We start from the raw sequence: 113,405 nt of genomic DNA, 5'->3' as shown, positions 1-113,405 counted from the left end.
GGTGAATGCGGTGGAGGTGCCGGTGACGCTGAAGACCCGTTTGGGTTGGGATGACAGCCTGCTGAACGCGCCCGATGTGGCGCGCCGTGCTCAGGATGCCGGTATCCGGATGGTCACGATCCACGGGCGCACGCGCTGCCAGTTCTACAAGGGCTTTGCCGATTGGCCTGCGATCCGGGCGGTGAAAGAGGCGGTCTCGATCCCGGTCATCGCCAATGGGGATATCATCGATACGCAGGCCGCGCAGGTGGCGCTCAAGCAGTCGGGCGCAGATGGGGTGATGGTGGGCCGTGGTGCACAGGGCAAACCGTGGCTATTGGCGCAGATATCGCATGACCTTTTCGGGGCCACAGCGCCGGTCGTTCCGGTTGGCGATGATCTGACCGAGATGGTGCGCGGCCACTATCAGGCGATGCTGTCGTTCTATGGCGTTGATCTGGGCATGCGCGTCGCGCGTAAACACTTGGGCTGGTACATGGATGAGGCCGCAACACCTGCCAATCTGCGCCGTGCGGTTCTGACCTCGCGCGATACGGATGAGGTGTTACGCCTTCTGGGCGACGCGCTGAACGAACAGGCGGAGGCGGCAGCATGAATTCCGATCAGAGCATCTGGGCATCGCTGCCGGTTCCGGCGTTCATCATCGATTCCGAGGATCGGATATCGGATGTGAATTCCTCGGGCGAGGGGTTCCTGAACGCCTCACGCAAGGCGGTGGTGGGGCACCCGGTCTGGGACCAGCTGGCCGTCGACGCGCCCTTGGAAGAAGCCTTCCTCAGGGCCCGGCAGCAGGGTACCCCCTTGTTCGTGAACGATGTGGATGTGGGCTCGGGCAATCGCGCGCCGTTGCAGTGTGCGCTGCAGATCGCGCCGTTGATGGGATTTCCCGGTTCAATGATCATGATCATCTCACCCCGTGAGCTGGCCGGACGGATGACGCGTGGTAACACCGTGAAATCCGCGGCTCAGTCGGCGATCGGCATGGCCGAGATGCTGGCGCATGAGATCAAGAACCCCTTGGCGGGGATCACCGGCGCTGCGCAGCTGCTGAGCATGAATATCTCGCAGCAAGACCTTGAATTGACAGATCTTATCGTCGAAGAAAGCCGCCGAATCGTGAAGCTGCTGGAACAGGTCGAACAGTTTGGAAACCTGTCCGAACCCGCGTTCAAGCCGGTCAATATCCATGACGTTCTGGACCGCGCCCGCCGCTCGGCGCTGCTGGGCTTTGGCGCGCATATGACCATTGTCGAGGATTATGACCCGTCGCTGCCGCTGGCCTATGGCGACCCGGATCAGTTTCTGCAGGTGGTGCTGAACTTGCTCAAGAACGCCTCGGAAGCGGCTGAGGAAAAAGGCACAATCCGACTGCGTACCTATTTCGAACACTCGTTCCGGCTGCGGCGCAGTGACGGGTCTGGGCATTCGCTGCCCTTGCAGATCGAGATCATTGATGACGGGCCGGGGCTGCCTGAAAATATTCGAAGCGATATTTTCGACCCCTTCGTCTCGGGCAAGGAAAACGGCACGGGTCTGGGGCTGGCGCTGGTCAGCAAGATCGTGTCCGACCACGACGGCTGGATTTCGGCGGATTCGGTGCCCGGGCGCACCGTCTTCCGCCTGTCCCTGCGGCGCGCGCCGCCGGACGCATATGATAAGGAGAGCATCTGATGGATGGCACAGTTCTGGTTGCCGATGACGACCGCACGATCCGCACGGTTCTGACACAGGCGTTGACGCGGGCAGGGTGCAAGGTCCACGCCACATCCTCGCTGACGACGTTGATGCGTTGGGTGGCCGAGGGCAAAGGCGATGTGGTGATCTCGGATGTGGTGATGCCGGACGGGAACGGGCTTGAAATGCTGCCCAAGATCGCACAGGACCGGCCCGGTTTGCCGGTCATCGTGATCTCGGCCCAGAACACCATCATGACCGCCATTCAGGCGGCCGAGGCGGATGCCTATGACTACCTGCCCAAGCCTTTCGATCTGCCCGATCTGATGAAGCGCACGGCGCGCGCGCTGGACCAGAAACAGCGTACGCAAACCGAACCGGTTGCGGTCAGCGAAGAGCGACCTGATGAACTGCCCTTGGTCGGGCGTACCCCGGTGATGCAGGCGCTCTATCGTCTGGTGGCGCGGGTGATGAACACCGATCTTTCGGTGATGATCTCGGGCGAAAGCGGTACTGGTAAGTCTCTGATTGCGCGCGCTATTCACGATTTCTCGGACCGCCGGACATTGCCGTTTGTGACTGCAACCGCAGCTGATCTGAGCGATCTGGAAGGCCCGGCGCGGGTGATGGCGCGGGTGCGCGGCGGGACGTTGTTGATCGACGAAATCGCCGATATCGATGATGAGATTCAGGCGCGCATCGTGCGGATGATGGACACGCCGGGCGATCACGTGCCGCGTTTCATGGCCACCAGCCAGTCTGACCTGACCGACGCGATGGAGAGCGGCCGCGTGCGTCAGGACCTCTATTACCGGCTTTGCGGCGCGACGATCCATGTTCCGGCCCTGCGCGAGCGCGTTGACGATATCACCTTGCTGACTGATCACTTTCTGGCGCGGGAAGAGCGCGACAGCGGCGCGCAGCGCCGTCTGAGCCCCGAGGCCGTCGAGCTGGTGCGGCGCTATTCCTGGCCCGGCAATGTTCGCCAGCTTGAGAACGCGATCCGTCGCCTCAGCCTGACCAGCCGTGCCGATGAAATCTCGCGCACCGAGGTCGAGATGGTGCTGGGCAGCCAGCCCGAGGCCGAACCGGTTCTGGGCGATGGCGAGCGCGAGAAGCTTTCATCCTCGGTGGCTCGCCACCTGCGGCGCTACTTCGATCTGCACGGGAATATCCTGCCGCCTCCGGGTCTGTATCAACGCATTCTGCGTGAGGTTGAGGCCCCTTTGATCGAAATTGCGCTGGATGCGACCGGGGGCAATCAGGCAAAATGTGCTGATCTTCTGGGGATTAACCGGAATACGCTGCGGAAAAAGATCACCGACCTCGATATTCAGGTGACACGTCGCCGCAAACTGATGTAATATCGCCACACAAACCGTGGCATTCGGGTTCGCCCCCGACAACGACCACGACATATGGCGGTCAGTCGCGCATGCGGCACATCAGTAAGAGGGCAGACGGTGGCAACCCGGGCACAGAACGGGCCGATCCTATCGATCAACCGGTGGCGCAAGTCCCGGAAGATGCGCAATTTCAGCACATTGGGACTGGTTATGCTGGGGCCGGTTCTGGCGCTGGCGACCTATCTGGTCATCGGTCCTTTCGATCTTGGTGCAGCCGCGCCGACGCTGCGGCTGATTCTGCTGGCCGATCTGGTCTATGTGCTGGTCGTGGCCGCGCTTGTTCTGGGGCAGCTCTTCAGTCTGATCGCGGCGCGGCGGGCGAAATCCGCGGGCTCTCGGCTTCACCTGCGCCTGATCGGCGCGTTTACGCTTTTGGCACTGGTGCCCACGGTCACGGTGGCGATTTTCGCCGGGCTGACTGTGAATATCGGGCTTGAGGGCTGGTTTTCGGATCGGGTGCGACAGGTTGTAGGCTCATCGCTCAGCGCAGCTGAGGCCTATGAGCAGGAACACCGCCAGGGTCTGACGCAGGATGCCGTAGTACTGGCGCGGTTCCTGGATAACGCCAGGGCGGTGAACTACTACATTTCGGACGCGGAACTGCGCGAGGTGCTGGCACAGGGGCAGGCGCAGATTCAGCGCGGTCTGCGTGAAGCCTATGTCATCGATGGAAGTGGCGAGATCCGCTCGCGCGGGGATCGGTCCTATCTGTTCGACTACGAAGCCCCGACGCAGGAAGAGATCATCGAGGCCAATGATCAGGGCATGGTGATTATCGCCGATTGGGCCAATAGCGAATTCCGCGCGCTTGTGCCGCTGAAGGCTTATCTGGACCGCTACCTCTATGTCAGTCGCGAGGTCGATGGCGAACTGCTGACGCTGTTGGATGAAACCAAGGAAACGGCGCAGTTCTATCGCCAACTCGAAAGTGAACGGGGTCGCGTACTGTTCGAATTTGGCCTGCTATATCTGGGCTTTGCGGTGATCCTCATTCTTGCGGCTATGTCGCTTGGCATGTGGTTTGCCGAACGTCTGTCGCGCCCCGTGGGACGGCTGACAACGGCGGCGCAGCGCGTGGGGGCAGGGGACCTGAGTGTACAGGTGTATGAAGAGGCCAGCGATGACGAGATCGCGATGCTGGGTCGGTACTTCAACCAGATGACCCGCCAGTTGAAGGGCCAGCGCGATACTCTGCTTGAAAACACACGTCATATCGAACGCCGTCGGAGACTGTTTGACTCGGTGCTGAGTTCGGTGACCTCGGGCGTGGTGGGGGTTGACCCCGACGGCTGCGTGACCTTCGTCAACCGCTCGGGCGAACGCCTGCTGGACTGGTCGGGCGGGGAACAGCATCTTGCCATAGGCATCGCCGTGCCCGAATTCCTGCCGCTGTTTGACGAACTGAAGACCACCGGTCAGGAGGCGGTGCAGGGCGAAGTAAAGGTGACCCGCAAAGGTCAGCTGGAAAACCTGCTGGTGCGCATGGCGACGCGGCGCGGTGAAGACGGCGGTCTGGAAGGTTATGTGGTGGCGTTTGACGACGTGACCGATCTGGTCAGTGCGCAGCGCATGGCGGCGTGGGGCGATGTGGCGCGCCGTATTGCGCATGAGATCAAGAACCCGCTGACGCCGATCGGGCTGAGCGCCGAGCGGATCAAGCGTAAATTCTCGCGCAAGCTGGATGAGGACGATTGCGACAGCCTTGAATCCATGACCGACGTGATCGTACGACAGACGAATGATCTGCGGCGCATCGTTGACGAGTTCTCGAAATTCGCGCGGATGCCCGAGCCGGATCGGCATGAGGAAAATGTTGTGACACTGGTGCGCGAGGCGGTATTGCTGCAGCAGGCCGGTCAGCCGGAGGTGCAGATTGACGCGGATTTGCCGGACGACGCTATTCTTGCAGATGTGGACGCGACCATGCTGAGTCAGGCGTTGACGAACCTGATCAAGAATGCAGGCGAAGCTATTGATACATTGAAGGAAAAGGGCGCGCCGGAGAACCTGAAGCCGCAGATCAAAGTGGCGGTCTCGCGCGACGATGCGGGAACGCAGATCACGATTGCTGACAACGGCATCGGCCTGCCCGAAGACCGGGCGCGGCTGTTTGAACCATACGTAACCACCCGCGACGAGGGCACGGGCCTTGGCCTGCCCATCGTCAAGAAAATCATCGAGGAACACGGCGGAGCGCTGACATTAGAAGATGCGCCCGTCTTTGACGGACAGGACCATTTCGGCGCAATGGCTGTCATTCGTCTTCCCGGGGCCTCAGGCGGCCCGTCAGACGCGTCGGAAAAGCAGGCGATTAAAACAAACAAACTGAAAGCAGGCCAAAGATGAGCGACATTCTGATCGTAGATGACGAACGCGATATTCGCGAATTGGTGTCCGATATTCTCGAGGACGAAGGCTATTCCACCCGGTTGGCGGGAAACTCGGACGATTGCATGGCGGCGATCAATGCCGAGCCACCGGGGCTTTTGATTCTGGATATCTGGCTGAAAGACAGCCGCATGGACGGGATCGACATCCTGAAGGCGGTAAAACGCGACAACCCTGACGTGCCGGTGGTGATCATTTCGGGCCACGGCAATATCGAGATTGCCGTGGCGGCCATCAAACAGGGCGCTTACGATTTTATCGAAAAGCCCTTCAATATCGACCAGTTGATGGTCGTGATCCGCCGCGCGATGGAAACCTCGCGCCTGCGCCGCGAGAATGCCTCGCTGAAACGCAAAGAGGTGAGCTGTTCGGACATGATCGGCAAATCGGCCTCGTTCCGCGCAATGCAGGGGCAGTTGGACAAGGTTACCAAATCGAACGGCCGCGTGATGCTGAGTGGTCCGGCGGGGTCGGGCAAAGAAATTGCGGCGCGCTATATTCACGCCCATTCCAACCGCGCCAACGCGCCCTTCGTCACTGTGAATTGCGCCGGGATCGAGCCTGAGCGGGTTGAAGAGGTCTTGTTTGGTCGTGAATCTGCCGAACGCGGGATCGAATCCGGCCTGCTGGAAGAAGCCCATGGCGGGGTGGTCTACTTTGATGAGGTCGCGGACATGCCGTTGGGCACCCAATCCAAGATTTTGAGGGTGCTGGTGGATCAGCAATTTCAGCGCGTGGGCGGCAGCGACAAGGTGCGGGTCGATCTGCGGGTGATTTCATCGACCAACCGTGATCTGGAAGATGAAATCGCAGCGGACCGGTTCCGCGAGGAACTCTATCATCGCCTGAATGTGGTGCCGATCGCTGTCCCGTCGCTGGAAGAACGGCGCGAGGATATCCCGGTTCTGGCGCAGCACTTCATCGAAATGTGCAATGAAACGCAGGGTTTGCCTGCACGTGAATTGTCTGACGAGGCGGTCGCTTTGCTGCAGACGATGACGTGGCCCGGCAATGTGCGCCAGCTCAAGAACCTGATCGAGCGTGTATTGATCCTTGGCGATGGCACCGGCCCGATCGAGGCCCGAGAGCTGCCGAATGAGGAAGAAAAGTCTGATGAATCCGGTCGTGTCGTGCTGTCCGGCGCGTTGGCGACGCTGCCGTTGCGCGAAGCTCGCGAGGCGTTTGAGCGAGAGTATCTGCTGACTCAGATCAATCGCTTTGGCGGCAATATCAGCCGCACGGCGAGCTTCGTCGGCATGGAACGCAGCGCGTTGCACCGCAAGCTGAAATCGTTGGGGGTTGTGACGTCGAACAAATCCGGCGCGCGTGTCGCTCAGATCGACGAGCCCGAACCGGCGGAGTGATTTCTGCGGCTCGGGGAAACATATGATCACCGGGCCGATGCAGACACTTGGACGAGACCCCTTCGGTTCAGACGCATTGGTACATGGCCGTATCCCGAGCGGTGCTGCGGGGAGAACTGTTTTGGGAGAGGTCGCATAATTTATGCGTTCCTGTGCATGACCTGTCAGGATAGACCTGTGGCATGACATCGTCTTTCCTCAGATTTGCGCAGGTCATGCTGATCTGGTTTGCCGGGCTTGGTGCTGCCACGCAGTTCGCCAAGATCGCTGTCCCGTTCGCTGATATCAGTGCGCTTTACCCAGAGCAGGCCGCCGTGATCGGCTGGCTTTTGTCGATCATAAGCCTGATGGGCGCTGTATTTGGGGCGACCTCTGGCGCGATCACGGCCCGGATCGGGCCCATGCGGTTGCTTTTGTCGGGGCTGGTTTTGGGCGGAGCGTTGTCTTTCATGCAGGCAAGCTTGCCGGGTTTCCACCTGATGTTGGCTAGTCGTGTTGTCGAAGGGTTCTCGCATCTGGCGATCGTGGTCGCAGCCCCCACGCTCATTGCACAGATCACGACAGGGCAGGCGCGAAATCTGGCAATGGTTTTGTGGAGCACTTTCTTCGGCGTCGCCTTTGCGTTGAATGCGTGGTTCGGCTTGCCAATTGTCGATCACTTCGGCCTGCCCGCCTATTTCGCGTTGCATGGCGGGCTGATGCTGTTGATCGCTGCGCTGATAGCGCTGAGCGGGATCAGAGTGGATATGGGAGCGGCGCGGCAGGACGAGCGCGGTTTGTCTGCGTTCGTCACAGCCCATCTCAGAACCTACCGTTCGCCCTTTGTGTCGGCACCAGCGATTGGATGGTTTTTTTATACGCTGACATTCGTCTCGTTGCTGGCGATCCTGCCCGGACGGTTGCCTGAGGCGCAGGGTGCGTCAGTTGCGGCGCTGATGCCTTTGGCCGGGATCACGCTGTCGTTGCTGCTGGTGCCGCTGCTTTTGAACAGGTTTGCGGCGATCACTGTGGTCAATCTTGGCTTTGGGCTTGGCGTCTTGGCTATCTGCGCCCTTTTTTCTGGTGCGCCATTGTCGGTCGTCTGTGTTGCCCTGTTCGCCGTTTTGGGCCTTGTACAAGGGGCCAGCTTTGCTGCTGTACCGGAACTCAATACAGCAGCCGACGCTCAGGCACTTAGCTATGGGGCGATGGCGCAGATGGGCAATGCCGGAAATCTGCTGGGCACGCCTGTCTTGCTGGCGATTCTGCTGGGTGTGAACGAGACTGCGATGTTCCTGACTGTCATCGGCTGCTACGCAATCGCCATCCTGATGCACCTTGTCCTTGGGCTGCGTCGAAGGGCAGCAGCCGGAATGGCCTAGCGGCTGGCTCTAGCCCGGCTGGCCGGGTGTTATGATCTGGAAAGAGCCATCGTCGAATTTGACGAAACAGGATTGGGTGCTCAGCGGTGGCAAAGTGGTTGTCCGCGCAGGTGTGACCCGTGATTTTACACCCTGTCCGCAGGGCGGCAGGCTAACCGGGCGATATCCTTTCGCGGCCATGCATTGTGCCTCGACCTTGCTGCGCAGGCCCTGGTTCACGTCGACGGAGTAGACCCGCCCCGGCTCCCACCAGCCCGGATTGCGGTAGCACCGCCCGTTGCGATCACAATAGGTGCGACCGGGCCAATAGGTTGGCGGCCTTTGCCGGATCTGATTGGCCACGGGCGCATCTTTCAGCGCCTGCACCTGACAGGCGGTGGTCTCGGTCTGCAGGCGCGCGACGCTCTCGCCTTCGCGATAGTACATCGACAGGGGGCCGCAGGCCGACAGGGTCAGCAGGCAGATCAGGACGGGCAGCACTGTTTTCATGCGCTTATTCTGGCGCAGCTTGCACGGTATGACAATTCAATTGACCGCTTTGGGGGCATCTGTCATTCAAAGATTTCAGGCAGAAGGGCCAGTAATATGAAGGTCATCATATGCGGTGCCGGTCAGGTCGGCTGGCAGATTGCGCGTCACCTTTCGGGCGAGCTGAACGACGTCACGGTCGTCGACAACAACCCCGATCTGGTGCGCCGGGCGACTGAAACACTGGACGTTCAGGGGATCGCAGGCTTTGCAAGCTATCCGGATGTGCTGGAACGGGCAGGGGCCCGCGACGCCGATATGATTATCGCCGCCACCCATTCGGACGAGGTGAACATGGTCACCTGTCAGATGGCGCATTCGGTCTTTTCGATCCAGCGCAAGATCGCGCGGTTGCGGTCGAAATCCTATCTTGAGGCGATCCATTCAGATCTCTACCGCCGCGATCACCTGCCCATCGACGTGGTGATCAGCCCAGAACGCGAGGTTGCCGCAGCCGCTATGCGTCGTCTCTCGGCTCCGTCGGCTTTTGACACCGAACTGTTCATGGACGGCAAAGCTCAATTGCTGGGCATTCGCGTGCATGAAGACTGCCCGATCGTCAACACGCCTCTGCGTCAGTTGACCGACCTGTTCTCGACCCTCAGCTCCATCGTTGTGGGTGTCCGGCGTGAGGGATCTCTGTTCGCCCCGGAACCGGACGACCAACTTTTTGTTGGCGACGAATGCTATGTCTTTACCAGCGTTAAGGACGTGGACCGCACGATGGAGGTCTTCGGCAAGGCGCAGCGGCAGCAGGACCGGGTGGTGATTGTGGGCGGCGGCAATGTCGGGTTGGAAGTGGCCCGCACGCTGGAGGAACGCGAAAGCCGGGTGCGCGCCAAGATCATCGAGCGTGATCGCAGATGCGCCGAAATTGCCGCCGAAGCACTGGAACGCACCATTGTTCTGAACGGAGACGGCCTGGATTCCGCGCTGCTCAGCGAGGCGGGGATCGAACGGGCTGATGCGATGCTGGCGGTCACGGATGATGATCGCACCAACATGCTGGCGGCTGTGCGCGCCAAGGGCGAAGGCTGCGCGCTGGCGATTGCGCTGATCAATGACCCCAGCATGGTGGCGCTGATGGGGTCGCTTGGGATTGATGCCTATATCAACCCGCGTGCCACCACCGTCAGCTCGATCCTGCGGCACATCCGGCATGGGCGTGTCCGTCAGGTCTATTCCATCGGCGATGCCGAGGCCGAGGTGATCGAGGCCGAGGTGCTGTCGACCTCGCCCATGGCCGGGCAAAAACTGCGTGATATCGATTTCCCCGAGGGTGTTCTGGTCGGAGCTGTCCGCAAGGGCGACGAGGTTCTGCGCCCTACCGGAAGCCTGCGTATCGATGAAAAGGATGTGGTTGCAATCTTCGCCATGGCCAAGGACGTCCCCGAGGTCGAACGGCTGATGCAGGTCTCGATCGATTTCTTCTGATGTTGCAGGCGCGCAGACAGCAACGGGTCGGAGTGCTGCGGCGTTTGCCGCTGGTGCTGATGATCTGGGGGATCGCCGCCCTTTCGACATGGATACCGGCGGTTTACGCGCTGACGCTTGATGATCATGCGACCTCACGATCGTTTTTTTATTCCGGTCTGCTGGGTATGTTTGCGGTTTCGATCATTGCTGTCGCGATGTCGAACAGAACCCCGCGCCGGGGGACTTTGGGCCAACTGGCAGCGCTGTTGGCGACTTTCACCATATTGCCGATTTTCTTGGCTATCCCGTTTCATGACGCGCTGGGCACAACCAGCTTTCTGAATGCCTATTTCGATATGGTCAGCGCCCTGACGACCACCGGCGCTGACCTGTTCCCCGACCCCGGACGCCTGTCTGCGCCGCTGCATCTGTGGCGGGCGCTGGTGGGCTGGATGGGTGGCCTGCTGATGTGGGTCGCGGCAGCGGCGATCCTTGCCCCGCTGTCTCTTGGCGGGTTCGAGGTGACCGCGCGCGGCCAGCCGGGGCGTCCGGTCTCGGGCGTGGCGCAAAGCGAAAAGATGGATCCGCGCGGGCACCTGATCCGGGTGACGCGCACGCTGGCCCCCGTCTATGCCGGGCTGACCGCAGTGATCTGGGTGCTGTTGCTGATAGCGGGCGAGCAGGGCCTGACCGCAGTGTGCCACGCCATGTCGGTGATGGCGACCTCTGGTATCTCGCCGGTTGGTGGCCTCGAAGGGTCGACGGCTGGCCTGACCGGCGAGGCGATCCTTTTCCTGTTCCTGTTCTTCGCCCTGTCGCGCCTGACCTTTTCGACCGACACGGCGACCTCGGGTTATGCACGGCTGGACAAAGACCCCGAGTTCCGCATCGGCATCTCCATCGTGCTGGTGGTGGCGCTGCTGCTCTTTCTGCGGTTCATGGCCGGGGTGGCCGAGCTGAGCATTGAGGTCGCCCCTGTGCAGGCGTTGCAGGTGATCTGGGGCATGATCTTTACTGCCATGTCCTTCCTGACCACTGCCGGGTTCGAAAGCGCCAACTGGAATGATGCACAGCAGCTCTCGGGTCTGGGGACGCCGGGGCTGATCCTGATGGGGTTGGCGCTGATTGGCGGCGGGGTGGCGACCACCGCAGGTGGCGTCAAGCTTCTGCGGGTCTTTGCGCTGTACCTCAACGGCAAGCGCGAGATCGACCGGCTGATCTATCCCTCATCGGTCAGCGGCGAGGGCGGGGGTAACCGTCGCATCCAAAGCGATGGCGCGTTTATCGCGTGGATCTTTTTGATGATGTTTGCTCTGACGTTGGCGGTGTTTGATCTGTTGCTGGCCGCGATGGGCGTTGGATTTGAACAGGCGATGGTGCTGAGCGTCGCCGCGCTTAGCACGACGGGGCCGTTGATCGAGCTGGCCACGGATGTGCCGATCCGACTTATTGATCTGTCGCAGGGGGCCAAGCTGACGCTTTGTGCAGCAATGGTGATCGGGCGGCTTGAAACACTGGCCATCGTTGCGCTGATCACACCGACGCTGTGGCGCGATTGACCTATCCTCACCGGTTGGCGTTACTGCCTGATTTTTCATCTGGAATATCTGTGCGCAGCACTCCATACTCCGCCGGAGGGAGCGCGTTGGTCCGCAGCGCGTAGCAAGAACAAAGACGAGATTATAATAATATGGCTTCGGACAGACAAAATCTGCAGGACGCGTTCCTGAACAATGTACGGAAAGCAAAGGTCCCGGTCACGATATTCCTGATCAACGGCGTGAAATTGCAGGGTGTGATCACCTGGTTCGATAATTTCTGCGTGCTGCTGCGCCGCGACGGACAGTCGCAGCTGGTCTATAAGCACGCGATTTCGACCATCATGCCGTCGCAGCCGATCAACCTGTATGAGGGCGAAGACGCCTCTTGATGGAACATGAGAGGGCGCGCACCCGGGCTTGGGTGCTGCATCCTGAAATCAAATCAGATGAACAGCGCCGCGTCCCTGAACCGGCGCTGGCCGAGGCGGTGGCGCTGGCCGCCGCGTTGCCCGATTTGGATGTCGTCGGGTCCGAGATCGTGCGCCTTCCACGCGCGCAGGCCGGGCTGCTATTCGGCAGCGGCAAGATCGAGGAACTCGCCGAACGCCTGCATGACAATGACGTCGAACTGGTCTTGATCGACGGGCCGGTGACTCCGGTGCAGCAGCGCAACTTGGAAAAGGCTTGGAAAGTCAAAATCCTCGACCGGACCGGCCTGATTCTGGAAATCTTCAGCGACCGCGCCCGCACTCGCGAAGGGGTGCTGCAGGTCGAGATGGCTGCGCTGAGCTATCAGCGCACGCGTCTGGTGCGCGCCTGGACCCACCTGGAACGTCAGCGGGGGGGCTTGGGCTTTGTCGGTGGTCCCGGTGAGACGCAGATCGAGGCCGACCGCCGCGCGATTGACGATCAGCTGGTGCGCCTGCGTCGTCAGTTGCAGAAGGTGATCAAGACCCGCACCCTGCACCGCGCAGCGCGCGCCAAGGTGCCGTATCCGATTGTCGCTTTGGTGGGCTACACCAACGCGGGCAAATCCACGCTGTTCAACAGCCTGACGGGTGCCGAGGTGATGGCCAAGGACATGCTGTTTGCCACGCTCGACCCGACCATGCGCCGGGTCGAACTGCCCGATGGCCCCGAGGTGATCCTGTCGGACACGGTGGGTTTCATCTCGAACCTGCCGACCGAACTGGTCGCCGCCTTCCGCGCCACGCTGGAAGAGGTGTTGGGCGCTGATCTGGTCGTCCATGTCCGCGACATCAGCCACGAAGAGACCGAGGCGCAGGCGCAGGATGTGGAAACGATTCTGACCTCTCTGGGGGTCGAGGATGACCGGCCCCGGCTGGAGGTCTGGAACAAGATCGACCTGCTGGAGGCGGATGACCGCGAAGCCACGCTGGCACGGGCTGAACGTGATCCGGCGATCTTTGCCATATCTGCCGTGACGGGCGAGGGTGTCACGCCTTTGCTATCCGAAATCGCCACGATCCTGCAGGGCGCGCGGCATGAAATGACCCTGAAGCTGGACTTTGCCGAGGGCGATAAGCGCGCATGGCTGTTTCGTCAGGACGTGGTGCGGGCGGAAGAACAGACTGATGATGGGTTCGAGATCACGGTGCTATGGACCGACAAACAAGCGGCACGCTTTGCGGCGCTTTAGCGGCCTTCGATCTGGCTTTGCCTCTCACCCGCGTCGAACCATTCCAATGAGCTTTGGATCTTGTGCTCGGGTGTCAGTTCCCATTGTTCCCACCCACGCGAGACAACGCGGTTGCCGGTTTTGCTGTGATGCCCTTCGAGCGTTCTGACGAATAGGGCGTGGGGACCGGCCCATCGCATCATGTCACAGCGCACCTCCAGATCGGGGAAATCGGCGTAAAGACCGCGCGCCATCTCGGCAATCGCATCGTGGCCTTGCAGGGGGGTGCCATGATTGATGATCATCTCGCCCTCAGACGCAAAGAAGCCGGCAACGGCTTGGGCGTCGCCCGAGCTCCACGCGATGGCGTAATCGCGCGCCAGATTGTTCAAGGTATCGCGAAGGCTGCCCATGCACTTCCCCCTTCGTGCCAATGCGACGACCCGTTGAATTTAGGCGAAAACCACTGGCGGCGTCCACGCGGGGCGTAAAAAGGCGCGGGGAATTGCCGATGGGTTCAGCGCGGGTTCAGCACCGTCACCCCAACCGCCGCCGCACGCGCCAGCCCTATATCAAGCGACATGGGGATGTATTCGCCGCGCCGCCACAGCTGCGCCTGATCGTCGTAATAGCGCGACAGGAAATGGCCCGATTGGCCTGTGGCGGTGATGAAGACCGAGCTGTCGGGGTCGGCGAAATCATAGACGCCGCGATAACCTGCGCCGTGCACGTTCTGGAACGGGTCCGGCCCTTCACCCGAGGTGCGCCCGCGCAGCAGGGTGTTGTCACCGCCGCTGGTGGACTGGCGTATGTTGACGAAGAAGCGCAGCACCGGAACCTCGCCCAAAACCGGGTGGTCATGGGTGGCCTGATGCGCATCGCCCCAGCGCAGGGATTGCAGCGCCGTGCCGTAGCGTTCGGATATCCAGATGATCGCGTCGTCCAGCGCCAGCCGCGCCATATCGGTACAGGTCTCGACCGGGGCGCTTTGGCGGACATCGCACCAGACCGAGGCGCCGTCGATATCGCGATACACGCGCTCGATGAACAGCGGCTCAACATGCTTGTACTCAGCCGCCAGCGGGCCAAGCTCGTCCGAGATCAGGCGGATTTGCAGCGCCCTCAGCCAGGCGGCGTAGATCAGCGGCTCGGGCAGATGCTCGTTCATCTCCCCGTTCCAGTTGGCCAGCAGGTCCAAAGCGATCTGACGCTGACGTTCGGGCGTACCTTCGGGCGCGGATTCGCCGGTGAACCACAGGTCAGCCCCGATCAGCGGCAGCAGCGAGCGGGCGGTGAAGCTGACGGTGTCCAGCTGTGCCTCGATAAAGCTGTCGCGCGTGTGCACCTCGCGCGATTGCATCAGACGTTCCCAGCGATTGACGCGTTGCGTGTCGCCCCACTCATACGAGACATGGCGCGGGAATGGGCGGTCGATAATCTTGTTGTTGGTGTTGCCCAGTACACCGCCCACCGGGGCCACAAATTCCGGGTTGTCGGCATAGGGCAGACGACCCTGCCAGCGGTTGCGGTCCAGCCAGCCGGGCGTGGGAATGCGGCCCCGGCTTTGGTTGTTCAGATCGCGCCGCGGCATCGCGCCGATCAGCTTCAGGCCGATCGTGTCCTTATCGACCAGCGAAAGGTTCTGGGAAGGTGCTATGAAATCCTCGGCCAGATCGATGGCTTCGCGCACCGTGTCGGCATTCATCAGGGCCAGAGAGGCGCTCATCGAGGTATCGCGGGGGCTCAGCGCGCTCCATGAAAGGGATGCGACATGACCCGGCGGCGTAATGGTTTCCAGATCGTAATGCGTACCCGGCAGAACGGGGCCGTTTTCCGTCCAGCGCAGGGTCAGGGTGATGGGCGCGGCGTCCTTGATCTCGATGATCGAGGGGCGGGTCTGAAAGCGTTTGTAACCGTCGGGTGTCAGGTATTCCTCGGGGTTGTCGGGGTTCAACTGTTCAATATGTACGTCCTGATCGTCCAGATAGGACGAGGTCAGACCCCATCCCAGACGCTCACTACGCCCGGCCGAGATCGCGGGAACGCCCGGAATGGTCGCGCCGATCACGCCCCCTTTGGCCAGTTCCAGCCGCGCCAGATACCAGATGCCGGGCGCAGTGAAGCCCAGGTGAGGGTCATTGGCCAACAGGGTGCCACCGCTGGCGGATCGCGACGGTGCGGCGGTCCAGGCGTTGGACGCGCCCGCAAGACCACGCTGCGGGAAGGGCGACAATGGCGTCTCTGGCATCGGTGTGCCTTGGGCATAGCGGGGCAGGTTGGGAAACAGCGCGGCATATTCTGGCAGCGCGGCGATGCCGGGGCCGGGGACGTCGGGCAGAATATCGGCAAGCCGCGCCGGGTCTTCCAGCATCAAGGACGTCCGCGCGCGCAGAACCTCGTCTTCGAGATGACCGGACAATTGCAGGCTCATCAGCTTGATGATGGCCACGCTGTCGCCCGGCTGCCATGGCGGTACGGGCGCGTTGAACAGAAACATTTCAGGCGCGCCGCGCCCCAGTGCCTGTTCGTTGATTTCGGTCAGCCGGGCGTTGATTCCGGCTGCATAGGCGCGCAAGGCGGTTTTTGTGTAATCGTCCTGCACCTCGACCGAGCGGTGGGCAAGGCCGTACAGATCCAGCCGCCGCAGCAGTTTGTCGATATGCACGGTGCGCTGGCCGAAGATCTCGGACAGACGACCTTGGGCGGTGCGCCGCAGGACGGTCATCTGCCACAACCTGTCTTGCGCGTGAGCATAGCCGAGGCCGAAGAACACATCCGGATCGGACTGGCCCAGAACATGAGGTACGTTTGCCGTGTCGCGCACGATCTCGACCGGGGCGTTTATGCCATCGACCGACAGGGTTTGGTTGTAGTCCGGCAGGGACTGGCTGGCCAGGAAGTAGATCAGCCCGACGGCGGCCACCGCAAGCAGGATCAGGCCTGTCGTAAGCCTCAGCAACCAGCGAAAAACCAGCCCCATCTGTCCCCCAAGATATCCGAGTGTTTGTTTGCCGTTAAGTTACTGGAAGCCCCAGCGGACGGAAAGAGGTATGGCACCGGAATTTGTGGAAATTCAGCAAAATACCAAGCCCCGCCACTAGATGTAGCGGGGACGTTGGAGAGGGGGGAGGGTGGTCTCGTCGCGCTTAGGGGATGATGCGCGTGTATTTGGTGCCTTCGACCGTTGCGCCGAATTTCAGGCCAGCCTGCCCGAAGACGGCTGCCAGTACCGGTTTACGCAGCTGGGTGGTGTCGGTGGACAGGGATTCTCCGGTCGCGTCGACCACATAGCCGATATCGGCCCCGGCGGTCCAACCGTTAGAGCGACGGAAATCGTTCAGCGCATCGTCGGTCATGAAGAACAGCACGTGCGCATATTGCTGCGCGCCGATCTGCAGGCCAGCGCTGCCCGAGATGGCCGAGTAATAGTCGACCGTCGCGCCCTGAATGCGCAGCGCGCCCTGACCATAAGCACCGCCAAAGATGAACCCGGCCTCGGTGATCAGCGGCATGACCAGCAAGCCGTTGGCCTTGTCAGCGATCTCACGTGTGTTGGGATATTTGTTGTACATCTCGGTCAGCGTCGCATCGACGCGCGCGTCGATGGTGGCCGCGTTCGAGTTGCCGACACCGTTGCCGCAGGCGGCAGTCAGGGTCAGTCCGGCCATGCCAAAGGCAAAGCCACGACGGCTTAGTCGGGGGGAGTTGGAACTGCTCATGTTTTTCTGTCTCTGTGTATGTGCCTGATATGTCGGGTGTTCCCGATCTTATGTGCAAGTTTACGCCGATTGCGCCCGCCTGTCACGGGAAAGCTGCGCTGCCATCGCAACAGATCGGCGAAAAATTGCGACAAACTGAGGCGTTAACCCTGCAGAATGCGCGCGGCCTCAGGTGCAAAGTAGGTCAGGATGCCATCACAGCCCGCGCGTTTGAAGGCCAGCAGGCTTTCCAGCATGACCTTTTCGCCATCAATCCAGCCGTTTTGCGCAGCCGCCTGGATCATCGCGTATTCGCCCGAGACCTGATAGGCATAGGTCGGCGCGCCGAAACTGTCTTTCACCCGGCGGCAGATATCCAGATAGGGCATTCCCGGCTTGATCATGACCATATCCGCGCCCTCGGTCAGATCACGCTCGATCAGGCGTAGGGCCTCGTTCGAATTGGCTGGGTCCATCTGATAGGTCTTTTTGTCCCCGGTCAGCGCGCCCGACGCGCCCACCGCATCGCGGAACGGGCCATAGAAGGCGCTGGCATATTTGGCGGCATAGCTCAGGATCATCACGTTGTGATGCCCCGCCGCCTCAAGTGCATTGCGCATCGCGCCGATACGGCCATCCATCATATCCGAGGGGCCGATGATGTCCGCCCCGGCCTCGGCCTGCGCCAGAGTCATCTTCACCAGCGCCTCGACCGTCTGGTCGTTCACAATCTCGCCATCCACAACATACCCGTCATGGCCGTTGATGTTGTACGGGTCCAGCGCCACATCGGTCATCACCGCGATATCCGGCGCGGCGGCTTTGATGGCACGGATGGCGCGATTTGACAGGTTGTCGGGGTTCCACGCCTCGGCACAATCCTCGGTCTTCAGGTTGGGATCGGTATAGGGGAAGATACAGATCGCCGGGATGCCAAGGGCTTGCGCCTCGACCGCTGCCTTGGCGATCAGATCGACCGAGCGGCGCACGACGCCAGGCATCGACGGCACGGGTTCTTCGATCCCCTCACCGTCGCGCACAAAAACGGGCCAGATGAAATCATCGACGGTCAGGGTGTTTTCGCGTACCAGCCCCCGGATTGCCGGTGATTGACGGGCTCTGCGAAAGCGGGTCAGGGGATAGGGGGCGATGGTCGGTTTCATGGCGCGCTCTCCTTGAACAATTGCGCATTGGGTGGCATGAATTGCACGTGGTCTCAAGGGTAACAATGGACGCGTCAGTGTGATGAGGGTCCCTGCGGACGGTGAATAAAGGGCTGACGCTTGGACATATACTCTTCGATTTTCGAACTCATCGACATGCGCAGCTTCTCGAATCTGTGGTATTGGATCGGGCTGGCGGTGTTGTGGTCCTCGGCCAGCCATTGGGTCATGGGGGTGCCTTACGATCTGGTGGTACGCGCGCGCCGCGTTGGGGGCCAGACCGAGCGCGACCTTCTGGACATTGTGCGGATCAATGGAAACCGGCTGCTGCATATCGTCGATGTGTCCGGGCTGGTCATTCTGGCGTTGTGCTGTTTCGTCTTTACCGGGCTGGCATTGCTTGGTTTTTTGTATGGCGTCGAGTTTGCGCAGGCCGTGTTCCTGCTGTTGTTTCCGCTGTGTTTCGTCATGCTGGTGAATATCGCGACGGCCCGGCGGCTGCGTCGGCAGGAACCGACGCTGGCTGTGGTGTCGAAGGCGCTGAACAGATGTCGGGTTTATACCCAGATCATCGGGATGATTTCGATCTTGATCACCTCCCTGTGGGGGATGTACCAGAACTTCTCGATCGGCCTCTTGGGCTGGTAAGCTCGGAAAGGCTAGGCGATGACGGCTCCGAACCACGTAACTGTTGGCGGCGCCCCCGAGGGGTTCGACGCGCAGCTTGTCCTGAATGAGATCGCGCGCTCGGGCGGCCCGGTGTGCCATGTCGCGCGGGACGACAAACGGATGGAGGCGATGCGCGCCGCGCTGACCTTCTTTGCCCCCGACATGCCGGTCTTCGTGTTTCCCGGCTGGGATTGTCTGCCCTACGACCGGGTGTCGCCCAATGCCGATATCTCGGCGGCGCGGGTGGCGACACTGGCGGCGCTGGTGCATCAGATGCCCGATCGGTTCGTTCTGCTGACCACGCTGAACGCCGCGACCCAACGTGTGCCCGCGCGCGAGGTGCTGCGCGAGGCGGCGTTTACCGCGCGCGTTAATCACCGCATCGATGAAGAGGCGTTGCGCAATTTCCTCGTCCGTATGGGGTTTATCCAAAGCCCCACAGTGATGGAGCCCGGAGACTATGCCATTCGCGGTGGTATCATCGACATTTTCCCTCCGGGCGATTCCGGCCCGGTACGTCTGGACCTGTTCGGAGACGTGCTGGACGGTGTGCGTCGGTTCGATCCGGTGTCACAGCGCACCACCGAAAAGCTTGACGTTGTGGAACTGGCTCCGGTCTCCGAGGTCATTCTGGACGAAGCGGCCATCACCCGGTTCCGCCAGAATTATCGTATCGAATTCGGCGCTGCAGGCACGGACGATCCCCTGTACGAGGCGGTCAGCGCAGGCCGCAAACATCAGGGCATTGAACATTGGCTGCCGTTTTTCCACGAAAAGTTGGAAACCCTGTTCGATTATCTGCCCGATGCGACGATCACCGTGGACGATCAGGTGACACCCGCGCGGTTGGCGCGGTGGGATACGATTGCCGATCAGTATGAGACGCGAAAGCTCGCGCTCGAAAACCGCTCGCGTATGGATACGGTCTATAAACCGACCCCACCCGGACTGCTGTATCTGGATGACGCCGCGTGGGAACAGGCGGTTGGCGATCGTCGGGTGCTGCAATTTAGTCCTCTGCCGCAGGCCAGCGGACCGGGTGTGATCGACGCTGGCGGACGGATCGGGCGCAACTTTGCACCCGAACGGCAGCAGGAAAGCATCAGCCTGTTCGGTGCTTTGGCGGCGCATATCACTGACAAGATGGCCAAAGGGCCGGTACTGATCGCGTCCTATTCCGAAGGCGCGCGTGAACGCCTGACCGGCCTGATCGAGGACGAAGGTTTGGCCGAGGCGATCCCTGTCACCGATGGCACCCGCGTCGGTAAACGGGGGCTGCATCTGGCTGTCTGGGCGTTGGAGCACGGCTTCGAAACGCCCGATCTGACGGTGATCTCAGAACAGGACGTGTTGGGCGACCGCCTGATCCGCCAGCCCAAGAAACGCCGCAAGGCCGAGAACTTCCTGACCGAGACCCAATCGCTGTCTCCGGGTGATCTGGTGGTGCATGTGGATCATGGGATCGGGCGGTATCAGGGGATGGAGGTCGTGACCGCCGCCGGGGCCGCGCATGAATGCCTGCTGTTGGAATATGCCGAACAGGCCAAGCTGTACCTGCCGGTCGAAAACATCGAACTGCTGTCTAAATACGGTCATGACGAAGGCTTGCTGGACCGTCTGGGCGGTGGCGCATGGCAGGCCAAGAAGGCCAAGCTGAAAGAGCGCATCCGCGAGATGGCGGACAAGTTGATCCGCATCGCCGCCGAACGCGCATTGCGGAAAGCCCCGGTCATGGACCCACCTCCACACGCGTGGGAAGAGTTCAGCGCGCGCTTCCCCTATCAGGAAACCGACGACCAGTTGCGGGCCATCTCGGAAGTCATGGAGGACATGCATTCGGGCGCGCCGATGGATCGTCTGATTTGCGGCGATGTGGGCTTTGGCAAGACCGAAGTCGCCATGCGCGCCGCCTTTGTCGCCGCCATGTCCGGCGTGCAGGTCGCGGTGATTGCACCGACCACGCTGCTGGCGCGCCAACATGCGGCCTCGTTCAAGGACCGGTTCCGGGGCTTTCCGCTGGAAGTGCGGCAACTGTCGCGCTTTGTCTCGGCGAAAGAGGCGCAGCAAACCCGTGACGGGCTGGCGCGCGGGACCGTGGACATCGTGATCGGAACCCATGCGCTTCTGGCCAAAGGGATTCGATTCCAAAATCTCGGCTTGCTGATCATCGACGAGGAACAGCACTTTGGCGTGGGTCACAAAGAACGGCTGAAACAACTGCGCTCGGACGTGCACGTCCTGACGCTGACCGCAACGCCGATCCCGCGTACGCTGCAACTGTCGCTGACCGGAGTGCGTGACCTGTCGATCATCGGCACGCCGCCCATCGACCGTTTGGCGATCCGCACCTATGTCAGCGAGTTCGACGCGGTTACCATTCGCGAGGCGCTGCTGCGCGAGCATTATCGCGGCGGGCAGAGTTTCTATGTTGTCCCGCGTATTTCGGACCTGCCCGAGATTGAGGAATTTCTGAAAGAGCAGCTGCCGGAACTGACCTATGTGGTCGCGCATGGACAAATGGCGGCGGGTGAGCTCGACGACCGGATGAACGCGTTCTACGACGGTAAATACGATGTGCTACTGGCGACGACAATTGTCGAAAGCGGGCTGGATATTCCGACGGCGAACACGATGGTTGTGCATCGGGCGGATATGTTAGGGCTGGCGCAGCTCTATCAAATCCGGGGTCGGGTGGGGCGGTCCAAGACCCGCGCTTACGCGTATCTCACCACCAAGCCCCGCGCGCGTCTGACCGCGACGGCCGAGAAACGCCTGCGGGTTCTGGGCTCGCTGGATACGCTTGGGGCTGGCTTTACGCTGGCGTCTCAGGACCTCGATATTCGCGGCGCGGGCAACCTGCTGGGCGAGGAGCAGTCGGGCCAGATGCGCGATGTGGGCTATGAGCTTTACCAGTCGATGCTGGAAGAGGCGATTGCCAAGATCAAAGCAGGCGAAATGGAGGGGCTGTCGGACGCCGACGACCAATGGGCGCCGCAGATCAATCTGGGCGTGCCGGTTCTGATCCCCGAGGAGTACGTGCCTGATCTGGATGTACGGTTGGGGCTCTATCGCCGCCTGTCGTCGCTGTCGACCAAGGTGGAATTGGAAGGCTTCGCCGCCGAGCTGATCGACCGTTTCGGCACCCTGCCGAAAGAGGTCAACACCCTGATGCTGGTCGTGCGCATCAAGGCGATGTGCAAACGGGCAGGTATCGCGAAGCTGGACGGAGGGCCGAAAGGCGCGACGATCCAGTTCCATAATGACAAATTCGCCTCGCCCCAGGGATTGGTCGAGTTCATCCAGAACCAGCGCGGGCTGGCCAAGGTCAAGGACAACAAGATCGTAGTCCGGCGCGACTGGAAGAAGGACAGCGACAAGATCAAAGGGGCCTTTGCCATCGCGCGCGATCTGGCGGAAAAGGTCGTGGCCGAGAAGAAAAAAGCGAAAACCTAGTCGCCAGTCACAAAGGTACAGAGCTGCCAGTCGCCCGCGTCGGATTTCACCAGCGCGGCGCGGTAGCCGACCATGGACGCAAGAAAGTTGCTGTGCATATAGCCCGAGGTTCCATCTGTCAGCCTGACATTCTGATAGGTCTCATCCGGTTGGTAGTCTGGCACGATCACGACCTCATGGCTGATCAGGCCCAGAATCGCGCCCCCGATCGACGGGCTTTGGCGCAGGGTGACATCTTCGTGGGTCACGAAATAGGCCGTAAACGGATCCAGCGAGGCAGGCAGGGTGATGCGCCAGTGACTTGGCATCCAGAACTCACCCAGATCGTCGAAGTAACCGGGTTGGGACAGGGTGTTCTGCAAATCCGTCCAAAAGGCGTTTCGTAGTTCGTCTGCCTCGTCGCGAAACTCTTCGGCGAGTGTCTCGGGCGGGACTGTCAGATTGATGCGAAACTCGTCCCGACCGCCAGCGCTGCCGTGGCTGAGATAGATGTCGTCGCAGGCGGCAGCAACAACGGCGTCTGTATCGCGGGCCGCGATCTTGGCCCGCAGGTCTTCGCGGAACGCGACCAGAGAGGGATCGCGATCTGCTTCGTCGACAGGCGCAAAGGTCTGACGCTGAGCAAAGGCCGGGTCGGCAATCAGCAGGCTTGCGATCAGAAGTGGTATCCTCATTCAGCGGCCCTCATCGCGGCTTGTGCGCAGAAACAGGAGGCGCCAACAGCACGGTCGGCACGGGCTAAGGCGAGATCAAGCCGCTGTTTGATTTGCAGGATTTCTACCGTTTCCCCGCGTGCTTTCAAGCAATCATGCAGGCCCTTCAGGCTCCAGACATTGTCCGGATGGATCGAGGCGCGGCTGAGCGTGCCGCCAAGCCCCAGATCCTCGCGATAGACCTGCTCGGCCTCGTCCGTGTGGCCTTGTTCGAATAGCAGCGCCCCGAGCGCGTGGCGGGTGGGCTGCATCCAGCCCCATGGTTCGTCGTAGGGCAGGGTGTCGTCCAACTCGACCGAGCGGCGCAGATGGGCATAGGCGATCTCATAGTTGCCTTTGCGGTACTCGATCTCACCGCGCAGCATTTCGGCGGCGATCTCCAGCAGGTCGATGACGCGGTTGTTGTGCAGGCGGCGGGTTTCGGGGACGCAGGTCTTGGCGGCGAGGAAGAGTTGTTCTTCGGCCTCGGCCTGTGCCACGTCGCCGGTGGCCGCATGCGCGATGGCGCGGGCGTAATGTGTGGTCGCGGTCAGCGTTCGGTATAGGTCGGGGTCTTCGGGCAGCTCCAGCGCCTTGGCCTCGTCCCAGCGACCAAAGCGTATCAGGATATGCGGACCCATGGACATATAGCTTTCGAAATAATCCGCCATGGGCGGGCTTTCGATCCGCAGCATATCTTCGGGCGTGGTATCCCAAAGCCCCTGATTGGCGCGCAGGGCCGGTTCCATCTGGCCAAGGAACAAAGCCCCGTAGATGGTGAAGTGGTAATTGTGCTGGCGATAGCCGGTGTAAATGTTGAACGCGCCCTCACGCTCGTAGTATTTCAGATCGGCGACCGAGGCCTGCGCGTTCCAGTGGACGACGTTCTGATAGTGGCCGCATAGCACGTCGATATGCGTGGGCATATGCACCAGATGCCCCGCATCGGGCACCAAAGTCCGTAGGATATCCCCGGCTTTCAGGGCTTTTTCCGGGGTGGGCGACATCTCCATCAGATGCACATAAAGGTGCAGCAGGCCGGGATGTGACATGGCGGCCGGGTCGTCGGCCATTGCCATCTCCAGCGCCTCTTGCGCCTCAAGCGTGGCCGCGCCTTCGGCGGGCTGGCCGGTTTTCAGGTCCCACATCTGCCACGGCGTCAGGTTCAGCAGTGCTTCCACATAGATCGTGCGCAGGTCCAGATCACCCGATTGTTCGGCAAAGGCCGCGCGCATGGCGTCGGCATAGTCATAGTCCCAGCGGTGCATGTCGCCGATCGGGTCCCGCTGCGGGTAGCGTGCGGGCAGGGCGCGGATCAGAGCCGCCTCGACTGGCGTGCATCCGTCCAGCAACGCCATCGCGCGCTGTGTCGCGTCATAAGCGGTCGCCAGCGCTTTGGTCTGGCCTTGCTCGTCGCGCAAATCCCACGGCAGGTTATAGTTCGGCCCCGCCGCATAGGCGACGCCCCAATGGGCCATGGCGCAGTCGGGGTCATGCTCGGCAGCTTTTTGAAAACAGACCACGGCCTCGTCATGGTTATAGCCATAGGTCCAGACCAGTCCGCGATTGAACCACAGCTGCGCCTCGGGCGATGCTGTAGTGACGGCGCAGGAATATGTGCCTAGGTCGTAATAGTCGCTCATGAAGCCCCCTCCCCAAGAATTGAGGGGAAGGTTAGCGCGATTCAGGCTCTCTGCACAGATCAGGCGGGCAGTCTGTTTTCGATCCGGGCCATATGCAGCATCAGACCGAAGCCGAGGATGCACATGATCAATATAGCGGTCGTCAGCGGAGTGATCGAGCCGTCGAACAAGAGGCCCACAGGCGCTGCAATAGCTGCCGCCAGAACCGTCGCAATCGAACCGATCACCGAGGCCGCCATGCCCGCGATATGGCCCATCGGCTCCATCGCGATTGCGTTCAGGTTGCCCATGGTCATGCCCGCCATGAAGAAGACGGTCGTTTGCCACGCAACGAACATTGCGAACGAAGCGTCAGGCGACAGCGGGGTCATGTTCAGGACAATGACGCAGCTTGTGATCAGGATTTGTCCACCCAAGGCCCATGTCACCATGCGACGCATACCCACGCGGACCACCAGCGCCGCATTCAGCAGACTGGCCGAGCCCGAGATCAGCGCAATGAATCCGAACCAGAACGGAAAGCTTTCGGCCCGGTCGTGGACGACATCGAAAATGGGTTGCACCATCGTCAGCATGGTGAACAGCAGCCCCATGCAAAGGGTTTGCACAAGGATCGACAGGCGCACGGTTGGATGAGTGATCATCTCTTGCACCGCGGCGATCATCAGCGGCAACCGGAAGGGGCGACGGTTCTCGGGGGCCAGGGATTCGGGCAGCCGGACGGACATCCAGAGCACGATAATCGACGCAAACAGGATGAACGATACGAAGATGCCGCGCCATCCGACCAGAGCAATAACGCCCGCACCCAGCAGCGGCGCAATCGCCGGGACCAGCGTAAAGATCATCATGGCGATCGAGATGATGCGCGCCATCTCGCGTCCCGCAAAGAGGTCCCGAATGATTGCCATCGCGACGACGCGTGGACCGGCGGCACCCAGCCCCTGTGCCACGCGCGCGGCCAGCACCAGCTCCAGCGAGGAACTGGCCCATGCGACGGCAGAGGCCAGAATATACAAGGCCACACCACCATAGATCACCGGCTTGCGCCCCACCGCGTCCGAGATCGGTCCGGTGAAAAACGTACCGATCCCCATGCCCAGCACGAAGGATGTCAGGATCAGCTGCGCCTTGTTGAGATCACCGGGGCTCAGCTCGGCTCCGATCTCGGGCAGGGCGGGCAGCATGGAATCGATTGAAAAGGCAATCGTGGCGAACATCATCGCGACCAGCGCAATGAACTCGCCCCGTGACATGCGGTTGGTCATGGGAAGCTCCTTCCCGGCAGCGCTATCACGGGGCCGGGTGTCGGACTAGATCAGAAATGCACAGAGGTCTGTGCTATTCTGCAGGGGAAGCCTCAAGTTGAGACATGATGTCCGCGATCACTTTTCCCCATAATTCAGGGGGTTGCGCGCCGGGAACGGCGTGCTGATTGGCGACGATGAAAGTGGGGACTGAGCTCACGCCCATCTGGCGCGAATGGGTATCGCGGGTGCGGATATCTTCGCGGTCGGCGTCGGATTTCAGCAGTTTCGCCACCACGGCGGCGTCCATACCGGCACTGTCGGCGATGTCGGCCAGAACCTCATGGTCGCCGATATCGCGCGCCTCGACGAAATAGGCGTTGAACAGCGCGTCGACCACGGCGTTCTGCTTGCCCTCGATCCCGGCCCAATGGATCAGGCGGTGGGCATCCAGCGTGTTGGGGGTGCGCTTCATCCCCTCGAAATCGATCTTCAGGCCTGCGTTTTCGGCATGCTCCACCACAGGCGCATAGGCGCGGACGGCACCGTCTTTGCCGCCGAATTTGCGCTCAAGGTATTCGCGCCGATCCATGCCTGCGTCGGGCATATCGGGGTTCAGCTGAAACGGGTGCCATTCGATCACGAACGGATGGTCGGGGACCTCGGCCAGCGCCTTGTCCAGATGGGTCTTGCCGATATAGCACCACGGGCAGATCGGATCGGACATGATGTCAAGCTTAACGGTCTGTGTCATTCGGACGTCGCCTTGAAATAGGCCGGCAGGGCGCGGCGCAGGAGTTTGCCGTTGCCTCCGGTGGGCAGGGCGGAGAGATAAACAAAGGCGCGCGGTTGCTTGTAGCGCGCCAGCTTGGTCTCGACATAGGTCCGCAGGTCCGCTTCGTCCAGCTTTTCCGGGCCGGTATAGAAGGCGGCGATCACGAATGTGTCCTCTTTGACCTCGACCGCAGCGGCACCCACCTGCGTGATGCCGGGATGGTGCGAGAGGGCGGATTCGACCTCGACCGGGGACACGCGATAGCCGCCTGCATTCATCATGTCATCGTCACGACCCAGATAGGTGATCTGGCCGTCAGCCGCCATCGCCCCCTGATCGCCGGTCAGGAACCAGTTGCCCTGCATTCGGGCCTTGGCCTCGTCTGGCGCGTTCAGATAGGTCAGCATCAGACCGGGGTCGTCGTGATGGATGGCGATGGTGCCTTCTTGCCCTTGTGGGACCGGGCCGTTGGGCCCAACGATCGCGATCCGACGCCCGGTTTGAGGCTGGCCTAACGCGTCACCACGCGCCGGATGGGTTGGGCTGGAAGAAATGAAGGTCGAGCATTCGGACATGCCATAGGCTTCGAACAGTTCGGTGCCGGTGGTTTGCACCCACAGTTCATGCAGATGGCGCGAGAGCTTCTCGCCCGCGCTGAGGCCATGGCGCAGGTTAGGCAGGCTGAGGCGTTCAGTGTTTTGCAACATTCGACGATAGACGCCGGGCGCGGCGGCAAAGATCGTGGCGTGATGCTGGTTCAGCAGCCCGGGCAGGGCGGCGATATCGGTGCCGGGTTCAGGGATCAGCGCCGTCGCACCCATGGTCCACGGGTCCATCAACCCGGTCCCCAGCGTATAGGTCCAGTTGAACGCGCCCGCATGGCACAACCGATCCGTTGGCGTCAGGCCGTACCAGCCGTCGACCATCATCTGTCGCGCCCAGATCGCCCGGTGCGCATGGGCCACGGCGCGGGGCTTGCCTGACGTGCCCGAGGTATAGACCACATAGGCCAGCCGGTCGGGGTCTCCCATGTCAAAACGGGCCGGGGGCAGGTGGCGCATCTCGGTCAGATCGAACAGGGTGATTTGACGGGGGTGCGGGGCGCAGGACACGCCCGGGTCGCGCAGGATAGCCGCCGGGTTGAGATCGCGCAGGATGCCCGCCGTCTCAGCCTCAGTCAGTTGCGAGGATGTGGGCACTGGCACCAGTCCCACGGCGATGGCTCCGAGATAGGCAATCGGGAAATCGACCGTATTGCCCAGCCGCATCAGCACGATGTCACCGGGCGTCAGACCTGCCTGCAGCAACCCGGTTCCGGTGCCAAGGATTGCTGCCTGTAGCTGGGCATAGGTCCAATCCTGCGCAGATTCCACACCAAGAACCGACAGCGCCGTCTTATCCGCACAATCATTGGCATGGCGCAGAACATGCGCGGCCAGATTGAACGGGCTGGGGCAGGGCGCAAAGGGCCCCTGATCAAAGATCGACAACATGGTCAAAGGGCTACCGCCGGGCGCGGCGCGTTGCAAGCCGGGCGGGCTGGCCCTATAGAAAGAGCCATGAGCACGAATGACCACAAATCCATCGTCCGCATCGCCCGTGACAATGGCAGCAATACCGAACTTGAGCCTGTTGATTTGGGTGCCCGCGTGCGCGAATTGCGCAAAGCGCGCAGCTGGACGTTGGAGCAGGCGGCCACCCAGGCGGGGCTGGCGCGTTCAACGCTCAGCAAGATTGAAAACGGACAGATGTCGCCGACCTATGACGCGCTGAAAAAGCTGGCGACGGGGTTGGAGATTTCCGTGCCGCAGCTGTTCACACCGCCGCAGCGCGATCAGGTGATCGGTCGTATGGCCGTTACAAAGATGGGTGAAGGGGCTGCGCATGCGACCACCACCTATGAGCATGAACTTTTGGCCGAAACGCTGACCAAAAAGCAGATGCTGCCCTATCGCGCCCGCGTGCGTGCGCGGTCGATGGAGGAATTCGACGGCTGGGTTCGCCATGATGGCGAGGAATTCCTCTATGTCCTGACCGGCGTGGTGCGCCTGTTCACCGAATTCTACGAACCTGTCGAGATGCGCCGGGGCGACAGCGCCTATTACGACGGCAGCATGGGCCACAACGTGATTTCAGTCAGCGATGAGGACGCAACAATCCTGTGGGTGACTTCACTTACCTAGGGCTTGGGTGGCTTCGCGGTTCAGCGCTTCTGTGAACAGGAAATCCTCAAGCTCTTCACGGGCTTCGTTGACCGTAAGGTGATGACGCTCGGCCAGGTAGGCCTCGAACTGTTTGCGATCTTCACCAACACGCGCCATATCCCGGTCGCGCAGGTTCGGAAACCTGCGTTTCGCGCGTGCATAAGACGCGCCCCAATCTTGCGTCAGATCAGCCCAGTTTAGCATCTGCGAGCCTTCCTTTGTTCGTGTTTCAGGACTGCTCTCCCCCAAGCCAGCGTACGGAGGTGGATCGGATGCTGCGGACATGACAAAATGTCGCAGGTCATTGTGAGGCCCATCGGGCACGAAAAAACCCGCTGCGGCTAAACCGCAACGGGCAGACGGACCTGCAGTTAAGTGAGTGGCGGCCGGTCCGTTATTCCTCTGGCTTGAACAGCCAGTTCAGTAAAAGATGCCCGATAAATACAGCTATTATCTGCATTAAGATAAACATCGGGATATGAGCAGGGTATATCCCGGCGAACGTATCCGTAAAGCCTCTTGCGATGCTCACCGCCGGATTCGCAAAACTTGTGGACGATGTGTACCAGTAGGCGCCGGTGATATAGAGACCTACAAGTGCTGGTACCGTGTCCGGTTTGTGCCGAATTCCGCCGAAAATCACGAACAGAAGGCCCAGCGTGGCGATGATTTCTGAAAACCACTGGTGCGACCCGGTGCGGTGCAGGGTTTCCGAGGTCTGAAGAATCGGCAGGTCGAACATATAGTGGCTGGCCCAGACGCCCGCGATCCCGCCTGCGATCTGGACCAGCATGTACGGTGCCACGGCGCGCCACGGGTGTTCCCCGCGCAGGGCAAAGGCCAACGTCACCGCCGGGTTGAAATGCGCGCCCGAAACGGGGCCTAGCGTGGTGATGATTGCATAGAGCATACAGCCCGTCGCAATCGCATTGGCCAGCAGCGCCAGCGCGATGTTATCGCCTGCCAACGTCTGCGCCATGATGCCTGAGCCGACGACGCCGATCAGCAGGAACGCGGTGCCGAGGAACTCGGCGAAATACTGGCGGGCGGTCATGTGATGTCTCCGATACTTCTGAGCTGAGCGGTCAGTGCGGTACTGTCCATGGTCTCGATGGGCAGGGCCAGCAGCGCCTCGGCGCGGCGGCCCAGAATGTCGTAGGCGGTGCGAAAGGCCGCGTCCCACTCGGGTTCGGCTGCCGCTGCGGGATCTTCGACGCCCCAATGGGCGCGGACCGGGGCACCGGGCCAGATGGGGCAGGTTTCTTCGGCCGCTGATCCGCAGACGGTGATCACCATGTCCATCTGTGGCGCGTCATCTGCCGCGAATTCGTCCCAGCTTTTTGAACGAGCATCACGCACATCATGGCCTTCGCTGCCCAGAAGGGTCAGGGATTGCGGGTGCACCTTGCCGGTCGGGTTCGATCCGGCGGAATAGGCGCGCACCCGTCCGTCACCGGTATGGTTGAAGATCGATTCCAGCAGAATCGACCGGGCAGAATTGCCCGTGCACAGAACCAGTATGTTCATGAAAGCTGTCCTTGAGTTGGTCGCGCGTCACTCGGCCATGCGGCCAATGTCGTCGACGTGATGTTGGAGTGAGATACGGTCGAGCGTTTCGAACGGCAGGCTCGCGAAGGCGGTGATGCGGTTGCGCAGCAGGCCATAGGCTTGCTGAAACGCCAGCTGTTTCTGCGCTTCGGTGCCTTCGGCCTTGACCGGGTCGGGCAGGCCCCAATGGGCGCTCATCGGCTGGCCGGGCCATGCGGGGCAGGCCTCATTTGCGGCGTGGTCGCAGACGGTGAAGACAAAATCCATCTTGGGCGCGCTGTCGGCGGCGAACTCCTCTACGGATTTCGAGCGCAGATCAGAGATGTCGTAGTCTTTCTGCTGCAACAATTCCAAGACGGTCGGGTTCGGCCCATCCGAGGGCGCGGTTCCCGCTGAAAAGGCGCGGATCATGCCGTTGCCTGCGTTGTTCAGAATGGCCTCGGCCATGATCGAACGGGCCGAGTTGCCGGTGCAGATGAAAAGGGCATTCATAACGCGGTCTGGATTGGCCATGAGAGGGTCCTCGGACGGTTGTAGGCACAGATCGGGGCGGTTCTGACAGCACTCTCCGAGCAGGCCATCGAACAACCCCCGGACGGCGGGCAGGTTGGCCGTATACTGCAGCGACGTGCCTGCGCGGGTCTGTTCGATCAGACCCGCAGCCTTAAGCGCGTTGAGATATGTTGAGGTTGTATTTGGCTTCAGTGCCAGCGCCTCGGCAATCTGTCCCGCTGGGACGGAATCCGGATAGCGGCGCATGAGCAGCCGAAACAGGTCCAGCCGTTTGGGATGCGCCAATGCGCCCAGTCTGTCATGAATCGCTATTTCCATATTTCATGAAATATGGAAATAGGCGGCGCACGTCAATCCTGATACCACCAGACCTGAGGCATATATTCCGGTCCATCGCCATAGATCGGCAGGGTTTCGGGCTGCTTTAGTTCCTTGGCATGGGCGATGCGTCCGATGTCAAAGCTCCAGATCGGGATGACATAGCGTCCGGCGGTCAAAACCCGATCCAGCGCGCGGGTGGCGGCGACGAAATCCTCGTGGCTTTCCGAGGCCAGCATCGCGTCGATCAAACCGTCGACCGCATGCGAGGCGACGCCCATCAGGTTGCGTGTGCCCGGCGTATCGGCAGCCTCGCTGCCCCAGTACAGTCGCTGCTCATTGCCCGGCGACAGAGACAGGGCGCGGCGGAAGATGGTCATGTCGAAATCCAACTCGGACGTGCGCCCGGTATATTGTGCGCTGTCGACCTGTTCGATTGTCACCGCGATCCCCAGACGCTCTAGCGCGCGCGAGTAGATTTCCATCGCCGTCATGTTGTCGGTATCGCCTTGTTGCAACAGGACGGTGATGGCGAAGGGCTCCCCCTTGTCATTGCGCAGGACGCCGTCCTGAATGGTCCAGCCGGCCTCGGCCAGAAGATTTGTGGCCTTTCGGATATTGGCGCGGTTGCGGGCCGACCCGTCCCCTGAGGGCGGGGTGTAACCTTCCAGCGTGCCTGGCGGCAGATCGGCCGCGTAAGGTTCCAGCAGTTCCGCAACCCGACCCGTGGCAGGCCCCGGCTGCATCGCCAGATCAGAGCCTGAGAAATACGAGGTGATCCGGGGCTGCGCGCCACCTGTGATGGTGTCGTTGATGAACTCGAAATTGAAGGCCAGTGTCAGCGCTTCGCGCACGCGCCAGTCATCGAAGGGAGCCTTGCGGGTGTTCATGACATAGCCGGTCATGCCCGAGGGCTTGCCGTGCGGGATCTCGGTCTTGACCACGTCGCCCCGCTGAACGGCGGGGAAGTTATACTGGGTGTCCCATTTGTCGGCGTTGAACTCGCGCACGGCGGTCAGTTCCCCGGCTTTGAACGCCTCGAACAAGACGGTCGCATCGCCGTAGAACTCGATCCGCATTTCATCGAGGTTCATGGTGCCCTTGCGAAACGGGATATCCGCCCCCCAATAGTCCGGGTTGCGGCGCAGGGTGACATAGCGCCCGGCCTCATAGTCATCGACGACATACGGCCCGCTGCCGATCGGAATGTCGTGCAGGGGGGCGCTGGCGAAATCCTTCCCCTCCCACTGGGCTTTCTGCAGGATCGGGCGCATCCCGGCGATCAAGGCCAGTTCGCGGTCAGGTTCGTTGAAGGTGATGCGCACGCTGCGCGGGCCGGTCTGTTCGATGCTGTCGATCTTGCCCCACAGCCCGCGATAGCGCAGGTGCCCCTCGGTGCCCAATGTCTCATATGACCAGATCACGTCATCGACGGTTACGGGCGTTCCATCCGAGAAAGTTGCGTTTTCACGGAGGGTAAATTCGACCCAGGACCGGTCATCTGCAGTCTTAACTGATTCGGCTAACAACCCGTAAAGAGTGAAAGGTTCGTCCCAAGACCGCCCCATCAGGCTTTCATGGGTCCAAAATCGCAACTGCCAAGGTGAGGTGCCTTTTTGCACAAACGGGTTCAGGCTGTTATAGCCGCCAGTGTTGCCGAACACGACTTTGCCGCCTTTGGGCGCGTCCGCGTTTGCATAGGGCAGCGACACAAAATCCGGTGGTAGGGCCGGGTCCCCATACATAGCTATGCCATGGGCCGATTCTGCCGAGGCCCATGAAGCGGCAAAAACGCAGGTGATTCCCGTGATCACAAAGCGAAGGGGACGGAGATAATCGGGGCTCATTTTGGAAACAATCCTGCTCTGGCCTTATTTTGTTTGGGATTCACCGTAGCCATGATTTTTCTTATTATCAAACTTTTAGCTTGGACGAAGGCGCGGAATTGCTTATAAAGGACGCACTGCTCGATAGGTTTCTTGCCTGTATGAAACCTGCCTCAATAACTTAACGCCCGCTTCGTGCGGGCGTTTTTTTATGCGCATTTTGTCCGGGTAACAGGCCCGCGCGCTTTCCCCGTTTTCTTTGCAGGTGCAGCATGGCACTGTGTTCGCGAGACGCATATCAGAGGGAGAGCGGTCATGAGTCTGTCGGGCAAAACGGCCATCATTACGGGATCGAATTCAGGCATCGGACTAGGCATCGCGCGCGAGCTGGCGAAGGCCGGGGCGGATGTGGTGCTGAACTCGTTCACGGACCGGGATGAGGATCACGCGCTGGCCGCCGAGATCGGGCAAGAGACCGGGACAAACGCGCGCTACATCAAAGCGGATATGTCCAAGGGCGATGAATGCCGTGCGCTCATCGAACAGGCGGGCGCCTGTGATATTCTGGTGAACAACGCTGGCATTCAGCATGTGTCGCCCATCGATCAGTTTCCGACTGAAAAATGGGATGCGATCATCGCGATCAACATGAACTCGGCCTTCCACACCACGGCTGCGGCGCTGCCGATGATGCGTAAGGCGGGTTGGGGGCGCGTGGTGAACATAGCCTCGGCCCATGGTCTGACTGCGTCGCCCTTCAAGGCGGCCTATATCGCGGCGAAGCATGGGGTGGTCGGGATGACCAAGACCGTTGCTCTGGAGACCGCGCAGGAGCCGATTACCTGCAATGCGATCTGTCCGGGATATGTGCTGACCCCGCTGGTTGAGGCGCAGATCCCCAACACCATGAAGGAATACAACATGAGCCGTGAGGATGTGGTCAAGAACGTCCTGCTGGAGCGTCAGCCATCGAAAGAGTTTGCGACGGTCGAGCAATTGGGCGGCACGACGATCTTTTTGTGCTCGGACGCGGCGGCGCAGATTACCGGGACGACCATTTCGGTCGATGGGGGCTGGACGGCGTTGTGAGAGATCATGGGGGCTCAGCCCCCATACCCCCGGGATATTTTTGGCCAGATGAAGAGGCGGAACCATGAAACGGATCAATCTGGCGTTACAGGGCGGCGGGGCGCATGGAGCGTTCACTTGGGGTGTGCTGGATCGGTTGCTGGAGGAAGAGGATATCGAGGTTGCGGCGATCACCGGGACCTCGGCCGGGGCACTGAATGGGGCGGCGTTCAAGTCAGGGATGGTACGGGCCGGGCGCGCGGGCGCGCGAGCGTCGCTTGACGGGTTGTGGAAGCGGATGGGGGCCGTTGGTGACATGCGGATTGCCCATTGGATGCGCGGCATCGAGCCTGCGCATGTGGCGCAGGCGTTGGAGTATTCGGTACCCTTTTCCATGGCCGAGACGTGGTCGCGCCTGGTGTCGCCCTACGCATACGGACCCTTTTATCGCAATCCGCTGGAGTCGGTGGTGGATCGGTTCAACTTTGATGAGATTTGCGCGGATGAGGGGCTGGAGCTGTTTGTCTGTGCCACCTGCGTGCGCAGCGGCAAGATCCGTGTGTTTACGCGGGAAGAGATTTCGACCGATGCGATTCTGGCCTCGGCCTGCTTGCCGAACCTGTTTCAGGCGGTCGAGATTTTTGACCCCAAGTCGGGGCGGACCGAAGCGTATTGGGATGGTGGATATACTGGCAATCCGGCTCTTTATCCGTTGTTTAATGCGGGGCTGCCCGATGATGTCGTGATCGTGAATATTAACCCGCTGGAGCGCGATGAGGTGCCGAAAACGCCGCAGCAAATTCAGAACCGGATCAACGAGATCAGCTTCAACTCGTCGCTGTTTCGCGAGCTGCGGGCAATCAATTTCGTTCAGCGTCTGCTGGCCGAGGGGAAGCTGAAAGCGGGGGAAATGAGCCGGGTTCTGGTTCACATGATCGCCGATGACGCGTTGATGAACGACCTGTCTGCTGCGACCAAGATTGTGCCTAATCCGGTTGTTCTGAATCGGCTGAAGCAGGCCGGGCGCGCTGCTGCTGATCAGTTTCTGAACGCCAACAAGGGCGATCTGGGGCAGCGCAGCACCGTCGATCTGCCCGCGATGTTTGGCTGATCACTCTGGCGGTTGGGTCGGGTCTTTTTCGTTGGGATAAACAAGCCCTGCCGAGATCACCAGTTTGGCTGCGTCTTCGATGGACATATCCAGCAGGATCACATCCTCGGCCGGAAAGAACAGCAGGAAGCCCGAGGTCGGGTTGGGGGTCGTGGGGACAAAAACGCTCAGCAACTCGCCGCCTGTTTCGGCGCGCTCTCGAACCTCGCCCCGCGCGGTGGTCGAGACAAAGCCGATCGCCCAGATGCCGCGGCGCGGATATTGGATCAGGCAGGCTTTTTCGAACGAGCGTTCGGTCTGGGCAAACACCGTTTCCGAGATTTGCTTGATGCCGGAATAGACCGAGCGAACAACGGGCATACGGTCGACGAGGCTTTCGGCGAAATGGATCAACGAGCGGCCAAGGATGCCTTTGGCGATCCAGCCGACGATGACCGTGAACAGCAGAAAGATGACCACGCCCACGCCGCGTAGGTTGATTCCGACATATTCAGATGGTTGGAACCGCTGCGGGATCAGCGGCAGGACCGCGCTGTCGATCCAGCCGACGACAGACCAGATCAGCCAGACCGTTAGCCAGACGGGCGCAATGACCACGATGCCCGTCAGAAAGGACGCGCGTAGCCGGGAAAACAGGCCCGGTCCGCGGTGAGGTTCTTCGTCAAACGGTGTGTTCATCGTGATCCTGAGTGGTTTCGCGGTTTAGGTAGGCCGTCCGGTGCTGTGGTGCAATAGCTTGATGTCACGGTGCCGCATTCGTCAACGCGCGTGCGATGACTGCCGCCAGACGCGCATTGTTGCGCACCAGCGCAATATTGGCGGTGAGGGATCGGCCCTGGGTCTGTTCGTAGATCCGTTGCAGCAGATAGGGCGTGACGCCTTTACCCGTGATCCGATGCGTCTCGGCATCGGCCTGTGCAGAGGCGATGATGGGGGCCAGTTCCTCGGCAGGAATCTGGTCGGCCTGCGGAATCGGGTTGGCGACCAGTTGTCCGCCCGGCAGGCCAAGCCCTCGGCGGGTGGCATGGGCTTTGGCGATATCGGCGGCGTCATCCATTCGCAGTGGTGCGGCGAGGGGGGACTTTGCCGACCAGAAGGCCGGGAACTCGTCTTGTCCGTGGGCGATGACCGGCACGCCCAGCGTTTCCAGAACCTCAAGCGTTTTGGCGAGGTCGAGGATGGCTTTCGCCCCTGCAGCGACCACGGTCACTGGGGTCTGGGCAAGCTCATGCAGATCGGCGGAGATGTCGAAAGAGGTTTCAGCGCCTTGATGTACGCCCCCGATGCCGCCGGTGGCGAAAACCTCGATACCTGCGTGATTTGCAGCGATCATCGTGGCGGCGACGGTGGTAGCCCCTGTGCCGCCAGTGGCAAGGCAGGCGGCCATGTCGGCGCGTGACAGCTTGGCGACGCCCTGCGCCTGACCCAGTGCTTTCAGTTGATCTGCCTCCAGACCGACATTCAGAACCCCGTCAATGACCGCGATGGTGGCCGGAACTGCGCCCGCATCGCGGATGTCCTGTTCAACCTGCGCCGCGACCTCGATGTTCTGCGGGTAGGGCATGCCGTGGGTGATAATGGTGCTTTCCAACGCAACGATGGGTTGGCCTGCGTCCTTGGCGGCGCGCACCTCGGCGGAAGAGTGGATAGTGATCACAGTGGGGTTTCTCCGGAAACGTAAGTGGCGGCGGCGTGCAGCGCGCGGCCGAGCGCCGCGTCGCTGTCGGCCCCATTCGCCTCGGCGGCGATATGGGCGGCCATGAAAGTGTCCCCCGCGCCGGTCACGCGGGTGACCAGAACGGACGGGGGTGTTTGGGTCAGGAGGCTGTCAGCATCCCCGACGGTGGCCGAGTTGCCGCCATCGGTGACCAGAACGCGCAGAGCGCCACGGTCCAGCAGGCCTTTGGCGGCGCTTTCGGAATCGGTGAACTCGCGCTGGCACAACAGTCCTGCTTCTTCGAGGTTCACATAGAGTGTTGCGCGGGCGTGTTTGAGGAAGGGCAGCAGGCGCTCCGCCTTGCCGGGCGAGGCCGGGGCGACACGCAGATCGGCTTTGGCAAAAGCAGGGCTTTGCGCGATCTCTTCCAGCAGGGTCAGCGTCAAGTTACCGTCCAGCGCGATGGGGCCTTCGAACGGCGTGTTCTCGTACCCCAGCGGCCCGTGCATGAGGGGACGCAGGATTTTGGCCCCCGCAGCCTCAAGCGAATGGGCATCGGCAATGGCTGCGATCAGGCCGTTGGCGCCTTCGACGGCCATGTAGCGGTCGGTCGGCAGGTCTTGCGAGCGATAGATGTGGTCGGTAACCATTCCCAATCGCGCGCAGGACTGGACCAGTTCATCGCCCTCGGGGTCGCGGCCAATCGCGGTCAGCAGCGTTGGCGTCATACCAAACCGCACGAGAGTCATGGCGATGTTCATAGCGACGCCGCCGGGCAGGCGCGTAATACGCCCCGGCACGTCAGAGCCCTGCCGCATCACGCTGGCTGACCGCCCGATCACGTCCCAAAGGACCGAGCCGATACACAGGATGGTGCTGTTGTTGTTCATGCCACGTGTCATGCCGCAGCCCCGGCGCGGGCGCAAGGGTTAACGCCCCTGCGCTCAGCCCATAGCGGCAATCAGAGAGTTCAGCGTGTCCAGAGGGTTATCCTGTGACCAGATTTCCTCGCCAATGCCGAAGAAATCGGTGCAGGGGGCGAGGTCTCGGATCAGGCCGGCCGTCAGTCCGCCTTCGGCCACGACGGGAACCTCGATCATCTCGGACCACCATTGGAACAGGTCCTTTTCGGCCTTCGTGCCATCACCCAGCGCTGCCGAGCCCACCGGTCCGAAGGCCACGTAATCCGCGCCGTTCTCGCCCGCCGTCATGCCGTCATGGCTGGACGTACCGCAAAAGCTGCCGACAATCGCATCCGCACCCAGTTCCTTGCGCGCGGCGCGCACCGAGCGCGCGGCGTCGTCCAGATGTACCCCGTCCAGCCCCAGACGCTGGGCCAGCAGAACGTGGTTCGAGATCACGATGGCCACGTCACGCGCATGGGCCACCTCGCGGCAGGCATCCGCGGCGCGCGAGATGGTATCCTCGTCACTGCCCGCCAGCGCCAGTCGGATACAGGCGATCTCGGCCCCATCCAGAACGCGGGCCAGGTCATCTGGGAAGGTGCTGAGCGCAATGGTCGGGGGCGTGATCAGGTAAATCTGCGGCTGCTCTTGGGTGTCCATGGCGCGTCCTTTGGGTGTTCCGTCTTGGGCGCGGTTTAGCGGATTGGGCGGGGGAAGCAAACTTTATTGCCTCTGGCAGAGGTATTTGAGATCAGAAGAAGGGGTTCGGGTTGCTCTGACCCCGCAGGCGGATTAGAGCGGGCGCAGTTTTTCGGAGTGTGCCATGCCCAGCCAGACATCTCAGCCTTCTTTCGTGCTCGTGCGCCCGCAGATGGGCGAGAATATCGGCGCTGCCGCGCGCGCGATGTGGAATTTCGGGCTGGACCGGATGCGGATCGTTGCCCCGCGGGACGGCTGGCCAAACCCCAAGGCCGTGGCGATGTCCAGCGGTGCGGGGCGGCTGCTGGATGAGGCGCAGTTGTTCGATGATCTCGCGGGTTCCTTGGCTGATAGCACGTTTGTCTTTGCCACCACCGCTCGGCAGCGGGGTTTGACCAAGCCAGTCTATAGCCCCGAGCGCGCCATGAAGATTGCAGCGGAAAAAGTCGCTGCGGGCGAGAAGGTGGCCGTGCTGTTCGGCCCCGAACGCGCGGGGCTTGAGAATGAGGATATTGCCAAGGCCAATGCGATCATCTCGGTGCCGGTGAACCCCGAATATGCCTCGCTGAATCTGGGGCAATGCGTGCTTCTGACCGCTTATGAGTGGATGCGCCAGACCGGTGATGTGGTGCATGAGGCCACCGATCTGGGCAAGGGCGACTGGGCCACGGGGATCGAGGTCGAAAAACTGGTCGAACATTATGAGGATCGGTTGGAGGAGGCGGGGTTCTTCTATCCGCCTGAAAAGGCCGAAGGCATGAAGGTGAACCTGCGCAATCTTTGGTCGCGGATGCGGATGACGCGCGCCGATGTGCAGATGCTGCACGGGATCATGCGGCAGATGGTCCGCTGGAAGGATAAGGGCTGAGGCTGGACCTTCGCCCCCCTTGGCCCTAGCTTGCGACGAAATTCAAAGGCATGAGGACAGCATGAGCGGCAAGCGCAGCATCTTCGAAGAGGTCTCGGACAGCGAAAAACAACAGGCCGCCCAACCCGGCATGATCGACCGGGGCCGGGGCGGAGCGCGCGCTGCGATCCGCATCTGGCTGATGATCCTGTTTGCGCTTGTGGTCGTGATGATCGCGGTGGGTGGCCTGACCCGTTTGACCGATAGCGGGCTGTCGATCACTGAATGGCGTCCGATCACCGGGGCGGTCCCGCCGATGAACGAAGCCGCTTGGCAGGCCGAGTTCGACAAGTACAAACAGATCGATCAGTGGCGCATCCAGAACCAGTGGATGGAACTGGATGATTTCAAATTCATCTATTGGTGGGAATGGGGCCACCGCCAACTGGGCCGCGTGATCGGCTTGGTTTGGGCGATTGGCTTCTTTGGCTTCCTGATCGCGCGCAAAATCCCGACGGGTTGGACCGGCAAACTGCTGATCCCCGGCGCCTTGGGCGGCGTTCAGGGCGCGGTCGGCTGGTGGATGGTCGCCTCGGGTGTGACGCAGGGCGAGGGGATGACTGCCGTGGCCAGCTATCGTCTTGCAACCCATCTCGGCTTGGCCTTCGTGATCCTTGGGTTCCTTGCTTGGTACATCTTTGAACTGGGCCGCGAGGAACGCGACCTGATGCAGGCCCGCCGAGCGAAAGAGGCAAAGCTGTTCTCGCTCTCGACCGGTCTGCTGCATTTCACCTTTTTACAAATACTCATTGGTGCGCTGGTCGCTGGGATCGACGCCGGGCGTTCATACACCGATTGGCCGCTGATCGGCGGTCAGCTTCTGCCACCGGATGCGACCATGCTGGAACCGATATGGCGCAACTTCTTCGAAAGCCCGGGTCTGGTGCAGTTCATTCACCGCTGCGCAGGCTATCTGCTGCTGATTTTCGCCGTCATCGTCTGGCGGCGCGGCAGCACCAGCGCGCATCCGCAGACGCGGTTCGCGTTCAACGCAGCGTTTGCGGCGCTATCGCTGCAGGTGGTGGTCGGCATTGTGACGGTCGTCTACGCGGCCCCCTGGCAGATCGCCATTTTCCACCAGTTCATGGCTGTGATCGTCTGGACACTCATCCTGCGCGCCCGCTTCCTGACCGCTTATCCCATCGCAACCTCTGTGCGCGGAGTCTGATCTTATGACTGCATTCAACGACCTGATGGCCTTTCAGCGCGAAACTTCGGCTTTAGGCCAGATCGCCGGGCGGCTGGGTTGGGATCAGGAAACGGTGATGCCGCGCGGGGCTGCCGCGCAGCGGGCCGAGGAAATGGCGGCAATCGAGGCCGTTCTGCACGCACGCCGATCCGATCCTCGGGTGGCCGAATGGCTGGATCAGGCTGCACCTCAGGACGAGGTCGGCAAGGCGCAACTGCGGGAAATTCGCCGCGCATATGACCGGGCCGTCAAGGTGCCCGCTGACCTTGCGACGGCGATTGCCCGGGTGACCTCGGCCGCCCAAGGCACATGGGCGCAGGCGCGCGCGGACGAGGATGTCTCGGCCTTCCTGCCTGTGCTGGAAGAGGTCGTCTCGCTGAAACGACAGGAAGGCGAGGCTCTGGCGCAGGGTGGCGACATCTACGATGCGATGGTCGAGGACTATGAGCCTTACACGACCGGCGCGCAGATTGCCGCGATCTTCGATGAAATGCGCCCGCGTTTGGTTGCGTTGCGTGCGGCTGTTCTGGACCGTCCAGAACCCGCGGCCTTACATGGCAGTTTCGATGAGCTCACCCAGATGCGCCTGTCACAAAAACTGGCGGTGGCCTTTGGCTATGACCTGAACAACGGGCGCGTGGACAAGGCCGTGCATCCGTTCAGCTCGGGTAGCGGTCTCGACGTCCGCATCACCACGCGCACCAGTGAGACCGACCCCTTCAACTGCTTCTACTCGACCATTCACGAGGTCGGCCATGCCGCTTATGAACAGGGCATCAACCGCGACTACCTTCTGACACCCCTTGGGCGCGGCGTGTCGATGGGTGTGCATGAAAGCCAAAGCCGGATCTACGAGAACCAGTTGGGCCGTTCGCGTGCATTCACGGGTTGGCTTTTCGAGCAGATGAAACAGGTGTTCGGTGACTTTGGCATCGCTGATGCAGAGGCATTCTATGCCACCGTCAATCGCGTCCATAACGGCTATATCCGTACCGAGGCGGATGAGGTGCAATACAACCTGCACATCATGCTACGCTTTGATCTGGAACGCGCGCTTATGGCAGGGGACCTGCGGGTCGGCGATCTCGAAGCGGCGTGGAATGACCGGTTCAAGGCCGATTTCGGCTATGCGGTCGACAAGCCTTCGAATGGATGCCTGCAGGACGTGCACTGGTCGGTGGGTCTGTTTGGCTACTTCCCGACCTATTCTTTGGGCAATGTTTATGCCGGATGTCTCTATCAGGCGTTGCAATCGGCAGTACCGGGGCTTGAGGGGCAATTGGCGCAAGGGAACACATCCGGTGCCACCACTTGGCTGCGCGAGACCGTTCAACAGCATGGCGGTCTTTACGCACCACGCGCAGTGATCCGACAGGCCAGCGGTGTTGAGCCGGGCCCCGAGCCTCTGCTGGCGTATCTGGAACAGAAATTCGGGGCGCTTTACGACCTATAGGTGGTGGTCTCAACTTACTGTGTGAGCGCGTGTTATCTGATTGGGGCCTGCGTAAAGTAGGGTCTATAAACCCGCGCGGAGGGAAGCTTGTCCTTTGATCGCCACGTGAAATCCCGGCTTGCTGCTGCGCTGACCAGTCAGGCCGTGCAAAACGCGCGCAGGCAAACGCACGAGGTACGGCGCTGGCTGCGGCGCGCGGCGCATGTGGTGCACTATTTTCACGATGTCGGCGATCCCTATTGTCACTTGACCGCACAGGTTCTGGAACGGTTTCAGACACGGTATGACATCGTTCTGACGCCCCACCTGATCTCGGGACCACCGCGGGTTGCTGTGCCCGAAGCCGATGCGCATCGTCATAATTCTCTGATTGATGCAGGTCGGTTGGCCCGCAATCTGGGGTTGGAAGAACCTCAGACCCCGGACCAAGCATCCCGGACTCAAGCCGAGCGCCGTCTGGCCGCTTGTCTCGACGCCCCCGATTTTGCCCACCATCTGCATGAGATCAGTTCGGCCCTTTGGTCCGGCAATGTGTTGCCCGAGGGGCCAGCCAAGAACGCAACGTCGGCGTTGCAAGCCGGAGATCAGGCATTGGCTCGTCTTGGGCATTATCTGGGCGGAACATTCTATTATGGCGGAGAATGGTATTGGGGCGTTGATCGTCTTCACTACCTTGAGTATCGCCTGCAGCAAGCCGGGCTAGGGGCGCGAATGGGACCCATTGTGGCGCCACCAGAGCTTTCGACAGGTGACACTAACGCAGCGCAGATAGAACTTGAGGTCTTTTTCTCGTTCCGAAGCCCTTATTCTTACCTGGCTTTTGATCGTGTCCGTAGGCTGGCAGCCCACCATGACGCCCGTCTGATCCTGCGCCCAGTGCTACCGATGCTGATGCGCGGTTTGCCGGTTCCGAAGGTCAAATCGGGCTATATTCTGCATGATTGCGTGCGCGAGGCCCGGCGGTTGGGTCTTCCTTTTGGTCGGATTTGCGACCCGCTGGGGGCCGGGGTCGAACGCGGTTATGCGCTGTTCGACTACGCCGAGGATCAGGGTCGGATGGCGGACTTCTGTTCGGCGTTCTTGCGCTGCGTCTGGTCCGAGGGGGTGGACGCCGCAACTGATCAAGGTTTGGCCCGGATTGCGGAGCAGGCAGGCCTGGACTGGGACGTCGCGCAACACCAGCTGGTCGAGCAGGGCTGGCGCGACCGTGTCGCAAGCAACCAGACAAGGCTGCAGGGAATTGGTCTGTGGGGGGTGCCCAGCTTTCGTGTCGCGGGGCACAGTATCTGGGGACAGGACCGGTTGTGGCTGGTTGATGATCTGCTGCGTCGTCACAGCGACGCGGGGTAGGTCGCGTTATACCACTTGCACCAGCTCTATCCGTGTCGCGACTGCGGCGAAGAACAACACACTGCCGGCCAGAACAAACACATGCCAGATCGTGTTGTGGTAAGGCAGCCAATCCAGCAGATAGAATACAACGCCTGCAGTGTAGATCAGCCCTCCGGCGATCATCAGGGTTAGCGTAATGGGGGACAGCTCGGCCAGCATGGCCTGACCGGCCCAGACGGCGGCCCATCCCATAAGCAGGTATAGCGCAAGCCCGAACCAGCGAAAGCGGTTCGGATCGATCATCTTCAGAACCGAACCCAGCGTCGCCGACGACCACAGCCCCAGAAGCAGGCCCGGAGGTTGCGAGGCTGAAAGCAGCACGAAAGGTGTATAGGTCCCAGCGATCTTGACGTAGATGCCCGAATGATCGAGACGGCGCAGAAACTCGCCCCATTCATCATGTTCGATCATGTTGTAAAGTGCCGAGAACGTCAGCATCAGCACCAGTGTCACGCCATAGACCGATGCACCCAGGACAGCCGCGGGATCGGATCGGTAGAAGACTGTCATGATGATCAGCATCGGCACCGCGATCAGCGCCGAGGACACGCCGAGCACATGTATCACGCCGTCGCTTATGCGTTCAGCACGGCTATAGGCAGGGCGGATATGGGCAAAAGACCACATCCCAAAAAGCTATGCAGATGCAGGTTGCCGGGCAACCCCGCCATCTGGCGCCTTGGCGGGAACGTGACCTGAAACAGCAAAAACGCCCGCAAAACGGGCGCTTTGTTACACTTCTGTAGTGCTTTGTTATTCCTCGGCTTCTTCATCACCCTGATCGGCGATCCAGGCGACACTCACAACCTCTTCGCCCTTGCCGGTGTTGAAGACCCGTACGCCGCCCGCGCTGCGGGACCGGAATGAGATGCCCTCGACCGGAACGCGGATCGACTGACCTTTCGACGTCGCCAGCATGATCTGGTCGTCGATCTCGACCGGAAACGAGGCTACAAGCTCGCCGCCGCGCATCGCCTTATCCATCGCAGCGACGCCCATGCCGCCGCGCCCGCGAACCGGGTAGTCATGGCTGGAACTCAGCTTGCCCGCGCCACCTGATGTGATGGTCAGGATCAGGTTTTCGGCAGCCGACATCTCGGCATATCGTTCCTGCGTGATGGTGCCCGGCGTGGCTTCGTCCTCGTCTGTCTCGCCATCGTCGGCGATCCCGGCAACGGCACGGCGCATCTTGAGATAGGCGGCGCGCTCATCCGGGTCGGCCTCGAAGTGGCGGATCACAGACATCGAGACAACGCGGTCTCCGTTGGTCAGCTTGATGCCGCGCACACCGGTGGACTCGCGCGAATTGAACACCCGCACATCGGTGGTCCGGAAGCGGATCGCGCGACCCGAATTGGTCACCAGCATCACATCTTCGTCTTCCGAGCAGATGCGGGCGTTCACCAGTTCGATGCCCTCGGGCAGTTTCATGGCGATCTTGCCGTTGCGACGGACATTCGTGAAGTCCGACAGACGGTTACGGCGCACGTCGCCGGCGCTGGTGGCAAACACGATCTGCAAGTTCTCCCACTCTTCATCCGGCACATCGACAGGCATGATCGCCGCGATGGACACCCCGGTCGGGATCGGCAGGATGTTGACGATCGCCTTGCCTTTTCCGGTGCGGCTGGACTGCGGCAAGCGCCAGGTCTTGAGCTTGTAGACCATGCCTTCGGTGGTGAAGAACAGCAACTGCGTGTGGGTGTTGGCGACGAAGAGGTTGGTGACAACATCCTCTTCCTTGGTCTGCATGCCTGACAAGCCCTTGCCGCCACGTTTCTGCGCGCGGAAATCGGCCAGCGGAGTACGCTTGATGTAACCGCCCGAGGTGACGGTCACGACCATATCTTCACGCTCGATCAGGTCCTCATCTTCCATGTCACCGGACCAGTCGACGATCTCGGTGCGGCGCGGCACGGCGAATTGTTCGCGCACGTCGCGCAGTTCGTCGCCGATGATGCCCATGATGCGTTCGCGTGAAGACAGAATATCCAGATATTCCTTGATCTTGGCAGCCAGTTGCTCAAGCTCGTCCGTGACCTCTTTCACGCCCAGTTGAGTCAGGCGTTGTAGACGTAGTTCCAGGATTGCACGGGCCTGAACCTCGGTCAGGTTATAGGTGCCATCGTCGTTCATCTTGGACAGAGGATCGTCGATCAGACGCAGATAGCCCTCGATCTCGGCCGCAGGCCAACGGCGGGTCATCAGCTTTTCGCGCGCTTCGGCGGCGTCGGCGGATGACCGGATCGTTGCGACCACTTCGTCCACGTTCGAGACGGCCACGGCCAGACCACACAGGATGTGGCTACGCTCGCGCGCTTTGCGCAGGTCATAGGCGGTGCGGCGGGCGACCACGTCTTCGCGGAAATCGATGAACGAGGTCAGGAAGCGGCGCAAGGTCAGTTGCTCGGGCCGGCCACCGTTCAGGGCCAGCATGTTACAGCCGAACGAGGTTTGCATCGGCGAGAACCGATAAAGCTGGTTTAGCACCACCTCGGGCGTTGCATCGCGTTTCAGCTCGACCACCACGCGCACGCCGTTGCGGTCGGATTCGTCCTGAACATGGCTCACGCCTTCGATGCGCTTTTCACGCACCGCTTCGGCGATCTTTTCGATCATCGAGGCCTTGTTAACCTGGTAAGGGATCTCATCGACGATAATGGCATAGCGGTCACGGCGGATTTCTTCCACGCGGGTCTTGGCGCGGATGATGACGCTGCCACGACCTTCCAAGTAGGCTTTGCGGGCACCGGACCGGCCCAGCATGACGCCTCCGGTCGGGAAGTCGGGGCCGGGGACGTATTCGATCAGCTGCTCGGAGGTCAGGTCCGGATCGTCGATCAGGGCCAGAGTGGCGTCGACCACTTCGCCCAGATTGTGTGGCGGAATGTTGGTTGCCATACCGACGGCAATACCGCCAGCGCCATTGACCAGCATATTCGGGAAACGCGCGGGCAGGACAGTGGGTTCCCGATCCTTGCCGTCATAGTTGTCCTGAAAATCGACCGTCTCTTTTTCGATATCGGCCAGCAGGGCGGCGGCGGGTTTGTCCATCCGCACTTCGGTATAGCGCATGGCCGCCGGATTATCCCCGTCCATCGAGCCAAAGTTGCCCTGACCATCCAGCAGCGGCAGCGACATCGAGAAATCCTGCGCCATCCGCACTAGCGCGTCGTAGATCGCGCTGTCGCCGTGCGGGTGGTATTTACCCATCACATCACCCACTGGACGGGCCGACTTGCGATAGGCCTTGTCATGAGTGTTCCCGGATTCGTGCATGGCATAGAGAATCCGGCGGTGCACCGGTTTCAGGCCGTCGCGCAGATCGGGGATCGCACGGCTGACGATGACCGACATCGCATAGTCCAGATAGGACGTGCGCATCTCGGATTCGATCGAGACCGTCGGGCCGTCATAAACAGGGCGCTCAGGCGGGGTTTCATCCATGTTTTCTGGGGTTTCTGGCGTATCGCTCACGTAAACTGCCCGATCTTTGGCTTGGGTCTATATCTTGTGGATGCACCTTATCAGACCCGGCATATAAGGTGCAAGCAAGCTGATCATTTTGCAGAAAATACCACGGTAACACGGGGGTAACATATTGTTATCCAAGAATTAGCAAGTTTCCATGCTACTCTGAAGAGACCTTGCCACAAATCCGGAGGTCTGCATGGCGCAAAGTGAAACCGAATTGATGCTGAAAGGGTATGGGCTGACGACGGCGGAATTCTTCTATCACATGCCCGACTATATTCATGTCCTGAACACGTTTATCTGGCAGGATTACGATCTGGCACCGGATCATCCGAAACTGTTCGAATTCATCGACTTCTGGCAGCGCGAGATTGAAGGCCCGCTGCATTCGGTCAAGTTCACCCACCGCAAGATGATCGCGCCGGGGGAATGGCGCAACATGGTGGGAGAGTTCCGGGTGAACTAACCTAGGCCGAACAGCTAGCACCACCCAGCACGCAGAATTTGGCGCAATGAGGGTGATTCAGGTGCACGTCTGCCTCGGCCTCTTCCAGCGTCGCGCCCATTTCAAACTCGGGTGCGTAGGGCAGCAATGTACAGGCCAATACCGCGGGGCGCTTGGCGCCTTTGCGCTTCACCACCATTCGGGAACTGGCGCACATCACCGCGTCAGGCGATTTGTCCAGAATACCCCAGCAGGCGGTGGTGATTTCGGGCACTTCTACGGTCTCGTCCATTTCGGGAAACAACACGGTCTGACCGGGGTTTTGCGCGTCGATGTCGAAGCCATGCGCCGCAAAGAACGCAGCATAACCCGCACGGCTTTCGGCATCCGTGTCGCCCCAGACCGTGCGACCGGCGATCGCCATCCGAAAGCCGTTGTCGCGCAGCCATTCCATCCCCGTCACCGTCTTGGCAAAGCTACCCTCACCACGTTCCTCGTCATGCAATTCCGGACGATAATGGTCGACGGAAATCCGCAGGGTCAGTTTGTCACCGTGAAGGCGTTGCAAATCCAGCAATCCCTCGCGCATTTTGCGGCGCATCATGGGTTGCATGGCGTTGGTCAGGATCAACACCTCATAGCCACGTTCCAGCGCGGCGCGTGTCATGTCGATCATCTCTGGGTTCATGAACGGCTCGCCACCCGTAAAGCCGATCTCGCGGATGGGCCAGTTGCGTTGGTCGATCTGATCCAGAAAGTCGCGCACCTCGTCCGCCGTGATGTAGACCAACGCGTCATTGGTCGGATTGCTCGCGATATAGCAATTCACGCATTCGATGTTGCACAGAGTGCCGGTGTTGAACCACAACGTCTCAGGGTTGGTCAGCGAGACCGACGCCCGGGTCTGACCATCGGCTGTCACCAAACTGTCCTGAAACTTGCCGATATTGGCGACCTGAGGGGCGTTGTCTTTCATGCCGGTATCCGGTTTGTCTGCGATTTCTGACCTGACTTAACGGTTTGCAGGGCAAGAGTTAAGTGCGGTTGGCTGTCGCTGACAGAGTTTTGATGATCGAAGTTTTCCAGTGAATGATTGCGCTAACATTGGACATGACCCAAGCGGCAAGGTAAGGAAAAGCCATGGTTTCTCGTGTCATACCTGTTGACCCATTTGATCTGGTCATTTTCGGCGCAACCGGCGATCTGGCGCAGCGCAAGATCGTTCCGGCGCTGTTTCGCCGTTATTGTGCGCGCCAATGGCCGCAGGACACGCAGATCATTGGTGCCGCGCGCGGAGGGCTGGAGGCCGACGCGTTCCGGAAACTGGTGCGCGAATCGCTGTTGCGCCATGTGCCGGTTCAGGCGGCGGAGATTGAGATGCTGCAGGGGTTCCTTGAACGGCTTGACTATGTCTCGCTCGATGCACTGTCGGATGAGGGGTGGGCGCAACTGGGTGGAAAGCTGCATGCGGACCGGGTTCGGGCCTTTTATTTCTCGGTCGGGCCGGGTCTGTTTGGTCCGTTGGCCGAGCAGATCAAGGCGCATGACATGGCTACGGGTCAGACGCGGATCGTGGTCGAAAAGCCGTTTGGTCATGATCTGGGCAGCGCGCGGGCATTGAACGCCACGTTGGCGGCGCATTTCGACGAAAGCCAGATCTATCGGATCGACCACTATCTGGGCAAAGAAACGGTCCAGAACCTGATGGCCGTCCGGTTCGGCAACATGCTGTTCGAACCGCTCTGGAACAGCCAGTACGTGGACCATATCCAGATCACTGTGGCCGAAACCGTGGGCATTGACGGGCGCGAGGAATACTATGAGCGCGCCGGAGCCATGCGCGACATGATGCAGAACCATCTGATGCAGCTTTTGTGTCTGATCGCAATGGAACCCCCGGCGAAATTCGACCCCGATGCTGTGCGGGATGAAAAGCTAAAGGTGATCCGCGCGCTGGATTCGGTTGAGCCGCATCACATAGTGCGCGGCCAATTCTCGGGCGGGGACAGAGGCTATCGTGAGGTGGTCGGCAATCCGCGCTCGACGACGGAAAGCTATGTGGCGCTGCGTGCCCATATCAGCAATTGGCGATGGGCCGGTACTCCGTTCTATCTGCGCACGGGCAAGGAACTGGTGGCGCGGTCTTCGATCATCAACGTGATGTTCAAGGATGCGCCGCATTCGATCTTTGGCGAAGAGGCTGGGCGGCATGCGAATGCGCTGTCGATCCGGCTGCAGCCGAACGAAGGCATCACGCTGAAGGTGACGATCAAAGAGCCGGGCCAGGGCGGCATGCGGCTGGTCGATGTGCCTCTGGACATGAGCTTTGCCGAGGCGCTGGGGCCGGAAAGTCAGAACCCGCCCGATGCTTATGAACGGCTGGTCATGGATGTCATTCGCGGCAATCAGACCCTCTTCATGCGCGGCGACGAGGTCGAGGCCGCATGGGCATGGACCGACCCGATCATCGCTGGCTGGGAGGCACGGGGCGATGTGCCGAAACCTTACGAAAGTGGCAGCACCGGTCCGGGCGACGCCGAGTTGCTGATGAAACGGGATGGTCGCCGCTGGCAGGGGATAAACCCATGAATATCAAAGAATATGCCGACAGGGACATGCTGGCGATTGATGTCGCCAACAATTTGGCCGGAGATCTGGAAGCCGCGTTGCTGCACCATGACCTGGTTTCGCTTGCGGTGCCGGGTGGAACCACGCCGGGTCCCGTGTTTGACGTGCTCTGCGCGGCTGATTTGGCGTGGGATCGCGTGCGCGTCCTGCCCACCGATGAGCGCTGCGTGCCCAACAATCATGAACGTTCGAATGAACGTCTGATCCGCGAGAGGTTGCTGACCAGCCGCGCCTCGGTCGCCGAATATGTGCCGCTTTACGTTGATGGCCATGCGCCCGAAGACGTCCTGCCCGAGATCGAAACGCTGATTACTCCGGTGCTGCCGCTGTCGGTTCTGGTGCTGGGGATGGGGGAAGACATGCACACCGCCTCGCTGTTTCCGGGGATGGAGGGGCTGGCCGCCGCGCTCGACAGCCATGCGCCCACGCTGGCCGTCGCCCGCACCGATGTGCAGCCCGAACCGCGCATCACCCTGACCGCGCCAGTACTGGACGGGGCGCTGTCGAAACACTTGGTCATCTTTGGCACCGCCAAACGCGACGCGCTGGACCGCGCGATGTCATTGCCGCCCGAGGAGGCGCCGATCGCGGCCGTGCTGAGCGGTATGACAGTCCATTGGGCAGAGTAGATGTGATGCAACTCGATAGCCTCAGAACCCTTGCCACAATGACCCACGACCGCCGCATCGAGGATCTGTTCCAAGATGATCCGATGCGCGCGCAGAGCTTTTCGGCCTCGGCTGGTGATCTGCTGTTTGACTACTCGAAAACGCAGATTGCCGAGGATATCCGGTCGGGTCTGATTGATCTGTGCGATCAGGCGGGGCTGGCCGATCGGCGTGAGGCGATGTTCACCGGCCAGAAGATCAACGAGACCGAGGGCCGCGCGGTGCTGCACACGGCCCTGCGCAACCTCGATGGCGGACCTGTCGAGGTCGATGGGCAGGATGTGATGCCCGAGGTGCTGGCGACCCTGCAGCGGATGCGGGTCTTTGCCGAAGAAGTACGCGGCGGCGCGGTCAAGGGGGCAGGGGGCAGTTTCACCGATGTGGTGAATATCGGCATCGGCGGCTCCGATCTGGGGCCGGTCATGGCCACCCATGCGCTATCGACCTATCATGATGGGCCGCGGCTGCATTATGTGTCGAACGTGGATGGGGCGCATATTGCCGATACGCTGCGCCCGCTTGATCCGTCTCGCACGCTGGTCATTGTCGCGTCGAAAACCTTCACCACCATTGAGACCATGACAAACGCGCGCACCGCACGCGCATGGATGCAGGACGGTGGCGGAGATCCGGCACAGCAATTCGCAGCCGTCTCAAGCGCCGTCGACAAAACCGCCGCCTTCGGCATCCCCGAGGCGCGCGTCTTTGGGTTCGCCGATTGGGTGGGCGGGCGTTATTCCGTCTGGGGGCCGGTGGGCCTGCCGGTGATGATCGCCTTCGGCTCGAACGCATTTGATGCGTTTCTAAGGGGCGGGCAGGCGATGGATTTGCATTTCCGCTCGGCCGAGTGGGTCGAGAATATGCCGGTGATGCTGGCCCTTGTGGGGATCTGGCACCGTCAGGTTCTGGGACACGCCAGTCGCGCGGTGCTGCCATATGATCAACGCTTGCTGCGCCTTCCGGCCTATTTCCAGCAGCTTGAAATGGAATCGAATGGCAAATCGGTGGCCATGGATGGCAGCGATCTGACGATGCCTTCTGGCCCCGTGGTTTGGGGCGAACCGGGTACAAACGGGCAGCACGCGTTCTATCAACTGATCCATCAGGGCACCGATGTGATACCCTGCGAGTTCATGGTGGCCACCGAAGGGCACGAACCTGAACTGGCGCACCACCACCGGCTGCTGCTGGCAAACTGTCTGGCCCAGTCCGAGGCCCTGATGCGGGGACGTTCGCTGGACGAGGCCCGTTCGCGCATGGCCGACAAAGGCCTGACCGGCGATGAGTTGGAGCGTCAGGCGCGGCACCGGGTGTTCCCGGGCAATCGTCCTTCGACCACGTTGATCTATCCGCTGCTGACGCCCTTTGTTCTGGGCCAGATCATTGCGCTGTACGAGCATCGGGTGTTTGTCGAAGGCGTGCTGCTGGGCATCAACTCGTTCGACCAATGGGGCGTGGAGTTGGGCAAGGAACTGGCAACGTCTCTGGGGCCGATTGTGGACGGCGAGGCCGGCACCGAAGGCAAGGACGGATCGACCGCGGCGCTGGTCGCCTATGCCCTGCGCCATCGCGGTTGACGCGGCACCCGGTCGCACTCTCTTATTGTCAGACAATTAAAATCTTGGCAGGGTCAATGCCAAGACAAACGGCGCGGCACAGCGCTGATGATGGGAGGAATGTCCATGCTGGGACAGATGATGACGCAGCCCTTGCTGATTTCGTCGTTGATTGATCACGCCGAACGCTATCACGGCCAGACCGAGATCATCTCGGTGGAGACAGACGGAACCGTGACCGAGACCAACTGGGCCGGGATTGCGCGTAACGCTCGCCGGATGGCTTCGGCGCTGGTGAAGCTTGGGCTTGAGCCGCAGGATCGCGTCGGCACGCTGGCGTGGAACAACCGCCGCCATCTAGAGATCTACTATGCCGTATCGGGGGCAGGCTTTGTCTGCCACACGATCAACCCGCGCCTGTTTCCTGAGCAGCTGACCTATATCATCAACCATGCACAGGACCGGGTGCTGTTCTTTGATGCAACATTCCTGCCTTTGGTGGCTGCGCTGCACGAACACCTGACCGAGGTGCAGCATTTCGTACTGATGGGCGCGCGGGACGAGGCCGCGCTGTCTCAGGTGCCCGGGCTGGTTTTCTATGATGAGCTGATCGAGACCGGAGATCAGGACTATGCCTGGCCCAGCTTTGATGAAAACACGGCGTCCAGCCTGTGCTATACGTCGGGCACAACAGGGAATCCCAAGGGTGTTCTTTATTCCCACCGGTCCACTTTGCTGCACAGTTTTGCGTCGAATACCCGTGATGTGATCGGCTATTCCGCGATGGACGTGGTGATGCCTGTGGTGCCAATGTTCCACGTCAACGCGTGGGGGTCGCCCTATGCCAGCGCCATGTCCGGCTCGCGTATGGTTCTGCCGGGGCCGGATTTGCATGGGGAAGCACTGGTCAATCTGATCGACACCTACGGTGTAACGCTTGCGATGGGTGTGCCAACCATTTGGCAGGGCCTGCTGGCCCATGCTGCGAAATGTGGCACCAAGCTGGACAGCCTCGCGCGGACCGTGATCGGCGGTGCGGCCTGTCCGCCTTCGATGATCGAGACGTTTCGCGAGACCTATGGCGTAGATACCGTCCACGCCTGGGGGATGAGTGAGATGAGCCCGCTGGGCACCACAAACTACCCTATGGCCAAGCATCTCGATATGCCCCTCGAAGCGCAGCATAAACTGCGCGAGAATCAGGGGCGTCCGCCCTTTGGGGTCGAGTTGAAGATTGTTGATGATGACGGCAATGATCTGCCCCATGACGGAGAAACGCAAGGCGATCTGATGGTGCGCGGCCACTGGGTTCTGGACAGCTATTTCCACATGCAGGACGATGCGCTTTTGCAGGATGGATGGTTCGCGACCGGAGACGTGGCAACGCTGGACCCCGACGGCTACATGACCATCCGTGACCGGTCGAAGGACATCATCAAATCGGGCGGCGAGTGGATCAGCTCGGTGGAGTTAGAGAACATCGCTGTGGCGCATCCCCAACTGGCCACCGCTGCTGTTGTGGGTGTCCCGCATCCGAAATGGGACGAACGGCCTTTGCTGGTTGCCGTCAAGGCTGAAGGCGAAGAGCCGACCGAGCGGGATTTGCTTGCCTTTTTCGACGGCAAGATCGCCAAATGGCAGGTGCCTGATAAGGTTGTGTTCGTGGATGCGCTGCCACTGAACGCGACTGGCAAGGTCCTGAAACGCACTTTGCGTGCGGATTTCAGTGATGTCCTGATGAGTTAGGGAAAATGGCTCCGGCGGTAGGGATCGAACCTACGACCAATTGATTAACAGTCAACTGCTCTACCGCTGAGCTACGCCGGAACGGTTCGCGCCGTATAGCAACCCGTATCTGCAACGTCCAGAGGGTGGATTGAGTTTTTTCTACGAAAAAACACGCCCGTGATAGAGAGTGCGATTTGGGTATAAAATGTGGTGAATTTGGCTCCGGCGGTAGGGATCGAACCTACGACCAATTGATTAACAGTCAACTGCTCTACCGCTGAGCTACGCCGGAACTGAGGGGCGTATAACAACCCCGATTTTCGCCGTCCAGAGGGGAAGCGCACGGGCGGGCAAAATTTTTGTTCGCTCAATCGATGCGCCGAAAACGGGCTGTGGCTGACAGGGCATCGTCCGGCGCGATGCGGGATCTGCCGGTCAGATCGACCAGATGGGCAAAGACGTTGCGCTCGGCCGCAGGCAGCAGGGCTTTGGGGGTGTCGGTGTAGATGCGCTGCGCCAGCTCATGGGCGGTGGCAGGGCCTTGTGACAGGGCCTTGAGGATTTGCGCCTCGCGTCCCAGCCGGTGATTGATCAGCCAATCCAGACGCTCGGCGGGCTGGGTTATGGGGGCTCCGTGGCCCGGGTGAAACACCGACCAGTCGCGCGCACGCAGACGGTGGCAGGCGTCCATGAAATCCGTCAGGTCTCCGTCCGGAGGCGAGACCAGCGAACTGGCCCAGCCCATGACGTGATCAGCAGTGAAACAGGCATCGCCCCATGCCAGTGCGATGTGATTGCCCAGATGGCCGGGCGTGTGGATTACCTCAAGCTGCCAACGGTCGGTAGCGATTGTCTCACCATCTGCAAGTTCGATGTCCGGGCGGAAGTTGGCGTCGATTCCCTCGCCACCGCCCGCAAGGCCCTGTTGCGCCAGTTGGGTCATCACGGCGCTGCGCCCGGCCTGTGGTCCGCCGAACGCGAGGATCGAGGCGCCCGTGCGCGCCGACAGCGGCGCGGCCAGCGGAGAGTGGTCAAGGTGGGTGTGGGTCACAAAGATATGGCTGATGCGCTGCCCGGGCTGCAGCGCCGCCAGAATCGCGTCGAGATGCGCATCGCTCAGCGGGCCGGGGTCGATCACCGCAATGTCCCGGTCGCCCAAAAGATAGGTGTTGGTCCCGCGATAAGTCATCGGAGAGGGGTTCGGAGCTAGCACCCGGCGCAGGCACGGAGACAGCTCAGCAACCAAACCCGGGGTGGGGTTGAAATCGTCGGGGGCCTGCATCGTCACCTCTTCCTCTTGCCCGGGCAGCCCGCTAGGTTTAGCGCATGTCGACGCAATGGCTCAAACCCTATATGCCGCGCAGCCTGTATGCCCGCGCCGCGCTGATTCTGGTGCTGCCGGTGATTGTTGTCTTGTTGGTTGTTTCCATTGCCTTTCTGCAGAAACACCTCGAGGAAGTCACGGCCCAGATGACCCGCACAGCCGCGCGCGAGGTTATGTTGGTGCTGGATGTGATGCAGGGCGCAGAAACCCAGCAGCAGGCCTTGGCCGCGGTGCGCAAGGATTTGTCTGTTCTGGATATGCAGGCCCGGTTCCTGCCGCTGAATGTAGAGCCCGCGGATAGCGCGCGCCGTTGGTATGACTTCATCGCACCGCAGGTTGAAACCGAGATACGCATGCTCGTCCCCGAGACGTTGAATGTGGCATTGCCCGATGGACAAAACGTTCGCCTGTATCTCGCGACCGATCTTGGCACGCTCCAACTCAGCTTTGATCGACGGCGTCTTTCACCTGCGGCACCGCATCAGCTGATCGTGACGATGGTGTTCTTTGCGGGGCTGATGACCTCGATCTCGTTTCTTTACATGCGCAATCAACTTCGCCCGATCACACGGCTGGCCGACGCAGCGCAGGCCTTTGGGCGTGGGCGCGTCGTGCCCTATACGCCCGGCGGCGCGATTGAGGTGCGCGCGGCAGGCAGCGCCTTTGTCGACATGCGCGCCCGGATCGAGCGGCAGATTGAACAGCGTACTCTGATGCTGTCCGGGGTCAGTCATGATCTGCGCACGCCGCTGACCCGTCTGAAACTGGGCCTGTCGATGTTGCCCGAAGAAGATGCAGCCCCGTTGCTGCAGGATGTCAACGAGATGCAATCCCTGCTGGACGCGTTTCTTGAGTTCTCGCGCGGGGCGGCGGAAAGCACGCCTGAGTCGGTCGATCCGGTATCTTGGCTGGGCCAGATCGTTGATGATGCGCAGCGCGCGGGTCAACATGTCGAGCTGGGCGCGGTCGAAGGGCAGGGCAGTGCGATGCTGCGCCCCACGGCCATGCGCCGGGCGGTCGAGAATCTGATCGGGAACGCGATCCGCTATGGCGCGCGGGCCGAAGTCAGCCTGTCCATGACGCCAAAATCCTTGCGTATCCGCGTTGAGGATGACGGCCCCGGTATCCCGGTCGAACAGCGCACAGAAGCGGTGAAGCCCTTCACCCGGCTCGATCCTGCACGAAATCAGAATCAGGGCAGTGGCGTCGGGCTTGGCCTTGCCATCGTCGCCGACATCGCGCGCGTGCACGGAGGAATTTTGCGCTTGGGCAGCAGCGAGAAACTGGGCGGGCTGTGCGCCGATATTGTGATTGGGCGGTGATTTGGTAGGCCCGGCAGGACTTGAACCCGCAACCAAAGCGTTATGAGCGCTCTGCTCTAACCAATTGAGCTACAGGCCCGCCATGTCGCCTTGGGTATCACGATCAGTGCCCGCGTCAAGCCTGACCGTTGCAACATGGGCCACAATCGACTAACCCGCGCGCAAAGCACTCAAGAGGGACTGGCCATGACAGCGGGCAAGAACGGAATCACCTACGCCGATGCGGGTGTCGATATCGATGCGGGGAATGCTCTGGTCGACCGGATCAAGCCCGCCGCCAAGCGGACCAACCGCTCGGGCGTGATGAGCGGGCTGGGTGGATTTGGTGCGCTGTTCGACCTCAGGGCGGCTGGATATCAGGACCCGATCCTAGTTGGGGCCACCGATGGCGTGGGCACCAAGCTGCGGATTGCCATCGACACGGGTGTGGTGGATGGCGTGGGCATTGATCTGGTGGCGATGTGCGTCAACGACCTGATCTGTCAGGGTGCTGAGCCGCTATTCTTCCTTGATTATTTCGCCACCGGCAAGCTGGACACCGACACTGCCGCGCGGATCATCGAAGGTATTGCCGAGGGCTGCGTGCAGTCCGGCTGTGCCCTGATCGGTGGTGAAACCGCCGAGATGCCGGGGATGTATCCGGATGGCGATTTCGATCTGGCCGGGTTCTCGGTCGGCGCGATGGAACGCGGAACGGCGCTGCCCGAGGGTGTGCAGCAGGGCGACGTTTTACTGGGGATGGCCTCGAACGGGGTGCATTCCAACGGTTATTCTCTGGTGCGTAAGCTGGTCGAAATGTCCGGGCTTGGCTGGGATGCCGCGTCGCCGTTTGGTGGCGGTACGCTGGGCGAGGCGCTGCTGACGCCCACGCGGCTGTATGTTCAACCCGCGCTGAACGCGATCCGCGCAGGCGGCGTGCACGCGCTGGCCCATATTACCGGAGGCGGCCTGACCGAAAACCTACCGCGTGTGCTGCCCGAGGGGCTGGGGGCTGAGATCAATCTGGACGCATGGGATTTGCCGCCCGTTTTCAAATGGATGGCGGAAACCGGCGGGATCGCCGAGGCCGAGATGCTCAAGACCTTCAACTGCGGCATCGGCATGATCGTGGTCTGTGCGGCAGATCAGGCCGACGGGCTTGAGGCGCTGTTGGCCGAGGCAGGCGAAACCGTCTCGCGGATCGGCACCGTGACCGACGCGCCGGGTGTCGCCTATGCGGGCAAGCTGCTGTGAGCCATAAACGCGTCGCCATCCTGATCTCCGGGGGCGGCTCGAACATGCTGTCGCTGGTCGACAGTATGACAGGCGACCATCCCGCGCGGCCCTGTCTGGTTCTGGCCAACGATGCCGAGGCGGGGGGGCTGAAGAAGGCGGCTGCTCGGGGTATTCCGACAGCCTCGGTCGATCACCGACCCTTCGGCAAGGATCGCGCGGCGTTTGAGGCTGAATTGCTGAAACCGCTGCTTGCTGCGCAAACCGATATCGTCTGCCTTGCCGGGTTCATGCGGGTTCTGACCGGTGGTTTCGTCTCGCGCTTTCAGGGGCGGATGCTGAATATCCACCCCTCGCTGCTGCCCAAGTACAAAGGGCTGCACACCCATGCCCGCGCGCTTGAGGCGGGCGACGCCGAACATGGCTGCACCGTGCATGAGGTCACCGCCGCGCTGGATGATGGTCCTGTTCTGGGCCAGGCGCGGGTAGCGATCAAAGCGGGGGACACGCCTGAAACGCTTGCGGCCCGCGTGTTGGAATGGGAGCATCAGCTCTATCCGGCGGTCCTGCGGCGGTATTCTGAAGGCAACACTGATCCGGTTCTTTTGCCCTGAGCCGCAGCGGCGATTTACACGCGTCGATTATTCGTCTTATGGTCCCGTAACGCTCGGGACGTGGTCAAGACGGGCAGGAACAAGAACCATAAAAGCAAGAACACAACGGCGCATGAAAACCCTGACAACGACGCAAGAGCTTGCCGCGTTCTGTACGGCCGCCGCGCAGCATCCCTATGTCACCGTAGATACCGAGTTTCTGCGCGAACGGACCTACTATTCCAAGCTGTGTCTGGTGCAACTGGCGTTTCCGTCCGAGGATCCCGACAGCGCCGTTCTGGTTGATCCGCTGGCCGATGGCCTGTCGCTTGAACCGCTGTATGAGCTGTTCCGTAACGAAGACGTGGTCAAAGTGTTCCATGCCGCGCGACAGGACCTTGAGATTTTCTGGGTCGATGCCGGTGTCTTCCCGACGCCCCTGTTTGACACACAGGTCGCCGCCATGGTCTGCGGCTTTGGTGAACAGGTCGGCTATGAGACGCTGGTGCGCAAGATTTGCAAGGAAGGCGTCGACAAGACCTCTCGGTTCACCGACTGGTCGCGCCGCCCGCTGAGCGATGCGCAAAAGACCTATGCGCTGGCGGATGTGACCCATCTGCGGCGCATCTACGAATATCTCGCGGCCGAGCTGGAAAAGACCCGGCGCGATCATTGGGTTGCGGAAGAGCTGCGCATTCTGACCCGCTCTGAGACTTACGATATCCGCCCCGAGGACGCGTGGCGGCGGGTCAAGACGCGGACCAATTCAGCCAAGTTTCTGGCCGTGGTGCGCGAACTGGCCGAATTCCGCGAAGCTTATGCGCAGGAAAACAACGTCCCACGCAGCCGGGTGTTCAAGGATGACGCGCTGATCGAGATGGCCTCGATCAAGCCGAAATCGCCCTCGGATCTGGGTGGGTCGCGCATGCTGCTGCGCGAGGCGCGCAAGGGTGCGATTGCGGATGGCATTCTGGCGGCTGTGAAGCGGGGGGTGAACTGCCCACCTGACAAGCTGCCCAAGGTGGATAACAGCCGCGACAAGCTGAAGGTGAACCCGGCGCTGGCCGATCTGCTGCGGGTGCTGCTGAAATCCAAGACCGAAAGCGCGGGTGTTGCAGCAAAACTGATCGCCTCAAGCGCCGATCTGGATCAGATTGCTGCGGGCGAACGCGAAGTGGCCGCACTGTCCGGCTGGCGGTTCGAGGTATTTGGCGAGGACGCGCTGAAACTGTGCGACGGCAAGATAGCCTTGGCAGCCAAGGGGCAGACGGTGCGTGTCGTACCGCTCTAGCGGCGGCGCGATTCCAGAGCGTTGCGCTGACCCACAACCCGCACAAGGCGGATACCTTCCAGATCCTGTTCACTGACGGTGATTGCGTCAGACACCATCCGCGAGCGTTCGGAACCCTGCGCCGTTTCGTAGCTGGGGTATTCCACCCGGAACGTGAATTCCATGATGCCGTCCTTGGCCAGCTCATCCGACACGGTCCGGGCAAGCTGCGCATTAAAGGCCCCCTGCCGGACAGCAGTCCCTGAGGCAAAGATGATCGCACCCGTAGCAGTCGGATCAATGCGCAGTTCATCGATCACGCCGATCGCCACGCTGTTGTCCACAACTTCTGGGCCCGAAAATAGACCGCCGCCATCGCGCTGCTCGGGGATAAGCGCGTTCGCGTCATCGACCGAAAATTCGCTGGGGGCGGGTGTGCTGCGGCCAAACCAGTTCGACGGGTTCGCGCGCGAATTGCTCCAACCGCTGCAGGCAGACAGACACACGGAGGTAACCAGAAGAACAGTTGCAGTTTTGTACATGGACCCAACACTTTGCGCAGCTTTACCTTCATCGGGTTATCGCAATTTCAGCGGCTTGAAAAGCCACGCTGGGGGCTGGACAGCGGGGAAAGCTGGACATAGGTCACATTTGTGATCGCCTAACGCAAGGACCGCCCGCCATGGCAACGCCCGCCTTTGAAGAGATTGTCGAGGATTTCGAGTTTCTGGACGACTGGGAAGACCGATATCGCCATGTCATCGAACAGGGCAAGGCGATGGAGCCGTTGGATGACGCGTTCAAGGTGCCCGCCACCAAGGTCACCGGCTGCGCCAGTCAGGTCTGGCTGCACCCGGTCATCGAGAATGGCCAGTTCCATTTCGACGGGGACAGTGATGCGCTGATCGTGCGGGGGCTGATTGCGGTGCTGCGCAAGCTCTACAATGATTTACCTGTTGCCGAGGTACCCAAGGTGGATGCCGGGGGTGAGTTGGCGCGGCTGGGATTGCACGACCACCTGTCTGCGCAGCGGTCGAACGGGCTGCGGGCGATGATCGAGCGGATCCGCGAGGTGGCGCTGGCCAACGCCTGAGGGTCAACCGCGGTTTGCCCAATCTGAAAGTGTGACCTCGAGATCGCCATAGCCGGTCTGGCGGCGTTCGAATTTCAGGCCCATACGGTCGGCACAGTCCTGCGCCCGGCGGGTCAGTTCGGGATCATCGGTCTGCGCCTGATAAACAAGCTTGGTATAGTTGCCGAAATACATGTCCCGAAGTTCGGGATGGCGATCCAGTCCCAGAGGTTTCCAGACGAAGGCATCGAACTGTCGGGCCAGAAAATCGGTAAGATAGAAGGCCGTCGTTTCGTCGTCGCCATGGGCGGCGAAGGCCGCGTTTCCTTCGAAGAATGAGTAACAATGGGGCCCCTGGATCATCTCGACCCCCAGCTTCTCACAGGCCGCCTGAAGCAACCCGCCGGTCCCGCAATCGGCATAGACGATGTAAATCCGATCGTAGGTGGCGCGATGTTTGGCGACAGCCTCTTCGACGGCCTGAGTGATCTTTTCGGGGTGCACATGCAAGATCGCAGGCAGGCAGGTCAGAGCAATATGATCCCAGCCATTGCGCGCCTTTAGGTCCAGAATTTCGCGCGCCAACGCGCCGCAGGCAATCAGCAGAGTGGATTCCGCAGCGCGCGGCGCGGCATAGCCCTTTTGGGTCAGGCTTTCATCATCGGGCAGGGGGGCGTCGGTCATCTGTCTCTCCTGCGTGTCATATAGGGACGCATGACTTGGACGAAAAAGGCCGCCCCTGAGAGGACGGCCCTTGTCACGATATTGTCCGTGGCTTAGCCGGCCAGCGAGTTGTGGCGGCGGGACATGAAGTCCTTGGCCATTTCCACGGCCACAGCCGCGTCGCGGCAGTAACCGTCGGCACCGATGGCTTTGCCGAATTCTTCGTTCAGCGGCGCGCCACCAACTAGAACCACGTATTCTTCACGCAGGCCCTGTTCGACCATCGTGTCGATCACGACCTTCATGTAAGGCATGGTGGTGGTCAGCAGGGCGGACATGCCCAGAATATCCGGCTTTTCGTTTTCCAGCGCTTCCAGATAGTTCTCGACCGGGTTGTTGATGCCGATATCGACAACTTCGAAGCCCGCGCCTTCCATCATCATCGCCACAAGGTTTTTGCCGATGTCGTGGATGTCACCCTTGACGGTGCCGATCACCATCTTGCCGACGCGCGGGGCACCGGTTTCGGCCAGCAGCGGCTTGAGGATCGCCATCCCGCCTTTCATGGCGTTTGCGGCCAGCAGCACTTCGGGCACGAACAGGATACCGTCACGGAAGTCATGGCCCACGATGGTCATACCACCAACCAGTGCTTTGGTCAGAATGTCGTAAGGTTGCCATCCGCGTTCCAGCAGGATGTTCACACCTTCTTCGATTTCCTCTTTCAGACCGTCGTAAAGGTCATCGAACATCTGTTCGACAAGTTCGTCGTCGTTGAGTTCGGACAGGACGATGTCTTCTTCATCGGACATGGGGCGTTTCCCTGAGCTTAGCGGGCGCGCGGCCCGTGGTGGCAATTTTTACCGTTTTGGCCATTTCGTCGCATCTCGACTGTGACGATTGCGACCTCGGCGGATACGGGACCGACCTATAGGCCGAATTATGGCGATTAGCGACGGAATTTTTCGCAAGATCATCTTGTGCAGCTTTCATTCTGCGCGTCCAAATCACGGTTTTGTCAAGTGAATTTGTTGGTTTGTACCCGTGCCGGAAAGGCCCGTTGGGGGCTCGCTCTTGTCGGGCCGTATCGTTTCCGCTAGGTAGATATTTTAGAACATAAAGGGAACAAATGGCGAGTCGACCAAAACCTGCAGGGCGCGGCGCGGCCTCAAATGCAACCGGTCGGTTCGAGCGGTTTGTGACCGAAATGGCCGATGATGGCTGGGATTTGCCCGAAGATTTACCGCCCCTACGAACCGAGGTCCGGGAAGAACTGGCCCGGACTGTCATCTCGTATAACAAATCCCCGGATTTGCCGTTTGATCGGTCGATTAACCCTTATCGCGGGTGCGAGCATGGTTGCGTATATTGCTTTGCACGCCCGACCCATGCCTATCTGGGCCTCTCGCCGGGACTGGATTTTGAAACGCGCCTGATCGCCCGTCCCAACGCCGCCGATGTGCTGGGTAATGAGTTGTCGGCGCGGCGTTACAGTGTTGCCACCATTGCCCTTGGCACCAATACGGACCCCTATCAGCCGATAGAGAAAAGTCGTGAAATCACAAGGGCCTGTCTGCAGGTTCTCAGCGCGTTTCAGCACCCGGTCGGGATTGTCACCAAGGGCGCACTGATCGAGCGTGATCTGGACATCCTCGCGCCCATGGCGCGTAAGAACCTCGTGCGGGTTGGGGTCTCACTGACCACGCTGGACGCTGAGCTATCGCGCCGGATGGAGCCGCGCGCACCATCGCCGCCGCGCCGGTTGCAGATAATCCGCCGACTGACCGAGGCGGGGGTACCGGTGCGGGTCATGACCTCGCCGATTGTGCCGGGTCTGACGGATCACGAGCTTGAGCACCTGCTTGAGGCAGGGTGCGATGCCGGGGCTGACGCGGCGAGTTGGATCATGCTGCGGCTGCCGCGCGAGGTCTCAGGCCTGTGGCAGGACTGGCTGGCCGAGCATGAACCCGGTCGGGCCGCCAAGGTCATGGCGCGACTGCGCGAGATGCATGGTGGCAGGGACTACGACCCGCGCTGGGGGCATCGGATGCGGGGCGAGGGGACATATGCCCAAATGGTCGCTCAGCGGTTCAAAGCGGCTTGTAAACGGGTGGGCCTTGCGATCAGAACACCGCCGCTGAGTACTGCACATTTTGCGCCACCACCACGGAAGGGTGACCAGCTTTCACTGTTCTAGAAACTGATGCCCAACCCGACCGTAAAGCCGTTCACCGTGTCACTGCCGTAATAGCGTACCATCAGCCGCGTTGTCGTGACCCAGGGCACCCAAGTGTCCGACAGATCAACCTCGACCCCGCCGCCCACGCGTGCCAGCCAGTCGGTACCCAGTACGATCGATTGATCCCCGATCAGATAGGACAGCGACAGATCACCGACCCAGCGCACGGGCCGCCCGAACATCCGTTTACCAGTCGGAAACCTGTACCGGGTCCACAGTACGGCATTGGCTGCGGTGGATTCGATCAGCAGGTCTTCATCATCGCCGATCGGCCAGTATTCAATGTGAGTGTAGCGCAGGCTTGCCTCGAACTCGCGATCATTCCGCAGGGGCAGGTCATAATCCACGGTCAGCGACCCGCCCGCGCCACCGGCCCATAACCCTCCGCTTTCGAGGAAATCGCGATCCAGACCCAGCCGGTTGGCGATGGCCTGTGCGCCGATCGAGGTATCGGATTGCGTGCGACCGACCGAGATATGCGCCATCGGGGTCAGCTTCCAGCGCTCGCCCAGATCGAATTGATACCCGATCCCGCCGGTCACCGCGAGGCTGGTCCACTTCAGGGGCAGGGCGGTGGTGTTGCCCGTGTCGCTGAAGGTAAGGACCGGATCATAGCGGGCATAGCCGATATACCCCTCAAGATAGAGCGGGATACCTTCGCTCAGCCGGAACCCGCCACCCAGCTGAGCGGATTTGAAGTCATACTCGCGGTTGCCGGTGTTCGATTCCAGCGAAATCGCGCTGGCCGAGTCATCGGGAATGCCCGCAAGGCTCAACACTGCAAGCGAACCTGCCGCGTATTCGCGCTGTATGTCCTTGAAGGCGTCCTCCAGCAGGATCTGCGCGGCGGTGGGCGTACCGAACAGCAGGGAAAGACAGAGAAGGCTTTTGCGCATGGTTCTTGGGGTCCGACGTGAATTTCGGCGGACAGTATGCGGGGTGGGTATCGCTGCAAAGACAAACAGACCGGCGCAGGGCCGCTTCGGTGCCAAGGGCTACATTTGGGTCACACTCATGACAAAGCCACGGCGAACCGGGGCTTTGCTGAACACTCTTGCATATCGGCTTAGCGCTTTTCGATATCCACGTAATCCCGTGTGGTTTCGCCCAGATACAACTGACGCGGGCGACCGATCTTGTTCTGTGGATCGGCGATCATCTCTTTCCACTGGCTGACCCAGCCGACGGTGCGCGACAGAGCAAAGATCGGCGTGAACATCGAGGTCGGGAAACCCATCGCCTCAAGAATGATACCCGAATAGAAATCGACGTTCGGGAACAGTTTCTTCTCGGCGAAATACGGGTCCTCCAGCGCCTCACGTTCCAGCTCTTTGGCGACCTGCAGCTTGGGATTGTCTTCAATGCCTAGCAGGTCCAGCACTTCGTCTGCCGACTGCTTCATCACCTTCGCACGCGGGTCGAAGTTTTTGTAAACGCGATGACCAAAGCCCATCAGGCGGAACGGATCGTTCTTGTCCTTGGCGCGCGCGATGTATTCGGGAATGCGATCGACCGAGCCGATCTCTTCCAGCATCTCAAGACAGGCCTGGTTCGCACCACCATGCGCCGGGCCCCAGAGGCAGGCGATACCGGCAGCAATACAGGCAAACGGGTTCGCACCCGAAGACGACGCCAGACGCACGGTCGAGGTCGAGGCGTTCTGTTCGTGATCCGCGTGCAGGGTAAAGATGCGGTCCATCGCACGGCTGAGGATCGGGTTCACCTCGTATTCTTCGGCCGGAACGCTAAAGCACATGCGCAGGAAGTTGGACGCGTAATCCAGATCGTTGCGTGGATACACGAAGGGCTGACCGGTGTGATACTTGTAGGCCCACGCGGCAATCGTCGGCATCTTGGCGATCAGGCGGTGCGAGGCGACCTCGCGCTGATGCGGGTCCGAGATGTCGGTCGAGTCGTGATAGAAGGCCGACATTGCGCCGACAACACCGACCATAATCGCCATCGGATGCGCGTCGCGGCGGAAGCCGCGATAGAAATACTGCATCTGCTCGTGCAGCATGGTGTGACGCGTGATGGTGGTCTCGAATGTTTCGAGATCCTTGGCCGCAGGCAGTTCGCCGTAAAGAAGCAGATAGCAGACTTCCAGAAAATGCGATTTCTCGGCCAATTGGTCGATCGGATAGCCACGGTGCAGCAGCTCGCCCTTTTCGCCATCAATATAGGTGATCGTGCTGTCGCAACTGGCTGTCGAGGTAAAGCCGGGGTCGTACGTGAACACATCGGCCTGATTATAGAGTTTGCGGATGTCGATGACATCTGGGCCAGCCGTTGGTGAGTGTACCGGCAGCTCATATGTGTTGCCATGGACAGTCAGGGTCGCTGTTTTTTGGCTTTCAGTCATGTGTATCCCTTCTTCATTCATGCGCATGTCGGTTCGCTGTCCGACGATGCGGGCAACGGCTGCGCGCAGTCGCGCAGTCCGGGTCTTATCGGAGCAGCGTTACCCGAATATGAAGCCGGGATCAGGTCGCTGCGTCAGAAAGCCGTGCCAGGGTTTCATCCCGCCCAAGCACAAGCATCATGTCAAATACCGAAGGTGTGACCGCCCGGCCAGCCAGCACCGCGCGCAGCGGACCCGCCAGTTTACCGAACTTAATTCCTTTCGCTTCCGCGAAGGAATTCAGGGCCTCCTCCAGTTCGTTCCGAGACCAGCTAGCATTTTGCAGATGCGGCGTCAATTCTTCCAGTATACCGTCGGATACCGTCGACAGGGCTTTTGCCGCTTTCTCATCCGGCACGATGGGCCGCGATGTCAGCACAAATTGCGCCTTTTCAAGTAGTTCCGGGAATGTCCGTGCGCGATCCTTGAGGCAATACATCGCACGTTCCAGATCACCGGATTGTGCATCGCTCAGGCTTGGCAGGCTTGCTGCGGCCAGATATGCTTGGATTTCTTGCCGCAATGCAGCATCATCCGAGATGGCGATATGCTGCCCGCAGAGGTTTTCCAGTTTCTTCAAATCGAACCGCGCGGGGCTTTTGCCGATCCCATCCAGATCGAACCACTCCTGCGCCTGCGCGTCGGTGAAGAATTCGTCGTCTCCGTGGCTCCAGCCCAACCGGGCCAGATAGTTGCGCATCCCGGCGGCGGGGTAGCCCATCGCCTGATACTCTTGTGCACCAAGCGCGCCGTGGCGTTTCGACAGTTTCTTGCCGTCGGGCCCGTGGATCAGCGGGATATGCGCCCAGACCGGAACATCCCAGCCCATCGCCTCGTAGATCATCATCTGTCGGGCGGCGTTGTTCAGGTGGTCATCACCGCGGATCACATGGGTGACGCCCATATCATGATCATCCACCACAACGGCCAGCATATAGACTGGGGTACCATCGGACCTAAGCAGGATCATGTCATCCAACTGATCGTTGCGGATCGTCACATCGCCCTGCACCTGATCCCGGATCACTGTTGCCCCGTCCTGCGGGGCCTTGATGCGGATCGCAAACGGCGCATCCGGGTGCGAGGCTGGATCAGCATCGCGCCAAGGACTGCGGAACAGGGTGGATTTACCCTCGGCCCTTGCCTGATCACGAAATGCCGCGATTTCGTCCTGCGTTGCAAAGCACTTATACGCCTTGCCCTCGGCCAACAGCTGGTGCGCCACCTCTGCGTGACGCGCGGCCCCTTCAAACTGGCTGATGACTTCGCCATCATGATCCAGCCCCAGCCACTCCATGCCTTGCAGAATCGCCGCTGTTGCTTCTGGGGTCGAGCGTTCGCGGTCGGTATCTTCGATGCGCAGCAGGAATTTACCGCCACGACCCCGCGCATACAGCCAGTTGAACAGCGCAGTGCGCGCGCCACCGATGTGCAGAAAACCGGTGGGAGAAGGGGCAAAACGAGTGACGACCTGATCGGACATTGTGTGGATTAACCTTTTGGTAACCGTAGCGGGCATAGTTTGGCGACTATCTACCCAGCCCGAAGGACGGGGGCAACCATGCGTGTTCTGGCACAGGCCAAGGTCGCGTTGCTGACCCAGCGCGGATACTTGTTTCCATGGGCTCCGGTCTGTCTGGCGGCGGGGATCGGTTGGTATTTCAGTCTCGGGTTCGAGCCAGAGTTATGGCTCTATGCCTGTGTGACTGTGTTGATGGCGATCTGTCTGATCATCACCAGATGGATGCATGCAGCATGGTCGCCCCTTGCAATAGGCGTGGCATGCGTGTCGGCAGGATTTCTGCTTGCCGGTGCGCGGGCTCATGCGGTTGCAGAGCCGGTCTTGCAATGGCGCTACTATGGCCCGGTCGAGGGGAGGGTCGTGGCGCTCGACCGCTCTGCGTCGGACGCGCTGAGGGTGACACTGGATCAAGTGCGGATCGGGGGCGATCCCGCTGATCAGCGACCTCGGCGCGTCCGGCTCTCACTGCATGGCGGTTCGGCGGATCTGTCGCCGGGGCAGAGGGTCATGACAACGGCACATCTGTCGCCGCCGCAGGGGCCGGTGGAACCGGGCGGCTTCGATTTCCGCCGCCACGCGTGGTTCCAGCAACTCGGTGCCGTTGGATACACCCGCGTGCCGGTCTTGACGATCGAGCCCGCGCATCAGGGCGTCGATGGTGTACGTGTTACCGCTTGGCGCATGGCGATATCAGATCGCGTACGTGCGATTTTGCCCGGCGAGGTTGGAGGTTTTGCTGCCGCCGTCACAACGGGTGATCGCAGCGGGATGGGGCAGACTACGCTGGAAAGCCTGCGCGCCTCGAATCTGGCGCACCTGCTGGCGATTTCGGGGCTGCATATGGGGTTGCTGACGGGCTTTGTCTTCGTCGCCTGCCGAATCGGGCTGTCGTTGGTCCCGACAGTGGCCTTGCGCCTACCTGTACGCAAGCTGGCTGCGATCTGCGCGCTATGCGCTGCAACCGTCTATCTGTTCCTTTCGGGCGGCAATGTCGCAACCGAGCGCGCCTTCGTCATGGTCTGTGTAATGCTTGGCGCGGTGCTCATAGATCGCCGCGCCATCTCGCTGCGCGGCGTGGCAGTTGCCGCTCTGATTGTTCTGGTGTTGCGGCCAGAAACGCTGTTGAGCCCGGGATTCCAAATGTCCTTTGCGGCGACCACAGCGCTGGTAGCCGTTTTCGGAGCGTTGCGTGACCATGGCCCGCTGTCCGGTCCGAAATGGCTGGCTCCTGTCTGGGCGCTGGTGATCTCATCAGGCGTTGCCGGTCTGTCCACGGCTCCGATCGGGGCGGCGCATTTCAACACGATGTCGCATTACGGTCTGGTGGCGAATCTCGTCTCGGTGCCGGTCATGGGCACTCTGGTCGTGCCCGCAGCAGTGGTGGCCGCGCTGTTGGCGCCGTTCGGGCTTGAGGCGTTGGCACTGCAGGTCATGGGGTTCGGGTTACGCTGGATACTGGCCGTGGCTGCGTGGACCTCGGGCCTTGATGGGGCGCAAGGTCGCATCGCCAGCCCGCCGGATTTTGTGCTGCCGGTGCTTGCGGGCGCGCTGTTGTGGCTGATCCTCTGGCAGGGTCGCGCGCGGTGGTTGGGCGTTGGCCCAGCTTGCATTGCGCTCGCAATGTGGGGCCAAGGCCACAGACCCGAGGTGCTGATCGCGGACACGGGCGGGCTGGTCGGCGTGATGACCGATACGGGTCGCGCCCTGAGCAAAGAAAAAGGCAGCGGCTTTGTCGCCTCGGTCTGGTTGGAGAATGACGGGGATTCTGCGGATCAACCCAAGGCGGCGGGGCGGTGGCCGAACGCATCGCACGGCGTACAGCGTTATCTGATCGGGGGCAAGGAACTGGTGCATCTCACCGGTAAGCGCGCTGCACTCGCATTTGACGAATGCAGGCAAGAGCAGATTGTCATCGCCCCTGTGGCTTTGAACCTGAGTGGAGAGTGCGGCGTCTATGACCCTGACAAGCTGGGGCAAACCGGCAGTCTGGCGTTGTCGGGCGGAAAGCTGCGCAGCAGCGCAGAGTTGTCGGGCGACCGGCTGTGGTCGCCCAAGCGTGATCAGTAACTGCGGATCAGGCCCACGAGGCGACCCTGCACCTTGACCTTGTCCTCGGGTAAAACGCGTGTCTCATAGGCCGGGTTTGCAGCCTCAAGCGCGATCGCCTGACCGCGCCGGAAAAAGCGCTTCAAGGTGGCCTCCTGATCCTCAACCAAGGCGACAACGATATCCCCGTTATCAGCGGCTGAGGTTTCTCGGATCACCACGACGTCGCCATCATTGATACCAGCGTCGATCATCGAATCCCCGCGCACCTCAAGCGCATAGTGTTCGCCCGCGCCCGAAACCATCGAGCCCGGCACGGCAACCCGATGCGAGACATGGCTGATCGCCTCAATCGGGACACCGGCGGCGATGCGGCCCATGACCGGCAGCTCCAGCGCATCCACTGTCACCGGCTCGAAATTCGCCGGGCGCGGCCCTTCGGGACGGTCGCCTTCGATCACGCGGGGCTTGAAACCTGCGGTGGGCTCTCCTCCAAGGCTTTCGGGCAGCTTCACGATCTCGATCGCGCGGGCCCGGTGCGCAAGGCGGCGGATAAAGCCACGCTCCTCCAAGGCGGTGATCAGACGGTGGATGCCTGATTTCGACCGCAAGTCCAACGCGGCCTTCATTTCATCAAAACTGGGCGGAACACCGTCCGCCTGCACGCGTTTGTGGATGAATTCCAGCAAATCCAATTGCTTCTTGGTCAGCATCGCTCGCACCTCATCGCTCATGCGTTTTCTTTTGTTCTACGCATGTTCACGTTTTGTGTCAACGGATTTGCTAGATCGGCAGGTACAGCACCTCATCGCCGGCATCTCGCGGCGGGTCATGCGGCTGGCGCACCAGCAGCGCATTGGCCTGCGCCAGAACGCTGAGCAGCGAGCTGTCCTGATCATCACAGGCGCGGATGCCATCCTGATCCAGAACGGCCCGCATGTAGTGCTCGCGAGGGCCATTCTGAGCGATGGGCGCAGACAGGCGGGCGCGTTTGAACGGGTTCAGAACCTGCTCGATCCCCAACATGCGCCGTATCATGGGGATCAGGAACAGATAGCCGCAGACCATCGCGCTGACCGGATTTCCCGGCAGACCAACCATGGCCGCATCGCCAAGCCGACCTGCCATCAGAGGTTTGCCGGGACGCATGCGGATTTTGTAGAAAGATCGCTCCATCCCCAGCGCTTCGGAGACATCCGAGACCAGATCATACTCGCCGACCGAGGCCCCGCCGATCGTGACCACCAGATCAGCGCCCTGTGCCAGACCAAAGGCGGTTTCCAGCGACGCGACGGTATCCTGCGCGATGGGCAGCACCCGCACATGCGCGCCAGCTTCCTCCAGTAACGCCTTGAGGCCAAAGGTATTTGACGCGATGATCTGATCGGGGCCGGGGGTCTCGCCGGGCATCACCAATTCATTGCCGGTTGAGATCAGCGCCACCACCGGTTTGCGCGTCACCGGGACCGAGGCGATGTTCATCGCCGCCATCAAAGCGACATCTTCAGGGCGGAGACGTCGTGGTGCCGAGATTTGCGCACCAATGGCGAAATCGACGCCTGCGGGACGAATGTTGGTTTTCGGGCCGGGTGCATCCGTAATGGTGATCAGATCGCCGCGTCGGTCGATGTCTTCCTGAATGACCACAAAATCCGCGCCATCGGGCACGGGCGCGCCGGTGAAGATGCGGACCGCCTGGCCGGGTCCGACCGTGCCCTCAAATCGCTTACCTGCCGCCGCTTCGCCCACAAGTTTGAACATGGCGTGCAGTTCAACCTCGGTCGCCTTAACCGCGTAGCCATCCATAGAGGACGCGGCAAAGGGAGGCTGATCTCGAGTGGCCGCAACGTCCTGCGCCAGTACGCGTCCCGCAGCTTCGATCAGGAGAACAGTCTCAGCAGGCAACGGAGAAACGAGGTCAAACAGTAGCGCGCGGGCGTCTTCGACTGAGATCATGTCGCCTCGTAGCGGCCTGATTTACCGCCATCTTTCAGGAGAACGCGGATGCCACCGATCTCCATTGCTTTGTCGACGGCCTTGGTCATGTCATAGACCGTCAGAGCCGCCGTCGAGACTGCAGTCAACGCTTCCATCTCGACCCCGGTCTGGCCCGAGGTCTTGACGGTTGCCTCAATCCGCACGCCCGGCAGGTCCGGGTCCAGCGTCAATTCCACCGCCACCTTGGTCACGGGCAACGGATGGCAGAGTGGGATCAGGTCCGGCGTTCTCTTTGCCCCCATGATCCCGGCAAGCCGCGCAACGCCCAGAACATCACCCTTCTTGGCGCGACCTTCTGAAATAAGATCAAAGGTTTCCTGCGCCATCCTGATGTGACCTGCGGCAACAGCAACCCGGTCAGTCACCGCCTTGTCCGAGACGTCAACCATATGGGCCTGACCCTGGGCGTCGAAATGCGTCAGCGGCATCACATCACCCCCGGGATCAGCGGGTTGGCGAGCAGGTTTCGGGTGGCCGAGGCGACGTCCTCCTGCCGCATGAGGCTTTCGCCGATCAGGAAGCATCGCGCGCCATAGCGGGCGATATCGGCCAGATCGGCGGGCGTGCTCAGGCCGCTTTCGCAGACGATAGTCCGGTCTGCGGGGACCAGTTTCGACAGGTGCCGCGTTGTGTCAAGACTGGTCTCGAACGTCTTGAGATTGCGGTTATTTATCCCGATCAGGGGGCTTTTCAGCTGCGTCGCGCGCTCAAGCTCTGCAGCGTCATGCACCTCGATCAGAACATCCATACCCCAGTCAAAGGAGGTCTGTTCAAGTTCTGCCGCCTGTGCATCCTCGACCGAAGCCATGATGATCAGGATGCAGTCAGCACCCAACGCACGGGCCTCGACCACCTGATAGGGGTCATACATGAAATCCTTGCGCAACGCAGGCAGCGAACAGGCAGCGCGCGCCTCGGTCAGGAACTCTTTGGCACCCTGAAAGCTGGGCGTGTCGGTCAGCACCGAAAGGCAGGCGGCGCCGCCGTCTTCATACGCTTGGGCCAGCGCAGGCGGGTCGAAATCCTCTCGGATCAAGCCCTTCGAAGGGCTGGCCTTTTTGACCTCTGCAATCAGCCCGTAACCGGTGCGGGTGGCGGTTTGCAGCGCCTTGGCGAAACCGCGCACTTCCGGCGCGTTGCGCGCCTCGGATTCCAGCGTTTCCAGTGATTTATGCGCCTTGTCTAAAGCGACTTCTTCCAGCTTGTAGGCTTTGATCCTGTCCAGAACGGTCCCGGTCATGCGGCTTCCTGTGTAATGCGTGCCAGAGCGTTGATTTTGTTCCGCGCCTTGCCGCTGTCGATGCTTTCGCGTGCCATGGCGACACCTTCGCGCAGGTCGTCTGCGGCATCGGCCACGACCAGAGCGGCGGCGGAGTTCAGCAGCACCGCGTCGCGATAGGCCGAGGGTTGCCCGTCCAGCAAAGCGCGGAAGGCGACTGCGTTTTCTTCGGGTGTGCCGCCGAGGATATCTTCGAACGGGTGTACCGGCAGGCCTGCGTCCTCGGGATGAAGTTCGACCTCTTTGACTGTGCCGTCCTCGACCGAGGCGACCCAGCTGACGCCGGTGATTGTCAGCTCATCCGTGCCGTCTGACCCGTGGACCAGCCAGGCGTGTTCGGCGCCCAACAGGCCCAGCGTTTCGGCCATGGGGCGGATCAGCTCTCGACTGAACGCCCCTGTCAGCTGGCGTTTGACGCCTGCGGGGTTGGTGAGCGGGCCCAGAATGTTAAAGATCGTGCGCGTCCCAAGTTCCTGCCGCGAGGGCATGACATGGGCGATCGCTGGATGGTGCATGGGGGCCATCATGAAGCCGATGCCAACCTCTTGCAGAGATTTTTCAACCACTTGCGGTCCGACCATCACGTTGATTCCGAGTTGTCCCAGCGCATCCGCCGCGCCCGATTTTGAACTCAGGTTCCGGTTGCCATGCTTGGCCACTGTCACACCGGCACCAGCTGTTACAAAGGCCGTCGCGGTCGAGATATTCAGGGTGCCTTTGCCGTCACCCCCGGTGCCAACGATGTCAATCGCGCCTGCCGGAGCCTTCACCGCGTTGCATTTCGCACGCATCACTGCGGCGGCGGCGGCGTATTCGTCCACCGTTTCACCTCGTGTGCGCATCGCCATCAACAGCCCGCCGATCTGGCTGGGCGTCGCGGCACCGTCAAAGAGGATGCCAAAGGCCTGTTCAGCCTCGGCACGGGTCAGAGGCCGATCCGCCGCAGCGCCGATCAGCGGTTTCAGGGCGTCGCTCATGCGGGGACTTTCATCTCATTCAGGAAATTCTTGAGCAGGGCATGGCCGTGCTCGGATGCGATGGATTCGGGATGGAACTGTACACCGTGGATCGGCAACTCGCGATGCTGCAGGCCCATGATGGTGCCATCTTCAAGCTCTGCCGTGATCTCAAGACAGTCGGGCAGGGTGTCGCGATCGACGACCAGCGAATGATAGCGCGTGGCCTCAAAGGGCGATGGCAGCCCGGCAAAAACGCCTTTGCCCGTATGGTTCATCGTGCCCATCTTACCATGCACGATCTCATGGCACCGCACGACCTTGCCGCCAAAGGCCTGACCGATGGTCTGATGGCCAAGGCAAACCCCCATCAGCGGCGTCTGTGTCTCGGCGGCGGCCTCGGTCAGCGCCAGACAAATGCCCGCCTGATCCGGGTCGCAAGGGCCGGGGCTGAGCAGGATGCCAGCCGGGTTCATCGCCATCGCTTCCTGCACATCCAGCGCATCATTCCGGCGCACGACCATCTCGGCCCCAAGCTCACCGAGGTAGTGAACGAGGTTGTAGGTAAAAGAGTCATAGTTGTCGATCAGCAGCAGCATTTGAGCACTTATCTTCCTAAGGGCATTTCAGGCTGGCGATGCAGCCCATAGCCACGGTATGATGTCGGGACATACATGCTCAGGCTTGTGCGGCAGCGTCAAGAGGACATACCGATCTTGGCACCGTGCAGGTGAGCGCCGCAGCAGACGGTGCACGGGCGGTTGAGGCACGAAACAACGCGAGAGGCGAGATTTCGATGGGCGGATTTTACGGTGGATTGGGCGCCGGTGCGGTGTCTGTGCTGGCTTTGGGCGTTGTGCTGTCGCTGACGACGCCATTGTCGCACAAGCCCGAAGTGACTGCGGTAGCGCCGGAGGTGACAGAAGCCCCAGAGCCCGCGCAGGCGGTCGAGTTGGAAAACGCCGGTGGAGACGCGGATTTGGTCGAGCTGCCACCCTCTGGACCCGAAAGCCCGGACGCCGCATCGGATTCGCTGGATGCCCTTACAGGTATTGAATTGGACCCGGGTCAGCGACCCGAGACTGCTGGCGCGCCTGCAGGGTCCGATGCACCTGACGCGGCCTCGAACACTACCGTAGCCGTGCAGACCGACGCGCCCGCTGCGCCCGAGGCCCCTGAATTGACACTTGAACAGCCGTCGCCCGAGGCCACGCCCGAAATCGTTGCCGAAGCGCCGCCGCCGCCGCAACCGGAGACTCAGCCCGCGCCCGAGGTGGTCGAGGACGCCCCGGCTGAGCCCGTAGAGGAGGCAGAAGAAGCGCCGCAAATCGCGGCGGTGCAGCCCGACGTCACAGAAACGCCCGAACCTTTGCCGCAGATATCCGGGGCCGAACCCGCACCGCAAGACGATCCAATTGCCGTGGAAGGGGAAGAGGACACACGCCCGGCTTCTAAGCCGCGCGTTCGGACGCTGCCCCAGATCGGTGGCGATGGGCCGGCCAGCTCGGGTACACTGATCGGCAAGCGTGTTGTGCCGTTGACGGACCGCGATGACCCGCCGTCTGATGGCGCAGATACGGCAGATACTGTTGTTGAACCTGCACAAAAACCGATCAAGGAATACGCGGCCAATTTCGAGAACCCCGAGTCGAAGCCGTTAATGTCGATCATCTTGATTGACGATGAAGGCGCATTCGGGGCCGAGGCGCTGCAGGATTTTCCCTATCCGCTCAGCTTCGCCGTCAGTCCGACTGACCCCGATGCCGCTGAGAAGATGGCGCGTCACCGTGAGGCAGGATTTGAGGTGCTTGCGCTTATCGATATGCACGAAGCCTCGACGGCACAGGATGCCGAAGTGTCTCTGGCGGTTTGGCTGGACACACTCCCATACACCGTGGGTATCTTGGAAGGTGTCGGAACCGGCATCCAGGGCAACCGCAAGCTGGCAGATCAAGTCGCAGCCATAGCGGGCAGTACCGGTCGTGGGCTGGTCACACAGGACAGTGGGCTGAACACGGTCCAGAAATTGGCCGCACGCGAGGGGATTCCATCCAGCGTCGTCTTCCGCGACTTTGACGGGGCCGATCAGGATCCCAAGATCATGCGCCGTTTTCTGGATCAGGCAGCGTTCCGCGCGGGACAGGAGGGCGCCGTCGTGATGATGGGCCGTTTGCGGCCCGAGACAATCTCGGCCCTGTTGCTGTGGGGGCTTGAGGATCGCGGGGGGCGCGTGGCGATGGCACCGATTTCAGCGGTTATGATGAAGGAAGTGGAACAGGACGACTCGGGGTCCTGAAGATAAGTCGGCGGCGAGGGTCTGCCGCCGGTCTCAGGCGTTGCCGCTGCCCGTAAAGCGGGCTGCATCAGCCGCAGCGCGCCGGATCGCGTTCGATTTGTGGACGGTTTCCATATACTCCGCCTCGGGATCGCTGTCGTAGACGACACCGCCGCCTGCCTGAATGTATAGCTTGTGGTCCTTCACAATGGCGGTTCGCAGCGCGATGCACATATCCATGTCGCCGCCCGCGCTGAAATAGCCCACACCGCCGCCATAGATGCCGCGCTTTTCTGGTTCCAACTCGTCGATGATCTCCATCGCGCGGACCTTTGGCGCGCCCGAGACTGTGCCCGCGGGCATTCCGGCAAAGAAGGCATCGAGTGCATCTTTGTCTTCAGCAAGCTCGCCAACCACGTTCGAGACGATGTGCATCACATGACTGTAGCGTTCGATAATGAACTCTTCGGTCGGGCGTACTGTGCCGATTTTCGATACACGTCCCGTATCGTTGCGGCCCAGATCCAGCAGCATCAGGTGCTCGGCCAGTTCTTTCTGATCGGCCAAAAGATCGACCTCGTGCGCCTTGTCCTCCTCGGGTGTTGCACCGCGCGGCCGTGTGCCCGCGATGGGCCGGATCGTGACCTCATTGCCGAAGACACGGACCAGGATTTCGGGGCTGGCGCCGACCACCTGAAACCCACCGAAGTTGAAATAGAACATGAAGGGCGAGGGGTTGGTGCGCCGCAAAGAGCGATAAAGTGCAAAAGGCGGTTGCGGAAAATCCTGCGTCCAGCGCTGCGCCGGGACCACCTGAAAGATATCACCTGCGCGAATGTAGTCCTTGGCCCGCTCAACGGCGTCCATATAACCTGATTTGGTGAAGTTCGACACCGGCGGCCCGGCTTCGATCGCATCGCCCAGGTCGCGTGTTTCGGCAGGCATGGCGCGTTCGAGATCGCGTACGGCATCCATCACGCGCTCCGCCGCCTGTGCGTAAGCGGCTTTGGCGGTTTGACCTTCGCTGACCCATGCGGGCGACACCACGGTAACTTCGCCTTTTACGCCGTCTAATACCGCGATGACCGATGGGCGCAGCATGACAGCATCCGGCAGCCCCAAAGGGTCCGGGTTCACGTCTGGCAGGTATTCGACCAGACGCACCATGTCATAGCCCAGATACCCGAACAGACCGGCAGCCGCCTGCGGCAGGTCATCCGGCAACGCGATGCGGCTTTCGGCCAGCAGCGCACGCAGGTTGTCCATCGGGTTGCCCTGCTGTGGCTCGAAGGCTTCGGCGTCGAACCGGGCCGAGCGGTTCAGCGCGGATGTCTCGCCATGGCAGCGCCAGATCAGATCCGGTTTCATGCCAATGATGGAGTAGCGCCCGCGTACTTCGCCCCCGGTCACCGATTCAAGCATGAACGCGTCTTTCTGCGCGCCGGTCAGCTTGAGCATTAGCGAAACAGGCGTGTCCAGATCGGCCGCGAGCCGCGTGTAGACGACCTGATTGTCGCCCGCGTCATAGGCACGTGCGAAAGCGTCAAAATCCGGGGTCAGGGCCATCAGTCTACTCTTTTAGTGGCTGTTCCGCACGGCATTCAGCGCCTGCTGATCCAATACGGGACGTGCGCGCGTCTGCGCGTCACGTACGTAGATATCAAAAATGTTCTGTGCCAGCGCCTGGTTCATCTGCGCGGCCAAAGCGTCCTGCATCTGGCGCTGTTCGTCGGTTTCCGCCGGGGGCAGTTCTGCGTCCAGCCTGACGATCAGGGCACTATCGGTGCCGGGAATCACGCGCAGCTCGTCGGGGGCCATCTCGAAGATCTGGGTCATGAAATCCACCGGTACGTCTTCAAGAAACGCCGTGCGGGTCAACGCGTTTTCCACGCGGAAGGGCAGACCCGTCGCGGTGAAATCGCCATCCGTTTCAAGTTGCGCCAGGATTTCACTGGCCTGAGCGTCCAGCGCCTTCGCGGTCTCGTCCTGCATCCACGCCTCAGCGACCTTCGGGCGGGCACTGTCGATCGGTTCGGGACGCTCGGGTAGCACTTCATCCAGTCGCAACGCAAACAGCGAGCCGTCTTCAAGGAATGCGACCTCGGGGAAATCGCCTTCTTGTACGGCCACAGCGGCTTCGCGGAACCCGTCATAGGCGGCGACACCTTCGTCGCTTTGCTGGGTCCAGTCGATCTGACCCAGCTCAAGTTCGGTCTCGTTCGCCAGCTCTTCCAATGTCGCGCCACCGGCGAGCAAATCGTTGATGTCTTCTGCCTGCGCTTCGATCTGACGCCGCGCGCGGTCTGCTGCCAGTTCTTCACGCAGCTCGGGCTCGGCTTCTTCGAAGGTCACGTTATTCGCGGCGAGTGAGCCATTGATGCGGAACAGGGCGGGTCCGAAGGTGGACGGCAGGGGGCCAACAACAGCGTCGATCTCGGCAGCAAAGATAGCATCTGCGGCATCGCCCAGATCTTCGCGGGTCACGTCACCCAGATCAACATCGCTGAGTTCCAGTTGGCGATCCCGAACCAGTTGTTCGAAATCCGCACCGCCGACTTCCAGTTGCGCCAGCGCTTCGGTCGCAGCAGCTTCGCTGGGATAGGTCAGACGTTCAACCAGACGGCGTTCGGGCTGCAGATATTGTGCTGCGCGCTGGTCATACAGTCGGCGGAGCGAGTCCTCATCCACCTCGACACTGTCCAGCAACATCTCGGGCGAGAGAATGGCATAGGTCAAACGCTTGGTGCGGGGTAGGACAAAGCGGTCGCCATTGGCGTCGTAGTAGGCCTGAATCTGCGCGTCGGTTGGCTGCGCAATCGGGGTTTCAAGCGCATCAGCCGAAAGGGTGGCAACGGTAAAGCTGCGGCGGGAAAGCACATAGTTCGACAATGCCTCGGTCATGGTCAGGGGCATCTCGACGCCGCTCATGACAGCGCCCTGGACGATGGTACGGGCGGATTCCTTACGCAGGTCGGATTCGAATTCGGAATCGGACATGCCCACCTGATCCAGCTGGAAGCGATAGGCTTCGCGGTCGAACGTTCCATCGACCCCCTGAAAGGCGGGAATCTGCACGATCTCGCGCTGCAGGTTCTCATCGCCGATGGAGATGCCCAGTTGCCCGACTTCGTTATCCAATGCGGCCAAGGCGATCAGGCGGGACAGGGCCAGTTGGTCCAGACCCAGGTCATGCGCCTGCGATATTTGCATCGGCTGCCGGGTCTGCGCCTCGATCGCGCGGATTTCCCGTTGCAGTTCGCGGAAATATTCGTCGACCGAAACGCTTTCATCCCCGACCTGAGCGACCGTGCGCACCGTACCCGTCAGGCTGGTGGCGCCGAACCCGGCAAGGCCCAGCATCAGAAGACCCATGAGGATCCATACAAAGGTCTTGGATAGGTTTTTCATGCCTGCGGCCATGGTGCCCTCTTTCTTATGTCGACGCGTGTCTGCCCTGTCGGTTGCGGACCTGAATACGATGCGTGGCGCGGGGGGGCAAGCTTAGATGGACAGGCCTTGCAGCCGGTCGAACAATTGCGCAATTCCGCTGCGGTCGAGATTGGCAAATGCGATGCGAACCTGCCGATTTCCGGCGGGGTCATACGCGGGCATGAACATGGTCCCGGGCAACAGGAGAATGCCAAGTTCGGGCACCAGTCGTTTGGCCAGTTCATCCGAGGGAATATCGAACGGATGCTCAAGGTAGGCAAAATATGCGCCCAGCCCCAACAGCCGCCAGCCTTTATCTTCCAGACGGTGCATGCCGTCAGAGATCGCGGCACGGCGGTCGAGGATTTCATCCCGCTCACTCGCCACCCATTGCGACAGGTTCTGCATCCCCCAGAGCGCCGCAAACTGTCCGATCTGGCCCGGGCAAATGGCAACGGTATCGAGGAATTTCTCGATCTCGGCAAGTAGTGCGGGGCTTGTCGCGAGCGCGCCGACGCGGTGACCGGTCAGGCGATAAGCTTTCGAGAACGAATATAGATGCACAAATGTGGCGTCCCAGCCCGGTTGCTGGAACAGCGCATGCGGTGCGCCGCTGCGGCTGTCGAAATCGCGATAGGTTTCATCGACCAGCAGGTACAACCCGTTCTCTTGCGCAAGATCGTAGAAGGCGCGCACCAGTTCAGCAGGGTATTCCACGCCGCCGGGATTGTTCGGCGTGACCAGAGCGATTGCGCGGGTTTTGTCGGTGATCAGGGCGCGCGCTTGCTCGGGGTCGGGCAGCAGGTCATCACCGGTGGGCAGATCGATCGCGGTGACCCCGGCCATATCCAGCCACATTTTATGGTTGAAATACCATGGGGTCGGCAAGATGACCTCGTCCCCCTGATCGGTGATAGCCGAGATGACCGCCGAGAACGCCTGATTACAGCCCGAGGTGATGGCGACATGATCGGCAGCGACCTGAGCGACGTAGTGGGTGCTGATCTGCGCGGCAAGCTCGGACCGCAGATCGTCATTGCCCAGAACCGGGCCGTAGAGATGCGCGCTGTCCTGCGACACAGCGAAATTTGCCATGGCCTGACGCAGCGCAAGCGGCGGCGGGTCAACCGGGGTGGCCTGGCTGACATTGATCAGGGGGCGATCTGCGGGGAAGGTGACGCCATCAAGCCAGCGGCGCGCCTCCATCACCGGAGGGGGGAAGGTGGCGCTGGTGCGGGTCTGTGTCATGGTGTGACCATTTTGCGAGGCTCTGCCTCGCGCTCCGAAGTATTTTTGAACAGAAGAAGGATCAGTCGGTGCCCCGATAGGGTTCGACATATTGCAATGCCATATCCCACGGGAAGAAGATCCATGTGTCCTGAGAGACCTCGGTGATGTAGGTGTCGACCATCGGACGGCCTTTGGGCTTGGCGTAGACGGTGGCGAAATGGGCCTTGGGGTACATTTCGCGCACCAGTTCCAGCGTTTTGCCGCTGTCGACCAGATCGTCGATGATCAGGACGCCGGTGCCATCGCCCATCAGGTCGGCGTTGGGGGCCTTGAGCACCTCGGCCTCGCCCTGTGCCTGATGGTGATAGGATTTCACGCTGACCGTGTCGACGGTGCGAATGTCGAGTTCTCGGCTGACGATCATCGCGGGCGCCATACCGCCGCGGGTGATGGCCACCACAGCGCGCCATGCGCCATCGTCGGGGCCTTGCCCGTCCAGCCGCCACGCCAGCGCGCGGCTGTCGCGGTGGATCTGGTCCCAGCTGATGTGAAAGCCTTTTTCGTGGGGCAGGCGGTCCTTGGCACTCATGGCTTAACCCTTTTCGACGTCGGGTGCGTCGACGGCTTTCATACCGACGATGTGATAGCCTGAATCCACGTGCAGGTTCTCTCCGGTTACGCCGCTGCTGAGGTCGGACAGCAGGTAAAGTGCCGAGTTGCCAACATCGTCGATCGTCACATTCCGGCGCAGGGGCGAGTTATACTCGTTCCACTTCATGATATAGCGGAAGTCGCCGATGCCACTGGCCGCCAGCGTCTTGATCGGGCCCGCCGAGATCGCGTTGACGCGGATACCGTCCTTGCCGAGATCCTCGGCCAAGTATTTGACCGACGCTTCCAGCGCGGCTTTGGCGACGCCCATCACATTATAATGTGGCATGACCTGCTCGGCACCATAGTAGGTGAGAGTGATGGCAGAGCCGCCCTCGGTCATCAGCTTCTCGGCCCGTTGCATGACAGCGGTGAAGGAATAGACCGACACATCCATGGTCAGATTGAAATTGGCGCGGCTGGTGTCGACATAGCGGCCGCGCAGTTCGTTCTTGTCGGAGAAGCCGATGGCGTGGACGACGAAATCCAGCTTGCCCCATTTCTGCTCGAGCGCGGTGAACAGCCCGTCGATGGAGGCTTCGTCGCTGACATCACAGGGCAGGACGATTTCGCTGCCTAGCTGCGCCGCCAGCGGATCGACGCGTTTCTTCAGGGCATCGCCCTGATAGGAAAAGGCCAGTTCGGCCCCGGCGTCGGACAAGGCGCGGGCGATTCCCCATGCGATTGATTTGTCATTGGCCAGTCCCATGATGAGGCCGCGTTTTCCGGCCATCAACTGATTTGACATCTTCGGTTCTCCGCATGTCGTCGCGTTACTTTCGGTTGGTTTATGCCATTGATTGGTCTGCATCAAGGCCATGCGCTCTTGCCCGCAGCGGGTTCTCGCCTTAGGGTCGAGAACAATTGTTTCCAGGGGATGGAAATGAACGAGCGCAGTGGAATCTTCGCGGGCGCCGATCCGTTCGAAATAGCGGGGCGGTGGCTGGCTGAGGCAGAACAAACGGAACCGAACGATCCGAACGCGATTGCGCTGGCAACCGTGGACCAGAGTGGCTTGCCAAATGTCCGCATGGTGTTGCTCAAAGAGATCGAGAAGGGTGCCTTCGTCTTCTACACGAACTACCACAGCGCCAAGGCCGAGGAATTGGAGAGCGCAGGCACTGCGGCTTTCGTGATGCATTGGAAATCTTTGCGGCGTCAAATTCGCGTTCGTGGTACAATAACGCGCGAAGAAGGCGCTCAGGCGGATGAGTATTATGCGTCGCGGTCTCTCAAAAGTCGTTTGGGGGCTTGGGCATCGCATCAATCGCAACCGCTTGAAAGCCGGGCCGCGCTGATGGCCGAGGTGGCAAAGCTGACCGCCAAACTGGGAACAAATCCGCCGCGCCCTAAGTTCTGGGGTGGTTATCGACTGACACCGGTTGAGATAGAATTCTGGGCCGATGGGGCGTTTCGGTTGCATGACCGGTTCCGCTGGCGGCGCGATGGCACCGGATCCGACTGGCAAGTGCAGAGGTTAAATCCATGACGTTCACGTGTCGTGAAATGCAACGGTCAGTAAATAAAGGATTTTTTCAACTTGAATTTGCGCGCCAATCCCATAAACAACAGGCTCTTAACGCCTTGGTAATCTTCGTGATGGAAAAACAGTGCCAGAAGATCTGAACAGCATGTACCGCGTTCGTGGACACGTAAAATGGTTCGACCCCGCAAAGGGGTACGGATTTGTCGTGTCTGACGCTGGCGGGCCGGATATTCTGCTTCACGTCAATGTCCTGCGCAATTTTGGTCAAAGCTCGGTCGCTGATGGGGCCGGGATCGAGATCATGACGCACAAGACAGACCGCGGCGTTCAGGCGGTCGAAGTCATTAGCGTGGACCCGCCCGTTCGGGCCGAGGCGATGATGCTCGCCGATTTTGCCGAGCTTGACCCGAACGTGATCGGAAACGCTCCGCTTGAAGCCGCGCGTGTCAAATGGTTCGACAAGGGCAAGGGCTTTGGTTTTGCCAATGTGTTTGGCAGCAGCGAAGATGTGTTTCTGCACATCGAGGTGCTGCGCCGTTCGGGGCTTGCGGATCTGCAGCCAGGCGAAGCCCTGGCCATGCGCGTGATCGACGGCAAACGGGGTCGCATGGCCGCGCAGGTGCTGGCGTGGGAAGCTGCGCTGAACAGTTGACCCAAATCATGAAAAAATTCGGTTTAGCTTTGGTGATCCTTACCTGCTTTCTTGGCGGGATCGCGCGGGCCGAGTGTCGTGTGGACCGGGTCGAGCTGCGAAATGATATAGCGCAGGTCAGGTTTGATATTGAATTGGCCATCACTGCGCAGGAAAAGTCGCGCGGCTTGATGTTTCGCGAAAGCATGCCGGACCGTTCGGGGATGCTGTTTGTGTATGATCGGCCGCAGCCGGTTGCCTTCTGGATGAAGAATACGCTGATCCCACTGGATATGATTTTCATTGATCAGACCGGGGTCGTCTCTCATGTGCACGAGGGTGCCGTTCCGGGCGATCTGACGCCAATTGACGGTGGCGATTCGGTTTTTGCAGTTCTGGAAATCAACGCCGGGCTCGCTGCGCGCTATTCTATTCGCCCCGGCACTCAGATGCGGCACGAAGTTTTTTCGCAGGGGCCGGCAATTTGGCCCTGTTAGGGCTTTTCAAATCAGATCGCCACGTTTAGGAAGGCGCACGGTCCGGGGCGTGGCGCAGTCTGGTAGCGCACCTGTTTTGGGTACAGGGGGTCGTAGGTTCGAATCCTGCCGCCCCGACCACTCCTTTCACACAGGCGTTCCGCCGAAGTTTGTGTAAAGGCGCGAGAATTGCCGATCCAGATCCCCGCTTTCAACCGGTATCTTCAGGGTCTTGCCACTTTTCTGCGGAACCAGAAAAAACAGTTCAGCGTCCACCCGATACCCTTGCTGGTTTTTTGTCGAACTCAGGCGGGTCACGATTTGAGGCAGGTTTTGTGGATACCCGTGGTGCCGCAGAATCAGAAAGGCCGTGGCTTGCGGGGGCAGTGTTTCGCGACACTCGAATCTGTCCGAGCCAATTTTTTGATACCTGTCACCTGGCCCCGAGCAATCGGCCCTGAAGGTAGTGAACAGGTTTGTGGGGTAATCCGGGAATTGCGCGCTGCGTGATGCGGTTGGTGTTGCTTGTGATGTACAAGACACGATCAAGGCCATCAGGGACAATATTAAGAGCGGGCGCATGGTGGAAACGAATCCTGTACGAAAAACGCAACACCGCCTTTATGCCATGCGCGCCGTGCCGCAGACGATGATTCTCTGCGATCTTGCTTAACCGGCATCTGCATGACCATTCTCTTGTAACTGCTATGGGCGGAACGAGAAATCAATTTGCGACTCGTGCGGTTGCTTTGATGGATCGTCGCAACCTGCGTGTGCGGGAATCATTTGCAGGCGGGTTCCTGCCGATACCGCGTATCGGGTCAACCCAAAAGATTTCAAAAATGAGCGAAAAAGCCCGTTGACCAACTATGGGTCAATACGTCAGATTGTATAGGCCGATAGCGGAGCCACTAAATCTGGTAGGCAATGGCCAGAAAAGGGTTCCGGGCAAGGGACGGACAGCAAACCAATAGAATGTGCAACCGCAACGTGGTTTTGCGCTGTTATGGGCAGCGCGCGGTCGTTTGCGTCCTTTCTGGTCGGTCGCGCGGGCGGCACCCCGCAACACAAGATTTGGTGCCGGCGTTGAGAATTTTGGACAACCTGAAGCTGGGGCAGCGGACATGAAGATTGAAAGAAAATTCACCAAACCGGGGCAGGATGCTTATGCCGATCTGGATTTTGTGTCGGCCACGTCTGAAATCCGTAACCCGGACGGCACTATCGTATTCCGCCTTGACGAGATCGAGGTGCCCGCGAAGTGGAGCCAGGTGGCCAGCGATGTCATCGCGCAGAAATACTTCCGCAAGGCCGGTGTTCCGTCCAAGCTGAAAAAGGTCAAAGAGAAGGACGTGCCCGAATTCCTGTGGCGCTCGGTTCCTGCTGATGGCGCAGAATTCGATGGAGAAACCTCGTCCAAGCAGGTGTTCGACCGTCTGGCCGGTGCGTGGGCCTATTGGGGCTGGAAGGGCGGCTATTTCTCGACCGAGGATGACGCGCGCGCTTACTTCGACGAAATGCGCTATATGCTGGCAACCCAGCGCGCCGCACCGAACTCGCCGCAATGGTTCAACACCGGTCTGCACTGGGCTTACGGGATCGACGGCCCGGCGCAGGGGCATCACTATGTCGACTACAAAACCGGCAAGCTGACCAAATCGAAATCCGCATACGAGCACCCGCAGCCGCACGCCTGCTTCATCCAGTCCGTCGACGATGATCTGGTGAACGAAGGCGGCATTATGGATCTATGGGTGCGAGAGGCGCGCCTGTTCAAATACGGCTCGGGCACTGGTACGAACTTCAGCCATCTGCGCGCAGAAGGCGAGGCGCTGTCGGGTGGCGGAAAATCCTCGGGCCTGATGGGCTTTCTCAAGATCGGCGATCGCGCCGCTGGCGCGATCAAATCAGGCGGGACAACCCGTCGAGCAGCAAAGATGGTGATCGTGGACGCCGATCACCCCGATATCGAGCAATTCATCGAATGGAAGGTGCTTGAAGAGCAGAAGGTAGCCTCGATCGTTGCCGGGTCGAAGATGCACGAGAAGATGCTGAACGGCATTTTCGAGGCCATTCGCTCTTGGGACGGCTCTGCGGATGACGCGTACGATCCCAACAAGAACGACGCGCTGAAAAAAGCGGTGCGCGAGGCCAAAAAGGTCGCGATCCCCGAGACTTACATCAAACGCGTGCTGGACTATGCCAAACAGGGTCACGACAGCATCGAATTCCCGACCTACGATACGGACTGGGATTCGGAAGCCTACAGCTCGGTTTCGGGTCAGAACTCGAACAACTCGATCCGTGTGACCAACGCGTTTCTGACCGCTGTTGAGAAAGACGCCGATTGGGAGCTGATCAACCGCACCGACGGCAAGGTCGCCAAGACCGTCAAGGCCCGCGATCTGTGGGAGAAAGTCGGCCATGCGGCATGGGCCTGCGCCGATCCGGGTATCCAGTTCCATGATACCGTAAACGAATGGCACACATGCCCCGAAGACGGTGAGATTCGCGGCTCGAACCCGTGCTCGGAATATATGTTCCTGGACGATACGGCCTGTAACCTGGCGTCGATGAACCTGCTGACCTTCCTCAAGGATGGCGAGTTCCAAGCGGCGGACTACATGCATGCCTCGCGTCTGTGGACCCTGACGCTGGAAATCTCGGTGACGATGGCGCAGTTCCCGTCCAAGGAAATCGCGCAGCTGTCTTACGACTTCCGCACTTTGGGTCTGGGCTACGCAAATATCGGCGGCCTGCTGATGAACATGGGCTACAGCTATGACTCGGATGAGGGCCGGGCGATCTGTGGCGCGCTGACTGCGATCATGACCGGTGTGGCCTATGCGACCTCGGCTGAAATTGCAGGTGAGTTGGGGCCGTTCAAGGGGTACGAGCGCAACGCCGACCACATGCTGCGCGTTATCCGCAATCACCGCCGCGCGTCGCAGGGCGTGACCGAGGGGTATGAGAAACTGGCTGTGAAGCCGGTTCCTCTGGACCACGGCAACTGCCCGGACAAGCGTTTGGTCGATCTGGCCATGTCGGCTTGGGATGAGGCTCTGAGCCTCGGCGAGAAGAACGGCTACCGCAACGCTCAGGCCACTGTGATTGCGCCGACCGGCACCATTGGTCTGGTGATGGATTGCGACACCACGGGGATCGAGCCGGACTTTGCTCTGGTCAAGTTCAAGAAGCTCGCGGGTGGCGGTTACTTCAAGATCATCAACCGCTCGGTGCCGTCGGCGCTGGAGAAGCTGGGCTATTCTTCGGCTCAGATCGAAGAGATCGTCAGCTACGCGGTCGGCCACGGCACCATCGGCAATGCACCGGGGATCAACCACACCTCGCTGACCGGTCACGGCTTTGGCCCGAACGAACTGGCCAAGGTGGACGCGGCGCTGGAAAGCGCCTTTGATATCCGGTTCGTTTTCAACCAGTGGACTCTGGGCGAGGATTTCTGCACCGGCGTACTGGGCATCCCGGCGACCAAGCTGAACGATCCGACCTTCGACCTTCTGCGCCATCTGGGCTTTACCAAAGCGGATATCGACGCGGCCAACGACCATGTCTGCGGAACCATGACGCTGGAAGGTGCGCCGCATCTGAAGGAAGAGCACTATTCCATCTTCGACTGCGCCAACCCGTGCGGCAAGAAAGGCAAGCGTTTCCTTGGGGTTGATAGCCACATCACCATGATGGCCGCTGCGCAGAGTTTCATCTCTGGTGCGATCTCGAAGACGATCAACATGCCAAATGACGCGACCATCGAGGATTGCCAGAAGGCTTATGAACTGTCGTGGTCGTTGGGCGTGAAGGCGAACGCACTCTATCGTGACGGCTCGAAACTGTCCCAGCCACTGGCGGCGGCGCTGGTCGAGGATGATGATGAGGCGGCGGAAGTTCTGGAAAGCGGCTCGACGCAGGAAAAAGCCGTCGTTCTGGCCGAAAAGGTGATCGAGAAGGTTGTGGTCAAGGAAATGATCCGCAGCCATCGCGAGAAACTACCCCATCGCCGCAAGGGCTATACCCAGAAGGCGATCGTCGGTGGCCACAAGGTTTACTTGCGGACCGGTGAGTTCGAAGACGGCAAGCTGGGCGAGATTTTCATCGACATGCACAAGGAAGGCGCTGGCTTCCGCGCGATGATGAACAACTTTGCCATCGCCGTGTCGGTTGGTCTGCAATATGGCGTGCCGCTGGAAGAGTTTGTCGACGCCTTCACCTTCACCAAGTTTGAACCGGCTGGGATGGTGCAGGGCAACGACTCGATCAAGAACGCAACCTCGATCCTTGATTACATCTTCCGCGAACTGGCTGTGTCCTATCTGGATCGCACCGACCTGGCCCATGTGAAACCCGAAGGCGCAACCTTTGACGATCTGGGTCGGGGCGAAGAGGATGGTCTGTCTAACGTCTCGGAAATCAGCGAAAGCGCGGCAACCAAGTCTTTGGAAGTGCTGAAACAAATCAGCTCGACCGGGTATCTGCGCAAGCGCCTGCCGCAAGACCTGATGGTCTTCAACGGCGGTCAGACCGATGTAACCGGCATGGCCGAAACCGCAGCCACCTTTGAGGCACCTGCTGAAACGGCGGTTGCAACCGGTATGGACGCACGGACCAAAGCCAAAATGCAAGGATACGAGGGCGATCCCTGCGGCGAATGCGGAAACTACACGCTGGTGCGCAACGGCACCTGCATGAAGTGCAACACCTGCGGCGCGACAAGCGGGTGTAGCTGAGTTTAGCGCCCCGGCAACCCGGGGTGCAGGGGTCGGATAGCTGCCACAGGTACCGACCCCGACGAATACGAAGCAAGGCGCTGAGACTTACCATCGATGCCTTGTTTCACTCGGCCGACATGCCCGTGTTGGCCGGGAACAGGGTGGGGCGGAATATTTGCTCCCTCCCACTCTCTCACGGAACGGGTGCGCTCGTTCCATGCGCAGTCCAGGCCGCAGGCAAAAAAACACCGGGCGGTCAACGAATTGAGCCTGGAAGGCGAAACTGACAGGGGGCTTCGGCCCCCTTTCTTTTTCGACCTTTTACCCGGCAATCTAGGCAGAGCCCCGCCTGAGCGGCCTGATCCCGCCGGGCAATACCTGCCGAAACGGATGAGCGACATTTTACCCGGCGGGCCTTCGCGGATGAGACTCAGGCAGACACGCAAAGATTGGCGCGTCTGCCCGGTATTCTCGCCATGCGGGTGACAGTTGATGCGCGATGGGTGTCTGTTGCCCCTGTCCGGACGAAATACGCAAAACAACTCACTTAGGAGGCAATATCATGAAACCGTTAACACTGGTGACCCTGTCCGTAGTTGCGCTTGGCGCGCCCACAATGGCGCTGGCGCAATCCAGCGCGGATGCAAATGGCGATGGTGTCTTGACCATCGAAGAGGTGCAAGTCGTTCTTCCCGAAATTGACGCAGACACCTTCTCTGTCATGGACGCAAATGGAGACGGCACGCTGGATGCAGATGAGATTGCCATTGCGCAAGAAGCCGGTTTGCTGCCCCCCAGCAACGGGTAGTCGCAATGGACAGGAAGTGGCTCAAGCCTTTCTTGGGCCACTTTTCAATAGGTTAGGTGGGAAGGTGAATGTTGAATTTATCGCGCAGTTCGGCATCCAGAAGCGGATCAAAGCGCGCGCTGGACGGCGTTGCGAGAATTTCCTCTTTTCTGGCGATGGCCTTCTCGATCAGGTCCGGCTTACCTAATTCAACCCATTCCTTGGGCGAGGTCCGATCCCCGAAGGTCGGATAGACATAATCCGCCTGCATCCTGCTGAGCGTTGCATCGGTGCCCAGATAATGCCCGGGCCCACCCATGCAGACCTCGGCCATCTGATCCAGCGCAAGCGTCTCGTCGCTGACCTCGATCCCGCGCACACAGCGCTGTGCCTGACCAATCAGATCGTCACCCAATATCAGGCTTTCATGGCAAAATCCCAATAAGGAGGCATGCATTCCTGCCGCCTCATAGACCATGTTCAGCCCCGACAGTCCTGCCATGACGTTTGAGCACATCTGCTCCCAACCGGCCTGCATATCGGGCAGCTTCGAATCTGAGGCTCCGGCGGCCGCACCGCCGGGCAGGTCATAGAAACGGTGCATCTGTGCGCAACCTGCGGTCAGCAGAGCCTGTTCGCCCGAGCCGATGGACATCGCACCTGTGCGCAGATCCAGACCAAAAGGCCAGGTGCCGAAAATCGCGGGCGCTCCGGGGCTTACGGCGTTTACGTAAACCAGCCCGGCCAGACATTCTGCGGTGGCTTGCGTGATCGCGCCGGCGATGGTCGATGGTGCCGTGGCCCCGGCCATGCCAGCGGACAGGAGCAGGACGGGCATGCCTGCTTTGATGCATTGCTCCATCACCTCGCAGCTTTCGGTCGCGAATTTCATCGGAGGCACAACAAAACAGTTCGAGTTCGACACAAAAGGCCGCGCACGATACTTGTCTTCGCCACCGGCGATCATGTGGAGCATCTCGACGGCGGGCGCGACATGACTGGGCTCGGTAAAGGATGTGCCGATATGTTTGAATGTCCCCGAACAGGCGGCGTAGATCGTGTTCAGGTCCATCTCGAGGTTATCGGTGATATCGCGGCAGACCATTGGACGTTGGACAAAGTGAATGTTTTCAAGCTGTTCGCAGATGCGCGCAGCATCGTGCAGGTCCTGAACGGTTGAATCGCGATAGTCCTGCCCGTGGACATCGACCATGCTGACGGCGGCCCCGGCGGTGCCATAGTGAACCTTGGTACCCGACAGTTCCAGATCGGTCTTGCCATCCCGGCTGTACAACGTAACAGCGCGGTTGGCTTTTGCGATGGTGTCCTCGACCAGCGCGCGGGGAAAGCGAATGCGACCATCATCGCCCAGGGTACATCCGGCGGCGACCAGATAGTCGATACCGCTTTGTGGTGCGTCGGCCAGGCCGATGGTCTCAAGGGCTGTAAGGGCAGCTTCGTGAATGCGCTCGATCTGGTTTGGGGTCAGGACATTGAGGACACCGCCCTCCATTCCTGGACGAATGGGGCGCAAGTGTTCCGGCAGGGCCGCTGCGCGGGCTGCACGACGCGCGGCGCGCCCGCCGCTGCGAGAAGGAGTGGGGGTTTGATCGTTCATGAACTTAAGTCCGGCTCTGAGGTGGGTAACGTGACTGCGGATAAACCTAGCAGAGGTTTGGCCTGCCACGCGCAGCACGCCCCCGGTCCGCACCGATCGTGCGGCTGATCAGACGAATTTTCCAGACGTCGCTTTGCATTCACGGCCTCAGTTGGGTTTTTCAAGTGTTGCGGTGCTTGGCGACATAATCTGTCCTATTTGCGACTTGGCTGTGGATAATTTCCGATGACGAAACATCGACGGCGTACAAATGCGCGTGAGAAATTGTTTTTTCCTGTTTCGATAGAAATCTGTTATTCTGTACATAGTTAATTAACCTATGCTTGAGAGTTTAAGCCCTATTCATTGCCGCACCGATACAAGTGTGCGGCCCCGCAATCCGCCCAGACCGGCATCTTTTGTTCGGAGGTCTGAATGAAATTTATCAAGGCCCTCGTTTTTGCAGCCCTGTTTACGGGGGCTGGCCCTGTGTTGGCAGAAGACTGGACAGGGGCCTATGTCGGCTTCAGTTTCGGCTACGCGGATGTTGACGGGTCAGGTGGGGTAGGCGGCAGTGATGCCGCTTTTGGTCCGCATATCGGTTATGATTACGATTTCGGCAATTTCGTCCTGGGTGGTGAGCTTGAGTACAACCGCCTGAACCTCGATCTCGGCCAGTCAGAGGGAAGCCTTGACAGCATGTCTCGCCTGAAACTGCGCGGAGGCTATGATTTCGGTTCGGCGCTGGGGTATGTCGTGGTCGGTACGGCGCGTGCCAGCACCTCGGGCGACAGCGACACGGCTGCGGTTTACGGGATCGGCGTTGCTTATCCGCTGGGCGACCGATTCGTCATCAGCGGTGAGGCGTTGCGGCAGAATTTCGACGATGTGCCAACGGCTGGCAGGGGGCTTGATGCCAATGTCTTTAACCTGCGCACGACCTTCCGTTTCTGATCTGTAGGTCAGGCCGTGGCGGCTTGAGCCTCGGCTGCCAATTGCGCGGCAAACGCACAGAGCAGCTTTAGCGAGGCGACGAACTTCTCATCATCGATGGTCATGGCGACCCGAATATGGCCTGCGGCGGCGGTGCCGAAGCTTTCGCCGGGCATGACAGCGATCGAATGAGTGTCGAGCAGGGCGTTGGCGAAGCCTTCGCCGCTCAGGCCCGTCGCGCGGACATCCAACATCAGGTACATTGCCCCCTGCGCCGGGATCAGGCCAACGGCCTGCTGGGTGGCCAGCACGTCCAGCGCCAGCGCGCGGCGGCGGCGGAAGGGCTCGGATATGCGGCTCTCCAGTTCCTGTCCGGCGTTCAGGGCATAGCTGGCGGCGTCCTGAATAAAGCCCGGTACGCCGTACGTGGTGTGGGTGGCGAGGTTGATCAGATGCGCGATGACCTCTTCCGAGGCGACAATCCAGCCGCAGCGCGATCCGGTCATGGCGTGGGATTTCGACATTGACCCAACGACCAGCGTGCGCTCGGCCATGCCGGGCAGGACGCGAGGGGACAGATGGCTGCCGTCCCAGACCTGCGTGTCATAGACCTCGTCCGAGATCAGCCACAGGTCTCGGCGGTGGCACAGTTCGGCGATGGCCGAGAGCGTTTCAGGGGCATAAACCACGCCGGTCGGGTTGTTCGGGGTGTTTATTAGCAGAGAAACAGCGCCATCGGCGGCGGCGTCGATATCCTTGGCGCGGGGCTGGAAGGCGTCTTCGGCACGGGTCGCGATGGGGCGGGCAATGGCTCCAGCCCCGCGGATGGTGCCGGGATAGGTGGCATAATAGGGGTCGAGATAGAGGCCCACATCACCGGGATCGCACAGCGCGGTATGCGCAGCAAACAGCGCCGCCTGACCGCCCGGCGTGATCAACACATTGTCTCGGGTTGTTCGTACACCGGTGCGCAGCTGGACTCGTGCGGCGACCGTATCGCGCAGCAGATCAGTGCCGGGTACCATGGCATAGCCGGTATGGCCTTCGCGTGCCGAAGCATCCATCGCCGCCAGAATCGAGGGGTCGGTGCCGATATCATGCTCGCCGATGGTCAGCTCGGTGACGGCGTGACCTTCGGCGATCATCTGGCGGGCGCGGTAGAATACGTCCCACCCGTCCGAGCCGCCGCCGGTCAGATGCGTGATGCGATGCGATAGTTTCATGGCGCGCGCCCCCTTTGGGCGAAATGGGGCAGAGCGCCAAGGTTTTGTCAATCGGCTTCGCGAAGGCACCCGGGGCGAACTCAGGACTTGGCGGAGCAGCGAACCCATGCTAGGCAGGGCGCATGAACCGGAAAACCTGCATCATTATCTGCTGCATTCCCTGCTGATTTCTCAAGCGGGCCGGTTTCTTTCGTTTTCATCCCTGAGACAAGTTGCTAAGCCCGCGCCAACGCGTGACGTATATGCTGTTTCAGGAGCACGACCCGATGACGATGATCAAACTGCACAACACGAGGACACGGGCGAAAGAGGATTTCGCGCCGATCGATCCCAGCAATGTGCGGATGTATGTCTGTGGCCCGACGGTCTATGACCGCGCCCATCTGGGAAATGCGCGTCCTGTTGTGGTGTTTGACGTGCTCTACCGGTTGTTGCGTTATGTTTATGGTGCCGATCATGTGACCTATGTGCGCAATTTCACCGATGTGGATGACAAGATCAACGCGACCGCTCTGGCGCGCAAGAAGGCCGGGGCCGAGGGGTCATTGGAGCAGTTGGTGCAGGAGCGTTCGGACGAGACCATTGGCTGGTATCTGCATGATATGGGCGCTCTGGGCGCGATGGAGCCCGATGAGATGCCGCGTGCCACGCAGTACATCGCGCAGATGATTGCGATGATCGAGGACCTGATTGCCAAGGGGCATGCTTATGCCGCCCAGGGGCATGTGTTGTTTGCCGTGGATAGCTGGAAGGACGATTACGGCGCGCTGTCGGGTCGCTCGGTCGATGACATGATCGCAGGCGCGCGGGTTGAGGTCGCGCCCTACAAGAAGAACCCGATGGATTTTGTGCTGTGGAAGCCGTCGACTGATGAATTGCCCGGCTGGGACAGTCCGTGGGGCCGGGGGCGTCCGGGCTGGCATATTGAATGCTCGGCCATGAGCTATGAGCTGTTGGGCGAGAGCTTTGACATTCATGGCGGCGGGAATGATCTGATGTTCCCGCATCATGAGAACGAGATTGCTCAGAGCAAGTGCGCACATCCGCATGGAGAATTCGCGCGCGTCTGGATGCACAATGAGATGCTGCAGGTCGAAGGTAAGAAGATGTCTAAATCGCTGGGCAATTTTTTCACCGTCCATGATCTGTTGGAACAGGGCGTGCCCGGTGAGGTGATCCGCTTTGTCTTCCTGCAGACCCATTATCGCAAGCCGATGGACTGGACCGAGAAGAAGGCGCGCGAGGCCGAGGCGACGTTGCGCAAGTGGCGGGCGCTGACAGCGGGCATCGAGCCCGCCGCCACCGCGGCCCCCGCGGTCATCGCGGCGCTTGGTGATGACCTGAATACCGCAGGTGCCATCGCAGAGCTGCACCGTTTGGCGGCAGAGGGCGATGCAGCATCTTTGTTGGCGAGCGCGCAGGTCGTCGGGTTATTGAACGATGAGATGGGCGAGTGGGCAGAGACGGGCTCGCTCGATCTGTCCTCACACGCCGAAAGGCTGGCCGAGGCGCGGGCGGCTGCGATGCAGTCCAAGGATTTCTCGGAAGTGGATCGCCTGAAGGCCGCGTATGTCGCCGCCGGGCTTGAGGTTCGGATGAGCAAGGAGGGCGTGGAACTGGTGCCCGGTGCCGGTTTCGATCCCGCCAAGCTGGAGGGGGTCGGATGAGCAAAGAGCGTCTTTACCTTTACGACACCACCTTGCGGGACGGGCAGCAAACGCAAGGCGTGCAGTTTTCGACCGCCGAGAAGGTGCAGATCGCGCAGGCTCTGGATGCGTTGGGCGTAGACTACATCGAAGGCGGCTGGCCGGGTGCGAACCCGACGGATAGCGCATTCTTTGAGGCGGCGCCCAAGACGGCGGCCTGTTTGACCGCGTTCGGGATGACCAAGCGCGCGGGGCGGTCGGCTGAGAATGATGATGTGCTGGCCGCTGTGATGAATGCCGGGACGCCTGCGGTCTGTCTGGTGGGGAAATCGCATGACTACCATGTGACGGACGCGCTTGGCATCGCGCTGGAGGAGAACACCGAAAACGTGCGGGCCTCGGTCGCGCATATCGTGGCGCAGGGGCGCGAGGCTTTGTTCGATGCCGAGCACTTCTTTGACGGCTACAAGGACAATCCCGAATACGCGGTGGAGGTCTGCCGGGCCGCGCTGGACGCTGGCGCGCGCTGGGTCGTTTTGTGCGACACCAATGGCGGGGCCTTGCCTGCCGAGGTCGGGCGCATCGTGTCCGAGGTGATCGCCGCTGGTCTGCCCGGGGATCGGCTGGGCATTCATACACATAACGACACCGAGAATGCGGTGGCGTGTTCTCTGGCCGCCGTCGATGCTGGCGCGCGGCAGGTGCAGGGCACGCTGAACGGGTTGGGTGAGCGCTGTGGTAACGCCAATCTGACCGCTTTGATCCCGACGCTGATGCTGAAAGAGCCCTACGCCTCGCGCTATGAGATCGGGGTGAAGCCCAAGGCGCTGGCGGGGTTGACGCGGATCAGCCGGATGCTGGATGATATCTTGAACCGTGTGCCCAGCAAACAGAGCGCCTATGTTGGTGCCTCGGCCTTTGCGCATAAGGCGGGGCTGCACGCCAGTGCGATCCTCAAGGATCCGTCGACCTATGAGCATATAGACCCGGCAAGCGTCGGCAATGCGCGCATCATCCCGATGTCGAACCAGGCCGGGCAGTCGAACCTGCGCAAGCGTCTGACCGATGCGGGGCTGACCGTCGATGCGGGCGATCCCGCGTTGGGGCGTATCCTTGAACGGATCAAATCGCGCGAGGCTGAGGGTTATTCCTATGACACCGCGCAGGCCAGTTTTGAGCTGCTGGCGCGGGATGAGTTGGGGCAGCTGCCAGAGTTCTTCGAGGTCAAGCGCTATAAGGTGACCGTTGAGCGCCGGAAGAACAAATACAACAAGATGGTCAGCCTGTCTGAGGCGGTTGTCGTTGTGAAAGTGGACGGTGAGAAGAAGCTGTCGGTCAGTGAATCGCTGGATGAAGATGGCAGTGATCGGGGTCCGGTGAACGCTTTGGCCAAGGCCTTGGCTAAGGATCTGGGGCAGTATTCGCAGATACTGGCGGATATGCGGTTGGTCGACTTCAAGGTGCGCATCACCCAAGGCGGGACCGAGGCGGTGACCCGCGTGATCATCGACAGCGAAGACGGGCAGGGGCGGCGCTGGTCCACCGTCGGTGTCAGTGCGAACATAATCGACGCGTCATTCGAGGCTCTGCTGGACGCGATCCAGTGGAAACTGGTGAGCGATTGCGCGCCGCGCTCCGCCGCTGCCGAATAACGTGGAATTCGACGACGACATAAAGGCCTGCGCCGCACTGGTGCACAAGGCCGATCCGGATCGTTTCATGGCGGCGATGGCTGCGCCGGTTGCGGCGCGGACGGTTCTGTTTCCGATCTATGCGCTGAACGTCGAGGTGGCGCGCGCGCCGTGGGTGACACAGGAAAGCATGATCGCCGAGATGCGCCTGCAGTGGTGGCGCGATGCGCTGCAGGAGATTGCCGAAGGACCAACCGTCCGGCGGCACGAGGTTGTGACGCCTTTGTCCCGCGTGATCTCGCCGCATCTGGCGGCGCAGTTGGATGAATATGTGGCCGTAAGGCGTTGGGATATCTACCGCGATCCGTTTGAGGACGAGGCGCATTTCGACGCGTATATCAACCATAGCGCCGGAACGCCGATGGTGGTGTCTGCGCAGGCTTTGGGGTCCGCGGACGAGGCTGTTCTGCGTGACTTTGGCTATGCGACCGGGATCGCAAACTGGTTCCGGGCCATCCCCGCACTTGAGGCGCGGGGCAGGATTCCTCTGCTCGATGGGACGCAGGATGGGGTTCGGGCGCTGGCGCAAAAGGCGTTGGACCGGCTGGCGCGCGCGCGGGCGGCGCGCAATGACGTTACTGCGCAAGCGCGGCCTGCGCTCTATGCCGGGTGGCAGACCGAATGGGTGTTGCGGGCCGCCTTGGCTCGGCCCGAACGCGTGGCCGCAGGCGCCTTGGCGCAGGGTGAAATCCGCCGCCGGTTTTCGCTGATGAAAACAGCGGCAACGGGGCGCTGGTAGGATCAGGCGGTCTGAGGGTCCGAAGGCCTGAGCACCAGCCACAACAGCGCGCCACCTGCCAGCGTCAGCAGCGGGATCATGGCGAGGTTCACCGCCGTCCAGCCCTCGACCGCCGAACCGCCCGAGCAGTTCATCAGGCCGCCCGACGCCAGCGAGGCAAAGGTGACTCCGCCAAAGACCAGCAGGTCGTTCAGGCCCTGCATCCGTCCACGCTCATGCACTTCGTGCGAGTCCGCCAGCATGCTGGTGGCTCCGATGAAGCCAAAGTTCCAACCGATCCCCAGCAGGATGAGGGCGACGAAAAAGTTGCCCAGATCGACGCCTTGCAGGGCCACGATGCCAGCCCCGCCAAGGATGGCCAGCCCAAGGGCCACGATCTTTTCGACCCCGAACCGCGCGATCAGATGGCCGGTGAAGAAGCTGGGAATATACATGGCCAGCACGTGACTAGTGACGATGTCTGCCGCATCGCCCTCGGTGTAACCGCAGCCGACAACGGCCAGCGGCGTCGATGTCATCACAAGGTTCATTAACGCGTATGAAACCATCGCGCAGATGATCGCCACCGCGATGCGCGGTGTTTTCAGCAGCTCGAGCCGGGTGCGACCTTTGGGGTCTTCCTTTGTGGGCTTAGGCGGGGTCGGGATGTCGAGAAAGAAGAACAGCGCCGAGCCGAACACGTTGATCGCGATGACGGCCAGATAAGTGCCCAGAAACGGAATCACATAGGCCTGCGAGGTCAGCTTGACGATCTGCGGGCCAATGATCGCTGCCGCCAGCCCTCCAGCCATGACGTAGGATATGGCTTTGGGCCGAAATGCGTCAGATGCGGTGTCGGCAGCGGCAAAGCGATAGAATCCATGCGCGCTCATGTAGATGCCGGTCAGGAAGCTGCCGACAAGGAACAACGGGAACGAACCCAGATACAGGCCATAAGCGCCGATTACCCCACCCGCAGCACCCGCGGTTGAGCCGACAAGAAACCCCGCGCGCCTCCCCCAGCGCTGCATGATGGCCGAGATCGGCGTCGCCGCCATCATCGAGCCCAGAACGATCAGCGAGATCGGCAATGTGGCTAGACAGGCGTTGCTGGCCAGCGATTGCCCGGCCAGCCCGCCGACGATGAACATCATCGGCATCTGCGCGCCCAGCACGGCCTGCGCCGCCACAAGTACGGCGACGTTGCGCTTGGCCTGGCTGTCGTCCGGGGTGGCTGCGGTCATCGTCATGGGCAAATGGTTATCGGCGATTGCGATGTGGCACAAGCGGGTTGCATATGCGGCACATCCGCCTAACGTGCGGACAAGGATCACTTATCGGAGAGCGTATGTCCGTTGGACGCATCATCGAAACATCGGACTGCGTGACCGAAGGGGCCGAGTGGCTGGCCGGGGCCTGCCCGCGGATGGCTTATGCGATGGACCAGACCGGGCCGCTGCCGCTTCGGCGCAAGCCGGATGGGTTTGCCCAGCTTCTCAGCGCGATCGTCAGCCAGCAGGTCAGTGTGGCGTCGGCCAATGCGATCTGGAAGCGGTTGCGGGATGCCAAACTGACCGGCCCGCGCAAGATCATGTGGGCGACGGATGACGATTTGCGCGCGGTTGGGCTCAGCCGTCAGAAAATCCGCTATGCCCGTGCGCTGGCCGAGGCGCGGATCGATTACAAGGCGCTGCGCGATGCACCGGATGATCAGGTGGTGGCGATCCTGACCGAGGTGCCGGGCATCGGTGTCTGGACCGCCGAGATTTATGCGATGTTCTCGCTGGGTCGCGCCGATGTGATTGCGCCGGGCGATCTGGCGCTGCAAGAGGCGGCGCGCATCCTTTATGACTTGCCGAAAAGACCAACCGACAAAGAATTACGCCAGATGGCCGAAGCATGGTCGCCGTGGCGATCCGTTGCGGCGCGGGTGTTGTGGGCCTATTACCGGGTCGCCAAAGACAGAGAAGGGATCAGATGACACGGGTTTTGAATGCGCTGAGGAAAGAGCCGGTTTCGGGGGATACACGCTCGGTCGTGGTGTTTGTGCATGGCTATGGTGCGAACGGTGCCGACCTGCTGGGTCTGGCTGATCCGCTGGGGGAACACCTGCCGGATACGCTGTTCGTGGCCCCCGATGCGCCCGAGCAGATTGCCGGCATGCCCAACGGTTTTCAGTGGTTCCCGATCCCGTGGATCGATGGCTCGTCCGAGGAAGAGGCCCGGCGCGGGATGGAAATGGCGGTTGAGGATTTCAACGCCTTTCTGGATGCGCTGATGGTGGATGAGGATGTTCTGCCCGAGCAGGTCGTTCTGTTTGGCTTCAGCCAAGGCACCATGATGAGCCTGCATGTCGCCCCTCGCCGTGAAGACCCGGTGGCCGGGATCGTCGCCTTCTCAGGACGACTGCTGGAGCCGGATTTGCTGCCGGATGAGGTGGTCAGCCGGATGCCGGTGCTATTGGTGCACGGCGACGCCGACGATGTTGTGCCGCCGCAATCGCTGCCCGAAGCAGCCGAAGCCTTGCAGAGTGCCGGGTTCAAAGAGGTCTATGCCCATGTCATGAAGGGCACGGGCCATGGCATTGCTCCGGATGGTCTGAGCGTTGCTTTGGCGTTCATGCGCGACAAGCTGAGCCTCTGAGCTTCGTCGTGGGGTCTTAGCCCCACAGATACGCCTCGGCGAATTCAATCGAATTTCCTGCAGGGTCGCGGACGTAAAGTGAGCGGGCCCCGTTGGGCCAGTCGAACTCGGTATCCAGCGGAACGTTCCAGTCCAGCAGGTGCTTGCGCATTACGGCGATGTCATCGCGGCTGAGTACAAGGCAGACATGGCCCGGTCCGCGTGCGCCATGCGGCGGGACGGGCAGGTCGGGGTTGCCGGGTGGTTTCTCGGTCTCATCGGCGTTGAACAGCAGCAGAACCGACCCACCGACCCGATAGAACACATGGCGATCGGTCACGCGCTGGATTTTCTCAAGGCCCAGTATCTGGCCATAGAAATCCTCAGCCGCGTCCAGATCATCGACATAAAGCGCGGCTTCCAGAATGGCCGATGGGGCCGGGATGTCTGGTGTCACCTTCATCCCTTAAGCCTATCACATCGCGCGGTTTTTGTCACCGACGCAGGCGGCGGTCGCGTTTGCGCTGTGGTGCCACGCTCAGGGTGGGCATGGGTAGGCTGTCCCACTGTCCGGGCGCAAGCCCGTCGAGCGACCAGTCTCCGATCCGGGCGCGGATCAGACGCAGGGTCGGGTGGCCGACGGCTGCCGTCATCCGGCGTACCTGACGGTTGCGACCCTCGCGGAGTGTCAGTTCAAGCCAGCAGTCCGGCACGGTCTGGCGCACCCGGATCGGTGGGGTACGCGGCCAGAGGTCCTCGGGTTCGTCAATCAGGCGCGCCTTGGCGGGCCGGGTCAGGCCGTCTTTCAGTTCGACGCCCTGGCGCAGCGCAGTCAGCGCCGCCGCATCGGGAAGCCCTTCGACCTGTACCCAGTAGGTCTTGGTCATTTTGTGCCTGGGGTCGGATATCTGCGCCTGCAGACGCCCCTGATCGGTCAATAGCATCAGCCCCTCGCTGTCGCGATCCAGACGACCCGCAGGATAAACGCCGGGCAGGTCGATGAAATCCGACAGCGTGCTGCGGGGCGAGTCCGCATTGGCGCGGTCCGTGAACTGCGGCAGCACGTCATAGGGTTTGTTGAAACGAATGAACCAGGACATGCCCCGCCATAGCGTCCGCGCCACATCAGCGCAACCTGTGGATAAGTGTCACTTATCTGTTACGGATTCGGCATAACGAATACCCGAGATGTTGTGTGAACTCGGCACTTGTCAGAGATTTAACACGAGATATAGTCAGCGTAAGGCCGGGGCGGGTGTTCCCCGCTCTGATGTCACAAACGGGCAGAGCAGAGCGAGGAGCGATTCAATATGGACGGAGACTTCAGGACCGAATTTGTCAGGGAAACCGGTGCGCTCAAGCATCATCCGGCATTGGTTTTGAACGCCGATTACCGGCCGTTGTCCTATTATCCCTTGTCCTTGTGGCCCTGGCAGGAGGCAATAAAGGCGGCTTGGCTGGACAGGGTCGATATCGTTGCCGAATACGACGAAGTTGTCCGAAGCCCCAGTACCGAGATCCGAATACCCTCGGTCGTTGTTCTGAAAGACTATGTAAAACCCAGAAAGCGCGTGGCCTTCACGCGCTTTAATTTATTTTTGCGGGACGAATTCAAATGTCAGTACTGCGGCAGTCGCGAAAATCTGACCTTTGACCATGTGGTGCCGCGCGCGGCAGGCGGGGTTACAAGCTGGCAGAATGTGGTTGCGGCTTGCAGCCCGTGTAACCTGCGCAAGGGATCGAAATCCTTGCGTCAGGCCAGAATGTCGCTGAACAAGCCACCGCGTCAGCCCGATGCCGAGGCATTGCGTAACATTGGCCGCAAATTCCCGCCCAATCATCTGCACGAAAGCTGGATCGATTTCTTGTACTGGGACGCGGAACTGGATCAGCAATAGCGCCTAGCGCGCCCGCCATGCGGCGAGCCAGATCAGAACCAATACGCTTGAGAGCACGCCATTCCAGCCAGCCATGGACACCCCCAGCATTTCCCACGCGATATCGTCACAACGCACCAGCGGGGCGGACATGATCTGATCCAGCAATTCTTCAGCGCTCAGCCCGCCGATGGGGCCGGATGTGCAGGTCGTGGGCCCCTCCCACCAGCCTTTTTCGACGCCCGCATGAAAAAAGCCGATCCCGGCGGTGGTCGCCGCAGCAAGCGCCCCGAGCAAGGGCAGGGCGCGGGCCCCGGGCCACGCCAGCGCCAATACGCCCAGGATCACCGCCGCGCCATGCGGATAGCGTTGCCAGATGCACATTGTGCAAGGTGCCAGCCCGCCGAGATACTGAAATGCCCAGGCCCCCAAAAGCAGGGCGGCCGACCCGGAAGCTGCCAGTAAGATCAGGGCGTTTCGTGTCATAGGTATCTCACCACCAGAAACCCGCCAAATAGCAGGATGATGAACAGGGTGAACATCAGGCCCAGACGTTTTTCGATGAAGTCCCGGATCGGTTCGCCAAATTTCCAAAGCAGCCCGGCGACCAAGAAGAACCGCAGCGCGCGGGCCAGGATTGATGTTGCAATGAAGGTACCCAGCGGCATCCCGGTCCATCCGGACATGATTGTGATGACTTTGTAGGGAAATGGCGTAACGCCGGCCGCAAGCACGGCCCAAAAGCCGAAGTCATTAAAGCGCGTGTTGAATTCTTCCATCGCATGCGCTTTGCCCATTGCTTCCAATACGGGTTGGCCAAGGCTCTCGTAGAAAAACGCGCCGATTGCATAGCCCAAAATCCCACCCAAGACCGAGGCCACCAGCGCGACGGATGCGATCAGCCACGCCCGCGATGGTCGTGCAAGGATCATCGGGATCATCAGAACATCGGGCGGGATCGGAAAAAATGAGCTTTCAATAAAGGCAACAACGGCCAGCGCCCAAAGCGCATGGGGGTGCTCGGCCAGACGAATGGTCCAGTCATAAAGTGATCGCAACATATGATACAAATATCCCGGCAAGTGTTGCGCCAAGCCAAACCATGCGCATGTCGAGGGGTCAACCTCTGTGGTCGCCTCATTTCGCGCGATAGCGGTTTTTCACTTGATACCGCCGCATGATCACACCCACGCGGTGTTTGCGGCGCGCCCGGGAGCATGCGCCCGGTATGGCGCATTTCGGGCAAACGGGGTGATGGGCAAAGCCGCAGTGTTACGCGACAGACCAGTTTGTGGAAACGATGCGTGTTGTCGTGGAGATGAATGGTGCCCTTCCCCGGATTCGAACCGGGACGCCGTGAGGCAAAGCATTTTGAATGCTTCGTGTCTACCGTTCCACCAGAAGGGCCCTTGAGTTCTCGTTTAGGCGACCTGCCGGGGGTCGTCAACAGGGTGATCGCCGCTAAATGTGTCGATGCGATTTCGTCCACTGATAAGACGGTGCTTCTGATGATTGATCCCGCCGCTAAGCGGCACCATTCGAAAGGCGCAGTGTTGGTTCCGCCGCCGAGAGATAAGGTTGGCCTCGCGCGGCCCCGATTAAAGCGCAGGGTTTTTGCGGTTGCATGATGACCATCTGACCCATTGAAGAACAAAAACAATACCGAGGACAGCCTCGCTCTTGCGGCAGCGAATTCAGGCCGGTGTCTGTTTTGGAACGGGAAATGTCGCAAGCCTTTCAGCGGTCATGCGGTGTAAAATTATCTTGCCGCTACGAGGTGCCGCTGTTTGATTCTCGGACAGCGGAGAATTGGGAAGCCGGTGCAAATCCGGCACTGCCCCCGCAACGGTAACGAAGGTCGGGTTCGGCGATCAACCACTGGGACGAGGATCCCGGGAAGGTGCCGAAACCGGGCGCGAGCCCCTTCGAAGTCCGGAAACCAGCCTCGTGGATATGTCAAACCGCGGGTGGCGGTGGGGGCGCTGTTGCCGGGCGTGATCCTCGTACGCTTCCGGGCGGGCCTCCTGTTGCCATCTGCCCAAGCAGTGCCGCGGCGTGCGGCAGGAGAGCCATAAGTGAGCAGTATTCAAAGCCTGTTGGCGCGCCGGAACCCGGCCTATGCGCTTGAGCAGCCATTCTATACCGATCCCGCTATTTTTCAGGCTGATCTGGAAGCCATCCACTATCGCGAATGGCTGTTTGCCATACCGGCCTGCGAATTGGTGAAGTCGGGTGATTACGTCACGTATACCATCGGTGCATATCGCGTGATCATCGTGCGCGGCACAGACAACCAGATTCGTGCATTTCACAACACCTGCCGGCATCGGGGCTCGATCATCTGCAAGGCCGCAAAGGGGAACGCGCCCAAGCTGGTCTGCCCGTATCACCAATGGACCTATGAACTGGACGGATCGCTTCTGTGGGCGCGCGATATGGGGCCTGATTTCGACCCCAAGCAGCACGGCCTGAAGACCGTGCATTGCCGTGAGTTGGCGGGGCTTGTTTACATCTGCCTGGCGGAGGACGCGCCTGATTTCGACGCCTTTGCCGATGTGGCGCGGCCCTATCTTGAACCGCATGATCTTGGCAACGCCAAGGTGGCCTATGAAAGCTCGATCATCGAGAATGGGAACTGGAAGCTGGTCTGGGAGAACAACCGAGAATGTTATCACTGCGGTGGTAATCATCCTGCGCTTTGCCGCACTTATCCTGACGATCCCAGCGTGACCGGCATCGGCGAAGGCGGTGAAACGCCTGCACATCTGCAGGCACATTTCGACCGGTGCGAGGCCGCCGGGGTGCCGTCGAACTTTCATCTGAGCACCGATGGCCAGTTTCGGGTGGCGCGGATGCCGCTGAAAGAGGGGGCCGAAAGCTATACCATGGATGGCAAGGCAGCTGTGCGGCGCTGGCTGGGCCGGGTTCCGTTTGCCGATGCCGGAGCGTTGCTACAGTTTCATTATCCGACGACGTGGAATCACTTCCTGCCGGATCATTCCATCGTCTTCCGCGTCACCCCCGTCAGCGCGACCGAATCCGAGGTCACTACAAAATGGCTGGTTCACAAAGATGCCGTGGAAGGGCTGGATTACGACATCAAGCGCCTGACCGAGGTCTGGATCGCCACCAATGATGAAGATCGTCGCGTGGTCGAGGACAATCAGCAGGGCATCAACAGCCCGGCCTATGTACCTGGCCCGTATTCGGACACCCAGGAATCGGGCGTGCTGCAGTTCACCGACTGGTACTGCAGGACCCTGTCAGCACGTCTGAGCCCCGAAACCATCGCTGCGGAGTGACGCCATGAATGATCTTAGCCCAATGGCCACGCTCTGGCAGGATGATGAGACGCTGGAATGCGTCTCGGTGGTACCCGAAATGCCGAACACAGCCAGCTTTACCTTTCGGGCCCCCTCGGGCGCGATGTTCGCTTATCAACCCGGCCAGTTTCTGACGCTTGAGATTCCCGCTCCGGGTCAACCGGGCGGTGTCGTGCATCGGACCTACACGATCTCGTCCTCGCCATCGCGGCCCCGATCGATCACCATCACGGCGAAGGCGCAGCCCGACAGTATCGGCACGCGCTGGATGCTGGACAATCTGCAGCCGGGGATGCGGCTGCGCGCGATCGGGCCTGCGGGTCTGTTCACCAATGCCCAAAGCACGGCGCGCAAGTTTCTGTTCATCTCGGCCGGATCGGGTATCACGCCGATGATGTCGATGACGACTTGCATGTGGGATGAAGGGCGCGATCTGGACGTTGTGTTCATCAACTGCGCCAAGCGCCCGTCCGAGATCATCTTTCGCCAGCGGTTGGAGCAGATGGCCAGCCGAACCCACGGTCTGGATCTGAAATTCGTCGTCGAAGAAGCGGACGAATACCGCCCCTGGACCGGGTATCAAGGCCAGTTCAATCAGCTGATGCTGGGCTTGATGGCCCCCGATTATCTTGAGCGCGAAGTCTATTGCTGCGGCCCGGAACCTTTCATGCAGGCCGTGCGTGACGCGCTGGTGGGTCTGGGTTTCGACATGGACAACTATCATCAGGAAAGCTTTGGTGCCCCGATCGAGACCGAGGCCGATCAGCCTGCGCTGGATGATGTTGTCCCCGACGACGACAGCAGTGCCGAAATCGTGTTCGCCGCCTCGGGCGTGACGGCCAAAGTGGCCGAAACGGACACCGTTCTGGTCGCCGCGCGCTCGGTCGGGCTGAACATACCGTCGGGCTGTACCTTCGGGGTGTGCGGCACCTGCAAAGTCAGAAAGACCGCGGGCGAGGTGCACATGGTTCACAATGGCGGTATTTCGGAAGACGATATCGAGGCAGGTTACATTCTGGCCTGTTGTTCAAACCCCATCGGCAAGGTCGAAGTCGAGGTCTGACATGGAACGGGCGGCGCGCATTGCGGTCTGCCGCCCCTCTAACTTGGCGACAAACGACTTTGTGTTAGTGCGCTTCCTTGTCAAATCAAGTTGTTTCGTATCTTGTGGCCAGGATGGTTCCTGAACGCGAATCGCGCGCGGGATTCAAGGGAATATGGTGCGGCCCGTGCGATCAGGCCAAATCCGTGACTGCCCCCGCAACTGTAGGCGGTGAGCGACCCGAGATCGGCCACTGGGCAATCGCCTGGGAAGGATCGGGACAGCATCGACCCGCAAGTCAGGAGACCTGCCATCCGATTTGAACGAACCCGGGCGGGGTGTCCCGGAGGGAGATGACAATGTTCCAAGCGGCGGTCGCCGTCCCAGACTTTGCACTCGCCTTGCCCCCGTCCAAACCGAGGAGCCGAAACACGTGGCGTTGCAACATCCTGAGAGCGGGCCCCGCGAAGCTGGCAGACGCGGCGTCGCTGCAGCTTGGCTGACGTTCCAAAGCCGCCCTCTCGGCGTCGTCGGCAACCGATGACCCGTCCTCTGACCCCTCGCGCGACCAGTGCGCAAAGGCTACGTTGCCTGACGGAATTCAGCGTTCCGATCCTGGTTGCCGGCGCTCTGATCGTGTCGGCGCTGCTGTGGCTCATGATTTACGCGGTGATCTGATGTCGGGTGTTCTGCAACTGCGCGGCCTGACGCTGGGGTATCGCGATCTTACGTTGTTCCGCAACCTGTCGATGGACATTGAGGCCGGAACAACGCTGGCCGTCCTTGGCACGAACGGATCCGGCAAAAGCACTTTTGTGAAAATGCTGCTGGGTCTGTTGGATCCGCTTGCCGGAACGCTCAGCTGGCCGCAGGGGCGACCGTCTGAGATCGGGTATCTCGCACAGATGACTGAGTTCGATCGGCGTTTCCCCATTCGCGTACGGGATCTGGCTGCCATGGGGGCGTGGCGCGGTTTCGGGCTCCGGTCGGGGCTGGACAGCGCCGCCCGAGACCGGGTGGCCGCTGCGCTTGACGAAGCGGGCGTTCTCGATATTGCCGACCGCCCGCTGCATCAATTGTCCGGCGGACAGCTGCAGCGCGCGCTGTTTGCGCGCGTGATTGTGCAGGATGCTCCGCTTGTTCTTCTGGATGAACCCTTTGCCGCTGTTGACCAGAACACCGAGGCGCACCTGTTGTCGATCATTCGTCGATGGCGCGATGAGGGGCGCGCCGTGGTCCTGGTGGTGCATGATCTGTCCTCGGTTCTGGACCATTGCAGCCACGCCCTTCTGCTGGGCGGGCAGGAAGCGACCTATGGTCCGGTGTATGACGTCCTGACCCCCGACCGGCTGGTTGCGCAGGGTTATCTGTCGGAAAGCCAGGCTTCGTGGATGTTTCGAAGCGAACCCACGCCAGCGGAGAATGCGCATGTTTGATCTGCTCGCCGAGATGTGGGGTTTTGCATTCATGCGCCGGGCGTTCGTCGCCACAACGGTTTTGTCGGCATCCGTGGCACCGGTGGGGGCGTTTTTGGTCCTGCGCCGTCTGTCGCTTGCGGGCGAAGCCATGGCTCATGCGATTACGCCGGGCATCGTGATCGGTTTTGTGACCGCAGGATTGTCTGTCATGTCGCTGTTGGTCGGTGGCCTGATCGCCGGCGTCGGTGTTGCGCTCCTGACTGCATTTTTGGCACGTAGAACAATCCTGCGCAGCGATGCGAGCCTTGCGTCGCTCTATCTGATCGCCCTGGCCGTGGGTATCTTCATACTGTCGGCTGCAGGTTCTGCTGTGCCGCTGAAAAGCTTTTTGTTCGGTTCGATCCTTGGGATCGACGACGCCTCCATGCTGCTGGTGGGCGGGGTTGCGATGGTCACTCTGGTCAGCTTTGCCATTCTGCTCAGGCCGCTGATCGTCAGCACCTGTGACCCGGTCTTTTTCGAGACCCAGACACGGCGGCCCTGGTTGGTCGAGCAGGGGTTCATGTTGTTGCTGGTGCTGAATCTGCTGGCCGCTTTCAAGACGCTTGGCACGCTGATGGCGGTCGGCCTGATGATCCTGCCGGCGACGGCGGCCAGATATTGGGCCAGCACCATTACCGCGCAGCTGGCTTTGGGTTTTGTCTTTGCGCTGTCCAGCTGCTGGATCGGACTGACCCTGTCGTACCTGTTTCCCGCAACCCCGTCCGGCCCGGCAATCGTGCTGGTCGCTGGTGGTTTCTTTCTGATTTCGGCCGTGCTTGGGCCGCTAGGCTTTGGCAGGGGGCTGCGCAAACCGTCTGTCAAGAATGACACTTCTATTGCGCATATTCATCAAGAGGAGCGAGCAAAATGACTCTTATCAAATCGCTTTATGCAGGCGTCGCTGCGGTTGCGGTCGCATTGGTGGCCTATCCAGCCAAGGCGGGCGAAGACATCAAGGTCGTCGCCAGTTTCTCGATCCTTGGCGACATGGTCGAAGAGGTTGTTGGCGATTTGGCCGACGTGACAACCATCGTCGGTCCCGACGCCGACGCGCATGTGTATCAGCCGTCGGTTGCTGACGCAAAAGCCGTGGCCCAAGCGGACATCATCTTTGTCAACGGTCTGGGGTTTGAGACGTGGTCAGACACCCTGATCACCGAGTCCGGCACCGAAGCCACCGTGCATGTCGCAACCGAGGGCGTCACCCCGGTCAAGGTCGACAGTGAGATCGATCCGCATGCTTGGAATTCTCTGTCGAACGGCGTGATCTACGTGACCAATGTGGCCGACGCGATGAAACAAGCGATGCCCGAGCACGCCGACCAGATTGCCGCCAATGCCGATGTCTATATCGCCGAGTTGGAAGCGCTGGATGCGCAGACCAAGGCCAAGCTGGCCGAGCTGCCTGCGGATCGGCGGACGGTTGTGACCGCGCATGACGCATTCGGTTATCTTGCGGATGCATACGGTATGACTTTCCTGGCACCTGTCGGTATCGATACAGAAGCCGAACCCTCGGCCCAAGAGCTTGCCGTTCTGATCGCGCAGCTGAAAGCCGAAGGTGCGGCTGCATTGTTTGTTGAGAACATCACCAGCCCCGCGCTGGTGCAGCAGATTTCGGACGAAACCGGGATCGAAATCGGCGGACGTTTGTTCTCGGACGCTTTGTCCGAACGCGGCGGTCCCGCCACCAGCTATCTGGCGATGTTCCAGCATAACCTTGGTACGTTGCTGGATGCACTGGGCAAAGACGCCTCAAGCTGACCCCAGATTGCAAACGAGGCGGCGCGATTGCGCCGTCTTTTTTCATTTGCTGTGTCAGGTCTGCTGCAGCACGATGTGCGATGATTGCTTAGCCGTCCCAAACGTGCACGCGTGATCATGAGGACGCGCGCGGGACCTCTCAGCCAGAGTTTTGTCGATGCTGTTGGTTTACGAAAAGAAAACACAGAAGGGCGAAGCCGAGAAGGTCCTGCACGTTGGACTTTGGTTGGGTCAGAAGGCAAGGGCGAGACTGCCTGCATTCCTACACTGATGCGCCAGGGACAACGCGGTTACTTGCTACTCTGACACGCGTTACGTGCGTTGCCCCTGACGATCTTGGGCCCGGTCGACCTGCAGAGATCGACCGGAGCGGGGGTCACATACAATCAGCCAGAGTTTTGGCCATATTGCGGATCACTTGCGGATAAAGGGCAGCGCCGGGTTCAAGGTCAGACCCAAGCGGATCGATCACGCCTGTATTTGCATCGGTTCCGTCCAGCACGGTCACGACGATGCCGGTGTTGAACTGCGGCTCGGCCAGGACGCAGTCTATGCCCTCATTTTTTACCCGCGCCTGAATTTCGGCGATGCGCGCGGGGCTTGGGTCGGATGCGTCACTGATCGAGATCGCGCCTGCCGCGGGGAAATCGAAAGCGTGTTCAAAATACTGGTAGGCGTCGTGGAACACGATGAAGCTGCCACCACGAACCGGCGCAAGTGTTTCTGAAACCTCGGCCGACAGGGCCGCCATTTCTTCGCGCGCCGCAGCAGCGTTTGCAAAATAGGTGCCCGCGTTGTCGGGATCGGCTGTCGACAATTGCGCCGCGATGATGTTCAGCCAGGTTTCGGCATTTGCAGGTGACAACCAGGCGTGTGGATCATGCGCCCCATGTGCGTGATCATGGTCATGATCGTCCTTTTCGGCGTGGTCGCCATGATTGTGTTCTTCGTCATGCGCATGGTCGTCATGATCTTCATGTGCGTGGTCGTCGTGACCATGTTCGTCATGATCTTTGTGCTCAGCATGGTCTTCATGCCCATGGTCTTCATGATCATCGTGGTCACCGTGATCATGCGCTTCAAACAAGGCATTCTCGCGGAAATCAAGCAGCACTGTGCCGTCTGCGTCCAGCAACGCCGTAACCGAGGCCCCATCGGCCAGTGTTTCAACCGCGTTTTCCATCCAGGGCGTCAGGTCTTCACCGATCCAGAACACCAGATCGGCGTTCTGCAAAGCGGCGGCTTCGGATGGGCGCATGTTGTATTCATGCGGCGAGGCGCCCGGTTGCACAATCAGATTCGGGGTGCCGACCCCCTCCATCACGCGCGCTACCAGAGAATGAACCGGTGCAATATCCACCGCGACGTTGGGCGCATCCGCAAAGGCTGTTCCCCCCAAGAGCGCAGCCGTGATTGACAGTGGTAGGAGCTTTCTGGACATCAGACCCTCTGTGTGATTTTATAACGTTACGAGCGGCATACATGATATGGAATAACATGACAAGTGATACGCATACCGACGCAACCGATGCTCCGGTCCCGGTCGGATTCCAGAAGCACGATCACGCGCATTGCGTCGAATCCGCGCTCGCCACGGCAGAGGCGCGTTGCAAACAGGACGGATTGCGCCTGACCCCGGTGCGACGCAAAGTGCTTGAAATGCTGTTGCAGGAACATCGCGCGCTTGGGGCTTATGCCATTCTTGACCGGCTTCGCGATGCGGGGTTCGGGTCGCAACCGCCTGTTGCATATCGCGCACTGGATTTTCTGGTGCAGAACGGATTCGTCCACAAGATCGAGCGTCTGAATGCGTTTGTGGCCTGTTCTCACCCCGGTGCCACACATTCCCCGGCCTTCATGATCTGCAGAAGATGCGACGCGGTTGCCGAGGCACAATCGACCCCCGCAAAAGGGGTTTTGGGCGCCGCAGCGCGCGCCGCGGGTTTCGAGATCGAACGAACGGTAGTAGAAGCCGAGGGACTCTGCCCTGACTGCACCAAAAAGGCATAGAAATGAGCCTTATCTCGGTTGAAAATCTGACTGTGCGCTATGGCGCCAATACCGTTCTAAGCCACGTCGACATGGTAATTGAACCGGGCGAGATCGTGACGATTGTCGGCCCAAACGGGTCCGGCAAGACCAGCCTGTTGCGCGCCATAATCGGCGCGGTAAAAGCGGCAGCCGGGCGCGTCAGCCTTAAGCCGGGATTGAAGATCGGGTATGTGCCGCAAAAACTGCATATTGATCCGACCCTGCCGATATCGGTTGAAAGATTCATGCGCCTGACGGACCGTGTATCCTCCACGCAATGTCAGGGCGCGCTTGAAACTGCGGGCGTGCCGGACCTTTTGAAGCGCCAGATGTCACAACTGTCTGGTGGCCAGTTCCAAAGGGTTCTGCTGGCACGGGCGTTGATCAATCGCCCAGATGTCCTGTTGTTGGACGAAGCAACGCAGGGTCTGGACCAGCCGGGGTCGGCGGCGTTCTATCGTCAGATCGAAGATGTGCGACGCACGACAGGTTGCGCGATTTTGATGATCAGTCACGAACTGCACGTGGTCATGAGCGCGTCGGACCGTGTGATCTGCCTGAACGGGCACGTGTGTTGCGAGGGGTCCCCGGCCGTTGTGGCCTCCGCTCCGGAATATCGGGCGTTGTTTGGGACCGGTACAGGTGGCGCGCTGGCGCTTTATCGTCATGACCATGATCACGACCATGACCATGGTGGGCACTCTCAGGAAGCCGCGGAATGATACTGGACGATTTTATGATGCGCGCGACCCTTGCCGGGGTGGGGGTCGCCTTTGCCGCCGCTCCGTTGGGATGTTTCGTCGTCTGGCGCCGGATGGCGTATTTCGGTGATGCGACCGCGCATGCGGCGATATTGGGCGTGGCCTTGTCTTTGACTTTTCAGCTGTCGATTTTTGCAGGAGCTCTGGCAGTCGCTCTGCTGATGGCGCTGACGGTCACTTTGCTCAGTGGCCGCGGATATGCGTTGGATACGCTGCTGGGCGTGCTGGCGCACTCTGCTCTTGCGTTTGGCTTGGTGGCGGTTTCGTTCCTGTCTGGCGTGCGTATCGATCTGATGGCCTATCTGTTTGGGGACATTCTTGCCGTATCGCGTTCTGACCTGCTTGTCATTTGGGGCGGTGCGGCGCTGGTCGTGGGGATGATCGCATGGCGTTGGTCGCACCTTCTGACAGCGACGCTGAATGAGGAACTGGCCTATGCCAGTGGTTTTGACCCCAGGCGCGAGCAATTGGTTCTTACCCTTTCGCTGGCCGTTACCGTTGCCGTGGCGATCAAGGTTGTGGGTGTTTTGCTGATAGCGGCCATGCTGATCATCCCGGCTGCTGCCGCACGCAGCCTGTCCCGTTCGCCCGAGATGATGGCGTTGATCGCTGCAGCGATCGGCGCGTTTTCAGCAGTTGCCGGGCTGCGCGCCGCCTATGTGTTCGACACGCCCGCGGGCCCATCGATCGTCTGCGTTGCAGCCATTTTGTTCGCCTGCCTGAGCCTGATAGGCTGGCGAAGCCGCAGCGGCGCATAGTCCGAGCGCCAAGACCTCATCGCGCGGTAGAAAACCGCGGATTCGCGCTGGGTTCGCGATTGAAAGGCAGAGAGTTCCGCCTGCGAGCTTGCTTTGCGGCATCGACGAAGCAGACACTTTTGCGGTCGCCGGGCCGCGCTGCACTTGACAAGAGCCGTCTCTGAATGAAACTTCGTATCCATTGGGAGACTTTGGAAAAAATCAGAGACTGGCATGCTTTACGTTGCCATGGCGGCACTCTTGGCCGCTTTCGGTTTTCGTCAAGTCTGCCGAATAAAACAACAGGGAGATCAAGGATGAAGAACAAAGCCAAAATCAGCCTCACCAGTCTGGCCGCCGCCGCCTTTCTCGCGCCGGCTGTTTATGCTGAGGAGTTTATCACGATTGGGACGGGTGGTGTGACGGGTGTTTACTATCCGACCGGTGG

General features: G+C 60.6%; 100 protein-coding genes, 5 tRNA genes, 1 pseudogene and 2 riboswitches (1 of these 108 running past the window's edge). Of the genes and pseudogenes, 54 read left to right on the top strand and 52 right to left on the bottom strand.

Annotated features, from left to right (window positions below; translation table 11 throughout):
* From dusB to ACR0KM_RS15615, 6 genes are all read left to right on the top strand, one after another.
* Window positions 1–595, top strand: the 3' portion of a protein-coding gene (gene dusB, locus ACR0KM_RS15640) for a tRNA dihydrouridine synthase DusB (RefSeq protein ID WP_480857645.1). Its footprint begins 335 nt before the window's first position; only the last 595 of its 930 coding nucleotides appear in the window; the start codon falls outside the window, past its left edge; it ends in the stop codon at window positions 593–595.
* A complete protein-coding gene (locus ACR0KM_RS15635) occupies window positions 592–1,671 on the top strand; it encodes a two-component system sensor histidine kinase NtrB (protein ID WP_480819860.1) in 1,080 nt (359 codons plus the stop codon). The genes dusB and ACR0KM_RS15635 overlap by 4 nt, the downstream gene beginning before the upstream one ends.
* Window positions 1,671–3,038: a response regulator gene (locus tag ACR0KM_RS15630; protein WP_480819862.1), complete on the top strand. Its 1,368-nt coding sequence runs from the start codon at window positions 1,671–1,673 to the stop codon at window positions 3,036–3,038. The genes ACR0KM_RS15635 and ACR0KM_RS15630 overlap by 1 nt, the downstream gene beginning before the upstream one ends.
* Window positions 3,039–3,200: 162 nt before the next feature.
* Window positions 3,201–5,426 carry a sensor histidine kinase NtrY-like gene (locus ACR0KM_RS15625; RefSeq protein WP_480857647.1) on the top strand — a complete coding sequence of 742 codons (2,226 nt, stop codon included), beginning with the start codon at window positions 3,201–3,203 and terminating at the stop codon, window positions 5,424–5,426.
* The gene (ntrX, locus tag ACR0KM_RS15620; RefSeq protein ID WP_480857484.1) at window positions 5,423–6,832 is read left to right on the top strand and encodes a nitrogen assimilation response regulator NtrX; all 1,410 of its coding nucleotides are present in this window, start codon (window positions 5,423–5,425) and stop codon (window positions 6,830–6,832) included. The genes ACR0KM_RS15625 and ntrX overlap by 4 nt, the downstream gene beginning before the upstream one ends.
* Before the next feature lie 182 nt (window positions 6,833–7,014).
* Complete coding sequence (locus ACR0KM_RS15615; RefSeq protein WP_480857486.1) at window positions 7,015–8,193, top strand: MFS transporter; 1,179 nt, start codon at window positions 7,015–7,017, stop codon at window positions 8,191–8,193.
* 9 nt (window positions 8,194–8,202) lie between these two features.
* Here the strand turns inward: ACR0KM_RS15615 and ACR0KM_RS15610 are convergent, their stop codons facing one another.
* Window positions 8,203–8,682, bottom strand: a complete 480-nt coding sequence (locus ACR0KM_RS15610; RefSeq protein WP_480819868.1) for a hypothetical protein — start codon at window positions 8,680–8,682, stop codon at window positions 8,203–8,205.
* A gap of 96 nt (window positions 8,683–8,778) precedes the next feature.
* Between ACR0KM_RS15610 and trkA the strand changes: the two genes are divergently transcribed.
* The 4 genes from trkA to hflX all read left to right on the top strand — a co-directional run bounded on the left by trkA (window position 8,779) and on the right by hflX (window position 13,338).
* Window positions 8,779–10,155, top strand: coding sequence for a Trk system potassium transporter TrkA (trkA, locus tag ACR0KM_RS15605; protein WP_480857488.1), 1,377 nt, complete (start codon window positions 8,779–8,781; stop codon window positions 10,153–10,155).
* Entirely contained in the window at window positions 10,155–11,696 is a 1,542-nt protein-coding gene (locus ACR0KM_RS15600) for a TrkH family potassium uptake protein (protein WP_480819872.1), read from the top strand. The genes trkA and ACR0KM_RS15600 overlap by 1 nt, the downstream gene beginning before the upstream one ends.
* Before the next feature lie 131 nt (window positions 11,697–11,827).
* Window positions 11,828–12,067, top strand: coding sequence for an RNA chaperone Hfq (gene hfq, locus ACR0KM_RS15595; RefSeq protein ID WP_005982826.1), 240 nt, complete (start codon window positions 11,828–11,830; stop codon window positions 12,065–12,067).
* Complete coding sequence (gene hflX, locus ACR0KM_RS15590) at window positions 12,067–13,338, top strand: GTPase HflX (protein WP_480857490.1); 1,272 nt, start codon at window positions 12,067–12,069, stop codon at window positions 13,336–13,338. Before hfq ends, hflX begins: the two co-directional genes overlap by 1 nt.
* Here the strand turns inward: hflX and ACR0KM_RS15585 are convergent.
* The 4 genes from ACR0KM_RS15585 to hemB form a co-directional block, all read right to left on the bottom strand.
* Window positions 13,335–13,730: a nuclear transport factor 2 family protein gene (locus tag ACR0KM_RS15585; RefSeq protein WP_480857491.1), complete on the bottom strand. Its 396-nt coding sequence runs from the start codon at window positions 13,728–13,730 to the stop codon at window positions 13,335–13,337. The two genes, hflX and ACR0KM_RS15585, sit on opposite strands and share 4 nt — an antisense overlap.
* A 104-nt stretch (window positions 13,731–13,834) precedes the next feature.
* Complete coding sequence (locus ACR0KM_RS15580; protein ID WP_480857493.1) at window positions 13,835–16,297, bottom strand: penicillin acylase family protein; 2,463 nt, start codon at window positions 16,295–16,297, stop codon at window positions 13,835–13,837.
* 166 nt (window positions 16,298–16,463) lie between these two features.
* A complete protein-coding gene (locus tag ACR0KM_RS15575) occupies window positions 16,464–17,036 on the bottom strand; it encodes a lipid-binding SYLF domain-containing protein (RefSeq protein ID WP_480857495.1) in 573 nt (190 codons plus the stop codon).
* Window positions 17,037–17,179: 143 nt separating this feature from the next.
* Window positions 17,180–18,178, bottom strand: coding sequence for a porphobilinogen synthase (hemB, locus tag ACR0KM_RS15570; RefSeq protein WP_480857497.1), 999 nt, complete (start codon window positions 18,176–18,178; stop codon window positions 17,180–17,182).
* A gap of 120 nt (window positions 18,179–18,298) precedes the next feature.
* On the opposite strand from hemB, the gene ACR0KM_RS15565 reads away from it, so the two are divergent.
* Complete coding sequence (locus ACR0KM_RS15565; RefSeq protein WP_480819885.1) at window positions 18,299–18,826, top strand: component of SufBCD complex; 528 nt, start codon at window positions 18,299–18,301, stop codon at window positions 18,824–18,826.
* Window positions 18,827–18,844: 18 nt separating this feature from the next.
* On the top strand, window positions 18,845–22,300 hold the full coding sequence (gene mfd, locus ACR0KM_RS15560; protein ID WP_480857499.1) for a transcription-repair coupling factor: 3,456 nt from the start codon (window positions 18,845–18,847) through the stop codon (window positions 22,298–22,300).
* Here the strand turns inward: mfd and ACR0KM_RS15555 are convergent.
* From ACR0KM_RS15555 to ACR0KM_RS15535, 5 genes are all read right to left on the bottom strand, one after another.
* Window positions 22,297–22,974 (bottom strand): SH3 domain-containing protein, encoded by a 678-nt coding sequence (locus tag ACR0KM_RS15555; protein WP_480857501.1) that lies wholly within the window; start codon window positions 22,972–22,974, stop codon window positions 22,297–22,299. The two genes, mfd and ACR0KM_RS15555, sit on opposite strands and share 4 nt — an antisense overlap.
* On the bottom strand, window positions 22,971–24,635 hold the full coding sequence (locus ACR0KM_RS15550) for a hypothetical protein (RefSeq protein ID WP_480857503.1): 1,665 nt from the start codon (window positions 24,633–24,635) through the stop codon (window positions 22,971–22,973). The genes ACR0KM_RS15555 and ACR0KM_RS15550 overlap by 4 nt, the downstream gene beginning before the upstream one ends.
* Window positions 24,636–24,694: 59 nt before the next feature.
* The gene (locus tag ACR0KM_RS15545) at window positions 24,695–25,903 is read right to left on the bottom strand and encodes an MFS transporter (RefSeq protein WP_480857505.1); all 1,209 of its coding nucleotides are present in this window, start codon (window positions 25,901–25,903) and stop codon (window positions 24,695–24,697) included.
* Between the two features lie 73 nt (window positions 25,904–25,976).
* The gene (locus ACR0KM_RS15540; protein WP_480529689.1) at window positions 25,977–26,636 is read right to left on the bottom strand and encodes a DsbA family oxidoreductase; all 660 of its coding nucleotides are present in this window, start codon (window positions 26,634–26,636) and stop codon (window positions 25,977–25,979) included.
* Window positions 26,633–28,150, bottom strand: coding sequence for a class I adenylate-forming enzyme family protein (locus tag ACR0KM_RS15535; RefSeq protein WP_480857649.1), 1,518 nt, complete (start codon window positions 28,148–28,150; stop codon window positions 26,633–26,635). Before ACR0KM_RS15535 ends, ACR0KM_RS15540 begins: the two co-directional genes overlap by 4 nt.
* A 66-nt stretch (window positions 28,151–28,216) precedes the next feature.
* Here ACR0KM_RS15535 and ACR0KM_RS15530 point away from each other — a divergent pair, with 66 nt between their 5' ends.
* A complete protein-coding gene (locus ACR0KM_RS15530; RefSeq protein WP_480819895.1) occupies window positions 28,217–28,840 on the top strand; it encodes a helix-turn-helix domain-containing protein in 624 nt (207 codons plus the stop codon).
* Here the strand turns inward: ACR0KM_RS15530 and ACR0KM_RS15525 are convergent.
* The 5 genes from ACR0KM_RS15525 to ACR0KM_RS15505 all read right to left on the bottom strand — a co-directional run bounded on the left by ACR0KM_RS15525 (window position 28,829) and on the right by ACR0KM_RS15505 (window position 33,087).
* Window positions 28,829–29,065 carry a hypothetical protein gene (locus ACR0KM_RS15525; RefSeq protein ID WP_480819897.1) on the bottom strand — a complete coding sequence of 79 codons (237 nt, stop codon included), beginning with the start codon at window positions 29,063–29,065 and terminating at the stop codon, window positions 28,829–28,831. The two genes, ACR0KM_RS15530 and ACR0KM_RS15525, sit on opposite strands and share 12 nt — an antisense overlap.
* Window positions 29,066–29,255: 190 nt before the next feature.
* Window positions 29,256–29,915, bottom strand: a complete 660-nt coding sequence (locus ACR0KM_RS15520; RefSeq protein ID WP_480857507.1) for an aquaporin — start codon at window positions 29,913–29,915, stop codon at window positions 29,256–29,258.
* Window positions 29,912–30,388 carry an arsenate reductase ArsC gene (locus ACR0KM_RS15515; RefSeq protein ID WP_480857509.1) on the bottom strand — a complete coding sequence of 159 codons (477 nt, stop codon included), beginning with the start codon at window positions 30,386–30,388 and terminating at the stop codon, window positions 29,912–29,914. Before ACR0KM_RS15515 ends, ACR0KM_RS15520 begins: the two co-directional genes overlap by 4 nt.
* A 27-nt stretch (window positions 30,389–30,415) precedes the next feature.
* Window positions 30,416–31,240, bottom strand: a complete 825-nt coding sequence (locus tag ACR0KM_RS15510) for an arsenate reductase/protein-tyrosine-phosphatase family protein (protein ID WP_480857511.1) — start codon at window positions 31,238–31,240, stop codon at window positions 30,416–30,418.
* A 32-nt stretch (window positions 31,241–31,272) separates the two neighbouring features.
* Window positions 31,273–33,087 carry an extracellular solute-binding protein gene (locus tag ACR0KM_RS15505; protein WP_480857513.1) on the bottom strand — a complete coding sequence of 605 codons (1,815 nt, stop codon included), beginning with the start codon at window positions 33,085–33,087 and terminating at the stop codon, window positions 31,273–31,275.
* A gap of 294 nt (window positions 33,088–33,381) precedes the next feature.
* On the opposite strand from ACR0KM_RS15505, the gene ACR0KM_RS15500 reads away from it, so the two are divergent.
* The gene (locus ACR0KM_RS15500; RefSeq protein WP_480819907.1) at window positions 33,382–34,155 is read left to right on the top strand and encodes a 3-hydroxybutyrate dehydrogenase; all 774 of its coding nucleotides are present in this window, start codon (window positions 33,382–33,384) and stop codon (window positions 34,153–34,155) included.
* 64 nt (window positions 34,156–34,219) lie between these two features.
* Complete coding sequence (locus ACR0KM_RS15495; RefSeq protein ID WP_480857515.1) at window positions 34,220–35,245, top strand: patatin-like phospholipase family protein; 1,026 nt, start codon at window positions 34,220–34,222, stop codon at window positions 35,243–35,245.
* On the opposite strand, the gene ACR0KM_RS15490 is transcribed toward ACR0KM_RS15495, so the two are convergent.
* From ACR0KM_RS15490 to ACR0KM_RS15475, 4 genes are all read right to left on the bottom strand, one after another.
* Complete coding sequence (locus ACR0KM_RS15490; RefSeq protein WP_480819911.1) at window positions 35,246–35,923, bottom strand: DUF502 domain-containing protein; 678 nt, start codon at window positions 35,921–35,923, stop codon at window positions 35,246–35,248. It lies immediately after the preceding gene.
* A gap of 64 nt (window positions 35,924–35,987) precedes the next feature.
* Window positions 35,988–36,902 carry a pseudouridine-5'-phosphate glycosidase gene (locus tag ACR0KM_RS15485; RefSeq protein ID WP_480857518.1) on the bottom strand — a complete coding sequence of 305 codons (915 nt, stop codon included), beginning with the start codon at window positions 36,900–36,902 and terminating at the stop codon, window positions 35,988–35,990.
* Entirely contained in the window at window positions 36,899–37,792 is an 894-nt protein-coding gene (locus tag ACR0KM_RS15480) for a PfkB family carbohydrate kinase (protein ID WP_480857519.1), read from the bottom strand. Before ACR0KM_RS15480 ends, ACR0KM_RS15485 begins: the two co-directional genes overlap by 4 nt.
* Window positions 37,793–37,846: 54 nt before the next feature.
* A complete protein-coding gene (locus tag ACR0KM_RS15475) occupies window positions 37,847–38,467 on the bottom strand; it encodes a thiamine phosphate synthase (protein ID WP_480857521.1) in 621 nt (206 codons plus the stop codon).
* Window positions 38,468–38,630: 163 nt separating this feature from the next.
* Between ACR0KM_RS15475 and ACR0KM_RS15470 the strand changes: the two genes are divergently transcribed.
* The 4 genes from ACR0KM_RS15470 (at window position 38,631) to ACR0KM_RS15455 (ending at window position 43,405) form a co-directional block, all read left to right on the top strand.
* Window positions 38,631–39,374 (top strand): RNA methyltransferase, encoded by a 744-nt coding sequence (locus tag ACR0KM_RS15470; protein WP_480857523.1) that lies wholly within the window; start codon window positions 38,631–38,633, stop codon window positions 39,372–39,374.
* Between the two features lie 61 nt (window positions 39,375–39,435).
* The gene (gene ctaA, locus ACR0KM_RS15465; RefSeq protein ID WP_480857525.1) at window positions 39,436–40,581 is read left to right on the top strand and encodes a heme A synthase; all 1,146 of its coding nucleotides are present in this window, start codon (window positions 39,436–39,438) and stop codon (window positions 40,579–40,581) included.
* Between the two features lie 4 nt (window positions 40,582–40,585).
* On the top strand, window positions 40,586–42,055 hold the full coding sequence (locus ACR0KM_RS15460; RefSeq protein WP_480857527.1) for a carboxypeptidase M32: 1,470 nt from the start codon (window positions 40,586–40,588) through the stop codon (window positions 42,053–42,055).
* Window positions 42,056–42,142: 87 nt separating this feature from the next.
* A complete protein-coding gene (locus ACR0KM_RS15455; protein ID WP_480857529.1) occupies window positions 42,143–43,405 on the top strand; it encodes a DsbA family protein in 1,263 nt (420 codons plus the stop codon).
* A gap of 6 nt (window positions 43,406–43,411) precedes the next feature.
* On the opposite strand, the gene trhA is transcribed toward ACR0KM_RS15455, so the two are convergent.
* On the bottom strand, window positions 43,412–44,074 hold the full coding sequence (gene trhA / locus ACR0KM_RS15450) for a PAQR family membrane homeostasis protein TrhA (RefSeq protein WP_480857531.1): 663 nt from the start codon (window positions 44,072–44,074) through the stop codon (window positions 43,412–43,414).
* A 126-nt stretch (window positions 44,075–44,200) separates the two neighbouring features.
* The gene (gyrA, locus tag ACR0KM_RS15445; protein ID WP_480857533.1) at window positions 44,201–46,924 is read right to left on the bottom strand and encodes a DNA gyrase subunit A; all 2,724 of its coding nucleotides are present in this window, start codon (window positions 46,922–46,924) and stop codon (window positions 44,201–44,203) included.
* Between the two features lie 193 nt (window positions 46,925–47,117).
* Here gyrA and ACR0KM_RS15440 point away from each other — a divergent pair, with 193 nt between their 5' ends.
* On the top strand, window positions 47,118–47,387 hold the full coding sequence (locus ACR0KM_RS15440; RefSeq protein WP_480819932.1) for an usg protein: 270 nt from the start codon (window positions 47,118–47,120) through the stop codon (window positions 47,385–47,387).
* Between the two features lies 1 nt (window position 47,388).
* On the opposite strand, the gene ACR0KM_RS15435 is transcribed toward ACR0KM_RS15440, so the two are convergent.
* Complete coding sequence (locus ACR0KM_RS15435; protein ID WP_480857535.1) at window positions 47,389–48,342, bottom strand: radical SAM protein; 954 nt, start codon at window positions 48,340–48,342, stop codon at window positions 47,389–47,391.
* Between the two features lie 164 nt (window positions 48,343–48,506).
* Here ACR0KM_RS15435 and zwf point away from each other — a divergent pair, with 164 nt between their 5' ends.
* From zwf to ACR0KM_RS15415, 4 genes are all read left to right on the top strand, one after another.
* Window positions 48,507–49,955: a glucose-6-phosphate dehydrogenase gene (zwf, locus tag ACR0KM_RS15430; protein WP_480857537.1), complete on the top strand. Its 1,449-nt coding sequence runs from the start codon at window positions 48,507–48,509 to the stop codon at window positions 49,953–49,955.
* On the top strand, window positions 49,952–50,623 hold the full coding sequence (pgl, locus tag ACR0KM_RS15425; RefSeq protein ID WP_480857540.1) for a 6-phosphogluconolactonase: 672 nt from the start codon (window positions 49,952–49,954) through the stop codon (window positions 50,621–50,623). The genes zwf and pgl overlap by 4 nt, the downstream gene beginning before the upstream one ends.
* A gap of 5 nt (window positions 50,624–50,628) precedes the next feature.
* A complete protein-coding gene (gene pgi, locus ACR0KM_RS15420) occupies window positions 50,629–52,239 on the top strand; it encodes a glucose-6-phosphate isomerase (protein WP_480857541.1) in 1,611 nt (536 codons plus the stop codon).
* Between the two features lie 105 nt (window positions 52,240–52,344).
* The gene (locus ACR0KM_RS15415; RefSeq protein WP_480857651.1) at window positions 52,345–53,964 is read left to right on the top strand and encodes a long-chain-fatty-acid--CoA ligase; all 1,620 of its coding nucleotides are present in this window, start codon (window positions 52,345–52,347) and stop codon (window positions 53,962–53,964) included.
* 6 nt (window positions 53,965–53,970) lie between these two features.
* Here ACR0KM_RS15415 and ACR0KM_RS15410 read toward each other — a convergent pair.
* The 3 genes from ACR0KM_RS15410 to ACR0KM_RS15400 all read right to left on the bottom strand — a co-directional run bounded on the left by ACR0KM_RS15410 (window position 53,971) and on the right by ACR0KM_RS15400 (window position 55,228).
* A tRNA-Asn gene (locus ACR0KM_RS15410) sits at window positions 53,971–54,045 on the bottom strand.
* A gap of 118 nt (window positions 54,046–54,163) precedes the next feature.
* Window positions 54,164–54,238: transfer RNA gene (locus ACR0KM_RS15405), tRNA-Asn, on the bottom strand.
* Window positions 54,239–54,313: 75 nt separating this feature from the next.
* Window positions 54,314–55,228 carry an MBL fold metallo-hydrolase gene (locus tag ACR0KM_RS15400; protein ID WP_480857543.1) on the bottom strand — a complete coding sequence of 305 codons (915 nt, stop codon included), beginning with the start codon at window positions 55,226–55,228 and terminating at the stop codon, window positions 54,314–54,316.
* A gap of 44 nt (window positions 55,229–55,272) precedes the next feature.
* Here ACR0KM_RS15400 and ACR0KM_RS15395 point away from each other — a divergent pair, with 44 nt between their 5' ends.
* On the top strand, window positions 55,273–56,592 hold the full coding sequence (locus ACR0KM_RS15395; protein ID WP_480857545.1) for an ATP-binding protein: 1,320 nt from the start codon (window positions 55,273–55,275) through the stop codon (window positions 56,590–56,592).
* Window positions 56,593–56,594: 2 nt separating this feature from the next.
* Here ACR0KM_RS15395 and ACR0KM_RS15390 read toward each other — a convergent pair.
* Window positions 56,595–56,671 (bottom strand) — tRNA-Ile (locus ACR0KM_RS15390).
* A gap of 107 nt (window positions 56,672–56,778) precedes the next feature.
* On the opposite strand from ACR0KM_RS15390, the gene purM reads away from it, so the two are divergent.
* The 3 genes from purM (at window position 56,779) to rnd (ending at window position 59,688) form a co-directional block, all read left to right on the top strand.
* On the top strand, window positions 56,779–57,825 hold the full coding sequence (gene purM, locus ACR0KM_RS15385) for a phosphoribosylformylglycinamidine cyclo-ligase (protein ID WP_480857547.1): 1,047 nt from the start codon (window positions 56,779–56,781) through the stop codon (window positions 57,823–57,825).
* Window positions 57,822–58,418 (top strand): phosphoribosylglycinamide formyltransferase, encoded by a 597-nt coding sequence (purN, locus tag ACR0KM_RS15380; RefSeq protein ID WP_480857549.1) that lies wholly within the window; start codon window positions 57,822–57,824, stop codon window positions 58,416–58,418. The genes purM and purN overlap by 4 nt, the downstream gene beginning before the upstream one ends.
* Before the next feature lie 112 nt (window positions 58,419–58,530).
* Window positions 58,531–59,688 carry a ribonuclease D gene (gene rnd / locus ACR0KM_RS15375; protein ID WP_480819950.1) on the top strand — a complete coding sequence of 386 codons (1,158 nt, stop codon included), beginning with the start codon at window positions 58,531–58,533 and terminating at the stop codon, window positions 59,686–59,688.
* Here the strand turns inward: rnd and ACR0KM_RS15370 are convergent.
* A complete protein-coding gene (locus tag ACR0KM_RS15370) occupies window positions 59,685–60,209 on the bottom strand; it encodes a hypothetical protein (protein WP_480857551.1) in 525 nt (174 codons plus the stop codon). The two genes, rnd and ACR0KM_RS15370, sit on opposite strands and share 4 nt — an antisense overlap.
* Before the next feature lie 140 nt (window positions 60,210–60,349).
* Between ACR0KM_RS15370 and ACR0KM_RS15365 the strand changes: the two genes are divergently transcribed.
* Window positions 60,350–60,760 carry a SufE family protein gene (locus ACR0KM_RS15365; protein WP_480819954.1) on the top strand — a complete coding sequence of 137 codons (411 nt, stop codon included), beginning with the start codon at window positions 60,350–60,352 and terminating at the stop codon, window positions 60,758–60,760.
* A 3-nt stretch (window positions 60,761–60,763) separates the two neighbouring features.
* On the opposite strand, the gene ACR0KM_RS15360 is transcribed toward ACR0KM_RS15365, so the two are convergent.
* A complete protein-coding gene (locus ACR0KM_RS15360; RefSeq protein WP_480857553.1) occupies window positions 60,764–61,423 on the bottom strand; it encodes a DUF1638 domain-containing protein in 660 nt (219 codons plus the stop codon).
* A gap of 92 nt (window positions 61,424–61,515) precedes the next feature.
* Entirely contained in the window at window positions 61,516–62,214 is a 699-nt protein-coding gene (locus tag ACR0KM_RS15355; RefSeq protein WP_480819958.1) for a corrinoid protein, read from the bottom strand.
* A 317-nt stretch (window positions 62,215–62,531) separates the two neighbouring features.
* On the opposite strand from ACR0KM_RS15355, the gene ACR0KM_RS15350 reads away from it, so the two are divergent.
* On the top strand, window positions 62,532–63,599 hold the full coding sequence (locus ACR0KM_RS15350) for a PA0069 family radical SAM protein (protein ID WP_480857554.1): 1,068 nt from the start codon (window positions 62,532–62,534) through the stop codon (window positions 63,597–63,599).
* Here the strand turns inward: ACR0KM_RS15350 and ACR0KM_RS15345 are convergent.
* The 3 genes from ACR0KM_RS15345 to gltX all read right to left on the bottom strand — a co-directional run bounded on the left by ACR0KM_RS15345 (window position 63,596) and on the right by gltX (window position 67,525).
* The gene (locus ACR0KM_RS15345) at window positions 63,596–64,537 is read right to left on the bottom strand and encodes an autotransporter outer membrane beta-barrel domain-containing protein (RefSeq protein WP_480857556.1); all 942 of its coding nucleotides are present in this window, start codon (window positions 64,535–64,537) and stop codon (window positions 63,596–63,598) included. The two genes, ACR0KM_RS15350 and ACR0KM_RS15345, sit on opposite strands and share 4 nt — an antisense overlap.
* A gap of 170 nt (window positions 64,538–64,707) precedes the next feature.
* On the bottom strand, window positions 64,708–66,003 hold the full coding sequence (gene gltA, locus ACR0KM_RS15340; RefSeq protein ID WP_480819964.1) for a citrate synthase: 1,296 nt from the start codon (window positions 66,001–66,003) through the stop codon (window positions 64,708–64,710).
* 121 nt (window positions 66,004–66,124) lie between these two features.
* Complete coding sequence (gene gltX, locus ACR0KM_RS15335; RefSeq protein WP_480857557.1) at window positions 66,125–67,525, bottom strand: glutamate--tRNA ligase; 1,401 nt, start codon at window positions 67,523–67,525, stop codon at window positions 66,125–66,127.
* A 78-nt stretch (window positions 67,526–67,603) separates the two neighbouring features.
* Here gltX and ACR0KM_RS15330 point away from each other — a divergent pair, with 78 nt between their 5' ends.
* Window positions 67,604–69,631 carry a ComEC/Rec2 family competence protein gene (locus tag ACR0KM_RS15330; RefSeq protein WP_480857559.1) on the top strand — a complete coding sequence of 676 codons (2,028 nt, stop codon included), beginning with the start codon at window positions 67,604–67,606 and terminating at the stop codon, window positions 69,629–69,631.
* Here the strand turns inward: ACR0KM_RS15330 and lexA are convergent.
* The 6 genes from lexA to ACR0KM_RS15300 form a co-directional block, all read right to left on the bottom strand.
* Window positions 69,625–70,323, bottom strand: coding sequence for a transcriptional repressor LexA (lexA, locus tag ACR0KM_RS15325; RefSeq protein ID WP_480529846.1), 699 nt, complete (start codon window positions 70,321–70,323; stop codon window positions 69,625–69,627). The genes ACR0KM_RS15330 and lexA overlap by 7 nt on opposite strands.
* A gap of 70 nt (window positions 70,324–70,393) precedes the next feature.
* The gene (locus tag ACR0KM_RS15320; RefSeq protein ID WP_480857561.1) at window positions 70,394–71,566 is read right to left on the bottom strand and encodes a molybdopterin molybdotransferase MoeA; all 1,173 of its coding nucleotides are present in this window, start codon (window positions 71,564–71,566) and stop codon (window positions 70,394–70,396) included.
* On the bottom strand, window positions 71,563–72,036 hold the full coding sequence (gene moaC / locus ACR0KM_RS15315) for a cyclic pyranopterin monophosphate synthase MoaC (protein WP_480857563.1): 474 nt from the start codon (window positions 72,034–72,036) through the stop codon (window positions 71,563–71,565). The genes ACR0KM_RS15320 and moaC overlap by 4 nt, the downstream gene beginning before the upstream one ends.
* Complete coding sequence (trpC, locus tag ACR0KM_RS15310) at window positions 72,036–72,848, bottom strand: indole-3-glycerol phosphate synthase TrpC (RefSeq protein WP_480857565.1); 813 nt, start codon at window positions 72,846–72,848, stop codon at window positions 72,036–72,038. The genes moaC and trpC overlap by 1 nt, the downstream gene beginning before the upstream one ends.
* On the bottom strand, window positions 72,845–73,864 hold the full coding sequence (gene trpD / locus ACR0KM_RS15305; RefSeq protein WP_480857569.1) for an anthranilate phosphoribosyltransferase: 1,020 nt from the start codon (window positions 73,862–73,864) through the stop codon (window positions 72,845–72,847). The genes trpC and trpD overlap by 4 nt, the downstream gene beginning before the upstream one ends.
* The gene (locus ACR0KM_RS15300; RefSeq protein WP_480819978.1) at window positions 73,861–74,442 is read right to left on the bottom strand and encodes an anthranilate synthase component II; all 582 of its coding nucleotides are present in this window, start codon (window positions 74,440–74,442) and stop codon (window positions 73,861–73,863) included. The genes trpD and ACR0KM_RS15300 overlap by 4 nt, the downstream gene beginning before the upstream one ends.
* A 197-nt stretch (window positions 74,443–74,639) precedes the next feature.
* Here ACR0KM_RS15300 and ACR0KM_RS15295 point away from each other — a divergent pair, with 197 nt between their 5' ends.
* Complete coding sequence (locus ACR0KM_RS15295; protein WP_480857571.1) at window positions 74,640–76,139, top strand: divergent polysaccharide deacetylase family protein; 1,500 nt, start codon at window positions 74,640–74,642, stop codon at window positions 76,137–76,139.
* 33 nt (window positions 76,140–76,172) lie between these two features.
* Here the strand turns inward: ACR0KM_RS15295 and trpE are convergent, their stop codons facing one another.
* The 5 genes from trpE to fabI all read right to left on the bottom strand — a co-directional run bounded on the left by trpE (window position 76,173) and on the right by fabI (window position 82,176).
* Entirely contained in the window at window positions 76,173–77,684 is a 1,512-nt protein-coding gene (gene trpE / locus ACR0KM_RS15290) for an anthranilate synthase component I (protein ID WP_480857573.1), read from the bottom strand.
* Window positions 77,685–77,696: 12 nt separating this feature from the next.
* Window positions 77,697–79,538, bottom strand: a complete 1,842-nt coding sequence (locus ACR0KM_RS15285; protein WP_480857575.1) for a peptidyl-prolyl cis-trans isomerase — start codon at window positions 79,536–79,538, stop codon at window positions 77,697–77,699.
* A gap of 81 nt (window positions 79,539–79,619) precedes the next feature.
* A complete protein-coding gene (locus ACR0KM_RS15280; protein ID WP_480857577.1) occupies window positions 79,620–80,795 on the bottom strand; it encodes an aminotransferase in 1,176 nt (391 codons plus the stop codon).
* Window positions 80,796–80,856: 61 nt separating this feature from the next.
* On the bottom strand, window positions 80,857–81,366 hold the full coding sequence (gpt, locus tag ACR0KM_RS15275) for a xanthine phosphoribosyltransferase (RefSeq protein WP_480733083.1): 510 nt from the start codon (window positions 81,364–81,366) through the stop codon (window positions 80,857–80,859).
* Between the two features lie 3 nt (window positions 81,367–81,369).
* Entirely contained in the window at window positions 81,370–82,176 is an 807-nt protein-coding gene (gene fabI, locus ACR0KM_RS15270) for an enoyl-ACP reductase FabI (protein ID WP_480857579.1), read from the bottom strand.
* A 135-nt stretch (window positions 82,177–82,311) separates the two neighbouring features.
* On the opposite strand from fabI, the gene pdxH reads away from it, so the two are divergent.
* From pdxH to ACR0KM_RS15240, 6 genes are all read left to right on the top strand, one after another.
* Window positions 82,312–82,917: a pyridoxamine 5'-phosphate oxidase gene (gene pdxH, locus ACR0KM_RS15265; protein WP_480819991.1), complete on the top strand. Its 606-nt coding sequence runs from the start codon at window positions 82,312–82,314 to the stop codon at window positions 82,915–82,917.
* 121 nt (window positions 82,918–83,038) lie between these two features.
* Entirely contained in the window at window positions 83,039–83,566 is a 528-nt protein-coding gene (locus tag ACR0KM_RS15260; RefSeq protein WP_480819993.1) for a cold-shock protein, read from the top strand.
* Window positions 83,567–83,574: 8 nt separating this feature from the next.
* Window positions 83,575–84,042, top strand: coding sequence for a DUF192 domain-containing protein (locus ACR0KM_RS15255; RefSeq protein WP_480857580.1), 468 nt, complete (start codon window positions 83,575–83,577; stop codon window positions 84,040–84,042).
* A 43-nt stretch (window positions 84,043–84,085) separates the two neighbouring features.
* Window positions 84,086–84,162: transfer RNA gene (locus tag ACR0KM_RS15250), tRNA-Pro, on the top strand.
* A 983-nt stretch (window positions 84,163–85,145) separates the two neighbouring features.
* Window positions 85,146–88,763, top strand: coding sequence for a vitamin B12-dependent ribonucleotide reductase (locus ACR0KM_RS15245; protein WP_480857582.1), 3,618 nt, complete (start codon window positions 85,146–85,148; stop codon window positions 88,761–88,763).
* Window positions 88,764–89,307: 544 nt separating this feature from the next.
* A complete protein-coding gene (locus tag ACR0KM_RS15240) occupies window positions 89,308–89,553 on the top strand; it encodes an EF-hand domain-containing protein (protein WP_480857585.1) in 246 nt (81 codons plus the stop codon).
* Between the two features lie 52 nt (window positions 89,554–89,605).
* Here the strand turns inward: ACR0KM_RS15240 and ACR0KM_RS15235 are convergent, their stop codons facing one another.
* Window positions 89,606–91,150 carry a trimethylamine methyltransferase family protein gene (locus ACR0KM_RS15235; RefSeq protein ID WP_480857586.1) on the bottom strand — a complete coding sequence of 515 codons (1,545 nt, stop codon included), beginning with the start codon at window positions 91,148–91,150 and terminating at the stop codon, window positions 89,606–89,608.
* Between the two features lie 414 nt (window positions 91,151–91,564).
* Between ACR0KM_RS15235 and ACR0KM_RS15230 the strand changes: the two genes are divergently transcribed.
* Entirely contained in the window at window positions 91,565–92,083 is a 519-nt protein-coding gene (locus ACR0KM_RS15230) for an outer membrane protein (protein ID WP_480857587.1), read from the top strand.
* 8 nt (window positions 92,084–92,091) lie between these two features.
* On the opposite strand, the gene ACR0KM_RS15225 is transcribed toward ACR0KM_RS15230, so the two are convergent.
* The gene (locus ACR0KM_RS15225) at window positions 92,092–93,285 is read right to left on the bottom strand and encodes a pyridoxal phosphate-dependent aminotransferase (protein WP_480857588.1); all 1,194 of its coding nucleotides are present in this window, start codon (window positions 93,283–93,285) and stop codon (window positions 92,092–92,094) included.
* Between the two features lie 266 nt (window positions 93,286–93,551).
* On the opposite strand from ACR0KM_RS15225, the gene cysS reads away from it, so the two are divergent.
* From cysS to ACR0KM_RS15210, 3 genes are read left to right on the top strand one after another with little or no spacing between them, the layout of a single operon-like run.
* Window positions 93,552–94,952, top strand: coding sequence for a cysteine--tRNA ligase (gene cysS, locus ACR0KM_RS15220; RefSeq protein WP_480857590.1), 1,401 nt, complete (start codon window positions 93,552–93,554; stop codon window positions 94,950–94,952).
* Window positions 94,949–96,583, top strand: a complete 1,635-nt coding sequence (gene cimA, locus ACR0KM_RS15215; protein ID WP_480857591.1) for a citramalate synthase — start codon at window positions 94,949–94,951, stop codon at window positions 96,581–96,583. Before cysS ends, cimA begins: the two co-directional genes overlap by 4 nt.
* Before the next feature lies 1 nt (window position 96,584).
* Entirely contained in the window at window positions 96,585–97,361 is a 777-nt protein-coding gene (locus ACR0KM_RS15210) for a squalene/phytoene synthase family protein (RefSeq protein WP_480857592.1), read from the top strand.
* Between the two features lie 2 nt (window positions 97,362–97,363).
* Here ACR0KM_RS15210 and ACR0KM_RS15205 read toward each other — a convergent pair whose 3' ends face one another.
* The gene (locus ACR0KM_RS15205) at window positions 97,364–98,590 is read right to left on the bottom strand and encodes an MFS transporter (protein ID WP_480820013.1); all 1,227 of its coding nucleotides are present in this window, start codon (window positions 98,588–98,590) and stop codon (window positions 97,364–97,366) included.
* Window positions 98,591–98,688: 98 nt separating this feature from the next.
* Between ACR0KM_RS15205 and ACR0KM_RS15200 the strand changes: the two genes are divergently transcribed.
* Both ACR0KM_RS15200 and ACR0KM_RS15195 read left to right on the top strand, forming a co-directional pair.
* Window positions 98,689–99,321, top strand: a complete 633-nt coding sequence (locus tag ACR0KM_RS15200) for a DNA-3-methyladenine glycosylase family protein (RefSeq protein ID WP_480857593.1) — start codon at window positions 98,689–98,691, stop codon at window positions 99,319–99,321.
* Window positions 99,318–99,983: an alpha/beta hydrolase gene (locus ACR0KM_RS15195; RefSeq protein WP_480529807.1), complete on the top strand. Its 666-nt coding sequence runs from the start codon at window positions 99,318–99,320 to the stop codon at window positions 99,981–99,983. Before ACR0KM_RS15200 ends, ACR0KM_RS15195 begins: the two co-directional genes overlap by 4 nt.
* Before the next feature lie 16 nt (window positions 99,984–99,999).
* Here ACR0KM_RS15195 and ACR0KM_RS15190 read toward each other — a convergent pair whose 3' ends face one another.
* Both ACR0KM_RS15190 and ACR0KM_RS15185 read right to left on the bottom strand, forming a co-directional pair.
* A complete protein-coding gene (locus tag ACR0KM_RS15190; protein ID WP_480857595.1) occupies window positions 100,000–100,425 on the bottom strand; it encodes a VOC family protein in 426 nt (141 codons plus the stop codon).
* A 31-nt stretch (window positions 100,426–100,456) separates the two neighbouring features.
* Window positions 100,457–101,062 (bottom strand): pseudouridine synthase, encoded by a 606-nt coding sequence (locus ACR0KM_RS15185; RefSeq protein ID WP_480857596.1) that lies wholly within the window; start codon window positions 101,060–101,062, stop codon window positions 100,457–100,459.
* A gap of 210 nt (window positions 101,063–101,272) precedes the next feature.
* On the opposite strand from ACR0KM_RS15185, the gene ACR0KM_RS15180 reads away from it, so the two are divergent.
* Window positions 101,273–101,860, top strand: coding sequence for an HNH endonuclease (locus ACR0KM_RS15180; protein WP_170584593.1), 588 nt, complete (start codon window positions 101,273–101,275; stop codon window positions 101,858–101,860).
* Window positions 101,861–101,863: 3 nt separating this feature from the next.
* Here the strand turns inward: ACR0KM_RS15180 and ACR0KM_RS15175 are convergent, their stop codons facing one another.
* From ACR0KM_RS15175 to ACR0KM_RS15165, 3 genes are all read right to left on the bottom strand, one after another.
* Window positions 101,864–102,325, bottom strand: a complete 462-nt coding sequence (locus tag ACR0KM_RS15175; protein WP_480820023.1) for a disulfide bond formation protein B — start codon at window positions 102,323–102,325, stop codon at window positions 101,864–101,866.
* Entirely contained in the window at window positions 102,322–102,900 is a 579-nt protein-coding gene (locus tag ACR0KM_RS15170; RefSeq protein WP_480820025.1) for a YqaA family protein, read from the bottom strand. The genes ACR0KM_RS15175 and ACR0KM_RS15170 overlap by 4 nt, the downstream gene beginning before the upstream one ends.
* 262 nt (window positions 102,901–103,162) lie before the next feature.
* Window positions 103,163–103,246, bottom strand: a tRNA-Leu gene (locus ACR0KM_RS15165).
* A gap of 351 nt (window positions 103,247–103,597) precedes the next feature.
* Window positions 103,598–103,801, top strand: a riboswitch (cobalamin riboswitch).
* Between the two features lie 113 nt (window positions 103,802–103,914).
* Between ACR0KM_RS15165 and ACR0KM_RS15160 the strand changes: the two genes are divergently transcribed.
* The 5 genes from ACR0KM_RS15160 to ACR0KM_RS15140 all read left to right on the top strand — a co-directional run bounded on the left by ACR0KM_RS15160 (window position 103,915) and on the right by ACR0KM_RS15140 (window position 109,428).
* The gene (locus ACR0KM_RS15160) at window positions 103,915–105,141 is read left to right on the top strand and encodes an aromatic ring-hydroxylating oxygenase subunit alpha (RefSeq protein WP_480857599.1); all 1,227 of its coding nucleotides are present in this window, start codon (window positions 103,915–103,917) and stop codon (window positions 105,139–105,141) included.
* A 4-nt stretch (window positions 105,142–105,145) separates the two neighbouring features.
* Window positions 105,146–106,225, top strand: a complete 1,080-nt coding sequence (locus tag ACR0KM_RS15155; protein WP_480820029.1) for an FAD-binding oxidoreductase — start codon at window positions 105,146–105,148, stop codon at window positions 106,223–106,225.
* A 97-nt stretch (window positions 106,226–106,322) separates the two neighbouring features.
* Window positions 106,323–106,533: riboswitch (cobalamin riboswitch) on the top strand.
* A 321-nt stretch (window positions 106,534–106,854) separates the two neighbouring features.
* Window positions 106,855–107,640, top strand: coding sequence for a metal ABC transporter ATP-binding protein (locus tag ACR0KM_RS15150; protein WP_480857601.1), 786 nt, complete (start codon window positions 106,855–106,857; stop codon window positions 107,638–107,640).
* Window positions 107,633–108,535, top strand: coding sequence for a metal ABC transporter permease (locus ACR0KM_RS15145; protein WP_480857603.1), 903 nt, complete (start codon window positions 107,633–107,635; stop codon window positions 108,533–108,535). The genes ACR0KM_RS15150 and ACR0KM_RS15145 overlap by 8 nt, the downstream gene beginning before the upstream one ends.
* Window positions 108,532–109,428, top strand: coding sequence for a metal ABC transporter solute-binding protein, Zn/Mn family (locus ACR0KM_RS15140; RefSeq protein ID WP_480857605.1), 897 nt, complete (start codon window positions 108,532–108,534; stop codon window positions 109,426–109,428). The genes ACR0KM_RS15145 and ACR0KM_RS15140 overlap by 4 nt, the downstream gene beginning before the upstream one ends.
* A gap of 376 nt (window positions 109,429–109,804) precedes the next feature.
* Here ACR0KM_RS15140 and ACR0KM_RS15135 read toward each other — a convergent pair whose 3' ends face one another.
* A complete protein-coding gene (locus ACR0KM_RS15135; RefSeq protein ID WP_480857608.1) occupies window positions 109,805–110,869 on the bottom strand; it encodes a zinc ABC transporter substrate-binding protein in 1,065 nt (354 codons plus the stop codon).
* Between the two features lie 56 nt (window positions 110,870–110,925).
* On the opposite strand from ACR0KM_RS15135, the gene ACR0KM_RS15130 reads away from it, so the two are divergent.
* The 4 genes and pseudogenes from ACR0KM_RS15130 to ACR0KM_RS15115 all read left to right on the top strand — a co-directional run.
* A complete protein-coding gene (locus ACR0KM_RS15130) occupies window positions 110,926–111,438 on the top strand; it encodes a transcriptional repressor (RefSeq protein ID WP_480820039.1) in 513 nt (170 codons plus the stop codon).
* Between the two features lie 2 nt (window positions 111,439–111,440).
* Complete coding sequence (locus ACR0KM_RS15125) at window positions 111,441–112,181, top strand: metal ABC transporter ATP-binding protein (RefSeq protein WP_480857610.1); 741 nt, start codon at window positions 111,441–111,443, stop codon at window positions 112,179–112,181.
* Window positions 112,181–112,978, top strand: a complete 798-nt coding sequence (locus ACR0KM_RS15120; RefSeq protein WP_480857653.1) for a metal ABC transporter permease — start codon at window positions 112,181–112,183, stop codon at window positions 112,976–112,978. Before ACR0KM_RS15125 ends, ACR0KM_RS15120 begins: the two co-directional genes overlap by 1 nt.
* A gap of 164 nt (window positions 112,979–113,142) precedes the next feature.
* Window positions 113,143–113,405 (top strand): annotated as a pseudogene (locus tag ACR0KM_RS15115) (hypothetical protein); the annotation flags it as partial.

This window comes from Ruegeria sp. G10, from assembly GCF_056533645.1.
The sequence above is the reverse complement of the archived record's forward strand: the minus strand, read 5'-3'. Positions and strand labels throughout refer to the sequence as shown.

What these genes read in the sequence shown, in the direction of transcription:
- ACR0KM_RS15320 (WP_480857561.1), bottom strand. Translation starts at nt 71,566, where the DNA reads ATGATCTCAGTCGAAGACGCCCGCGCGCTACTGTTTGACCTCGTTTCT.
- ACR0KM_RS15610 (WP_480819868.1), bottom strand. Translation starts at nt 8,682, where the DNA reads ATGAAAACAGTGCTGCCCGTCCTGATCTGCCTGCTGACCCTGTCGGCC.
- trpE (WP_480857573.1), bottom strand. Translation starts at nt 77,684, where the DNA reads ATGGCCCTGACCCCGGATTTTGACGCTTTCGCACGTGCCTATGACGCG.
- ACR0KM_RS15575 (WP_480857495.1), bottom strand. Translation starts at nt 17,036, where the DNA reads ATGAGCAGTTCCAACTCCCCCCGACTAAGCCGTCGTGGCTTTGCCTTT.
- ACR0KM_RS15440 (WP_480819932.1), top strand. Translation starts at nt 47,118, where the DNA reads ATGGCGCAAAGTGAAACCGAATTGATGCTGAAAGGGTATGGGCTGACG.
- ACR0KM_RS15635 (WP_480819860.1), top strand. Translation starts at nt 592, where the DNA reads ATGAATTCCGATCAGAGCATCTGGGCATCGCTGCCGGTTCCGGCGTTC.
- ACR0KM_RS15550 (WP_480857503.1), bottom strand. Translation starts at nt 24,635, where the DNA reads ATGAGCGACTATTACGACCTAGGCACATATTCCTGCGCCGTCACTACA.
- pgi (WP_480857541.1), top strand. Translation starts at nt 50,629, where the DNA reads ATGCAACTCGATAGCCTCAGAACCCTTGCCACAATGACCCACGACCGC.
- cimA (WP_480857591.1), top strand. Translation starts at nt 94,949, where the DNA reads ATGAGCAAAGAGCGTCTTTACCTTTACGACACCACCTTGCGGGACGGG.
- ACR0KM_RS15625 (WP_480857647.1), top strand. Translation starts at nt 3,201, where the DNA reads ATGCGCAATTTCAGCACATTGGGACTGGTTATGCTGGGGCCGGTTCTG.
- cysS (WP_480857590.1), top strand. Translation starts at nt 93,552, where the DNA reads ATGACGATGATCAAACTGCACAACACGAGGACACGGGCGAAAGAGGAT.
- trhA (WP_480857531.1), bottom strand. Translation starts at nt 44,074, where the DNA reads ATGTGGTCTTTTGCCCATATCCGCCCTGCCTATAGCCGTGCTGAACGC.
- ACR0KM_RS15200 (WP_480857593.1), top strand. Translation starts at nt 98,689, where the DNA reads ATGTCCGTTGGACGCATCATCGAAACATCGGACTGCGTGACCGAAGGG.
- ACR0KM_RS15435 (WP_480857535.1), bottom strand. Translation starts at nt 48,342, where the DNA reads ATGAAAGACAACGCCCCTCAGGTCGCCAATATCGGCAAGTTTCAGGAC.
- hfq (WP_005982826.1), top strand. Translation starts at nt 11,828, where the DNA reads ATGGCTTCGGACAGACAAAATCTGCAGGACGCGTTCCTGAACAATGTA.
- zwf (WP_480857537.1), top strand. Translation starts at nt 48,507, where the DNA reads ATGGTTTCTCGTGTCATACCTGTTGACCCATTTGATCTGGTCATTTTC.
- rnd (WP_480819950.1), top strand. Translation starts at nt 58,531, where the DNA reads ATGAAAACCCTGACAACGACGCAAGAGCTTGCCGCGTTCTGTACGGCC.
- ACR0KM_RS15520 (WP_480857507.1), bottom strand. Translation starts at nt 29,915, where the DNA reads ATGACCGCCCGCCAGTATTTCGCCGAGTTCCTCGGCACCGCGTTCCTG.
- trpD (WP_480857569.1), bottom strand. Translation starts at nt 73,864, where the DNA reads ATGAGCGACGCCCTGAAACCGCTGATCGGCGCTGCGGCGGATCGGCCT.
- ACR0KM_RS15555 (WP_480857501.1), bottom strand. Translation starts at nt 22,974, where the DNA reads ATGAGGATACCACTTCTGATCGCAAGCCTGCTGATTGCCGACCCGGCC.
- ACR0KM_RS15600 (WP_480819872.1), top strand. Translation starts at nt 10,155, where the DNA reads ATGTTGCAGGCGCGCAGACAGCAACGGGTCGGAGTGCTGCGGCGTTTG.
- ACR0KM_RS15295 (WP_480857571.1), top strand. Translation starts at nt 74,640, where the DNA reads ATGGGCGGATTTTACGGTGGATTGGGCGCCGGTGCGGTGTCTGTGCTG.
- ACR0KM_RS15240 (WP_480857585.1), top strand. Translation starts at nt 89,308, where the DNA reads ATGAAACCGTTAACACTGGTGACCCTGTCCGTAGTTGCGCTTGGCGCG.
- ACR0KM_RS15490 (WP_480819911.1), bottom strand. Translation starts at nt 35,923, where the DNA reads ATGAACACACCGTTTGACGAAGAACCTCACCGCGGACCGGGCCTGTTT.
- ACR0KM_RS15195 (WP_480529807.1), top strand. Translation starts at nt 99,318, where the DNA reads ATGACACGGGTTTTGAATGCGCTGAGGAAAGAGCCGGTTTCGGGGGAT.
- ACR0KM_RS15345 (WP_480857556.1), bottom strand. Translation starts at nt 64,537, where the DNA reads ATGCGCAAAAGCCTTCTCTGTCTTTCCCTGCTGTTCGGTACGCCCACC.
- ACR0KM_RS15470 (WP_480857523.1), top strand. Translation starts at nt 38,631, where the DNA reads ATGCCCAGCCAGACATCTCAGCCTTCTTTCGTGCTCGTGCGCCCGCAG.
- ACR0KM_RS15130 (WP_480820039.1), top strand. Translation starts at nt 110,926, where the DNA reads ATGACAAGTGATACGCATACCGACGCAACCGATGCTCCGGTCCCGGTC.
- ACR0KM_RS15185 (WP_480857596.1), bottom strand. Translation starts at nt 101,062, where the DNA reads ATGTCCTGGTTCATTCGTTTCAACAAACCCTATGACGTGCTGCCGCAG.
- gltA (WP_480819964.1), bottom strand. Translation starts at nt 66,003, where the DNA reads ATGACTGAAAGCCAAAAAACAGCGACCCTGACTGTCCATGGCAACACA.
- ACR0KM_RS15140 (WP_480857605.1), top strand. Translation starts at nt 108,532, where the DNA reads ATGACTCTTATCAAATCGCTTTATGCAGGCGTCGCTGCGGTTGCGGTC.
- ACR0KM_RS15175 (WP_480820023.1), bottom strand. Translation starts at nt 102,325, where the DNA reads ATGACACGAAACGCCCTGATCTTACTGGCAGCTTCCGGGTCGGCCGCC.
- ACR0KM_RS15475 (WP_480857521.1), bottom strand. Translation starts at nt 38,467, where the DNA reads ATGGACACCCAAGAGCAGCCGCAGATTTACCTGATCACGCCCCCGACC.
- purM (WP_480857547.1), top strand. Translation starts at nt 56,779, where the DNA reads ATGACAGCGGGCAAGAACGGAATCACCTACGCCGATGCGGGTGTCGAT.
- ACR0KM_RS15330 (WP_480857559.1), top strand. Translation starts at nt 67,604, where the DNA reads ATGCGTGTTCTGGCACAGGCCAAGGTCGCGTTGCTGACCCAGCGCGGA.
- ctaA (WP_480857525.1), top strand. Translation starts at nt 39,436, where the DNA reads ATGAGCGGCAAGCGCAGCATCTTCGAAGAGGTCTCGGACAGCGAAAAA.
- ACR0KM_RS15500 (WP_480819907.1), top strand. Translation starts at nt 33,382, where the DNA reads ATGAGTCTGTCGGGCAAAACGGCCATCATTACGGGATCGAATTCAGGC.
- ACR0KM_RS15350 (WP_480857554.1), top strand. Translation starts at nt 62,532, where the DNA reads ATGGCGAGTCGACCAAAACCTGCAGGGCGCGGCGCGGCCTCAAATGCA.
- gpt (WP_480733083.1), bottom strand. Translation starts at nt 81,366, where the DNA reads ATGAGTGCCAAGGACCGCCTGCCCCACGAAAAAGGCTTTCACATCAGC.
- ACR0KM_RS15580 (WP_480857493.1), bottom strand. Translation starts at nt 16,297, where the DNA reads ATGGGGCTGGTTTTTCGCTGGTTGCTGAGGCTTACGACAGGCCTGATC.
- lexA (WP_480529846.1), bottom strand. Translation starts at nt 70,323, where the DNA reads ATGCTGACCAAGAAGCAATTGGATTTGCTGGAATTCATCCACAAACGC.
- ACR0KM_RS15355 (WP_480819958.1), bottom strand. Translation starts at nt 62,214, where the DNA reads ATGTCCGATGAAGAAGACATCGTCCTGTCCGAACTCAACGACGACGAA.
- ACR0KM_RS15230 (WP_480857587.1), top strand. Translation starts at nt 91,565, where the DNA reads ATGAAATTTATCAAGGCCCTCGTTTTTGCAGCCCTGTTTACGGGGGCT.
- trpC (WP_480857565.1), bottom strand. Translation starts at nt 72,848, where the DNA reads ATGACCGGGACCGTTCTGGACAGGATCAAAGCCTACAAGCTGGAAGAA.
- ACR0KM_RS15460 (WP_480857527.1), top strand. Translation starts at nt 40,586, where the DNA reads ATGACTGCATTCAACGACCTGATGGCCTTTCAGCGCGAAACTTCGGCT.
- ACR0KM_RS15510 (WP_480857511.1), bottom strand. Translation starts at nt 31,240, where the DNA reads ATGGAAATAGCGATTCATGACAGACTGGGCGCATTGGCGCATCCCAAA.
- ACR0KM_RS15125 (WP_480857610.1), top strand. Translation starts at nt 111,441, where the DNA reads ATGAGCCTTATCTCGGTTGAAAATCTGACTGTGCGCTATGGCGCCAAT.
- ACR0KM_RS15365 (WP_480819954.1), top strand. Translation starts at nt 60,350, where the DNA reads ATGGCAACGCCCGCCTTTGAAGAGATTGTCGAGGATTTCGAGTTTCTG.
- ACR0KM_RS15395 (WP_480857545.1), top strand. Translation starts at nt 55,273, where the DNA reads ATGTCGACGCAATGGCTCAAACCCTATATGCCGCGCAGCCTGTATGCC.
- ACR0KM_RS15280 (WP_480857577.1), bottom strand. Translation starts at nt 80,795, where the DNA reads ATGACACAGACCCGCACCAGCGCCACCTTCCCCCCTCCGGTGATGGAG.
- ACR0KM_RS15135 (WP_480857608.1), bottom strand. Translation starts at nt 110,869, where the DNA reads ATGTCCAGAAAGCTCCTACCACTGTCAATCACGGCTGCGCTCTTGGGG.
- ACR0KM_RS15505 (WP_480857513.1), bottom strand. Translation starts at nt 33,087, where the DNA reads ATGAGCCCCGATTATCTCCGTCCCCTTCGCTTTGTGATCACGGGAATC.
- ACR0KM_RS15155 (WP_480820029.1), top strand. Translation starts at nt 105,146, where the DNA reads ATGAATGATCTTAGCCCAATGGCCACGCTCTGGCAGGATGATGAGACG.
- ACR0KM_RS15190 (WP_480857595.1), bottom strand. Translation starts at nt 100,425, where the DNA reads ATGAAGGTGACACCAGACATCCCGGCCCCATCGGCCATTCTGGAAGCC.
- ACR0KM_RS15235 (WP_480857586.1), bottom strand. Translation starts at nt 91,150, where the DNA reads ATGAACGATCAAACCCCCACTCCTTCTCGCAGCGGCGGGCGCGCCGCG.
- ACR0KM_RS15205 (WP_480820013.1), bottom strand. Translation starts at nt 98,590, where the DNA reads ATGACGATGACCGCAGCCACCCCGGACGACAGCCAGGCCAAGCGCAAC.
- ACR0KM_RS15370 (WP_480857551.1), bottom strand. Translation starts at nt 60,209, where the DNA reads ATGTACAAAACTGCAACTGTTCTTCTGGTTACCTCCGTGTGTCTGTCT.
- ACR0KM_RS15615 (WP_480857486.1), top strand. Translation starts at nt 7,015, where the DNA reads ATGACATCGTCTTTCCTCAGATTTGCGCAGGTCATGCTGATCTGGTTT.
- mfd (WP_480857499.1), top strand. Translation starts at nt 18,845, where the DNA reads ATGACGGCTCCGAACCACGTAACTGTTGGCGGCGCCCCCGAGGGGTTC.
- moaC (WP_480857563.1), bottom strand. Translation starts at nt 72,036, where the DNA reads ATGCCGCTGACGCATTTCGACGCCCAGGGTCAGGCCCATATGGTTGAC.
- pgl (WP_480857540.1), top strand. Translation starts at nt 49,952, where the DNA reads ATGAATATCAAAGAATATGCCGACAGGGACATGCTGGCGATTGATGTC.
- ACR0KM_RS15400 (WP_480857543.1), bottom strand. Translation starts at nt 55,228, where the DNA reads ATGCAGGCCCCCGACGATTTCAACCCCACCCCGGGTTTGGTTGCTGAG.
- ACR0KM_RS15225 (WP_480857588.1), bottom strand. Translation starts at nt 93,285, where the DNA reads ATGAAACTATCGCATCGCATCACGCATCTGACCGGCGGCGGCTCGGAC.
- ntrX (WP_480857484.1), top strand. Translation starts at nt 5,423, where the DNA reads ATGAGCGACATTCTGATCGTAGATGACGAACGCGATATTCGCGAATTG.
- ACR0KM_RS15540 (WP_480529689.1), bottom strand. Translation starts at nt 26,636, where the DNA reads ATGACACAGACCGTTAAGCTTGACATCATGTCCGATCCGATCTGCCCG.
- ACR0KM_RS15515 (WP_480857509.1), bottom strand. Translation starts at nt 30,388, where the DNA reads ATGAACATACTGGTTCTGTGCACGGGCAATTCTGCCCGGTCGATTCTG.
- ACR0KM_RS15530 (WP_480819895.1), top strand. Translation starts at nt 28,217, where the DNA reads ATGAGCACGAATGACCACAAATCCATCGTCCGCATCGCCCGTGACAAT.
- ACR0KM_RS15360 (WP_480857553.1), bottom strand. Translation starts at nt 61,423, where the DNA reads ATGACCGACGCCCCCCTGCCCGATGATGAAAGCCTGACCCAAAAGGGC.
- ACR0KM_RS15245 (WP_480857582.1), top strand. Translation starts at nt 85,146, where the DNA reads ATGAAGATTGAAAGAAAATTCACCAAACCGGGGCAGGATGCTTATGCC.
- ACR0KM_RS15525 (WP_480819897.1), bottom strand. Translation starts at nt 29,065, where the DNA reads ATGCTAAACTGGGCTGATCTGACGCAAGATTGGGGCGCGTCTTATGCA.
- ACR0KM_RS15480 (WP_480857519.1), bottom strand. Translation starts at nt 37,792, where the DNA reads ATGAACAACAACAGCACCATCCTGTGTATCGGCTCGGTCCTTTGGGAC.
- ACR0KM_RS15180 (WP_170584593.1), top strand. Translation starts at nt 101,273, where the DNA reads ATGGACGGAGACTTCAGGACCGAATTTGTCAGGGAAACCGGTGCGCTC.
- ACR0KM_RS15255 (WP_480857580.1), top strand. Translation starts at nt 83,575, where the DNA reads ATGAAAAAATTCGGTTTAGCTTTGGTGATCCTTACCTGCTTTCTTGGC.
- fabI (WP_480857579.1), bottom strand. Translation starts at nt 82,176, where the DNA reads ATGTCAAATCAGTTGATGGCCGGAAAACGCGGCCTCATCATGGGACTG.
- ACR0KM_RS15145 (WP_480857603.1), top strand. Translation starts at nt 107,633, where the DNA reads ATGTTTGATCTGCTCGCCGAGATGTGGGGTTTTGCATTCATGCGCCGG.
- ACR0KM_RS15545 (WP_480857505.1), bottom strand. Translation starts at nt 25,903, where the DNA reads ATGACCAACCGCATGTCACGGGGCGAGTTCATTGCGCTGGTCGCGATG.
- ACR0KM_RS15630 (WP_480819862.1), top strand. Translation starts at nt 1,671, where the DNA reads ATGGATGGCACAGTTCTGGTTGCCGATGACGACCGCACGATCCGCACG.
- hemB (WP_480857497.1), bottom strand. Translation starts at nt 18,178, where the DNA reads ATGAAACCGACCATCGCCCCCTATCCCCTGACCCGCTTTCGCAGAGCC.
- ACR0KM_RS15285 (WP_480857575.1), bottom strand. Translation starts at nt 79,538, where the DNA reads ATGGCCGCAGGCATGAAAAACCTATCCAAGACCTTTGTATGGATCCTC.
- ACR0KM_RS15585 (WP_480857491.1), bottom strand. Translation starts at nt 13,730, where the DNA reads ATGGGCAGCCTTCGCGATACCTTGAACAATCTGGCGCGCGATTACGCC.
- ACR0KM_RS15415 (WP_480857651.1), top strand. Translation starts at nt 52,345, where the DNA reads ATGCTGGGACAGATGATGACGCAGCCCTTGCTGATTTCGTCGTTGATT.
- ACR0KM_RS15495 (WP_480857515.1), top strand. Translation starts at nt 34,220, where the DNA reads ATGAAACGGATCAATCTGGCGTTACAGGGCGGCGGGGCGCATGGAGCG.
- ACR0KM_RS15170 (WP_480820025.1), bottom strand. Translation starts at nt 102,900, where the DNA reads ATGTTGCGATCACTTTATGACTGGACCATTCGTCTGGCCGAGCACCCC.
- gltX (WP_480857557.1), bottom strand. Translation starts at nt 67,525, where the DNA reads ATGTCCGATCAGGTCGTCACTCGTTTTGCCCCTTCTCCCACCGGTTTT.
- pdxH (WP_480819991.1), top strand. Translation starts at nt 82,312, where the DNA reads ATGAACGAGCGCAGTGGAATCTTCGCGGGCGCCGATCCGTTCGAAATA.
- hflX (WP_480857490.1), top strand. Translation starts at nt 12,067, where the DNA reads ATGGAACATGAGAGGGCGCGCACCCGGGCTTGGGTGCTGCATCCTGAA.
- trkA (WP_480857488.1), top strand. Translation starts at nt 8,779, where the DNA reads ATGAAGGTCATCATATGCGGTGCCGGTCAGGTCGGCTGGCAGATTGCG.
- ACR0KM_RS15535 (WP_480857649.1), bottom strand. Translation starts at nt 28,150, where the DNA reads ATGTTGTCGATCTTTGATCAGGGGCCCTTTGCGCCCTGCCCCAGCCCG.
- ACR0KM_RS15300 (WP_480819978.1), bottom strand. Translation starts at nt 74,442, where the DNA reads ATGCTGCTGCTGATCGACAACTATGACTCTTTTACCTACAACCTCGTT.